General features: G+C 72.3%; 102 protein-coding genes and 1 pseudogene (2 of these 103 running past the window's edge). 49 read left to right on the forward strand and 54 right to left on the reverse strand.

The annotated features are described in order from the left end of the window. On the forward strand, window positions 1–35 hold the end of the coding sequence (locus ACQPYE_RS36525; protein WP_498717674.1) for a ricin-type beta-trefoil lectin domain protein. 445 nt of this gene lie to the left of the window's left edge; 35 of the gene's 480 nt are visible here — the last part of the coding sequence; its start codon lies off the left edge, out of view; its stop codon occupies window positions 33–35. Window positions 36–149: 114 nt separating this feature from the next. Here ACQPYE_RS36525 and ACQPYE_RS36530 read toward each other — a convergent pair whose 3' ends face one another. Next, window positions 150–881 (reverse strand): GGDEF domain-containing protein, encoded by a 732-nt coding sequence (locus ACQPYE_RS36530; RefSeq protein ID WP_498717675.1) that lies wholly within the window; start codon window positions 879–881, stop codon window positions 150–152. 229 nt (window positions 882–1,110) lie between these two features. Between ACQPYE_RS36530 and ACQPYE_RS36535 the strand changes: the two genes are divergently transcribed. From ACQPYE_RS36535 to ACQPYE_RS36545, 3 genes are read left to right on the forward strand one after another with little or no spacing between them, the layout of a single operon-like run. Beyond that, entirely contained in the window at window positions 1,111–3,387 is a 2,277-nt protein-coding gene (locus ACQPYE_RS36535; RefSeq protein ID WP_498717677.1) for a sigma-70 family RNA polymerase sigma factor, read from the forward strand. A 36-nt stretch (window positions 3,388–3,423) separates the two neighbouring features. After that, window positions 3,424–3,939, forward strand: a complete 516-nt coding sequence (locus tag ACQPYE_RS36540) for a GtrA family protein (protein ID WP_498723059.1) — start codon at window positions 3,424–3,426, stop codon at window positions 3,937–3,939. Window positions 3,940–3,975: 36 nt separating this feature from the next. Then, complete coding sequence (locus ACQPYE_RS36545) at window positions 3,976–4,530, forward strand: GtrA family protein (protein ID WP_498717678.1); 555 nt, start codon at window positions 3,976–3,978, stop codon at window positions 4,528–4,530. Window positions 4,531–4,537: 7 nt separating this feature from the next. Here ACQPYE_RS36545 and hisN read toward each other — a convergent pair whose 3' ends face one another. Beyond that, a complete protein-coding gene (gene hisN, locus ACQPYE_RS36550) occupies window positions 4,538–5,323 on the reverse strand; it encodes a histidinol-phosphatase (RefSeq protein WP_498717679.1) in 786 nt (261 codons plus the stop codon). A 39-nt stretch (window positions 5,324–5,362) separates the two neighbouring features. Here hisN and ACQPYE_RS36555 point away from each other — a divergent pair, with 39 nt between their 5' ends. Continuing rightward, window positions 5,363–6,028, forward strand: a complete 666-nt coding sequence (locus ACQPYE_RS36555) for a response regulator transcription factor (protein ID WP_498723060.1) — start codon at window positions 5,363–5,365, stop codon at window positions 6,026–6,028. Further along, window positions 6,028–7,302, forward strand: coding sequence for an ATP-binding protein (locus ACQPYE_RS36560; RefSeq protein WP_498717680.1), 1,275 nt, complete (start codon window positions 6,028–6,030; stop codon window positions 7,300–7,302). The genes ACQPYE_RS36555 and ACQPYE_RS36560 overlap by 1 nt, the downstream gene beginning before the upstream one ends. On the opposite strand, the gene ACQPYE_RS36565 is transcribed toward ACQPYE_RS36560, so the two are convergent. From ACQPYE_RS36565 to ACQPYE_RS36595, 7 genes are all read right to left on the reverse strand, one after another. Beyond that, window positions 7,289–7,600 carry a hypothetical protein gene (locus ACQPYE_RS36565; RefSeq protein ID WP_498717681.1) on the reverse strand — a complete coding sequence of 104 codons (312 nt, stop codon included), beginning with the start codon at window positions 7,598–7,600 and terminating at the stop codon, window positions 7,289–7,291. The two genes, ACQPYE_RS36560 and ACQPYE_RS36565, sit on opposite strands and share 14 nt — an antisense overlap. After that, window positions 7,597–10,293: a TNT domain-containing protein gene (locus ACQPYE_RS36570; RefSeq protein WP_498717682.1), complete on the reverse strand. Its 2,697-nt coding sequence runs from the start codon at window positions 10,291–10,293 to the stop codon at window positions 7,597–7,599. The genes ACQPYE_RS36565 and ACQPYE_RS36570 overlap by 4 nt, the downstream gene beginning before the upstream one ends. Before the next feature lie 14 nt (window positions 10,294–10,307). After that, window positions 10,308–10,616, reverse strand: coding sequence for a WXG100 family type VII secretion target (locus ACQPYE_RS36575; RefSeq protein ID WP_498717683.1), 309 nt, complete (start codon window positions 10,614–10,616; stop codon window positions 10,308–10,310). After that, a complete protein-coding gene (locus ACQPYE_RS36580) occupies window positions 10,613–11,092 on the reverse strand; it encodes a YbaB/EbfC family nucleoid-associated protein (protein WP_498717684.1) in 480 nt (159 codons plus the stop codon). Before ACQPYE_RS36580 ends, ACQPYE_RS36575 begins: the two co-directional genes overlap by 4 nt. Before the next feature lie 223 nt (window positions 11,093–11,315). Continuing rightward, entirely contained in the window at window positions 11,316–12,245 is a 930-nt protein-coding gene (locus ACQPYE_RS36585) for a hydroxymethylglutaryl-CoA lyase (RefSeq protein ID WP_498717685.1), read from the reverse strand. Continuing rightward, on the reverse strand, window positions 12,232–12,777 hold the full coding sequence (locus tag ACQPYE_RS36590) for a PH domain-containing protein (protein WP_498717686.1): 546 nt from the start codon (window positions 12,775–12,777) through the stop codon (window positions 12,232–12,234). Before ACQPYE_RS36590 ends, ACQPYE_RS36585 begins: the two co-directional genes overlap by 14 nt. Before the next feature lie 44 nt (window positions 12,778–12,821). Then, a complete protein-coding gene (locus ACQPYE_RS36595) occupies window positions 12,822–13,610 on the reverse strand; it encodes a biotin--[acetyl-CoA-carboxylase] ligase (RefSeq protein WP_498717687.1) in 789 nt (262 codons plus the stop codon). A 213-nt stretch (window positions 13,611–13,823) separates the two neighbouring features. On the opposite strand from ACQPYE_RS36595, the gene ACQPYE_RS36600 reads away from it, so the two are divergent. Both ACQPYE_RS36600 and ACQPYE_RS36605 read left to right on the forward strand, forming a co-directional pair. Then, window positions 13,824–15,455 (forward strand): acyl-CoA carboxylase subunit beta, encoded by a 1,632-nt coding sequence (locus ACQPYE_RS36600; RefSeq protein ID WP_498717688.1) that lies wholly within the window; start codon window positions 13,824–13,826, stop codon window positions 15,453–15,455. Further along, on the forward strand, window positions 15,452–15,664 hold the full coding sequence (locus ACQPYE_RS36605; RefSeq protein WP_498717689.1) for an acyl-CoA carboxylase subunit epsilon: 213 nt from the start codon (window positions 15,452–15,454) through the stop codon (window positions 15,662–15,664). Before ACQPYE_RS36600 ends, ACQPYE_RS36605 begins: the two co-directional genes overlap by 4 nt. A 41-nt stretch (window positions 15,665–15,705) precedes the next feature. Here the strand turns inward: ACQPYE_RS36605 and ACQPYE_RS36610 are convergent, their stop codons facing one another. Then, window positions 15,706–16,110, reverse strand: a complete 405-nt coding sequence (locus tag ACQPYE_RS36610) for a hypothetical protein (protein ID WP_498717690.1) — start codon at window positions 16,108–16,110, stop codon at window positions 15,706–15,708. Window positions 16,111–16,294: 184 nt separating this feature from the next. Between ACQPYE_RS36610 and ACQPYE_RS36615 the strand changes: the two genes are divergently transcribed. Together ACQPYE_RS36615 and ACQPYE_RS36620 are read left to right on the forward strand one after the other, a co-directional pair. Beyond that, window positions 16,295–16,903, forward strand: coding sequence for a Maf family protein (locus ACQPYE_RS36615; RefSeq protein ID WP_498717691.1), 609 nt, complete (start codon window positions 16,295–16,297; stop codon window positions 16,901–16,903). A 178-nt stretch (window positions 16,904–17,081) separates the two neighbouring features. Further along, complete coding sequence (locus tag ACQPYE_RS36620) at window positions 17,082–18,404, forward strand: dicarboxylate/amino acid:cation symporter (protein ID WP_498717692.1); 1,323 nt, start codon at window positions 17,082–17,084, stop codon at window positions 18,402–18,404. Window positions 18,405–18,527: 123 nt separating this feature from the next. Here the strand turns inward: ACQPYE_RS36620 and ACQPYE_RS36625 are convergent, their stop codons facing one another. Further along, window positions 18,528–19,004 (reverse strand): hypothetical protein, encoded by a 477-nt coding sequence (locus ACQPYE_RS36625; protein WP_498717693.1) that lies wholly within the window; start codon window positions 19,002–19,004, stop codon window positions 18,528–18,530. A 312-nt stretch (window positions 19,005–19,316) separates the two neighbouring features. Here ACQPYE_RS36625 and ACQPYE_RS36630 point away from each other — a divergent pair, with 312 nt between their 5' ends. The 9 genes from ACQPYE_RS36630 to ACQPYE_RS36670 all read left to right on the forward strand — a co-directional run bounded on the left by ACQPYE_RS36630 (window position 19,317) and on the right by ACQPYE_RS36670 (window position 27,093). Further along, a complete protein-coding gene (locus ACQPYE_RS36630) occupies window positions 19,317–21,092 on the forward strand; it encodes an acetyl/propionyl/methylcrotonyl-CoA carboxylase subunit alpha (RefSeq protein WP_498717694.1) in 1,776 nt (591 codons plus the stop codon). A 10-nt stretch (window positions 21,093–21,102) separates the two neighbouring features. Further along, a complete protein-coding gene (locus ACQPYE_RS36635; protein ID WP_498717695.1) occupies window positions 21,103–21,492 on the forward strand; it encodes a DUF1707 SHOCT-like domain-containing protein in 390 nt (129 codons plus the stop codon). Further along, window positions 21,489–22,361, forward strand: a complete 873-nt coding sequence (locus ACQPYE_RS36640; protein WP_498717696.1) for an HAD family hydrolase — start codon at window positions 21,489–21,491, stop codon at window positions 22,359–22,361. Before ACQPYE_RS36635 ends, ACQPYE_RS36640 begins: the two co-directional genes overlap by 4 nt. Window positions 22,362–22,392: 31 nt before the next feature. Next, window positions 22,393–22,833 (forward strand): GNAT family N-acetyltransferase, encoded by a 441-nt coding sequence (locus ACQPYE_RS36645; protein ID WP_498717697.1) that lies wholly within the window; start codon window positions 22,393–22,395, stop codon window positions 22,831–22,833. A gap of 6 nt (window positions 22,834–22,839) precedes the next feature. Beyond that, entirely contained in the window at window positions 22,840–23,427 is a 588-nt protein-coding gene (locus tag ACQPYE_RS36650) for a DUF3558 domain-containing protein (RefSeq protein ID WP_498717698.1), read from the forward strand. A 56-nt stretch (window positions 23,428–23,483) separates the two neighbouring features. After that, on the forward strand, window positions 23,484–23,918 hold the full coding sequence (locus tag ACQPYE_RS36655) for a transcriptional regulator (protein ID WP_498717699.1): 435 nt from the start codon (window positions 23,484–23,486) through the stop codon (window positions 23,916–23,918). Window positions 23,919–23,946: 28 nt separating this feature from the next. Beyond that, window positions 23,947–25,251, forward strand: a complete 1,305-nt coding sequence (locus ACQPYE_RS36660) for a PPE domain-containing protein (protein WP_498717700.1) — start codon at window positions 23,947–23,949, stop codon at window positions 25,249–25,251. Then, entirely contained in the window at window positions 25,251–26,045 is a 795-nt protein-coding gene (locus ACQPYE_RS36665) for an ESX secretion-associated protein EspG (RefSeq protein ID WP_498717701.1), read from the forward strand. Before ACQPYE_RS36660 ends, ACQPYE_RS36665 begins: the two co-directional genes overlap by 1 nt. Before the next feature lie 130 nt (window positions 26,046–26,175). Then, window positions 26,176–27,093, forward strand: coding sequence for a DUF559 domain-containing protein (locus ACQPYE_RS36670; protein ID WP_498717702.1), 918 nt, complete (start codon window positions 26,176–26,178; stop codon window positions 27,091–27,093). Between the two features lie 34 nt (window positions 27,094–27,127). Here ACQPYE_RS36670 and ACQPYE_RS36675 read toward each other — a convergent pair whose 3' ends face one another. Next, a complete protein-coding gene (locus ACQPYE_RS36675; protein ID WP_344035920.1) occupies window positions 27,128–27,577 on the reverse strand; it encodes a gamma-glutamylcyclotransferase family protein in 450 nt (149 codons plus the stop codon). A gap of 168 nt (window positions 27,578–27,745) precedes the next feature. Between ACQPYE_RS36675 and ACQPYE_RS36680 the strand changes: the two genes are divergently transcribed. Beyond that, a complete protein-coding gene (locus ACQPYE_RS36680) occupies window positions 27,746–29,149 on the forward strand; it encodes an NAD(P)H-quinone dehydrogenase (RefSeq protein WP_498717703.1) in 1,404 nt (467 codons plus the stop codon). 57 nt (window positions 29,150–29,206) lie between these two features. On the opposite strand, the gene glpK is transcribed toward ACQPYE_RS36680, so the two are convergent. Beyond that, entirely contained in the window at window positions 29,207–30,712 is a 1,506-nt protein-coding gene (gene glpK / locus ACQPYE_RS36685; protein WP_498717704.1) for a glycerol kinase GlpK, read from the reverse strand. Between the two features lie 14 nt (window positions 30,713–30,726). After that, complete coding sequence (locus tag ACQPYE_RS36690) at window positions 30,727–31,467, reverse strand: MIP/aquaporin family protein (RefSeq protein WP_498717705.1); 741 nt, start codon at window positions 31,465–31,467, stop codon at window positions 30,727–30,729. Between the two features lie 154 nt (window positions 31,468–31,621). Between ACQPYE_RS36690 and ACQPYE_RS36695 the strand changes: the two genes are divergently transcribed. Next, window positions 31,622–33,379: a glycerol-3-phosphate dehydrogenase/oxidase gene (locus ACQPYE_RS36695; protein WP_498723061.1), complete on the forward strand. Its 1,758-nt coding sequence runs from the start codon at window positions 31,622–31,624 to the stop codon at window positions 33,377–33,379. 40 nt (window positions 33,380–33,419) lie between these two features. On the opposite strand, the gene ACQPYE_RS36700 is transcribed toward ACQPYE_RS36695, so the two are convergent. The 6 genes from ACQPYE_RS36700 to ACQPYE_RS36725 all read right to left on the reverse strand — a co-directional run bounded on the left by ACQPYE_RS36700 (window position 33,420) and on the right by ACQPYE_RS36725 (window position 41,451). Next, the gene (locus tag ACQPYE_RS36700) at window positions 33,420–34,682 is read right to left on the reverse strand and encodes a M20 family metallopeptidase (RefSeq protein ID WP_498717706.1); all 1,263 of its coding nucleotides are present in this window, start codon (window positions 34,680–34,682) and stop codon (window positions 33,420–33,422) included. Beyond that, complete coding sequence (locus ACQPYE_RS36705; RefSeq protein ID WP_498717707.1) at window positions 34,679–35,845, reverse strand: M20 family metallopeptidase; 1,167 nt, start codon at window positions 35,843–35,845, stop codon at window positions 34,679–34,681. The genes ACQPYE_RS36700 and ACQPYE_RS36705 overlap by 4 nt, the downstream gene beginning before the upstream one ends. Window positions 35,846–36,039: 194 nt before the next feature. Continuing rightward, window positions 36,040–36,363, reverse strand: coding sequence for a hypothetical protein (locus ACQPYE_RS36710; RefSeq protein WP_498717708.1), 324 nt, complete (start codon window positions 36,361–36,363; stop codon window positions 36,040–36,042). Between the two features lie 126 nt (window positions 36,364–36,489). Next, window positions 36,490–37,479: a methylmalonyl Co-A mutase-associated GTPase MeaB gene (gene meaB, locus ACQPYE_RS36715; RefSeq protein ID WP_498717709.1), complete on the reverse strand. Its 990-nt coding sequence runs from the start codon at window positions 37,477–37,479 to the stop codon at window positions 36,490–36,492. Next, entirely contained in the window at window positions 37,472–39,679 is a 2,208-nt protein-coding gene (gene scpA, locus ACQPYE_RS36720; protein ID WP_498717710.1) for a methylmalonyl-CoA mutase, read from the reverse strand. Before scpA ends, meaB begins: the two co-directional genes overlap by 8 nt. Continuing rightward, entirely contained in the window at window positions 39,676–41,451 is a 1,776-nt protein-coding gene (locus tag ACQPYE_RS36725; RefSeq protein WP_498717711.1) for a methylmalonyl-CoA mutase family protein, read from the reverse strand. Before ACQPYE_RS36725 ends, scpA begins: the two co-directional genes overlap by 4 nt. Before the next feature lie 99 nt (window positions 41,452–41,550). On the opposite strand from ACQPYE_RS36725, the gene ACQPYE_RS36730 reads away from it, so the two are divergent. From ACQPYE_RS36730 to ACQPYE_RS36740, 3 genes are all read left to right on the forward strand, one after another. After that, window positions 41,551–43,221, forward strand: coding sequence for a protein kinase domain-containing protein (locus tag ACQPYE_RS36730; protein ID WP_498717712.1), 1,671 nt, complete (start codon window positions 41,551–41,553; stop codon window positions 43,219–43,221). Between the two features lie 115 nt (window positions 43,222–43,336). Continuing rightward, window positions 43,337–44,149, forward strand: a complete 813-nt coding sequence (locus ACQPYE_RS36735) for a purine-nucleoside phosphorylase (protein ID WP_498717713.1) — start codon at window positions 43,337–43,339, stop codon at window positions 44,147–44,149. Beyond that, window positions 44,146–45,762, forward strand: coding sequence for a phospho-sugar mutase (locus ACQPYE_RS36740; protein WP_498717714.1), 1,617 nt, complete (start codon window positions 44,146–44,148; stop codon window positions 45,760–45,762). The genes ACQPYE_RS36735 and ACQPYE_RS36740 overlap by 4 nt, the downstream gene beginning before the upstream one ends. Before the next feature lie 4 nt (window positions 45,763–45,766). Here ACQPYE_RS36740 and ACQPYE_RS36745 read toward each other — a convergent pair whose 3' ends face one another. Continuing rightward, a complete protein-coding gene (locus ACQPYE_RS36745; protein WP_498717715.1) occupies window positions 45,767–46,099 on the reverse strand; it encodes a hypothetical protein in 333 nt (110 codons plus the stop codon). 206 nt (window positions 46,100–46,305) lie between these two features. On the opposite strand from ACQPYE_RS36745, the gene ACQPYE_RS36750 reads away from it, so the two are divergent. Both ACQPYE_RS36750 and ACQPYE_RS36755 read left to right on the forward strand, forming a co-directional pair. After that, window positions 46,306–46,755: a flavodoxin family protein gene (locus ACQPYE_RS36750; RefSeq protein WP_498717716.1), complete on the forward strand. Its 450-nt coding sequence runs from the start codon at window positions 46,306–46,308 to the stop codon at window positions 46,753–46,755. A gap of 95 nt (window positions 46,756–46,850) precedes the next feature. Next, window positions 46,851–47,291, forward strand: coding sequence for a TM2 domain-containing protein (locus ACQPYE_RS36755; RefSeq protein ID WP_498717717.1), 441 nt, complete (start codon window positions 46,851–46,853; stop codon window positions 47,289–47,291). Between the two features lie 88 nt (window positions 47,292–47,379). On the opposite strand, the gene ACQPYE_RS36760 is transcribed toward ACQPYE_RS36755, so the two are convergent. The 4 genes from ACQPYE_RS36760 to ACQPYE_RS36775 all read right to left on the reverse strand — a co-directional run bounded on the left by ACQPYE_RS36760 (window position 47,380) and on the right by ACQPYE_RS36775 (window position 49,782). After that, complete coding sequence (locus tag ACQPYE_RS36760; RefSeq protein WP_498717719.1) at window positions 47,380–48,336, reverse strand: aldo/keto reductase; 957 nt, start codon at window positions 48,334–48,336, stop codon at window positions 47,380–47,382. Continuing rightward, window positions 48,333–48,716: a MerR family transcriptional regulator gene (locus ACQPYE_RS36765; protein ID WP_498717720.1), complete on the reverse strand. Its 384-nt coding sequence runs from the start codon at window positions 48,714–48,716 to the stop codon at window positions 48,333–48,335. The genes ACQPYE_RS36760 and ACQPYE_RS36765 overlap by 4 nt, the downstream gene beginning before the upstream one ends. Before the next feature lie 78 nt (window positions 48,717–48,794). Continuing rightward, window positions 48,795–49,178 carry a type II toxin-antitoxin system death-on-curing family toxin gene (locus ACQPYE_RS36770; RefSeq protein WP_123745441.1) on the reverse strand — a complete coding sequence of 128 codons (384 nt, stop codon included), beginning with the start codon at window positions 49,176–49,178 and terminating at the stop codon, window positions 48,795–48,797. 397 nt (window positions 49,179–49,575) lie between these two features. Continuing rightward, window positions 49,576–49,782, reverse strand: coding sequence for a type II toxin-antitoxin system VapB family antitoxin (locus ACQPYE_RS36775; protein WP_015105038.1), 207 nt, complete (start codon window positions 49,780–49,782; stop codon window positions 49,576–49,578). 75 nt (window positions 49,783–49,857) lie between these two features. On the opposite strand from ACQPYE_RS36775, the gene ACQPYE_RS36780 reads away from it, so the two are divergent. Further along, on the forward strand, window positions 49,858–50,451 hold the full coding sequence (locus ACQPYE_RS36780) for a TetR/AcrR family transcriptional regulator (protein ID WP_498717721.1): 594 nt from the start codon (window positions 49,858–49,860) through the stop codon (window positions 50,449–50,451). Window positions 50,452–50,610: 159 nt separating this feature from the next. Here ACQPYE_RS36780 and ACQPYE_RS36785 read toward each other — a convergent pair whose 3' ends face one another. Further along, the gene (locus ACQPYE_RS36785) at window positions 50,611–51,921 is read right to left on the reverse strand and encodes a glycoside hydrolase family 18 protein (RefSeq protein ID WP_498717722.1); all 1,311 of its coding nucleotides are present in this window, start codon (window positions 51,919–51,921) and stop codon (window positions 50,611–50,613) included. 197 nt (window positions 51,922–52,118) lie between these two features. Here ACQPYE_RS36785 and ACQPYE_RS36790 point away from each other — a divergent pair, with 197 nt between their 5' ends. Next, window positions 52,119–52,970, forward strand: a complete 852-nt coding sequence (locus ACQPYE_RS36790; protein WP_498717724.1) for an SDR family oxidoreductase — start codon at window positions 52,119–52,121, stop codon at window positions 52,968–52,970. A gap of 190 nt (window positions 52,971–53,160) precedes the next feature. Here ACQPYE_RS36790 and upp read toward each other — a convergent pair whose 3' ends face one another. After that, on the reverse strand, window positions 53,161–53,787 hold the full coding sequence (gene upp / locus ACQPYE_RS36795; protein ID WP_498717726.1) for a uracil phosphoribosyltransferase: 627 nt from the start codon (window positions 53,785–53,787) through the stop codon (window positions 53,161–53,163). Between the two features lie 185 nt (window positions 53,788–53,972). Between upp and ACQPYE_RS36800 the strand changes: the two genes are divergently transcribed. The 6 genes from ACQPYE_RS36800 to ACQPYE_RS36825 all read left to right on the forward strand — a co-directional run bounded on the left by ACQPYE_RS36800 (window position 53,973) and on the right by ACQPYE_RS36825 (window position 59,887). Further along, entirely contained in the window at window positions 53,973–54,956 is a 984-nt protein-coding gene (locus ACQPYE_RS36800) for a Gfo/Idh/MocA family protein (protein WP_498717728.1), read from the forward strand. Window positions 54,957–55,043: 87 nt separating this feature from the next. Then, a complete protein-coding gene (locus tag ACQPYE_RS36805; protein WP_498717729.1) occupies window positions 55,044–55,526 on the forward strand; it encodes a hypothetical protein in 483 nt (160 codons plus the stop codon). Window positions 55,527–55,560: 34 nt separating this feature from the next. Then, entirely contained in the window at window positions 55,561–56,208 is a 648-nt protein-coding gene (locus tag ACQPYE_RS36810; RefSeq protein ID WP_498717730.1) for a DUF1707 SHOCT-like domain-containing protein, read from the forward strand. 425 nt (window positions 56,209–56,633) lie between these two features. Further along, a complete protein-coding gene (deoC, locus tag ACQPYE_RS36815) occupies window positions 56,634–57,599 on the forward strand; it encodes a deoxyribose-phosphate aldolase (RefSeq protein ID WP_498717731.1) in 966 nt (321 codons plus the stop codon). A 1-nt stretch (window position 57,600) separates the two neighbouring features. Then, window positions 57,601–59,028: an aldehyde dehydrogenase family protein gene (locus ACQPYE_RS36820; RefSeq protein ID WP_498717732.1), complete on the forward strand. Its 1,428-nt coding sequence runs from the start codon at window positions 57,601–57,603 to the stop codon at window positions 59,026–59,028. After that, entirely contained in the window at window positions 59,021–59,887 is an 867-nt protein-coding gene (locus tag ACQPYE_RS36825) for an aldehyde dehydrogenase family protein (protein ID WP_498717733.1), read from the forward strand. The genes ACQPYE_RS36820 and ACQPYE_RS36825 overlap by 8 nt, the downstream gene beginning before the upstream one ends. Here the strand turns inward: ACQPYE_RS36825 and ACQPYE_RS36830 are convergent. The 10 genes from ACQPYE_RS36830 to ACQPYE_RS36875 all read right to left on the reverse strand — a co-directional run bounded on the left by ACQPYE_RS36830 (window position 59,884) and on the right by ACQPYE_RS36875 (window position 67,607). Further along, a complete protein-coding gene (locus tag ACQPYE_RS36830) occupies window positions 59,884–60,453 on the reverse strand; it encodes a hypothetical protein (protein WP_498717734.1) in 570 nt (189 codons plus the stop codon). The two genes, ACQPYE_RS36825 and ACQPYE_RS36830, sit on opposite strands and share 4 nt — an antisense overlap. Next, window positions 60,450–61,793, reverse strand: a complete 1,344-nt coding sequence (locus ACQPYE_RS36835) for a hypothetical protein (RefSeq protein WP_498717735.1) — start codon at window positions 61,791–61,793, stop codon at window positions 60,450–60,452. Before ACQPYE_RS36835 ends, ACQPYE_RS36830 begins: the two co-directional genes overlap by 4 nt. Then, a complete protein-coding gene (locus ACQPYE_RS36840) occupies window positions 61,790–62,593 on the reverse strand; it encodes an ABC transporter ATP-binding protein (protein ID WP_498717736.1) in 804 nt (267 codons plus the stop codon). The genes ACQPYE_RS36835 and ACQPYE_RS36840 overlap by 4 nt, the downstream gene beginning before the upstream one ends. Then, a complete protein-coding gene (locus ACQPYE_RS36845) occupies window positions 62,593–63,363 on the reverse strand; it encodes a zf-HC2 domain-containing protein (RefSeq protein ID WP_498717737.1) in 771 nt (256 codons plus the stop codon). The genes ACQPYE_RS36840 and ACQPYE_RS36845 overlap by 1 nt, the downstream gene beginning before the upstream one ends. Next, entirely contained in the window at window positions 63,360–63,884 is a 525-nt protein-coding gene (locus tag ACQPYE_RS36850; protein WP_498717738.1) for an RNA polymerase sigma factor, read from the reverse strand. The genes ACQPYE_RS36845 and ACQPYE_RS36850 overlap by 4 nt, the downstream gene beginning before the upstream one ends. Before the next feature lie 59 nt (window positions 63,885–63,943). Continuing rightward, window positions 63,944–64,288, reverse strand: coding sequence for an SRPBCC family protein (locus ACQPYE_RS36855; RefSeq protein WP_498717739.1), 345 nt, complete (start codon window positions 64,286–64,288; stop codon window positions 63,944–63,946). 16 nt (window positions 64,289–64,304) lie between these two features. Next, on the reverse strand, window positions 64,305–64,880 hold the full coding sequence (locus tag ACQPYE_RS36860; protein WP_498717740.1) for a Fic/DOC family protein: 576 nt from the start codon (window positions 64,878–64,880) through the stop codon (window positions 64,305–64,307). Further along, a complete protein-coding gene (locus tag ACQPYE_RS36865) occupies window positions 64,880–65,467 on the reverse strand; it encodes a type II toxin-antitoxin system antitoxin SocA domain-containing protein (RefSeq protein WP_498717741.1) in 588 nt (195 codons plus the stop codon). The genes ACQPYE_RS36860 and ACQPYE_RS36865 overlap by 1 nt, the downstream gene beginning before the upstream one ends. 39 nt (window positions 65,468–65,506) lie before the next feature. Then, a complete protein-coding gene (locus ACQPYE_RS36870; RefSeq protein WP_498717742.1) occupies window positions 65,507–66,898 on the reverse strand; it encodes a collagen-binding domain-containing protein in 1,392 nt (463 codons plus the stop codon). Between the two features lie 199 nt (window positions 66,899–67,097). Further along, the gene (locus tag ACQPYE_RS36875) at window positions 67,098–67,607 is read right to left on the reverse strand and encodes an SMI1/KNR4 family protein (RefSeq protein WP_498717743.1); all 510 of its coding nucleotides are present in this window, start codon (window positions 67,605–67,607) and stop codon (window positions 67,098–67,100) included. A 185-nt stretch (window positions 67,608–67,792) separates the two neighbouring features. On the opposite strand from ACQPYE_RS36875, the gene ACQPYE_RS36880 reads away from it, so the two are divergent. The 5 genes from ACQPYE_RS36880 (at window position 67,793) to ACQPYE_RS36900 (ending at window position 71,471) form a co-directional block, all read left to right on the forward strand. Next, window positions 67,793–68,116: a hypothetical protein gene (locus ACQPYE_RS36880; RefSeq protein WP_498717744.1), complete on the forward strand. Its 324-nt coding sequence runs from the start codon at window positions 67,793–67,795 to the stop codon at window positions 68,114–68,116. 40 nt (window positions 68,117–68,156) lie between these two features. Continuing rightward, complete coding sequence (locus ACQPYE_RS36885; protein ID WP_498717745.1) at window positions 68,157–69,293, forward strand: C40 family peptidase; 1,137 nt, start codon at window positions 68,157–68,159, stop codon at window positions 69,291–69,293. 14 nt (window positions 69,294–69,307) lie between these two features. Next, complete coding sequence (locus ACQPYE_RS36890) at window positions 69,308–69,682, forward strand: YbaB/EbfC family nucleoid-associated protein (protein WP_498717746.1); 375 nt, start codon at window positions 69,308–69,310, stop codon at window positions 69,680–69,682. Beyond that, complete coding sequence (locus tag ACQPYE_RS36895; protein ID WP_498717747.1) at window positions 69,679–70,197, forward strand: YbaB/EbfC family nucleoid-associated protein; 519 nt, start codon at window positions 69,679–69,681, stop codon at window positions 70,195–70,197. The genes ACQPYE_RS36890 and ACQPYE_RS36895 overlap by 4 nt, the downstream gene beginning before the upstream one ends. A gap of 65 nt (window positions 70,198–70,262) precedes the next feature. Continuing rightward, window positions 70,263–71,471 (forward strand): SatS C-terminal domain-containing protein, encoded by a 1,209-nt coding sequence (locus ACQPYE_RS36900; RefSeq protein ID WP_498717748.1) that lies wholly within the window; start codon window positions 70,263–70,265, stop codon window positions 71,469–71,471. 90 nt (window positions 71,472–71,561) lie between these two features. Here ACQPYE_RS36900 and ACQPYE_RS36905 read toward each other — a convergent pair whose 3' ends face one another. Continuing rightward, on the reverse strand, window positions 71,562–72,629 hold the full coding sequence (locus tag ACQPYE_RS36905; RefSeq protein WP_498717749.1) for an adenosine deaminase: 1,068 nt from the start codon (window positions 72,627–72,629) through the stop codon (window positions 71,562–71,564). A gap of 408 nt (window positions 72,630–73,037) precedes the next feature. Between ACQPYE_RS36905 and ACQPYE_RS36910 the strand changes: the two genes are divergently transcribed. Then, entirely contained in the window at window positions 73,038–74,246 is a 1,209-nt protein-coding gene (locus ACQPYE_RS36910) for a hypothetical protein (protein WP_498717750.1), read from the forward strand. A gap of 78 nt (window positions 74,247–74,324) precedes the next feature. On the opposite strand, the gene ACQPYE_RS36915 is transcribed toward ACQPYE_RS36910, so the two are convergent. The 6 genes from ACQPYE_RS36915 to ACQPYE_RS36940 all read right to left on the reverse strand — a co-directional run bounded on the left by ACQPYE_RS36915 (window position 74,325) and on the right by ACQPYE_RS36940 (window position 81,094). Beyond that, entirely contained in the window at window positions 74,325–75,599 is a 1,275-nt protein-coding gene (locus ACQPYE_RS36915) for a thymidine phosphorylase (protein ID WP_498717751.1), read from the reverse strand. Continuing rightward, entirely contained in the window at window positions 75,596–75,985 is a 390-nt protein-coding gene (locus tag ACQPYE_RS36920) for a cytidine deaminase (RefSeq protein ID WP_498717752.1), read from the reverse strand. The genes ACQPYE_RS36915 and ACQPYE_RS36920 overlap by 4 nt, the downstream gene beginning before the upstream one ends. Then, window positions 75,978–77,243 carry an ABC transporter permease gene (locus ACQPYE_RS36925; protein WP_498717753.1) on the reverse strand — a complete coding sequence of 422 codons (1,266 nt, stop codon included), beginning with the start codon at window positions 77,241–77,243 and terminating at the stop codon, window positions 75,978–75,980. The genes ACQPYE_RS36920 and ACQPYE_RS36925 overlap by 8 nt, the downstream gene beginning before the upstream one ends. Then, the gene (locus ACQPYE_RS36930; protein WP_498717754.1) at window positions 77,240–78,310 is read right to left on the reverse strand and encodes an ABC transporter permease; all 1,071 of its coding nucleotides are present in this window, start codon (window positions 78,308–78,310) and stop codon (window positions 77,240–77,242) included. Before ACQPYE_RS36930 ends, ACQPYE_RS36925 begins: the two co-directional genes overlap by 4 nt. After that, window positions 78,310–79,866, reverse strand: coding sequence for an ABC transporter ATP-binding protein (locus ACQPYE_RS36935; protein ID WP_498717755.1), 1,557 nt, complete (start codon window positions 79,864–79,866; stop codon window positions 78,310–78,312). Before ACQPYE_RS36935 ends, ACQPYE_RS36930 begins: the two co-directional genes overlap by 1 nt. Before the next feature lie 97 nt (window positions 79,867–79,963). Further along, on the reverse strand, window positions 79,964–81,094 hold the full coding sequence (locus ACQPYE_RS36940; RefSeq protein WP_498723062.1) for a BMP family lipoprotein: 1,131 nt from the start codon (window positions 81,092–81,094) through the stop codon (window positions 79,964–79,966). Between the two features lie 372 nt (window positions 81,095–81,466). Between ACQPYE_RS36940 and ACQPYE_RS36945 the strand changes: the two genes are divergently transcribed. Both ACQPYE_RS36945 and ACQPYE_RS36950 read left to right on the forward strand, forming a co-directional pair. Beyond that, window positions 81,467–81,991, forward strand: coding sequence for a YbaB/EbfC family nucleoid-associated protein (locus ACQPYE_RS36945; RefSeq protein WP_498717756.1), 525 nt, complete (start codon window positions 81,467–81,469; stop codon window positions 81,989–81,991). Window positions 81,992–82,008: 17 nt separating this feature from the next. Next, window positions 82,009–83,667, forward strand: a complete 1,659-nt coding sequence (locus ACQPYE_RS36950; protein WP_498717757.1) for a hypothetical protein — start codon at window positions 82,009–82,011, stop codon at window positions 83,665–83,667. On the opposite strand, the gene ACQPYE_RS36955 is transcribed toward ACQPYE_RS36950, so the two are convergent. Further along, a complete protein-coding gene (locus ACQPYE_RS36955) occupies window positions 83,664–86,270 on the reverse strand; it encodes a hypothetical protein (RefSeq protein ID WP_498717759.1) in 2,607 nt (868 codons plus the stop codon). The genes ACQPYE_RS36950 and ACQPYE_RS36955 overlap by 4 nt on opposite strands. 274 nt (window positions 86,271–86,544) lie before the next feature. Here ACQPYE_RS36955 and ACQPYE_RS36960 point away from each other — a divergent pair, with 274 nt between their 5' ends. The 5 genes from ACQPYE_RS36960 to ACQPYE_RS36980 all read left to right on the forward strand — a co-directional run bounded on the left by ACQPYE_RS36960 (window position 86,545) and on the right by ACQPYE_RS36980 (window position 105,576). After that, a complete protein-coding gene (locus ACQPYE_RS36960; RefSeq protein ID WP_498717760.1) occupies window positions 86,545–101,937 on the forward strand; it encodes a scabin-related ADP-ribosyltransferase in 15,393 nt (5,130 codons plus the stop codon). Window positions 101,938–102,175: 238 nt separating this feature from the next. Then, the gene (gene sdhC, locus ACQPYE_RS36965) at window positions 102,176–102,601 is read left to right on the forward strand and encodes a succinate dehydrogenase, cytochrome b556 subunit (protein ID WP_230570370.1); all 426 of its coding nucleotides are present in this window, start codon (window positions 102,176–102,178) and stop codon (window positions 102,599–102,601) included. A gap of 2 nt (window positions 102,602–102,603) precedes the next feature. Beyond that, window positions 102,604–103,014, forward strand: coding sequence for a succinate dehydrogenase hydrophobic membrane anchor subunit (locus tag ACQPYE_RS36970; protein WP_123745404.1), 411 nt, complete (start codon window positions 102,604–102,606; stop codon window positions 103,012–103,014). Between the two features lie 25 nt (window positions 103,015–103,039). Further along, window positions 103,040–104,794 (forward strand): succinate dehydrogenase flavoprotein subunit, encoded by a 1,755-nt coding sequence (gene sdhA / locus ACQPYE_RS36975; RefSeq protein ID WP_498717761.1) that lies wholly within the window; start codon window positions 103,040–103,042, stop codon window positions 104,792–104,794. Then, entirely contained in the window at window positions 104,794–105,576 is a 783-nt protein-coding gene (locus tag ACQPYE_RS36980) for a succinate dehydrogenase iron-sulfur subunit (RefSeq protein WP_498717762.1), read from the forward strand. Before sdhA ends, ACQPYE_RS36980 begins: the two co-directional genes overlap by 1 nt. Before the next feature lie 151 nt (window positions 105,577–105,727). Here ACQPYE_RS36980 and ACQPYE_RS36985 read toward each other — a convergent pair whose 3' ends face one another. Then, window positions 105,728–107,005 (reverse strand): D-alanyl-D-alanine carboxypeptidase family protein, encoded by a 1,278-nt coding sequence (locus ACQPYE_RS36985; protein ID WP_498717763.1) that lies wholly within the window; start codon window positions 107,003–107,005, stop codon window positions 105,728–105,730. Between the two features lie 60 nt (window positions 107,006–107,065). Between ACQPYE_RS36985 and ACQPYE_RS36990 the strand changes: the two genes are divergently transcribed. Together ACQPYE_RS36990 and ACQPYE_RS36995 are read left to right on the forward strand one after the other, a co-directional pair. Next, window positions 107,066–107,302, forward strand: a complete 237-nt coding sequence (locus ACQPYE_RS36990) for an SCO4848 family membrane protein (protein ID WP_498717764.1) — start codon at window positions 107,066–107,068, stop codon at window positions 107,300–107,302. Window positions 107,303–107,326: 24 nt separating this feature from the next. After that, window positions 107,327–107,671 carry a hypothetical protein gene (locus tag ACQPYE_RS36995; RefSeq protein WP_498717765.1) on the forward strand — a complete coding sequence of 115 codons (345 nt, stop codon included), beginning with the start codon at window positions 107,327–107,329 and terminating at the stop codon, window positions 107,669–107,671. 28 nt (window positions 107,672–107,699) lie between these two features. Here ACQPYE_RS36995 and ACQPYE_RS37000 read toward each other — a convergent pair whose 3' ends face one another. The 8 genes and pseudogenes from ACQPYE_RS37000 to ACQPYE_RS37035 form a co-directional block, all read right to left on the reverse strand. Beyond that, window positions 107,700–108,713: a YhjD/YihY/BrkB family envelope integrity protein gene (locus tag ACQPYE_RS37000; RefSeq protein WP_498717766.1), complete on the reverse strand. Its 1,014-nt coding sequence runs from the start codon at window positions 108,711–108,713 to the stop codon at window positions 107,700–107,702. 25 nt (window positions 108,714–108,738) lie between these two features. Beyond that, complete coding sequence (trpS, locus tag ACQPYE_RS37005; protein ID WP_498723063.1) at window positions 108,739–109,767, reverse strand: tryptophan--tRNA ligase; 1,029 nt, start codon at window positions 109,765–109,767, stop codon at window positions 108,739–108,741. A gap of 69 nt (window positions 109,768–109,836) precedes the next feature. Next, on the reverse strand, window positions 109,837–110,124 hold the full coding sequence (locus ACQPYE_RS37010) for a hypothetical protein (RefSeq protein ID WP_498717767.1): 288 nt from the start codon (window positions 110,122–110,124) through the stop codon (window positions 109,837–109,839). A gap of 161 nt (window positions 110,125–110,285) precedes the next feature. Beyond that, complete coding sequence (locus tag ACQPYE_RS37015; RefSeq protein ID WP_498717768.1) at window positions 110,286–112,805, reverse strand: bifunctional FO biosynthesis protein CofGH; 2,520 nt, start codon at window positions 112,803–112,805, stop codon at window positions 110,286–110,288. Between the two features lie 90 nt (window positions 112,806–112,895). Then, window positions 112,896–114,581: a TIGR03767 family metallophosphoesterase gene (locus ACQPYE_RS37020; protein ID WP_498717769.1), complete on the reverse strand. Its 1,686-nt coding sequence runs from the start codon at window positions 114,579–114,581 to the stop codon at window positions 112,896–112,898. A 161-nt stretch (window positions 114,582–114,742) separates the two neighbouring features. Continuing rightward, a pseudogene (locus tag ACQPYE_RS37025) lies at window positions 114,743–114,868 on the reverse strand (exodeoxyribonuclease III); the annotation flags it as partial. A 26-nt stretch (window positions 114,869–114,894) separates the two neighbouring features. Then, window positions 114,895–115,242 carry a HepT-like ribonuclease domain-containing protein gene (locus ACQPYE_RS37030; protein WP_498717770.1) on the reverse strand — a complete coding sequence of 116 codons (348 nt, stop codon included), beginning with the start codon at window positions 115,240–115,242 and terminating at the stop codon, window positions 114,895–114,897. Then, a protein-coding gene (locus ACQPYE_RS37035; RefSeq protein ID WP_498717771.1) for a nucleotidyltransferase family protein crosses the window boundary here: on the reverse strand, window positions 115,232–115,343 show its 3' portion. The gene runs 197 nt beyond the window's last position; 112 of the gene's 309 nt are visible here — the last part of the coding sequence; the start codon falls outside the window, past its right edge; the stop codon is at window positions 115,232–115,234. Before ACQPYE_RS37035 ends, ACQPYE_RS37030 begins: the two co-directional genes overlap by 11 nt.

Below are 115,343 nucleotides of genomic sequence, written 5' to 3' on the forward strand. Positions count from 1 at the left end.
AGCGGTCCGACCAGCGGTGGGAAATCCACAAGTAACCCCCGGCAGGTGAGGAGCCCGGCGCACCGGGGAGGCACGCGCCGGGCTCCTCCGGAGGAGGGGGAGTCTTCGGTCGTCGGACGCCGGACAGGGGGGTTCGGCGCCCGGGGCTCTCAGCGGCCGAGCCCGGCGATCAGCGCCAGGGCGCCCTCGCGGTCCGGGGGCAGTTCCTCCAGCCAGACCTCGACCGGACCGGTCGGCGCGACGTGCGGGTCGACGGCCAGCCGGTCCGCGGCGAGCACGCGCAGGTTGCCCACGGCCCGCGCCAGGCGCCGGTCACGGCGGAGCAGCACGCACGCCACCGAGGACCCGATCGAGGCCACCGTCTCGCCGCCGTCGAACACCTCCTTCAGCGCGTCGGCCAGCAAGGTCATCGCCACCACGCGGGACCACCCGGACGTGCGGGTCAGGTCGAGCCCCACGAACACCAGCACGTGCTCCTGGCGACCGGTGGCCCGCGCCTCTCCGTAGACCTCGCGCAGCCTCGTGCGCAGGTACGCGGACGTGGCCAGGCCGGTCAGCGGGTCGTCCGCGTCGCAGGTCGCCGCGCGTGCGCTCATCACGTCGCCCCACCCCAGCGCGGTGGACCGCAGCATCGGCGACGGGATCGCGTCCGCGTCCGGCGACACGATCCCCGTCGACCCCGGGGGCTCCGCCAGCACCGCGTGCAGCGCCGCCAGGTCGAGCAGCGTCTCCGCCAGCCCGGCGCCCGCCTCGGCACGGGCGGCGCCGAGGCGGTACAGCGCCTCGCCCGCCTCGTCCTCGTCCGCCGCCAGCACCGCCCGGCAGACGTCGTCGACCTCCGCCAACGGCCAGTCCGCCGGGAACGCCCAGCCGGCGGCCATCGTGGCGGTCCGCCACCTCGACCGCAGTGCCCGCGACCCTTCAGCGCCGGAACGCCGTGTGACCGCTTCCCGAACACCCACCCGGATGCCTCCTCGACGTCGATTCCGCCTACGAGACGTCGCCGCGCTTCAGCCATGACGGCATTAACTCCACCCAGTCGGGGGGTTCCGGGTGACGGTGCGCGACTCGGTACGTCACACTGACGCCGCGCGAGGGAGGGAACAACACGTGGCGACCGTTCCTGCCGAAGTCCAGGGGCCTGGCGACGCGGAGCTGATCGACTCCGTTCGCGCGGGGGACGTCGAGGCCTACGGGCAGCTCTACGAACGCCACGTGTCCGCCGCGTACAACCTGGCCCGCCAGCTCGCGAGGTCCTCCGCCGAGGCCGACGACCTGGTCTCCGACGCGTTCGCGAAGGTTCTCGACACGCTGCGGGCGGGCCGCGGGCCCGACTCGGCGTTCCGCGCCTACCTGCTCACCGCGCTGCGCCACACCGCCTACGACAAGACGCGCCGGGACCGCAAGCTCGAACTGGCCGACGACGTGGCCGAAGTCGCGCCCGAAGCGACCAGCGTGCCGTTCAAGGACACCGCCGTGGCCGGGTTGGAGCGGTCGATGGCGGCGCGGGCGTTCGCCCGGCTGCCCGAGCGCTGGCAGACCGTGCTGTGGCACACCGAGATCGAGGGCCAGTCGCCCGCCGAGGTCGCGCCGCTGCTCGGCCTGACCGCCAACGGCGTGTCCGCCCTGGCCTACCGCGCCCGCGAGGGCCTCAAGCAGGCGTACTTGCAGGTGCACCTGGCCGAGACGCGGACCGAGCGCTGCCGGGCCACCGTGGAGCGGCTCGGCGCGTGGACGCGCGGCGGGCTGTCCAAGCGGGAGACCACGCAGGTCGAGGCCCACCTGGACGAGTGCACCGGTTCCTGCCGGGCGCTGGCCGCCGAGCTGGCCGACGTCAACGGCGCGCTGCGCGGGATCATCGCCCCGCTGGTGCTCGGCATCGGCGCGTCCGGCTACCTCGCCGCGGCCGGCGCGGGCACCGCCAAGGCCGTCACGGTCGCCGCCGCCGCGGGCACGGGTGGCGCGGCCGGAGCCGCCGCGTCCGTGCCGCGCCAGTTCCTCGTGGCCGCCGCCTCGGCCGCCGCCCTGGTGATCGCGGTGGCGATCGGCCTGGCGTCCGCCGGCGAGCAGCAGGTGCCCGCCGCGCAGACCACGCCTTCGACCACCACGCAACCCGTGCGGCCCGGCCAACCGACGCAGCCCACCCAACCGACCCGGTCGCCGGCGGTCGACCCGCCGCCCGCCACCGTGCCGCCGGCGGAACCCACGACCACCGAGCCCGCGGCCGCCCCGACCGCGGAACCCACGACCACACCGCGGGTCGAGCCAGAGCCGGTGCCCGCGCCTGAACCGGAGCCGGAACCCGAGCCGGAACCGGAACCGACGCCGCCGAACTTCGTCCCGGTGGTGCCGAGCGGGTTCGTGCTGACGCCCGGCGAGGAGCCGGTCGACCTGCCGATCACCGTGCGCAACTCCGGCGGGTCGGTCTCGGAGCCGGCCAGCGCCGTGCTGGTCCTGCCGCCCGGCGTCCGGTCCGTCGGCCCCGCCGCGTCCTTCGCGGGTGGGCGGCTCGCCCGCCTCGACGGCGCGGCCGACCAGACCGTGGCCTGCCCGGCGGGCACGGGCGTGGTGACGTGCGCCACCGCGCAGGGCGTCGCGCCCGGCGGCACGGCGACCTTCGTGTTCCGGGTGCGGGCCGACCCCGAGGCGGCGACCGGCCTCATCACCGGCACGGTCAGCGCGGGCGTGTCGCTGAGCGTGGCCATCGCGGTCGACGTCGAGGTGCGCCCGGCCCGGGACGACCTGGAACTGCTGGTCCACAAGTGGCAGCACGGCTTCTGGGACCCGCGGCTCGACATCCAGGTCACCAACACCGGCGGGCGGGCCGGCGACCTGCGCCTGGTCGTGGAGTCCGACGAGCACGTCGCGCTGGTGACGCTGTGGCCCGGCTGCGAGCGCTCGTGGAACCGGGTGGTGTGCGAGGTGCCGCTGGCGCGCGGCGCGTCGTTCCGGCTGGCCGTCTGGGCGATCGGGTCACCGCACCGCGGCGGTGCGGTGCGGGTCTCGGCGACCCTCGGCACCGCGTCCGAGCAGGTCGAGGTGCCGATCTCCACGCGCCCCGGCGAACCGCACGAGCCGGAGCCGCCGGCCGGCACGCCGACGTCGACCACCACGCCGACCACCACCCGCGCGACGCCGCCGACGACCACCGGGTCGACCGCGCCGACGACCACCGCACCGCCGGCGACCACGACTCCGACCGTCCCGCCGACCACGCCCACCGAGCCGTCCGCGCCGACCACGACCACGCGGAGCACCGAACCCACGACCCCGCCGACCACGACCACGCCACCACCCGCCCGCGACGAACCGTGCCGGCCGCTGCTGCCCTGGTTGCCGCCGCTGCTGGACGACCTGCTGCCCGGTCACTGCCGCACCCCTTCGTGACCGTCCGATCACGCGGGTCGGTAGCCTGCCCCGGTGCTGCCACTCGTGCGCAGGGTCTTGGGGCTCCTGCCGGAACCGATCCGCTTCCTGATCAACAAGCACCGTGAGCTGATCCGGTTCGCCGTGGTCGGCGGCACGACGTTCCTGATCGACAACGGCGTCTGGTACGCGTTGAAGTTGACCGTGCTGGCGGACAAGGTCGTCACCGCCAAGGCCATCGCGGTGCTGGTCGCGGTCATCTCGTCCTACGTGCTCAGCCGCGAGTGGTCCTTCCACACCCGCGGCGGACGTGAGCGGCACCACGAGGCCGCGCTGTTCTTCGTGGTCAGCGGTATCGGCATCGGGGTCAACCTGCTGCCGCTGTACGTCTCGCGGCACGTGTTCGACCTGCACTCGGAGGTTGCCGACTTCGCCGCCGGCTCGGTGATCGGCATGCTCCTGGCCACGGGTTTCAAGTACTGGGCGATGCGGAAGTTCGTGTTCCCCCAGGCCGACGCGCGGCCGTCGGTCCAGCCGCTGCACCCCGTGGCCGAGTCCCGCGAAGTCGCCTGAACAGGCCTTTCACCCGGCTTTCCGTAGACTGCTCGGGTGTCCGCAGTCGAGAACGTCGTCCTCCACCTGCCCGAACCGCTGCGCTCCCTGGCCCTCAAGCACCGGGAGCTGCTGAAGTTCGCCGTGGTCGGCGGCACCTGCTTCGTGATCGACACGGTGCTCTTCTTCGGCCTCAAGACGCTCGTGCTGAGCGAGAACCCGGTCACCGCGAAGATCGTGGCGACGCTGGTGGCCACGATCGTGTCGTACGTGCTCAACCGCGAGTGGTCGTTCAAGACCAGGGGCGGGCGGGAGCGGCACCACGAGGCCGCGCTGTTCTTCCTCGTCAACGGCATCGGCATCGCGCTCAACTCGGTGCCGCTGTGGGTGTCGCGGTACCTGCTGCACTTCCAGGAGCCGCACGTGACGAGGATCGGCGAGGAGGTCGCCGACTTCGTCAGCGCGCAGGTCGTCGGCACCCTGATCGCCATGGTGTTCCGCTGGTGGGGCTACAAGAAGTGGGTCTTCCCCGAGGCGGACTTCCGGCCGCGTCGCGTGACGCGGGCCTACGACCGGCCGAAGGACGACGAGCAGCCGCCCGGCCGCCCCTGACCGGCGGTCAGCGACCTCCGGCCAGCACCGCCAGCGCCGCGTCGTGCAGGTGCCCGTTGCTGGTCAGCACCGTGCCGCCGGTGAAGCTCGGCACGCCGCCCAGGTCGGTGAACCGGCCGCCCGCCTCGGTGACCAGCACCTGGAACGGCGCCACGTCCCACGGGTTCACGATCGGCTCCGCGGCCACGTCGATCGCGCCCTCCGCGACCAGGCAGTGCTGCCAGAAGTCGCCGAACGCCCGGTTCTCCCAGCACGCGTCGACCAGCGCCAGGTACGCCTCGCGCGAGTGGTGCTCGACCCACGTGCCCAGGTGCGTGGTGGACAGGTAGGCGTCGGACAGGTCGCGCACCGCCGACACCGAGATCTCCCGCACGCCCGACGCGTCGGACGTGTGCGCGCCGCCGCCCGTCGCGGCCCACCAACGACGGCCCAGCGCGGGCGCGCTCACCACGCCGACCACCGGCACGCCGTCCACGGCCAGCGCGATCAGGGTCGCCCACACGGGCACGCCGCGCAGGAAGTTCTTGGTGCCGTCGATCGGGTCGACCACCCAGGCCCGGCCGTCGCCCGCCGTGCCGCCGCGCTCCTCGCCGGCGACCTGGTCGGCCGGCGCCTCGACCGCGAGCACCGCGCGGATCGCGTCCTCGACCGCCACGTCGGCGTCCGTCACCGGCGTGCGGTCGGGTTTGCGCTCCACCACGAGGTCGCGGGCGCGGAACCGGGCGGTGGTGATCTTGTCCGCCTCGTCCGCCAGTCGGAGGGCCAGGGACAGATCTGCGCGAAGGTCGGGCACGCACGGGATCGTGCCACGCCTACGCTGGGTGGTGTGAGCGTGGTCTTGTTGGCCGAGGACGACCCGGCGATCGCCGAACCGCTGTCCCGCGCGTTGCAGCGGGAGGGCTACCAGGTGCAGGTCGTCACCGACGGTCCGAGCGCGTTGACCGCCGCCACGCACAGCGGCATCGACCTGCTGGTGCTCGACCTCGGCCTGCCGGGGATGGACGGGCTGGAGGTGTGCCGCCGGTTGCGGGCGGGCGGTCGCGGCCTGCCCGTGCTGATGCTCACCGCGCGTTCCGACGAGGTCGACTTCGTCGTGGGCCTGGACGCGGGCGCGGACGACTACGTGGCCAAGCCGTTCCGGCTGGCCGAGCTGATGGCCCGCATCCGCGCCCTGCTCCGACGCCGCGCGCCCGGCACGCTGGAGGTCAACGGCGTGCGCATGGACCTCGCCGCCCGACGCGTCACCGTGGACGGCCAGGAGGTGCAGCTGGCGAACAAGGAGTTCGAGCTGCTGCGCGTGCTGATCCAACGCGCGGGCCAGGTGGTGCACCGCGACGAGATCCTGTCCGAGGTCTGGAACGACCCGGAGCTCAAGAGCAGCAAGACCCTCGACATGCACATGTCGTGGCTGCGCCGCAAGCTCGGCGACGTGCGCTCGGTGGAGCGCCGCATCGCCACCGTCCGCGGTGTCGGCTTCCGCTTCAACACCGCGGACTGATGCGCAGCCGGATCCTGCGGGCCATCCTGCTCGCCGTCGCGGTCACCGGGTTCGTCCTCGGCCTCCCGCTCGGCTACACGGCGCTGCGGCTGGTGGAGGACGGCGCCCGCACCGACCTGGCGGCACGGGCGCAGCGGATAGCGGCGTCCATCGACGACCAGATCGCCGGCGGCCGGGAGATCGACCTGAAGCCGGTGGAGGTCGGCGTGCCGGAGGGCGGCCACCTCGTGGTGCGGTCGGCCGGCGCGGTGCTCGAGTTCGGCCGCCAACCCGGCCTGGACCCGTTGTCGGTGGAGGTGCCGATCGCGCAGCGGGGCACGGTGCGGCTGGAGGTGTCGTCCGCGCCGATGCACACGGCGCAGTACCAGGTGGCGGCGCTGGTGGTGCTGCTGGTCGTGCTGTCGGTGAGCACCGGCACGGTGGTGGCCACGGTGACCGCCCGCAAGCTCGCCATGCCGTTGCGGCACGTGGCATCGCGGGCGGCCCGGTTGGGCGCGGGCGACTTCCGGCGCGACGACCGGCGGCACGGCGTGCCGGAGCTGGACCTGGTGGCCGAGGCGCTCGACCGGTCGGCGGGCGCGCTGGCGCAGCTCGTGCAGCGGGAGCGGGAGCTGGTCGGCGACGTCTCGCACCAGCTGCGCAGCAGGCTGACCGCGTTGCAGCTGCGGCTGGAGACGTTGTCGCTGCACCCGGAGCCGGACACGGCGGCCGAGGCGCGGGCCGCGCTGGAGCAGGCCGAGCGCCTGGCCGAGGTGCTCAACGAGATGCTGGCCGCGGCACGGGCCGCCCGCGCGGTCGGCGCGGAGCCGCTCGACCTCCGCACGGAGTTGACGGCCATCGCCGAGGAGTGGCGCGAGCCGCTGCGGCGGGCCGGGCGCGCGCTGCGGGTGCGCGTGCCCGAGGGCATGCTGGCGCGCGCCACACCCGCACGGCTGCGTGAGGCGATCGGCGTGCTGCTGGACAACGCGCTGCGGCACGGTGAAGGTCCGGTCGTCGTCTCCGCGCGCAGTGACGACGGCACGGTGGTCGTGGAGGTGGCCGACGGCGGCGCGGGCGTGCCGGACGAGTTGGCGCACCACATCTTCGAACGCGGTGTGTCCGGCGGCGGGTCCACCGGTGTGGGGCTGGCGTTGGCGCGTGCCCTGGTGGACGCCGACGGCGGGCGGCTGGAGCTGTCGACCGCCCGGCCGGCGACGTTCGCGCTGTTCCTGCCCGTGCCGAAGGCCGAGGACGTGGTCGGCGTGACCTGGCGGACCGACCTCACACCTCGCTAGGCGCGACCGCCGGCTCCCCCGTCCCGGCTTCCCGGGGCAGCGCCTCCTGGGGCAGCACGCCGACCGCGCCGCGCACGACCTGCGCCCACACCAGGCGGCCGAACAGGTAGTGGCAGGCGACGTCCTCGCTGGTGAACGCGGCCCAGTCGTACCGGTTGCCCTGCTCGCGCCAGAAGACCTCGACACCCTCCTCGGTCGGCAGCAGGCACCACGTGTTGTCGGCCTCCGCGCCGATCGACACGACCTCGGCGGGCACGCCGACCGCCAGCAGCCAGCCCTGGACCGACTCCGCGTTCATGCCATCTCCTCCAGGTAGCCCAGCGCGATCAGGTCGGCGACCGGGTAGGTGGCGCGGAAGCGGGCGCCGCCGCCGGGCTGGCCGAACCACTCGGCGGACAGGGTGAACCACACCGGCAGCACCTGGACCACCCGGTAGCGGTGGTAGCCCGCGGTCACCAGCGCGGGCGGCAGCGAGCGCTCGGCGTAGGCGGTGCCGAGCTGGGACAGCACCCGGCCCTCCGGCCCGCCGAACCGGTCCAGCTCGACGCCGACCGCGAGCACGCCGGGCTGGCCCGCCTCGTAGCCGCCCTCGGGGAACAGCTCGCCGGGCGGCCAGGCGTACTCGGGCGGGTCGGCGCGGACCAGGAACCGGCGGTCCCAGTCGCGCTCGTGCGTGCCCGCCAGCGGGTCGTAGCCCTCCAGCAGCACGGGATCGGGCGCGACACCGGGCGTGAGGACCAGGCGGGGCCGGTTGCCCGCGGGCACCGGGTCGGTCGACACCGGACCGGTCGGCTCCACGCCGGAGAGCCGCGACCGCAGCGCGTCCTGGCTCACCGCGCGCAGGTCGAGGCCGAACCGGGCGGAGGCGTCGACCAGGTGGCCGTCGGGGTGACCCTGGGGCTCGAAGCGCAGACCCGCCGCGAACGTCTCGTCCTCCGACGGCGGCGGCAGCTGGCGCGCGGGGGCCGTGCTCGGTGGCGGGAGCGTGCCGCCGGGGAACATGTGCAGCAGGAACAACGCCGCCGCTTCGGTGGTCGGCTGCGCGGTCCGCGCGGCCTGCACCCGGGGCGCGGGCGGGGTGTCGTCCGGTTCGGTCGGCAGGAGGGCCGACGTGGTCCCGGTCGGGAGCGGCGGCGCGGTGGTGTCGCGACCGCCGAGCGGGACGGGGACGATCGCGAACGCGAGGTCGCCGTCCCTCACCTGCTCGCCGACCGCGGCCAGGGCGTCCTTGAGGTCCTTCTGGACGTCCTTGAGCTCGGGCTTGGCCGAGCTGTCGACCTTGGCCTGGCCCTCGCTCTTCGGCTGGGCCTCGGCCTTGGCCTGGCCCTCGGCCTTCGCGGCGGCTTCGCCCTTGGCCGGAGCGCCCTGGTTCTGGTTCTGGCCCGCTTGACCCTGACCGGAGCCGGACTGGCCCTGCCCCTGTCCCGCCGGGGTCTGGCCGGGCTGCGGCTGACCCGACTGGGGTTGGCCGGACTGGGGTTGGCCGGGCTGGGCCGGAACGGCTTGGGCGGCACGCGCCTCGGCCTTCGCCGCCGGCGAGCCCGCCTGCTGCCCGGGCTGCTGGCCCGGGGCCTGGGTGTTGGCGGCCGGGCTCTGCGCCACGGCTGCCGCTGCCGCCGCCGGAGCGGCCGAGGGCGCGCCACCGACGGACGGACCGCTGAACGACGGTCCCTGCGGCCCGGCCTGGTTCGCGGCCGGGGTCGCGGGCTGGGCCGCCGCGTGGGGTGCTTCGGCGTGCGGGAGCAGCGGACGGTCCAGGACCGCCGCCGACGACTGGTTGACGGTGCCCTCGGTGCGGGTCACGGCGTCCACGACCGGCGCCGTGGCGCCGAGGACGGGGTTCACCACGCTGCCGACCAGGTTGCCGACCGCGTTGCCCTGACCGGGCGCGTTGCCGGGTCCGCTGCCCTGACCCGGCCCGTTGCCGTGGCCGGGTCCGTTGTCCTGACCGGGCCGGTCGCCGTGGCCGGGCCCGTCGCCGGACCGGCCGGGCGCGTTGTCCTGGCCCGGGACCACGGCGTCGACCAGGCCCTGGGCCTTGTCCGCCGCGCCCTGGACGGTGCGGTCGACCGTGTCGCCCACCACGCCGCCGGCGTCCCGGACGACCTCGCCCGCCTTGTCCAGCGCCGGTTCCACCACGGCGGCGAGCGGCGGCGCGACGGTCTCCACGATGCCGACGACCGGCTCGGTCACCACGTTCACCGTGTCGGTCACCACGCCGAGGAGGCCACCGATCGGACCGGGCGCCTGGCCGTTGCCCGGAGCCGCGCCGGGGCCGACGACCGGCTGGGCGCCCGGAGCGCCACCGCCACCGGACCCGTTGGCCGGGCCCTCGGACCCACCCGGCAGCACACCGTCGAGCAGGCCACCCGGACCGCCAGGCAGCAGACCGCCCCGGGGTTGACCGGGACCAGGTCCCTGACCCGGCCCCGCGTCGGGCGCGTGCACGCCGGGGTTGGCGGCGACCGGTGGCTGGTGGCCGCCGATCTGCACGCCGCTGTCCAACCGCACCGCGCCGGCCAGCGCGTCGGTCAGGTGAGCGACGTTCGCCGCCGCGCCGCGCACCGCCGCGTCCAGCCCCAGCAACGCCGTCGGGTGCCCGGCGTTCGCGGCCTGCTGCGCGGCGTCGCTGTTCTTCGCCAGGTTCACCAGCTCGCGCACCAGCTCGACCTTGGCCGCGCCGACCTGCTCGGCCGCGTGGTCCAACCGGTCGGCGGCGGCGTGGCAGCCGCGCAGCACGGAGTTCAGCGTGCCGTCCGGCGCGGTGAACTTGTCCCAGTGGCCGCGTGCCGCGTCACCGGTCGACCCGGTCATGCCGGTCAACGCCTTGCCCGCCGAACCGTCGGACTCCCCCGCCAGGGTGGACAGCTTCGCGCCCGCCTCACGCCACGCGGTGGCGGACGCGCGCAGCTTGTCCTCGTCGGCCTGGGGCCACGACACCCCGGCTTTCGCGGCGACCTCGGCCAACTCGGCCGGCAGCTCGATCCCCATCACGGCCCCCTGAGTCAGATCGCGCCGAGCGCGTTGCGGTTGCCCTCTTCGACTTCGCGGTACGTGCGGGCCGTCTCGGCGAAGCGCTCCCCGACACCGCCGAACCCGGCGCTCAGCCCGGTCAACCCGTCCAGCACCTCGCCGGACGGCCGGACGTGGCTCGCCGCGAAGCTCTGCCCGATCGCGTCGCCGCCCCAGCAGTCGCCGATCGAGCCGAGCACGCCGCCCAGCTCACCGGCGATCTTCCCGGCCCGCTCGGCGAACGCGGCGAAGTCGTCGGCGCCCTCGGCGAGGCGGGCGAGGTCGGTCTGGAAGCCGGTCATCTCGTTCTCCTCGGAACCCTGGTGTCGACGTCGGTCATCCACTCGCGCTGGTCGAGGTCCTCGTCGTCGGCGACGGGACGCCGTCGGGTCGGCTGCGGCGGCTGGGGCTCGTCCACACCGATCTCCTCCGGCCGCAGGTCGGCCGTGCCGCGCAACAACGCCTCGGGATCCGTGCCGGCCGGCAGCACCGGGCTCAACGTCCGGTAGGCGCCCTCGGCGGCCTTGGCCGCGGCTTCCCGCGCGGTGCTCACGATCAGCCGGGCGAGCTGCGCCGGCCGCAACCGGTACGCGTCGTCGCGCAGCTCCAGGTCGGTGAGCGCGCCCTTGGCGTCGACCACGGCGGTCACCGAGCCGTCGGGGCTGGTGGCCGACCCGGAGATCCGGGCGAGGTCGCGCTGCACGGACGCCAGCTGGTCGCGGCTGCGCCGGTAGTCGGCGAGCAACTCGTCCACCTGGGCGCGGTGATCGGTCGTCACGGCCACCTCCGGTCTTCAACCGTCGCCGGGCATGGTCGTCGGTCGCGCGTTGGACGTTGCGACCCCGACCCCGGTTCCCCACCGTTGCGACGAAATCCCGGTGCGCACGGCGCGGTGCGCCGTTCGGGCCAACGCCGGAACACCGGACCGGACGCGGGGCGCGGCGGGTCCTCGCCACCCTCCGGCGACGGCCGGGTCTCCGGTGTCGGCTCGACCGCCCGCACTACCCCCGCAACGCCCGGACCACCCGCGACGGGCTCGGCCGGCCGAGCCGTTCGGCCATCCACGCGCTGGTGTCGGCGAGCTTGTCCAGGTCGACGCCGTGCTCGACGCCCAGCCCGTCCAGCATCCACACCAGGTCCTCGGTGGCCAGGTTGCCGGTCGCGGACTCCGCGTACGGGCAGCCGCCGAGCCCGCCCGCCGACGAGTCGATCGTGCGCACGCCCGACCGCATCGCGGCCAGCGTGTTCGCCAACGCCTGCCCGTACGTGTCGTGGAAGTGCACCGCGAGCCGGTCGACGTCGTCGAACCCGGCCAGCAGCGCGGTCACCTGGCCCGGCGTGGCCACGCCGATCGTGTCGCCGAGCGAGAGCTGGTCGCAGCCCATGTCGAGCAGCCGCTTGCCGACGCCGACGACCTGGTCGCGCGGCACGGCGCCCTCCCACGGGTCGCCGAAGCACATCGACACGTACCCGCGCACCCGGAGGCCCTCGGCCTTGGCCCGGGTCACCACCGGGTCGAACATGGCGAACTGCTCGTCCAACGACCGGTTGAGGTTGCGCCGGGCGAACGTCCCGGTGGCGCTGGCGAAGATCGCGACGTGGTCGACGCCCGCCCGCAACGCCCGCTCCAGCCCGCGCTCGTTGGGCACCAGCACCGGGTAGCTCACACCGGGGCGCTTGACCAGGCCGGCCAGCAGCTCCTCGGCGTCGGCCAGCTGCGGCACCCACTCGGGGTGCACGAAGCTCGTGGCCTCCAGCACCGTCCCGCCCGCGTCGGCCAGCCGGTCCAGGAACTCCAGCTTGGTGCCGACCGGCACGACCTCGGACTCGTTCTGCAACCCGTCCCGCGGCCCGACCTCCCAGATCGTCACGCGGTCCGGCAGGCCGTCCGCGCCGACCGTGTCCGGCAGTCCGACTTCACGCGCGCCCATCAGTGACCCTGTCCTCCGTCCGGTGGTCGTCGATCGTGCTGTCATCGGCGGAGTTGTCGTTGATTTCCCGGTACAGCAGCGAGTGCGCCTTCTCCACCGCCGGGATGTCGTCGAACTCCAACGGCTCGTCCGAGGCCGACTCGATGATCAGCGTGCCGCAGCCGAGCAGCCGGTCCACCAGGGTGTGCTCGAAGCGGACGCTGTTGACGCGGCTCAGCGGGATGTCCAGGCCGGTGCGCTTGACCACGCCGATCCGGTACATCACGCGCTCGCTGGTGATGATGAAGTGCGTGGTGCGCCAGCGGACGACCGGCGCCACCGTCAGCCAGGCGACCAGCACCGCGACGATCACCGCGAGCGCGGTCCACGCGGCCGAGGCCCAGCCGAAGTCGGACACCCAGACCGCGAGGTAGGCGCCCACACCGACCGAGACGAGGAGCACGAGCACGGGGACGACCAGCGTCTTCCAGTGCGGGTGCCGGTGGATCACGACGTGCTCGCCGGTGGTGAGCAGGTCGTCCGGGTAGGCCACGACGGTCCCCTTCGGTGGCTCGGCTCGCCTCGGTGCGGCTCGCCTCACCGTACCCGGAGGTGCACCACGTCCCCGGCGGAAACGGAGTGGTCCTCGCCCGCGTCGTCGCGCACCACCAGCGTGCCGTCGGTCTCCAGGTACCGGGCCGTGCCGAGCAGCGACTCGCCCCGGGCCAGCTCCACCCTCACCTGGCTGCCGAGCGTGACGCAGTGCCGGCGGTACTCCTCCCGCAACGACGGCTCGTCGCCGTCCGCCCGGCGCCACCGCTCCTCCAGCGCGGCCAGCTCGCGGAGCAGCGTGATCGCCACCTCGGTGCGGTCCAGCGGTCCGGCGTGGTCCTCCAGGCTGGTCGGCAGCAGACCGCCCGCGCCGGGCTCGACGTCGTCGGGCAGCCCCGCCACGTTGAGCCCGATGCCGACGATCACCGCCTGCGCCACGCCCGCGGTGGTCTCGGCCAGCACGCCCGCCGCCTTGGCATCGCCGATGAGCAGGTCGTTCGGCCACTTCAGGGACGCCTCGACGCCGACGCCGCGCGCCGTGCGGACCAGCGCCACGCCCGCGAGCAGCGTCACCCACGGCAACCGGGTCGGCGGCACGTTGGTCGGGCGGAACAGCACGCTCAGGTAGAGGCCGCCGGTGGGCGAGGTCCAGCCGCGGCCCCGTCGCCCCTGGCCGGCGGTCTGCCGTTCGGCGATGAGGACGGTGCGGTCGTGCGCGCCCCGGCTCGCCGCACCACGCAGGTCGTTGTTCGTGGAACCGGTCTCGGCGACGACGTCGACCGTCGCGTAGGGGCCGACGAGTGCGGAGCGGAGGGCGGTGGCATCCAAGGTCACGGCTCGCACCTTAGGAGCGACGACGCCGGGGCGCATGATCCACGCCGGGAGTCGCGGCCCGCCCCACGCGCTTGTCGGAGCGGTGTGGATCGCGGGGCGGGCCGCGCGGTCAAGCCTGCAACCTCCACCGCGCTGGAGGTCAACCCACCCATCCAGTGACCTGGGCTACTACCGCCCCGCAGGGTCGTTACCGGCTGGTTAAGCTGCCGCGCTATGAGCAGTGCGACCGCCCCCAATGGCGAGGAGCCGGACGTCCGCACCACGGCCGGGAAGCTGGCCGACCTGCACCGGCGCAACGAGGAGGCCGTGCACGCCGGTTCAGCGCGCATGGTGGAGAAGCAGCACGCCAAGGGCAAGAGGACCGCCCGCGAGCGCATCGGACTGCTGCTGGACCCCGGCTCGTTCGTCGAGCTGGACGCGCTGGCGCGGCACCGCTCGACGAACTTCGGGCAGGAGCGCAACCGGCCCTACGGCGACGGCGTGGTGACCGGCTACGGCACCGTCGACGGCCGCCCGGTGTGCGTGTTCAGCCAGGACGTCACGGTCTTCGGCGGCTCGCTCGGCGAGGTGTACGGCGAGAAGATCGTCAAGGTCATGGACCTGGCGATCAAGACCGGCCGGCCGATCGTCGGCATCAACGAGGGCGGCGGCGCGCGCATCCAGGAGGGCGTCGTCTCGCTCGGCCTCTACGGCGAGATCTTCCGCCGCAACGTGGCCGCGTCCGGCGTCGTGCCGCAGATCTCGCTGATCATGGGCGCGAACGCGGGCGGCCACGTCTACTCGCCGGCGCTGACCGACTTCGTGGTCATGGTCGACCAGACCTCGCACATGTTCATCACCGGCCCGGACGTGATCAAGACCGTCACCGGCGAGGACGTCGGCTTCGAGGAGCTCGGCGGCGGGCGCACGCACAACACCAAGTCCGGCAACGCGCACTACCTCGGCGACGACGAGGAGGACGCCGTCTCCTACGTCAAGGAGCTGCTGTCCTACCTGCCCGCCAACAACATGTCCGAGCCGCCGGTCTTCGACGCGCCGGACGACCTGGTGCACGGCTCGGTCGAGGACTCGGTCACCGACGCCGACCGCGAGCTCGACACGCTGATCCCGGACTCGGCGAACCAGCCCTACGACATGCACGAGGTCATCACCCGCGTGCTGGACGAGGGCGAGTTCCTGGAGGTCCAGCCGCTGTTCGCGCCGAACATCCTGGTCGGCTTCGGCCGGGTGGACGGCCACTCCGTCGGCGTGGTGGCCAACCAGCCGACCCAGTTCGCGGGCTGCCTGGACATCGACGCCTCGGAGAAGGCCGCGCGGTTCGTGCGCACCTGCGACGCGTTCAACATCCCGGTGCTGACGTTCGTGGACGTGCCCGGCTTCCTGCCCGGCACCGACCAGGAGTGGAACGGCATCATCCGGCGCGGCGCGAAGCTGATCTACGCCTACGCCGAGGCGACCGTGCCGCTGGTCACCGTGATCACCCGGAAGGCCTACGGCGGCGCTTACGACGTGATGGGTTCCAAGCACCTGGGCGCGGACGTCAACCTGGCGTGGCCGACGGCGCAGATCGCGGTGATGGGCGCGCAGGGCGCGGCCAACATCGTGCACCGCAAGGCGTTGGCCGCCGCGGCGGCGGAGGGCGAGGACGTGGACGCGCTCCGCGCCCGTTTGCAGCAAGAATACGAAGACACCCTCTGCAACCCTTACGTGGCGGCCGAACGCGGCTATGTTGACAGTGTGATCCCTCCCTCTTTCACGCGTTCCCACGTCGCCAGGGCGCTGGCGATGCTGCGCGACAAGCGCGAGGTGCTGCCGCCCAAGAAGCACGGGAACATCCCGCTGTGAGCGCGGCGCCGCACTTCCGGGTGGTGCGAGGCAACCCGGACGACGTCGAGTTGGCCGCCGTGACGGCGGTCGTGGTCGGCCTGGCATCGGCCGGCGGTCCCGTCGAGGACCGGCCACGCCGCTCGGCGTGGTCGGACAGGTCCCGGCAGGTGCGGCGCCCGTTGCCGCACGGCCCGGGCGCGTGGCGGGCCTCCACCCTGCCGGGCTGAACCGCCGCTGCCCGGCGAAGTCGTCCGCGACGGCGGCGCGATCAGGCGCACTCCACCCGACGTGAGTGGACCTGCACGCCGTCACCCAGCACGGAGACCTCGCGGCAGCGCGTCCCGTCCGGCACGTGCACGCGCACCCGCATCCACACGGCGCCGGCGCCTACCCGCGCGTCCAGCACCTCGACGCCCTGGGCGGCCACCGCCGAGGGCACTTCGTCGACCCGCCGCAAGGCCCGCGCGATGGACGTCACCTGGTCCATCACCCGGTGCTCGACGCGGTCGCTGCCGTTCGCGAACGGCCAGAACGGCACGCCGTAGCCGACCGGGTCCGTCGACACGACCCGGCCCGTCAGGGCGAGGACCAGGACGGCCGGCGCCGCCAAGAGCCACCGGTACCGACCTCGACCCCGGTCGGGCCGGCGCACCACCAGAGCCAAACGCTGCACACCGCGAGCGTGCCGAACGCCGTCACAGGGCGCATCGGTAGTTCTACGCACCGCCCGCGCGGCGGGGTCCCGAAGTCGTGTGAGCTGCGGTTTCCGCTTCGGGTTCACGTACGGGCGCCGGGTCGACGCCCACCCGGCCGCCGTCCGTTCGGGCGTCCACCGGCCACGCCCTAGGCTGCACGGCGTGCGCTTCGTCCTGGCCTCCCAGTCCCCCGCCCGCCTGGCCGTGCTGCGTGCCGCCGGTGTCGAGCCCGTCGTCCGCGTGTCCGGCGTCGACGAGGACGCGCTGGCCGCCTCCCTCGCCGACCCGACACCGGAAGAGCTGGTCACGGCCCTGGCGACGGCGAAGGCCGAGGCGATCGCCCGGGACGAGGACGACGACGCGGTGATCGTCGGCTGCGACTCGATGCTGCGCACCGCCGACGGCGAGGTGCACGGCAAGCCCGGCACGGTCGAGGTCGCGCGCGAGCGGTGGCAGAGGATGGCCGGCACGACCGGCGCCCTGCTGACCGGGCACGCCGTGCTGCGGGTGCGCGGCGGGCGGGTGGTGGCCCGTGCCACCGGGCACGAGACCACGCTGGTCCGGTTCGGCCGACCCACCGCGGACGAGCTGGAGGCGTACCTCGCCACCGGCGAGCCGTTGCAGGTCGCGGGCGCGTTCACGCTCGACGGCAGGGGCGGCTGGTTCGTGGACGGCATCGACGGCGACCCGTCCAGCGTCATCGGCATCAGCCTGCCGCTCACGCGCGGGCTGCTGCGTCAAGTGGACGTCGCGGTGTCCGACATCTGGTAGCCATTGTCACATTTCCGCTGATCCGGGAAGCTCTACGAAGAGCTTTCGGGTTAGGGGAGCTGTGGGTGAACTGCTGACGCGTCGCCGTCACATCGACTTCGGGCGCAGGACGAGCGCGGGCTGTCGCGGCTGACGCCGCCCCCGTCGCCCACCCCTGCGCAGCCAATCCGGAGCAGTCGTGTCGTTCGTCCGCAGTTATGCGAAGCCGAAGGTGTTCGGCTTCACCGTCCTCGCCGCCCTCGTCCTCGGCGCGCTGGCGGGGTACGTCGCCAAGAGCACCGACCAGGAGTGGCTCACCACCACCCTCGGTTCCATCGGCGACGTCTTCACCAGCCTCTTGCAGTTCACCGTCATCCCCCTGGTGTTCACCGCCATCGTGGTGGGCATCACGAGCCTGCGCCGCCTCGGCAGCTCGCGCGCCGCGCGGCTGGGCGGGAAGACGCTGCTGTGGTTCGCCATCACGTCCCTGATCGCCGTGCTGGTCGGCCTGGCCATCGCGCTGGTCTTCAAGCCGGGCGCGGGCGTGCAGGTCCAGCCGTCGCAGGCGGCGGTGGAGAAGCTCGCGGCGCGTGACCAGGGCTCCTGGGGCACGCTGCTGGAGACCCTGGTCCCGTCCAACCTGTTCAGCGCCTTCACCGAGGGTGAAGTGCTCCAGGTCGTGTTCATCTCGGTGCTGGTCGGCTTCGCCGCGTACGCGCTCGGCGAGAAGGCCACGCCGTTCGTCACGCTGACCCGGTCGGCGTTCGACCTGATCCAGAAGATCGTCGGCTGGATCGTGCTGCTCGCCCCGATCGGCGTGTTCGGCCTGATCGGCACCGCGTTCGCGACGTACGGCAACTCGTTCGTCCGGCCGCTGTTCTCGCTGATCGCGGCGGTGTACGGCGGGTCGCTGCTGGTGCTGTTCGTGGTGTACCCGCTGCTGCTGCGGTTCGTCGGCCGGGTGTCGCCGGTCACCTTCTTCGCCAAGGCGTGGACCGCGATCCAGTTCGCCTTCGTGTCCCGCTCGTCGGGCGCGACGCTGCCGCTGAGCAGGCAGACCGCCGCCAACCTCGGCGTGGACGACGACTACGCGTCGTTCGCCGTGCCGCTGGGCACGACCACGAAGATGGACGGTTGCGCCGCCGTGTACCCGGCCATCGCCACGGTGTTCATCGCGAACCTGTTCGGCGTGCAACTGGGTGTGTGGCAGTACGTGGCGATCGTCGCGGTCGCCGTGTTCGGCGCGCTGGCCACCGCCGGCACCACCGGCTGGTTCACCATGCTGACGCTGACCCTGGGCGCGGTGAACATGCCGCCGGAGGTCATCGCCACCGGTGTCGCGGTCGTCTACGCGATCGACCCGATCCTGGACATGGTCCGCACGGCCACCAACGTGACCGGCCAGATCACCGTCCCCGTCCTGGTCGCCCGCTCCGAGGGCCTGCTGGACGACGAGGTCCTCAACGCGCCGAGCGAGCCCCCGCTGCTCACCACCCCGTCCCGCGAGCCCGTCCCCGCCTGAGCCCCACCCCACCCGACCTGGACGTAGGACTCTCGCGAGAGTCCTACGTCCAGGTCGCGTGAGTCCTACCTCCAGAACACCCGTGTCCTACGTCCAGGTACCCCGAGTTCAACGCTCAGGACGTCACGCGCCGCAGTGACGCAGGTCGGCCGGGTCCGGCGTGACGACCGGCCAGCCCGGCAGCGACTCCGCCTCCCGCACCACCGGCGTGCACCCCAGCTCACCGCCACCGCTCGCCGGCGAGAACACCTGCGCGAACCACCACGAGCAGTCCTCCGCCGCCTGGCACGCCCGCTGCACGGCCACCACGTCCGCGACCGCGTCCCCGTCCACGTCGTGCAGCGCGAGGTAGGCCCCGCTCGCCAGGTACGGCACCTGCGCCCGCGACCACGCGCCCGACCTGCGCACCAGCACCTCCCCGCGCACCTCGCCGCCGACCTCGCCCCGCACCAGGCACACCGCGACCTCGGCGTCCAGGCACTGCAACGACGATTCGTCGATTCGGGCGCCCGAAGACGCGATGGTCAGCTCGAAGATGTTCGGCCCCGAAGCGCCGCTGGTGCGGATCCGGCCCGCGCCCCCGCCGACGACCAATTCCACTGAATCGACCCCGACCTCCTGTTTCACCACCGAACGGCACGCGGTCGTCCCGCACCGCAATTCGTCCTGAGGTGCCGCGGCGGCGGGGTCGGTGGCCGCGGGAGGCCGCAGTGACCAGGCGGTGACCAGTCCCGCGATAGTGATGAGCACAGCTGCGCAAGCTGTCAGAAGCGCGGCGGTGGGCGGGCGTGTCACGATTTCCCATTGTTCCACTCAAGCGTGAGCTGTCTCTCGGTCTCCGAGCACGGACAGGTCACTAAACTCCCCGACCATTGCCGCTCCAGTCCCCGGGTTGCCAGGAGGTAGGACGTCGTGTCGCTGCGCAAGGTCCTCGTCGCCAACCGCGGCGAGATCGCCGTCCGGGTCATCCGCGCCTGCCGGGACGCCGGTCTGGCCAGCGTCGCCGTGTACGCCGACCCGGACCGGGACGCCCCGTTCGTCCGGCTGGCCGACGAGGCGTTCGCCCTGGGCGGCAGCACGCCCGGTGACAGCTACCTGTCCATCGACAAGCTCCTCGACGTGGCCAAGCGCGCGGGCGCGGACTCGGTGCACCCCGGCTACGGCTTCCTGTCCGAGAACGCGGACTTCGCGCAGGCCGTGCTGGACGCGGACCTGACCTGGATCGGGCCGACCCCGCAGGCCATTCGCGACCTGGGCGACAAGGTCACCGCGCGGCACATCGCGATGCGCGCGGGCGCGCCGCTGGTCCCCGGCACGAAGGACCCGGTCGACGGCCCGGACGAGGTCATCGCGTTCGCCCGGGAGCACGGCCTGCCGGTCGCCATCAAGGCGGCGTTCGGCGGCGGCGGGCGTGGCCTCAAGGTGGCCCGGACGCTGGAGGAGATCCCCGAGCTGTTCGACAGCGCGGTGCGGGAGGCCGTCACGGCGTTCGGCCGCGGCGAGTGCTTCGTCGAGCGGTACCTGGACAAGCCGCGGCACGTCGAGGCGCAGGTCCTGGCCGACCAGCACGGCAACGTGATCGTCGTCGGCACGCGCGACTGCTCGTTGCAGCGCCGCCACCAGAAGCTGGTCGAGGAGGCCCCCGCGCCGTTCCTCACCGACGAGCAGCGGGCCGAGATCCACCGGTCGGCGCGCGCCATCTGCAAGGAGGCCGGCTACCACGGAGCCGGCACGGTCGAGTACCTGGTCGCGGTGGACGGCACGATCTCGTTCCTCGAGGTCAACACCCGCCTCCAGGTCGAGCACCCGGTCAGCGAGGAGACCGCGGGCCTCGACCTGGTGCGCGAGCAGTTCCGGATCGCCGCCGGCGAGGTGCTGCGGTTCACCGAGGACCCGACCCCGCGCGGCCACTCGATCGAGTTCCGCATCAACGGCGAGGACGCGGGCCGCAACTTCCTGCCCGCACCCGGCACGGTGACCACGTTCACCTCGCCGGCCGGCCCCGGTGTCCGGGTGGACGCGGGCGTGGAGAGCGGCACGGTCATCGGCGGCCAGTTCGACTCGTTGCTGGCCAAGCTGATCGTCACCGGCGAGGACCGGACGCAGGCCCTGGAACGGGCCCGGCGCGCGCTGGACGAGATGGTGGTGGAGGGCATGGCGACCGTGCTGCCGTTCCACCGGGCGGTCGTGCGCGACCCCGCGTTCGTCGGTTCCGAGGACGGCTTCACCGTGCACACGCGGTGGATCGAGACCGAGTTCGACAACACCATCGCGCCGTTCACCGACAGCGCGGAGGCCGAGGAGGACGAGCCGCGGCAGACCCTGGTGGTCGAGGTCGGCGGACGTCGGCTGGAGGTCTCGCTGCCCGGTGACCTGGCGTTCGGCGGTGGCGGCGGTGGCGGCGCGGCCAAGGTCGGGGTGAAGGCCAAGCCGCGCAAGCGCGCCGGCGGCAAGGGCGGCGCGGCGGTCTCCGGTGACGCGGTGGCCGCGCCCATGCAGGGCACGATCGTCAAGGTCGCGGTCGAGGACGGGCAGCAGGTCGAGGCGGGCGAGCTGATCGTCGTGCTGGAGGCCATGAAGATGGAGAACCCGGTCACCGCGCACAAGTCCGGCGTCGTCACCGGGCTGGTCGCCGAGCCGGGCGCGGCGGTCACCCAGGGCACGGTCATCTGCGAGATCAAGGAATAGGCTCACCCGTGTGAGCGAGCGGGACATCCGGATCGGCGACGCGGAGCGTGAGCACGCGCTCGAACTGCTCGGCACGCACCTCGGCGAGGGGCGGTTGAGCGTGGACGAGTACGGCGACCGCTCCGCCCGCGTCGCCACCGCGAAGACCCGCGGCGAGCTGTACGCGCTGTTCGCCGACCTGCCCGCGCCACGGCCGCGGTTCACCCGGGTGGAGCCACCGGTGACGCCGCCGGCGGTGGCCGCCCGGCGCGGCTTCCCGGTCGAGTTCCGGGTCAGCACCGCGGCCGTCACGGCGGTCGCGATCATCAGCGTGGTGCTGTTCTTCCTGGCCAAGACGCCGTTGGTGTTCCTGCTGATCCCGGCCGTGATGCTGCTGATCGGTCGGATGGGCAGGCGGTGAGCGCGCCGTCGCTGCTGCTGCTCGACCTGGACGGCGTGCTGCGGCGGTCCCCGCCGGACGGGCCGGTCGAGGACGCCTTCGACCTGCCGCGCGGCACGTTGGCGCGGGTGTCGTCCTCCCTGTCCGGTCCCGCGATAGCCGGCCGTGCCACGGACGAGGAGTGGCGCGCGGCCGTGCGGGGGCAGCTGGTCGTCGAAGGTCTGCCGCCGGCACGCGCGGCCGACGCGGTGGCGGCGTGGACGCGGGTCGGCGAGGTGGTCCCGGAAGCGCTGGAGCTGGTGCGACGGGTGCGCGAGCGGTGCCGGGTGGCGTTGCTGTCCAACGCGACCGACCGGCTGCCGCGCGACCTGGCGGCGCTGGGGCTGGACCGCGAGGTGGACGCGGTCGTGACCTCCGCGCGGCTCGGGGTGGCCAAGCCGGCGCCCGAGGCGTTCCGGCGTGCGCTGCGGGTGCTCCAGCACTCGCCGTCGGGGACGTTGTTCTGCGACGACAACCCGGTGAACGCCGAGGCGGCGCGGACGATCGGCATCGACGCCGTGCACACGCCGGACTTCCCCGCGCTGCGCGAGGCGCTGTCGTCGCGGGGCTTGTTGGACGACGGCGTCGGCGCAGGTCCGGCCGGGACCACGGGTCCGTTGCTCCTGGTCCTGCACGACCGTGACGACGCGGAGGAAGCCGCGCGCGAGCTGGGGGCGGCCGGCTGGTCGCCGTGCGCGGTGCACAAGGACGTGCTGGCCGGCGAGGACGACCTGGAAGACGCCGACTGGGTGGTGGAGCTGGCCACCGGCCCCGACGACCGGCCCGCGTCCGTCCACCGCGGTCTGCTCGAAGAGCTGGCCGGGCGCTACGACGGGTTCGTCACGGACTAGTCGTCCCGCCCATGGGCTAGTCTCCCGGCGCATGGAGGCCGTCGAGATCAACGCGGGTGAGTTCTACCTGCGCCAACTCCGCGCGGACGACCGCGTCGACGACCGGCCGGCGCTGGTCGGCGGTGGCCTCCTCCCCGACTTCGACGCGGCCGGCGCGCACATCGCCGCGCGCGCGGACCAGTGGCGGGCCGAAGAAGCTTGTTCCTGGGCCGTGTGCGACCAGCTCACCGGAACGGCCGTCGGCGAGATCTCCCTGACCCGCGCCGGCGAACTGCACTGCTGGACCACGCCCGACCTGCGTGGCAGGGGCATCGCGACCCACGCGACCGGCGCCGTGCTGCGGTTCGGTTTCGGGTTCCTCGACCTACCGCTGATCACCGCCAGACCCCCGGACGACGCGGCCAGGCGGGTGGCCGCGAAGTGCGGCTTCACAGCCGAGGGTCCACTTGGCGTGTGGACCCGGCTACGGTAGGTGTCCATGAGGGGTGCTCGGGTGCTCACCGCCACGCTCTGCGCGTTGGCGATGGCCTCCTGCACGCCCGTCCCGGACAAGAAGGCCGACGGCCGGGTCGACGAACCGCTGCCGGCCACGACCACCACCGTGTCGCCGTTGCCGCCCAGGCAGCTGGAAGTGCGGTTGGACGACGTCGACCCGTGCGAGGTGCTCTCACCCGAACAGCGCATGGCGCTGAGCCTGGACAACCCGCCGAGCGCGTACGTGGAAGCGGGCTTCGGCAACGCGAAGGCGTGCACCATGCGCAGCAACATCAGCGGGAACGTCGTGCGGCTCGCGCTCGTCACAGCAGAGGGCGTCGACGTGTGGCTCAGCGAGAACGCCCAGGTCCGCGCCGAGCAGACCGCGGTGGCCGGTTTCTTCGGCCTGACCGTGCGGACGCCCGGCATGGACAATGTGTGCAACGTCGAGGTGGACGTCGCGGAGGGGCAGTTCCTCGACGTGATGTTCCGCGACGGCGGTAACGAAACAGCGGCGAAGCAGGACACCCTGTGCCGAGGGGCGCAACGGGTGGCAGAAGCGGCGGTAGCCGGTTTGCTGCAACGGCGTTGATCCACGCGGGGGATGTGCGCTCCACCCACTCCCCGCTGTCGGACCGGGTGGCTAGAGTGACCTTGCGCGAGAACGGGATGCGCGACGGGAACGAGGAAGGCGGGAGGTTGTCCATGCCGTCGGAAGACCACGGCCACGGCGCTGACACGGGCTCACCACCGCCCCTGTCGCACACGTTGAACGTCGAACCCAGCGCGATCCCCAGCCTGCGCAGCGCGTTCGCGGGGGCGTTGTCGAAGCTGGACGAGCAGATCGAGCAGGCCATCACCGAGGTCAGGGTCCGCCCGTGGGCGGGCGACCCGGTGAGCCAGGACGCCGCGGAGCGGTTCAACGAGCGGTCGCTCGAATCGGGCGACTCGGCGCTGATCGCGCTGGAGAACTACCAGCGGCAGCTCAAGTCGGCCATGGACGCGCTCAGCCTGGTCGAGCAGCAGTACCAGTCCATCGAAGAAGACAACACCGGGTTGATGGGACAGCAGGGCAGCCGCTGAGCGCCCGGCGCAGGCAAGGGGAGCGTTCATGCCCGATGGACACCGCTGGAGCGGGTACAGCCACGAAGAGCTGTACGAGCAGATCAACTCGGGGCCGGGGCCCAAGGCCTCGCACGCCTCGATGGAGCGGTGGCAGGGCGTCTCCGCCGCGTTGACCGAGATCAACGCCGACCTGCACAGCGGCGTGCTGAAGTCCGGCGCGTCCTGGGAGGGTTCGGCTGCGGACAAGGCGCGGACGGGAATCAACCCGCTCGCCGCGTGGGCCGACGACGCCCGTGCCGGCGCGGAGGTGATGCGCATCTCGGCCGAGCTCCAGGCGGACTACATCGCCAAGGCGCGCGCGGACATGCCGCCGCCGGTGAAGGTGACCGCGGAGGAGCCGAACCTGCTCGTCAGCGCGTTGACCAACCTGGTCGGCGGGCAGACGGACTACGAGCGGCAGGAGAAGGCGCAGAACGCGGCCGAGCAGCGGGCGCGCGAGGTCATGACCACCTACGCCTCCAGCACGACGTCGAACACCAGCACGTTGGGGCAGTTCCACCAGCCGCCGCAGCTGGTGATCAACGCGCCCGAGGTGGTGCGCAACGACTCGGCGGGGGTGTCCGGGCCCGGTTGGGGCTACGGCGGTCCGCGTGGTCGGCGTGACGGCGGTCGGGGTGGGTGGCGTGGCGGTCGCGGCGGTGGCCGTGGCGGTTACCCGGCTCCGCGTCCCGTGACGCAGCCCTGGTCCGGCGGCGGGTCGACGGGCACGTCCGGGGCCGGGACGTCCGGTTCCACCCGGACCTCGTCGGCCGCGTTACCGGCGTCGGCGTCGAGCCCGGGTACGGGCGCGTTCGGTCCCGGTGGCGTGATCGGTGGCGCGGGTGGTCAGCAGGACAAGGACCGGCGCAAGGCCGGCTCGTCGTCCTCCTCGGCCTCGTCCTCGGCTTCCGACACGACGAACGGGCAGCACGCCGCCGGATCGAACCAGCACCTGCTGCCCGGCGCGGGCGGGCAGTTGCCCAGCGGCACGACGTCGGTGAGCTCGGTGGAGATCGGGGCGTTCACGGCCGGCGCGCAGCACGCGGCGACGGCGGGGCCGGGCGGGGCGACGGGCGCGATGCCCGGGGCCGCCGGTCAGGCCGGTGGCGGCGACACCGTGCACAAGCGCAGCGTCGCGGTGCCGGCGCAGCCCGCGTTCGACCCGTTCGGCGGTCTGGGCGGGGCTCGTGGAGCGGAAGAGGAAGAGGACGCCACGCACGACGCCGCCGACTACCTCCGGGAGACGGACGACATCTACGGCATCGGCGGGATCATCTCGCCTCCGGTGATCGGGGAGAACACCACCCACTGATGACGACGTTCGGCTTGGACTTGGGAACCAACGACCTGCGCGAACCCGTGACGATCTCGGCGCTGGAGTTCGACGTGCTGTGGGAGCACCTGCGGCTGGAGACCATGCCGCTGGTGCTCAAGGTGCCGTCACCGGGCAAGACGCACGCCGAGCGCGCCGAGCTGGAGCAGCGGGCGTGGAGCGGGCTCGACCGGCGCGGGCTGGGTCGGCCGGTGTCGTTGGACCCGGGGCTGGAAGACCTGCTGCACCTGCTGAACCGGCCGCAGGAGGAGGTGGACGGGCGCTTGTGGCTCGGGCACAGCGTCCGCGTGCTGGCAGCCGCCAAGGGCCAGTCCGGCGTGCTCGCGGTGCTCGCCCACGACCAGCTGACCCTGCGGCCGGCGTCAGCGGAAGGTCTGCCCCGCGAAGCCCTCTCCGTGCTGCCGCCGCTCGGCGCGGGCCCCGGCCACTCCGTGACGCTGCCCAGCGCGGACCTGGACGCCGCCGCTGCGGGGGCGAACACCCCGGACGACCTGTACCGGGGCCTGCTGGCGCGTGGCATCCGCCAGGAGGACGCCCGCACGTTGGCCGACATGTTCCGCGACGCGGGCAACCGGGGCCAGTTCGGCGTCGCGAGCCGTGACAAGTGGGGCAAGCGCGTCCGCCAGGACCACGTCGTGTCGTTCTTCGACAACCCCCACGGCCGCTACGTCCAACTCCGCCGCGCCACCGCGGGCCAACAACCGTGGAGCACCGTCTCCCCCGTCGACACCCGCCGCCTGACCCACCACCTAGAAACCCTCACCACCCCCTAACCCGCGTGTCCTACGTTCCGAACGCGCGTGTCCTACGTTCAGAACACCCGAGTTGAACGCTCAGAACCGTCCCGTACACACGAACAGGTGAACCGTGTACGGAATCTGGGGTTCCGCCACTCGGTTATGCATGATCGAACTGCCTTTCGGCCTCCACGGTGCCTACCCGCGAACCCAGCTGCAGGACCACATGGGGCTGCAAGCCCTTCGCCGGGCCATCAAGGACGGCTACCTGGTCAGCTACTGCCGCACGGTCTTCATCCAGCGGGAACGGATGACGAACCTGCACACCCGGGCCGCCGCCGCGCTGCTCATGGCCGGCCCTGACGCCGTGCTGACGAGCCACACCGCGATCTGGTTGCACGGCTGCACAGCAGCCGAAACCAATCGGGTCCACATCCTCCTCGGGCACGACCGCAGGCTTCGGCCGCGACCGGACGTCGCCGTGCACTACAACCAGTACGACCCTGCGGACGTAGTCGAGGTCGACGGTCTACGCAGCATGGCGCTCGACTACGCCATCGCCGACCTGCTCTGCCGAGGCCGCTATCGCTCCACGGCGCTGGCCTGCGCGGATCAAGCGCTCGGCGCCCTTCCGCCACAGCAGCGGGCCGAGTTCAAAGCCGACCTCACAGTGCGCATCGCAACCCGCCGTGACTACCGCGGCAAGCGTCAAGGGGTGTTCCTCCTCGACCTCGCCACGGGCCTGCCCGAGTCACCGGCGGAGAGCACGCTCCTGCTGGTGATCGCCGAAGCGGGCTTCCCACTCCCCGAGCCCCAGTACTCGATTCTCGACCTGGACGGTCACGAGGTCTGGCGCCTCGACTTCGCGTGGCCGAACGCACGCGTAGCACTCGAGTACGACGGCTACGCGGCGCACGTCGGCAAAGCCGACGCCGACCAGGCCCGTGACGAGGACCTGCGTCGGCGCGGCTGGAAGGTGGTCCGAGCGGATGTCTCGGACCTGCGGAACCCGACCCGGCTGTTCAGGCACCTAAGCGTTCAACTCGGCAATCCGGAACGTAGGACACGCGCGTTCCGAATGTAGGACACGCGTGTTCTGAAGGTAGGACTCGCGGGGGTCAGGGGCCGATGCCTTGGCAGGGGCGGGTGCGGAGGTCGGCGACGTAGTCGTCCGGGGCGCCAGCGGCTTCGGCGGCGTCGGCGACGACGCCGATGTAGCGGGCGGAGGGCAGACCCCCCTCGTAGGCGTCCAGGACGTAGAGCCAGGCGGTCACCGAACCTTCCAGGGTCTGGACGCGCAGGCGGATCTTCTTGTAGAGACCGAGGGCGCCTTCCCAGCGGTCGAGGCGGGACTCGTCGCGCGGGCTCACGTCGTAGAGCACGCAGAACACCTGCGAGTCCGGGTCCTCGACGATGGTGGCGAGCGCGCCCTCCCAGCCCAGGTCCTCGCCACCGAACGTCAGACGCCATCCGGCGAGCCACCCGGTCCCCGCGATCGGGGAGTAGGGGGCTCGCTCCATCATCTGGTTCGGGTCCATGTTGGACCCGTACGCGGCATAGAGCGGCACGACGACAGCCTAGCGACCTCTCGATCACCGCGAGGTACCAGAAGACCGGACGACACACCCCGACACCCGACCGCGTACGGTTACCAACGCCCCCAGCGGCGCAAACAGCGCGAAAAGACGCGAGAAGAGCGGTGCGAAAGAGCGCCGAGACCACGAGGAGGACGTGTCGTGACCCGCATCGTCATCATGGGCGGTGGCCCAGCAGGTTACGAGGCGGCACTGGTCGCGGCCCAGCACGGGGCCGACGTGACCATCGTGGAACGCGAGGGCCTGGGCGGCGCCTGCGTGCTCTACGACTGCGTGCCGTCGAAGACGTTCATCGCCTCCGCGGGCGGCCGAAGCGCCTTCCGCAACGCCGGTGAGCTGGGCATTCGCACGAACAACGCGGAAGCGGCGGTCGAACTGCCGGTCGTCCACGGACGGGTGAAGGGCCTGGCGCTCGCCCAGTCCGCCGACGTCCGGGCCCGCCTCCAGCGCGAGGGCGTGCGGATCCTCAACGGCACCGGCAAGTTCTGCGACAACGCCAAGGGCCTCGCCCAGCACGAGGTCGTGGCCATCGCCGAGGACGGCACGAAGGAGGTCCTCCCGGCCGACGTGGTGCTGATCGCCACGGGTGCGACCCCGCGCGTGCTGCCCGGCGCCGAGCCCGACGGCAAGCGGATCCTGACCTGGCGGCAGATCTACGACCTCCCGGAGTTGCCGGAACACCTGGCCGTCATCGGATCGGGTGTCACCGGTGTGGAGTTCGCCTCCGCGTACACGGAACTCGGCGTGAAGGTGACCATGGTCTCCAGCCGCGACCGGGTGCTCCCGCACGAGGACGCCGACGCGGCCGTGGTGCTGGAGGACGTCTTCGCCGAACGCGGCACGGCGGTGGTCAAGCACGCCCGCGCGGACCGGGTCGAGAACGTCGGCGACGGCGTCCTGATTCACCTGGAGGACGGTCGCACGATCGAGGCGAGTCACGCCCTGATGACGGTCGGCTCCGTCCCGAACACCGCCGACCTCGGCCTGGACAAGATCGGCATCGAGCTCGGCCGGGGCGGGTACATCCCGGTCGACCGGGTCTCGCGGACGAACATCGCCGGCGTCTACGCGGCCGGCGACTGCACGGGCCTGCTGCTGCTCGCGTCCGTCGCCGCCATGCAGGGCCGCATCGCCATGTGGCACGCGCTGGGCCAGGGCGTGAGCCCGATCAGGCTCAAGACCGTCGCGGCGAACGTGTTCACCAACCCCGAGATCGCGTCCGTCGGCATCAGCCAGCAGGCGATCGACTCCGGCGAGGTGCCCGCGCGCACGATCATGCTGCCGCTGGCCACCAACCCCCGGGCCAAGATGGAAGGCCTGCGGCGCGGTTTCGTGAAGCTCTTCTGCCGCCCGGCCACCGGGGTGGTGATCGGCGGGGTCGTGGTCGCGCCGAACGCCAGCGAGCTGATCCTGTCGATCACGCTGGCCGTGCAGAACCAGCTCACGGTGGACGACCTCGCCACCACGTTCTCGGTCTACCCGTCGCTCACCGGCTCGATCACCGAGGCCGGTCGCCAGCTCATGCGCCACGACGACCTGGACTGAGGCGGAGGAGCACGGGCCCGGAGGGGCGCCGCCCAGGAGCGGACGGCGCCCCGAGGATCACTCGACCCAGTCGAAGGTCCTGGTCACGGCCTTCTTCCACTGCGCGTAGGTGGCCGCGCGGGTGTCGTCGTCCATGGCCGGGTCCCACTGCTTGTCCTGCGCCCAGTTCTGCCGGATGTCGTCCTCCGACGCCCAGAACCCGACCGCCAGGCCCGCCGCGTAGGCCGCGCCCAAGGCGGTCGTCTCGTTGACCACCGGCCGGATCACCGGCACACCCAGGACGTCGGCCTGGAACTGCATCAGCAGCTCGTTCACGACCATGCCGCCGTCGACCTTCAACGACTTCAGCGGCACGCCCGAGTCGGCGTTCATCGCGTCGATCACCTCACGGGTCTGGAACGCCGTCGCCTCCAGCACCGCGCGGGCCAGGTGTCCCTTGTTCACGAACCGGGTCAGGCCGACGATCGCGCCGCGCGCGTCCGAACGCCAGTACGGCGCGAACAGGCCGGAGAACGCGGGCACGAAGTACGCGCCGCCGTTGTCCTGCACGGTCCGGGCGTGCGTCTCGATCTCGGCGGCCGTCGAGATCATCCCGAGGTTGTCCCGCAGCCACTGCACCAGCGAGCCGGTCACCGCGATCGAGCCTTCGAGCGCGTACACCGGCGCCTGCGAGCCGATCTTGTAGCAGACGGTGGTGAGCAGGCCGTTCTCGCTCATCACCTTGTCCGTGCCGGTGTTGAGCAGCACGAAGTTGCCGGTGCCGTAGGTGTTCTTGGCCTCGCCCGGCGACAGGCACGCCTGCCCGAACGTCGCCGCCTGCTGGTCGCCGAGGATGCCCGCGATCGGCACGCCGGCCAGCGCGCCGCGGGCCCGGACCCTGCCGTACTCCTCGGACGACGACCGGATCTCCGGCAGCATCGACAGCGGCACGCCAAGGTCGGCCGCGATGCCCTCGTCCCAGCTCAGCGTGTCGAGGTCCATCAGCAGCGTGCGGGACGCGTTGGTGGGGTCGGTGACGTGCACGCCGCCGTCCACCCCGCCGGTCATGTTCCACAGCACCCAGGTGTCCATGTTGCCGAACAGCAGGTCGCCGGCCTCGGCCTTCTCGCGCGCGCCCTCGACGTTGTCGAGGATCCAGCGGATCTTCGGGCCGGAGAAGTACGTCGCCAGCGGCAGGCCGGTCTTGTCCCGGTACCGCTCCTGGCCACCGCCCAGGGCGCCGAGGTCCTGGCAGATCTTGTCGGTGCGGGTGTCCTGCCACACGATGGCGTTGTAGACGGGCTGCCCGGTGGTCTTGTCCCAGACGAGCGCGGTCTCGCGCTGGTTGGTGATGCCCACCGCGGCGATGTCGGAGGTGGTCAGGTCGGCCTTGGCCAACGCGCCGGCGGCCACCTGCCTGGTGTTGGTCCAAATCTCGTTCGCGTCGTGCTCGACCCACCCGGCCTTGGGGAAGATCTGCTCGTGCTCCTTCTGGTCGGCGGAGACCACCCGGCCCGAGTGGTCGAAGATCATGCACCGGGTGGACGTCGTGCCCTGGTCGATCGCGGCCACGTACTTCGTCATGCGCTGGAGTCCTTTCAGACCGGGAGAACCAGGTACAGGAGACCGGCGAGCAGGCCGCCGACCAGCGGGCCGACCACCGGCACCCAGGCGTAGCCCCACTCGGCGCTGCCCTTGTCGCGGATGGGCAGGATCGCGTAGGCGATGCGCGGCCCGAGGTCGCGGGCGGGGTTGATGGCGTAGCCCGTCGGCCCGCCGAGCGAGGCGCCGATGCCGATGACGACGAACGCGACACCGGCGTAGCCGAGGGCGGAGTTGCCCAGCTGCGGCACGCCGTCCGCCGCCTCCTTCGCGGCGGGGCTCAGCAGGACCCAGGCGACCAGCGCGAACGTGCCGATGACCTCGGTGACGACGTTCCAGCCGGCCTTGGGGATGGTCGGGCCGGTGCAGAAGATGCCGCGCGTGCCCGCCGGGTCGTCGTGCGCGTCGAACTGCGCCTTGTAGGCGAGCCACGCGAGCACGGCGCCGATGAACGCGCCGACCAGCTGACCGGCGAAGTAGATCGGCACCTGGTCCCACTCGGTCTTGTCCGCGACGGCCAGGCCCAGGGTCACCGCGGGGTTGAGGTGCGCGCCGCTCGGCGCGGCGATGCTGGCGCCCGCGAAGACCGCGAAACCCCAGCCGATGTTGATCAGGAGCCATCCGCCGGTGTTGCCCAGCGTGTCCTTGAGGACCACGTTGGCGACGACACCCGCACCCAACAGGATCAGGATCGCGGTGCCCAGCATCTCCCACACGAAGATCGAGCTATTGCCCACTCGCCGACCTCCTCGCCTTGGCAGGAGGCAGCACGGTCCGGGTTTGGCGGCGCTGCCCACCCACAACGGGACTTGACGCTAGTTCCGACCTGATCAGTTGTCCACGGGTGGCGTACCGGCGGGTAACGTGGTCGAGTCAGTCCTGGTCCGCCCGATCGGTTCGAGCATCAGGGAGGCGTCAGTGGTCACGCGCGAGCAGTACCCCGCCACCGCGGGCCGGCTGGGACCGCTCGACCGCGCGAGGTCCTGGGACCGGCTCGGCTCGGAGACGTTCGACCTGGTGATCATCGGTGGTGGCGTGGTCGGCGTCGGCGCCGCGCTGGACGCCGCGACGCGTGGTCTGCGGGTGGCGCTGGTCGAGGCGCGGGACCTGGCTTCGGGCACGTCGAGCCGCTCGTCGAAGCTGTTCCACGGCGGGCTGAGGTACCTGGAGCAGCTGGAGTTCGGGCTCGTGCGCGAGGCGCTGCGGGAACGCGAACTCATGCTCACCCGGCTGGCGCCGCACCTGGTCAAGCCGGTGCCGTTCCTGTACCCGCTGACGCACCGCGGGTGGGAGCGGCCGTACACCGCGGCCGGGCTGCTCATGTACGACACGATGGGCGGCGCGCGGTCCGTGCCCGGGCAGAAGCACCTGACCAGGGCCGGCGCGCTGCGGCTGGTGCCCGCGTTGAAGCCGTCGGCGCTGGTCGGCGGCATCCGCTACTACGACGCGCAGGCCGACGACGCGCGGCACACCATGATGGTCGGCCGCACGGCGGCGCACTACGGGGCGGTCGTGCGGACGTCCACGCAGGTCGTGGGCTTCCTGCGGGAGGCGGACCGGGTGTCCGGCGTGCGGGTGCGCGACGTGGAGGACGGGCGGGAGACGTCTGTGCGGGCGCACGCGGTGATCAACGCGACCGGCGTGTGGACCGACGAGTTGCAGCGGCTGTCCGGCAGCCGCGGCCGGTTCCGGGTGCGCGCGTCGAAGGGCGTGCACATCGTCGTGCCGCGGGATCGGATCGTGTCCGAGTCGGGGCTGATCCTGCGCACGGAGAAGTCGGTGCTGTTCGTGATCCCGTGGCGGAATCACTGGATCGTGGGAACGACCGACACCGATTGGAACCTGGACCTGGCGCACCCGGCGGCGACCCGCAAGGACATCGACTACATCCTCGAACACGTGAACGCGGTGCTGGCGACGCCGTTGACGCACGACGACATCGAGGGCGTGTACGCCGGGCTGCGGCCGTTGCTGGCCGGTGAGAGCGAGTCGACGTCGAAGCTGTCGCGCGAGCACGCGGTGGCCCGGGTGGCGCCCGGGTTGGTCGCGATCGCCGGCGGGAAGTACACGACGTACCGGGTGATGGGCGCCGACGCGGTGGACGCGGCCTCGGTCGACCTGCCGGGGCGGATCCAGCCGTCGATCACGGACAAGGTGCCGCTGATCGGGGCGGACGGCTACCACGCGCTGGTGAACCAGGCGGACCAGCTGGCCACGCGGTACGGCCTGCACCCCTACCGGGTGCGGCACCTGCTGGACCGCTACGGGTCCCTGGTGCACGAGGTGCTGGGGTCGGCGGACGCGGAACTGCTCAAGCCCGTGCCCGGCGCGCCGGACTACCTCCAGGTGGAGGTGGTGTACGCGGCGTCGCACGAGGGCGCGTTGCACCTGGAGGACGTGCTGACCCGGCGGACCAGGATCTCGATCGAGTACCCGCACCGGGGCGTGGAGTGCGCCCTGCCGGTGGCCCGCCTGATCGCCGGCGTGCACGGCTGGGACGACGCCACGGTGGCGCACGAGGTCTCGGTCTACACCGCCCGCGTCGACGCCGAGCGGGCGTCGCAGGCGGAGCCGGACGACCAGGCCGCCGACGCCGTCCGCTCGTCCGCGCCCGAGGCCCGGCCGGAGATCGTGGAGCCGGTGAGCTGACCGCGGTGGCGCCCGGGTGAGGCCGGGCGCCACCGGGTGGTCAGGCCAGTGCCGCCAGGGCCGCGTGCACCATCACGCGCACGCCGACCAGCAGGGCGCGTTCGTCCAGGTCGAAGCCCGGCTGGTGGAGGTCCTTCTGCTTGCCGACGCCGTCCCAGACGCCCAGGCGCGCGAACGAGCCCGGCACGTGCTCCAGGTACCAGCCGAAGTCCTCGCCGCCGGACGACTGCTCCGTGCCGGCCAGCGCGTCCTCGCCCAGCGCCGCCTCGACGCCCGCGCGCAGCAGCACCGTGCTCTCGCGGTCGTTCACGACGGGCGGGACGCCGCGCCGGTGGTGCAGGTCGAAGCCGACGCCGGTCGGGGCCAGCAGCGCGCTGACCAACTCCTTGATCAACGGCTCCAGCTCGGCCCAGATGTCGCGGTCGCCGGTGCGCAGCGTGCCGCGCAGCACGCCGTCCTGCGGCACGGCGTTCGGGGCCTCCCCCGCGTGCACCGCGCCCCACACGAGAACCGTGCCCGAACGGGGGTCGACGCGCCGTGACAGCAGGCCCGGCAGACCCGTGATCACGGTGCCGAGCGCGTGCACGAGGTCCGCCGTCAGGTGCGGCCGGGACGTGTGGCCGCCGGGTGAGGTCAGGCGCAGTTCCAGCATGTCGCTGGCCGACGTGATCGCGCCGATCCGGGTGCCGATCCGGCCGACCTCCAGCCGCGGGTCGCAGTGCAGGCCGAAGATGCGCTCCACGCCGTCGAGGCCGCCCGCCGCCAGCACGTCCAGCGCACCGCCCGGCATGACCTCCTCGGCGGGCTGGAACACCAGGCGGACCCGTCCGGGCAGCTCGGTGGCCGAGGCCAGGGCCAGCGCCGCGCCCAGCAGCACGGTGGTGTGCGCGTCGTGCCCGCAGGCGTGCGCCACGCCGTCCACTGTGGACGAGTACGGGGCGCCGGTGTTCTCCGGCAGCGGCAGCGCGTCGATGTCCGCGCGCAGCGCCACGCAGCGCGGCCCGGAGCCGACGTCGCAGACCAGGCCGGTGCCGCCCGGCAGGACGCGCGGCTTGAGGCCGGCCGAGCGCAGCACGTCGGCGATCAGCTCGGTGGTGGCGTACTCGTGCCGGGAGAGCTCCGGGTGCGCGTGGATGTGCCGGCGCCAGGCGACGACCTCGGAGGCGTTCGCCGCCAGCCAGTCGTCCAGCCACGAGGGTCCGCGACCCTCACCGGGATCATCCACAGGGGCAATGCTGACCCCACGATCGGTCAACAGCACCTCGGCACCCTCCTCCGGTAGACGCGAGTCCAGGACCGTCATGCCACACCCGCCAGCAGTCGAGAGCGCTGCGCACCGTCGGTGGCAGCGGAAATAGAGGTCCAGGCGAGTGCGAGCGCCCCGTCGAGCACAGCTCGGTCGGCCGAGGCCGAGGCACAGGCGGTCGCGAACTCGATTTGGTGGTTCACCGCGTCTCCGCAGTCGATGGCGATGGTCGGGTGGATGGCCGGCAGCGCACGGGTGATGTTGCCCATGTCGGTGCTGCCGATCTTCTCCTTGAGCTCCTCCTCGGGGCTCAACGGATGCCTGCCCAGCTCGATCGCGGCACGCCGGTAGGCGTCCGCGAGCCAGGGGTCTGGGGTCAGCTCGGCGTACACCGGCGAGACCTTCACGACCTCGTGGGTGCAGCCGGTGGCGATGGCGCCCGCCTCGAAGCAGCGGTTCATCCGCTCCTCCAGCAGGCGCAGCGACTCGAGGTCGTCGGCCCGCAGGTCGAACATCGCCGACGTGCGCGCGGGCACGATGTTGGGCACGGTGCCGCCGCGGGTGACGATGCCGCTGACCATCTGACCCGGCTCCAGGTGCTGGCGGGCGAGCCCGATGGCGACCTGGGCGACCGTGATCGCGTCGGCGGCGTTCACACCCAGGTGCGGCGCGGCGGCGGCGTGCGACGGCTTGCCGGTGTAGTGGACCTCGACGTCGGTGATGGCGAGCGATCGCGCGGCCACGGCCTCGTAGGGGGCCGGGTGCACCATCATCGAGAACGCCACGTCGTCGAATACCCCGCGTTCGAGCATCAGCACCTTGCCGCCGCCGACCTCCTCGGCCGGGGTGCCGATCACCCGGACGGTGAGGCCCAGCTCGTCGGCCAGGTCGCGCAGCGCGAGGGCCGCCCCGGTCGACGCGGCGGCGATGACGTTGTGCCCGCACGCGTGGCCGATCTCGGGCAGCGCGTCGTACTCCGCGCACAGCCCCAGCACCAGCTCACCGGAGCCGAACGAGGCGGTGAACGCCGTCTCGAGGTCCGCGACGCCGCGCTCGACCTCGAAGCCCTCGGCGGCCAGCAGGTCGGCGACCTTGGCCGCGCTGCGGTGCTCGGCGAACGCCCGCTCCGGCTCCGCGTGGATGCTGCGGGAGAGGTCGACCAGCGCAGTGGAGTACCGCTCGACGGCCGAGCGCGTGCTCATCTTGAAGTCGGTACCCATTGCACCCATCCTGCATCACGGTCCGGCGGGCACGTCGCACCCCTGGTTGATCAACCGGCAACCGGTCGCGGCGATGCGCCGAGCGGTGCGCGATTTTCGGTCAGACCGATCACGTCCGCGCGGCCGTGCGCGTTCGCGCTGGCCATGCTAAGAGGCGACCACATGTCGCCCCGAAATTCCCAAGGACTGGGAAATCAGCCGGACTTGCGGCCGGCCTTCCACTTCGACCACCGCTTCTTGTTCCGCCAGTACACGAGGGCGAACAGCAACACCGCGATACCGCCGATCCACAGCTTCCGGCGGGTCTCGGCGCCCGAGGAGGGCTGCTCCTCCTGAGGTGCGTCGAGGTCCGGACCGGGCGGCACGGTGCCCTCCGGCTGGATCGTGCCGCCGGGCGCCAGGGTCTCCGTCGGCTGGGCCGCGAGGTGCGGCGCCGAGGTCACGGCGACGCCTGTGCCCGACACGGTGAGGACACCGGTCAGCACGAACAGGCACACCGCGAGCACAGATCGCCACATGGACGCCAAGCCTAGCCACCGCCTTTCGTGGTTACCACTGTCGGTGGTCATCCAAACCGGGGTTCGTTCACGTGCTGTGAGCGAACGAGACCCTTCCGTCCCTGCTACGAGCCCTCTGGCGGGCCTTCACGCCTGCGCGCGGAACGCGGCCAGGATACGTTCGGCGGCCAGCGTGGCGGTCAGCTCGCCGGCGCGCACCTGCCGCTCCACCTCGGGCACGACCGAGCGCACCCCCGGCGCCGCCCGCAGGCTCGTGAGCAGCTGGTCGTGCACCATGGCCCAGGTCCAGTCGACCTGCTGGCGACGTCGCCGCTCGGCCAGCCCGCCGGCCGCCTCCAGCGTGTCCCGGTGCTTGGTGACCTGGTCCCACACGGTGTCGAGCCCGGAGCCGTCCAGCCCGCTGCACGTCAGCACGGGCGGGTGCCACGGGGCGTCCGGCGGGCGCAGCAGCCGCAGCGCGCCGGCCAGCTCGCGGGCGGCCTTGCGGGCGTCCGGCTCGTGCGGGCCGTCCGCCTTGTTGACCGCGATCACGTCGGCCAGCTCCAGCACGCCCTTCTTGATGCCCTGGAGCTGGTCGCCGGTGCGGGCGAGGGTGAGGAACAGCGAGCAGTCGGTCATGTTGGCCACCGCGACCTCGGACTGGCCGACGCCGACCGTCTCGACCAGCACCACGTCGTAGCCCGCGGCCTCGACCAGCACGATCGACTCGCGGGTCGCCTTGGCCACGCCGCCGAGCGTGCCGGAGGTCGGCGACGGCCGGATGAACGCGGCCTCGTCGACCGCGAGCCGGGCCATCCGGGTCTTGTCGCCCAGGATCGAGCCGCCGGTGCGGGTGGACGACGGGTCGACCGCCAGCACCGCCACCCGGTGGCCCCGGGCGGTCAGCATCGAGCCGAACGCGTCGATGAACGTCGACTTGCCCACGCCGGGCACGCCGGTGACGCCGACGCGGTGCGCCCGGCCCGAGTGCGGCAGCAGCTCGACCAGCAGCTCCTGCGCCGACGCGCGGTGGTCCGGGCGGGTCGACTCGACCAGCGTGATGGCCCGCGCCAGCGTGCCCCGGTCGCCGGCGAGCACGCCCTCGGCGTACGCGCCGACGTCGACCTGCCTAGCCATCTCGTCCCGGCAGGTCGCCGTGGCCCAGCTGCTCGGCGAGCCTGCGCAGCAGGTCGCCCGCCGCGTCGGCGATGACCGTGCCGGGCGGGAAGATCGCCGCCGCGCCCGCCTCGCGCAGCGCGTCGAAGTCCTGGGGCGGGATCACGCCGCCGACCACGATCATGATGTCCTCGCGGCCCATCCCCGCCAGCGCCGAGCGCAGCGCGGGCACCAGCGTGAGGTGCCCGGCGGCCAGCGACGACACCCCGACGATGTGCACGTCGGCCTCGACGGCCTGGCGCGCGACCTCCTCCGGGGTCTGGAACAGCGGGCCGACGTCCACGTCGAAGCCGAGGTCGGCGAACGCGGTCGCGATCACCTTCTGGCCGCGGTCGTGCCCGTCCTGGCCCATCTTGGCGACCAGGATGCGGGGGCGACGCCCCTCGGCCTCGGCGAACGCCGCGACGTCCTCCAGCGTCACCTCCACTGGCGTCCCTCCTCCGGCGGACACGGACCCGGCCTCCCTCCGGTACACCCCGCTGATGGTGCGGATCTGCGCGGAGTGCCTGCCCCACACCTCGCCCAGCGCCTCGGAGATCTCGCCGACGGTGGCCTTGGCGCGGGCCGCGGCGATGGCCAGCTCCAGCAGGTTGCCGTCCGAGCCCGCCGCCCGCGTCAGCGCGGCCAGCGCGGAGTCCACCGCGGACTGGTCGCGCTCTTCGCGCAACCGGGCCAGCTTCGCCAGCTGCCGCGCGCGCACCCCGGCGTTGTCGACCTTCAGCACGTCGATCTTCTCGTCGAACTCGACCTGGTACTTGTTCACGCCGATCACCGGCTGCCGGCCGGAGTCGATGCGCGCCTGGGTGCGCGCGGCGGCCTCCTCGATGCGCAGCTTCGGGATGCCCTCGTCGATGGCCTGCGCCATCCCGCCCGCGGCCTCGACCTCGGTGATGTGCGACCACGCGCGGCTCGCCAGGTCGTGCGTGAGGCGTTCCACGAACGCGCTGCCGCCCCACGGGTCGATCACCCGCGTGGTGCCGGACTCCTGCTGGAGCAGCAGCTGGGTGTTGCGGGCGATGCGCGCGGAGAAGTCCGTGGGCAGGGCCAGCGCCTCGTCCAGCGCGTTGGTGTGCAACGACTGCGTGTGCCCCTGCGTGGCGGCCATCGCCTCGACGCACGTGCGGGCGACGTTGTTGAACACGTCCTGCGCGGTGAGCGACCAGCCGGACGTCTGGCAGTGCGTGCGCAGGGACAGCGACTTCGGCGACCGGGGGTCGAAGCCCTTGACCAGCTTCGCCCACAGCAGCCGGGCGGCGCGCATCTTGGCGACTTCCATGAAGAAGTTCATGCCGGTCGCCCAGAAGAACGACAGCCGGGGCGCGAACGCGTCGATGTCCAGTCCCGCGTCGCGGCCCGCCCGCAGGTACTCCACGCCGTCCGCGAGCGTGTAGGCCAGCTCCAGGTCGGCCGTCGCGCCGGCTTCCTGCATGTGGTAGCCGGAGATGGAGATGGAGTTGAACTTCGGCATCCGCCGCGAGGTGAACGCGAAGATGTCCGAGATGATCCGCATGGACGGCTTCGGCGGGTAGATGTAGGTGTTGCGGACCATGAACTCCTTGAGGATGTCGTTCTGGATGGTCCCGGCGAGCTGCTCGGGCGCCACCCCCTGCTCCTCGGCCGCGACGACGTAGAGCGCCAGGATCGGCAGCACCGCGCCGTTCATGGTCATCGACACGCTCATCCGGTCCAGCGGGATGCCGTCGAACAGCTGCCGCATGTCGTAGATCGAGTCGATGGCCACGCCCGCCATGCCGACGTCGCCGGCCACGCGGGGGTGGTCGGAGTCGTAGCCGCGGTGGGTGGCCAGGTCGAACGCGACGGAGAGCCCCTTCTGGCCGGCCGCGAGGTTGCGGCGGTAGAAGGCGTTGGACTCCTCGGCGGTGGAGAACCCGGCGTACTGCCGGATGGTCCACGGCTGGTTGACGTACATCGTCGGGTAGGGGCCGCGCAGGAACGGCGCGATGCCCGGGTAGGTCGCGAGGAAGTCGAGGCCCTCGGTGTCGGCGGCCGTGTAGACGGGTTTGACGCCGATGCCCTCGGGCGTCTCCCACGTCAACGCGTCCGCGCCCTTGCCGGTCGCCTCCTGGAGCGCGGCGTGCCACCGCGCGGCGTCGGCGGTGGCGGGCTCGCCGAGCTCGACGTCGGCGAAGTTCGGGATCATCGCGGGACTCCAAGGGATTCGAACGTGCGCTCCAGCACGTCCAGCGCCGGGCAGCCGGTGAAGACGTGCTCGTCGACCTCGGCGTCGGCGTGCTTCCCGGCCAGCAGGATCCGCTCCGCGCCCGCTTCGCGCAGCGCGCGCGCCACCGGGGCGGCCAGTTCGGCGTAACCGGCGTCGCTGCCGCACAGGCACGCGATCCGGGCGCCGCTCTCGCGGAACTTGACGACCACGTCCTCCACCGCCTTGGTAGGGCCGGCGTTCGGCGTCTCGATGCCGCCCGCCTGGAACAGGTTCGCCGCGAACGTGGCCCGCGCGGTGTGCGCGGCGACCGGGCCGAGGGTGGCGAGGAAGACCTTCGGGCGCTCGGGGCTCGCGTCGGCCGCGTCGCGCAGCGCCTCGAAGTCCTGGGCGTAGCGGACGCGCGGCAGCCCGCCGCCCGGCTCCTCGGGCGCGGGCTCGCGGACCACCGGCTGCTCGGCGAGGTTCGGGAACTCGCTCACCCCGGTCAGCGCGTCGGTCCGGTCGGCCAGGTTCGCCCGGCGGCGCTCCCAGGTCGCCGCGATCCGGTCGCCGACCAGGTCGAACGCCTTCGGCAGCCCGCCGGCGGCCTCGATCTCGCGGAACCACGCCCACGCGGCGTGCGCGAGGTCGTCGGTGAGCCGTTCCACGTACCAGGAGCCGCCCGCCGGGTCGATCACGCCGGCCAGCCTCGACTCCTCCAGCAGCAGCGACTGCGTGTTGCGGGCGACGCGCCGGGCGAAGTCGTCGGACAGGCCGATCGCGTGGTCGAACGGCAGCACGGTCACCGCGTCCGCGCCGCCGAGGCCCGCGCCGAAGCAGGCCACGGTGGTGCGCAGCATGTTCACCCACGGGTCGCGGCGGGTCATCATCGCGGGCGAGGTGACGGCGTGCTGGAGCTGCGGGCTCGGCGCGCCGGCGACCTCGGTGACCCGGGCCCAGAGCCGCCTGGCGGCCCGGAACTTGGCGATGGTGAGGAACTGGTCGGCGGTCGCCGCGTACCGGAACTCCAGCAGCCGCGCGGCGTCCGCGACGTCCAGCCCGGCCCCGGTCAGGTGCCGCAGGTACGCCACCCCGACCGCGAGGGACGCGCCCAGCTCCTGCGCGTCCGAGCCGCCCGCCTCGTGGAACGGCAGGCCGTCCACGACGAGCAGGCGCAGTTCGGGGAACTCGCGGGTCTTGCCGAGCAGGTCGGTCACGGCGGCGAGGTCGGCGGGCTGCCCGGTGCGCGCCTGGACCCCCAGCGGGTCCGCGCCGACGTTGCCCCGCACCTCGCCGGCCGGCGCCGGTCGCCCGGCCCAGACCCGCAGCATGGCGCGGCCGGCTTCGAGGAAGTCCGCGCCCGCGTCCACGACCACCGGCGCGAGGTCCAGGTAGACGTCCGCCAGCACGTCGTCGTAGGTGGCCGGGTCGAGCCCCTTGAGCCACAGCGACGTGACGCCGTTGCCCAGGTCGGCCGCCACCGCCTCGCGGTCGGCTGCCCGGTGCTGCTGGCGGACGTCCCAGCCCTCGACCGAGCCCTGCGGCCGACCGCCCCGGGTGAACGGGGCCAGGCCGGGGAAACCGGCGTCCGGCGCCCGGTCGGCGGCGGTGTAGAGCGGCTGCACGGCGATGCCGTCGTAGGTGGTGGTGACCAACGACCCGAAGTCCGCGCCCGACTTGCGCAGCACCCCTTGGACCAGGTCGAGCCACTGCTCGCGGTCAGGGCTGGTGAATTCGGCGGCCAACGCCAAGTCGCCTGACGGCTCCATCATGCTCCGCAGTGTTACTCACCAGTAGGACGGCGGCTATGTGAGGTTCACCGCCGTGAACGATGCAGAGGCGAGTCTTCCACGCTGGTGAATGATGGCCCAGTGGAATCCGAGCGACTGATCGCCGGCCGCTACCGCCTGCGGCACGTCCTGGGGCGTGGCTCGATGGGCACCGTCTGGGCCGCGCACGACGAGGTGCTGCGGCGGGACGTCGCGGTGAAGGAGATCCTGCGCCCGGCGGGCGGGCCGGACGACGAGGACGAGGTGCTTCGGGAACGCACGCTGCGCGAAGCCCGGTCCGCGGCGGCGCTCGCCCACCCGAACCTGGTGACGTTGTACGACGTGGTGCAGGTCGACGGCGACCCGTACGTGGTGATGGAGCTGGTGCCGTCGTCGTCGTTGGCGGAGGTCGTGCGGCAGCGCGGTCCGCTGACCGACGTGCAGGGCGCGGTGGTGGTGGACGCGGTGGCCGCCGCGCTGGAGGCCGCGCACCGGGCCGGGATCACGCACCGGGACGTGAAGCCGGGCAACGTGCTGGTGGCCGACGACGGCCGGGTGAAGCTGACCGACTTCGGCATCGCCCGCAACGTCGCCGAGGCCACCCTGACCAGCCGCGGGATCACGCTGGGGACGCCCGCGTTCATCGCGCCGGAGGTGGCGGCGGGCGGGGCGGTGTCGTTCGCGGCGGACCAGTGGTCGTTGGGCGCGACGCTGTTCGCGGCGATGACCGGGCAGCAGCCGTACGAGGGCGCGAACGTGCTCCAGACGATCAACGAGGTGGTGCACGGCGACGTGCCGTCGGCGGCGGCCTGCGGCGCGTTGGAGCCGGTGGTCGCGGGGCTGATGGTGAAGGCGCCGCAGGAGCGGATGACGTTGGCGCAGGCGCGGCGGCTGGTCCGGCCGCTGCTGCCCGAGCCGGGCACGGACGTGTTCCCGGCGTCGTCGGTCACCCGCCCGGTGGTGGAGGTCGTGCGGCCGACCCCGGTCAAGCCGCCGATCCCGCCGGAGACGCCGCTGGCCGCCGATCCCGGGCCGCTGCCGTTCGCGGTGGCGGACGCGCCGACGCGCGAGCCGGCCCGCCGGCCGGGGTTGGCGGTGCTGGTGGCGTTGTCGGCGGCGGTGCTGTTCACGATCGGCAGCGCGTCGGGCTTCGCCCTGACCAGGACGGTCGCCGGCGCGCCCCTCCTGCCGCCGCCGACCGGGGAGACTACGTCGCCGCCCGCGATCACCGAGACGCCGTCGTTGCTGCCGACCACGGCGGCGGCGGCGACGGCGAAGGGCGAGCAGGGCGCGGAGTTCACCATCGAGGTGGGGCCGGACTGGACCAGCTTCCTGGAGCAGCGGACGAACAACGGGCTCGGCCCGAGCACGGTGGTGCACCTGGTCTCGCCGAACGGGTGGTACGAGGTGGCGGTGCAGCGGTTCCCGGACTACTACGAGCGCAACACGATCGAGGACTACCTCGAACTGGTGCGCTCGCGGTGGGCCGAGGACCAGTACTTCGGCGAGGCGAGGGAAGCGACCGACGCCCTGCCACCGGGCGGGAAGGAGCAGGGCGTCCAGTACAGCTACCGGACCGTGGAACGGGCCACCCCGCTGGCCCGCGGCACCACCTCCCCCGGACCCGACCTGCGCCGCAGCCGCTACTCCCGCGTGCTGCCGCGCGGCAACGACCTGTGGGTGGTAGAGGTCGTCGTGCCGACCGAGCAGGAGGAGACGGGGCGGAGCCGGCTGTTCGACACCATCGCGCCCACGTTCAGGGTGGACGACTAGCCCTCGGCGGCTGGACGCGGTGATCGAAGAGCCCGACGGAGCCCGCCGGCGCGGTGCGGCCACCGGGTGTCGCGGCACTGCGGCAACGGGGACAGGCGGCGATTAGGCTCGCGGCGTGACCGGTATCAGTGAGAACACCACCCCCGAGGCCCTGGCCACCGACGCGGCCAAGGCGTTGGCCGAGCGGACCGGGGTGGGCAGGCACGACATCGCCGTCGTCCTCGGGTCGGGGTGGCGCCCCGCCGCCGACCTCATCGGCGAGCCGACCGCCGAGGTGCCCATGGGCGAGCTGCCCGGGTTCGAGGCGCCGACCGCCGTGGGCCACGGCGGCACCGTGCGGTCGGTGCGCGTCGACGACAAGAACGTGCTGGTCATGCTCGGTCGGACGCACGGGTACGAGGGCAAGGGCGTGGCCAAGGTCGTGCACGGCGTGCGCACGGCCGCCGCGGCGGGCGTGCGCACGGTCGTGCTGACCAACGCGGCGGGCGGGCTGCGGCAGGGCATGACGGTCGGCCAGCCGGTGCTGATCAGCGACCACCTGAACCTGACCGCGTCGTCACCGCTGGTCGGCGCGCGGTTCGTGGACCTCACCGACCTCTACTCGCCGCGCCTGCGCGACCTCGCCCGGGAGATCGACGCCTCGCTGGAGGACGGCGTCTACGCGGGCCTGCCGGGACCGCACTTCGAGACGCCCGCGGAGATCCGGATGCTGCGCACGATGGGCGCGGACCTGGTCGGCATGTCCACCGTGCTGGAGGCCATCGCGGCCCGCGCGGAGGGCGTGGAGGTGTTCGGCCTGTCGCTGGTGACGAACCTGGCCGCGGGCATCACCGGTGAGCCGCTCAACCACGAAGAGGTGCTGGAGGCGGGCCAGGCGGCGGCGAGCCGGATGGGCGCGCTGCTGCGGGAGCTGGTGACGCGGGCATGACCCTCGCCCCGGCACTGCGCGACGCCGCGTTCCGCTGGATCGCCGACGACCCCGACCCGCGGACCCGCCTGGAGCTCCAGACCGTCGTGGCGCGGGCGATGGGCGGTGACGCCGCCGCGGCCGACGAGGTCGCCGACCGGATGGCGGGCCCGCTGACGTTCGGCACGGCGGGGCTGCGCGGTCCCGTGCGGGCCGGGCCGAACGGGATGAACCGGGCCGTCGTCATCCGCACCACCGCCGGCCTCGCCGCGTGGCTCCGGGCGCACGGGCACGTCGGCACGGTGTTCGTCGGCCGGGACGCGCGGCACGGGTCGGAGGACTTCGCGGCGGCGGCGGCCGGCGTGCTGGCGGGCGCCGGGTTCACCGTGCGGGTGCTGCCGGGACCGTTGCCGACGCCGGTGCTGGCGTTCCTGGTCAAGCGGCACGGCGCGGTGGCGGGCGTGCAGATCACCGCGTCGCACAACCCGCCCGCGGACAACGGCTACAAGCTGTACCTGGCGGGCGGCGGGCAGATCGTGCCGCCGGAGGACCGCGAGATCGAGGCGGCGATCCGGGGCGTGCCCGCGGCCGTGTCGGTGCCGCTGTCGGACGACCACCTGCCGGTGTCGGACGCCGAGGTGGACGAGTACCTGGAACGGGTCGCGTCGCTGCCGCGCGGCGTCCACCGCGACCTGCGCGTGGCGTTGACGCCGATGCACGGCGTCGGCGGCGCGACGGCGGTGGAGGCGTTGCGGCGGGCCGGGTTCACCGACGTGCGCGTGGTGCGCGAGCAGGCCGTGCCCGACCCGGAGTTCCCGACCGTGGCGTTCCCGAACCCGGAGGAGCCGGGCGCGGCGGACCGGTTGCTCGCGCTGGCGGCGGCGGAGGGAGCCGACCTGGCCATCGCCCTCGACCCCGACGCCGACCGGTGCGCGCTGGGCGTTCGCGAGCGGGACGGGTCGTGGCGGATGTTGCGCGGCGACGAGACCGGCGTGCTCCTCGGCTCCTTGGTGCTGTCCACTGTGGAGACCCCGGACCCGTTGGTGGCCACCACGATCGTGTCGTCCTCGTTGCTGAAGTCGATCGCGGCGGCGCACGGGGCGCGTTACGCGGAGACGTTGACCGGGTTCAAGTGGCTGGTGCGCGCGGGCGACGGCCTGGTGTTCGCCTACGAGGAGGCGCTGGGCAACTGCGTCGACCCCGCGCACGTCAACGACAAGGACGGCATCTCGGCGGCCGTGGTGGCGTGCGACCTGGCGGCCGGGTTGAAGGCGTCCGGCCGCACCCTGCTGGACGCGCTGGACCAGCTCGCCGTCGACCACGGCCTGCACCTGACCGACCAGGTGTCGCTGCGGTTCACCGACCTGGGCCGGATCGGCGCGCTGATGGCCCGGTTGCGCGCCGACCCGCCGGCGGGTTTCGCGTTCGAGGACCTGCTGCCCGAGGCCGACGTGGTCAGGCTGACCGCCGACGGCGTGCGGGTGGTCGTGCGGCCGTCCGGCACCGAGCCGAAGCTCAAGGCGTACCTGGAGGTCGTGGAACCGGTGTCCGACGACCTGCCGGCCGCCCGCGCGCGGGCCCGGGACCGGTTGGCCGGGCTGCGGGCTCAGGTGTCCGCGCTGCTCGCGGACTGAGCGGTCACGACGCCAGCGCGATCAGCAGGCACAGCACGGCGACGACGAGCGCACCGCCCGCCACCAGGTAAGGACGCCTGGTCGGCGGGCTCACCGGGCGCGACCTGTGCTGCGTGACGGCGGCCACCGAGATGCGGCCGGAGATGTAGCTGGCGGTGCAGAGCGCGACGCCGGTCGCGAGGATCATCGTGTTGACGTCCCACGGGCTGTGGTCGACCCCCGGCCACAGGGCGATGAAGACCAGCGGCAGGCCGATCAGCCCCACCCCGACCGCGACCCCCGCGCCCCAGGTGATCTGCCGGTTCCGCTTCATCGTGGCGATGCTGCGAGTTTCCATGACTCCCTCCCGGTCACTACCCACTGTAAGACGTGCGACGGCCCCGCCGGTTCCCGCGCGCCGCTCGTCGATCTTGCTACGCCGCCCGCCGGTCCGGTGATTCGGCCACCCGACCGAGCCGATGACCAGCGCCGACGGCCTGCCGGACGTGCCCCGCGCCCGCCGGGCGGTTGCCGCGCCGCGCGGATCGCGGCAACCTGGGCCGCGTGCCCCGCCTGCTGATCGTGCACCACACCCCGTCGCCCGCCATGCAGGAGCTGTTCGAGGCCGTGCTGGAGGGTGCGACCGACCCGGAGATCGAGGACGTCGAGGTGGTCCGGCGACCGGCGCTCTCCGCGACCGCGTCCGACGTGCTGGGAGCCGACGGGTTCATCCTGGGCACGCCCGCCAACATCGGCTACATCAGCGGCGCGTTGAAGCACTTCTTCGACACGATCTACTACCCCTGCCTGGACGCCACGCGCGGTCGGCCGTTCGGGGCCTACGTGCACGGCAACCTGGGCGTGGAGGGCGCGGTGAAGGCGGTGAGGGACATCACGACCGGGCTGGGGTGGCGGCCGGTGGCGGAGACGGTGAGCCTCGCCGGCGCACCGGACGGCGCCGCGCGGGAGCGGTGCCGGGAGTTGGGGGCCGCGGTCGCCGCGACGGTGACGTGAGCGCCGCCGAACGGTCCATCAGGCCTTGATGCGATCGGTAACGCCCGCCCTCCCCCGTCCGACAAGATGCCGCGACGAGATGTGGAGGCAGTCCGATGACCCAGCCAGTCGGTCCACCGCCGATGTGCGGTTCCTGCGGCGCGTACTTGCAGCCGCCGAGCGTCAACTGCGCCGTCTGCGGTGCGACGCAGTGGCCCGTGACGCAGGCCCCTCCGCCGGTGTACCCCCCGGTGTACGCACCCGTGCACCCCGTCCCGCACGGGATGCAGATGGGTGGTGTGGTCACCGCCAAGAACCCCGGCATCGCGGTGCTGCTGTCGTTGCTGTGGCTGGGCGCGGGCAACCTCTACGCGGGCCAGACGGCGCTCGGCGTGATCCTGCTGCTGGTGAACTTCCCGTTGATCCTGCTGGCCATGACGGTGCTCGGGCTGATCGTCGCGTTCCCCGTGTGGCTCGTGCTGGTGGTCGTGTCGATCGTGCTGGCCATGCAGGGCGCGAAGGACTTCAACCGGCGCAACGGCATCCTCGTGCGGTAGCACCGCCCGCCGCGCGGAACGCCGCTCGGGTGCGCGGCGGGCACGCGCCGGACCGTGCCCGCGCCCGCCCGACCGCGTCCTCCCGCACTCACCCGTTCGACAGCGCCAGGAACTCCGGCGGGTACCGGTCGCCCGCGACGGCGGGCGCGGCGGCCTCGATCGCGCGGAGCTCGTCCGCGCTCAGCTCCAGGTCGGCGGCGGCGACGTTCTCCTCCAGGTACCTCACCCGCTTGGTGCCCGGGATCGGGACGACGTGCTCGCCCTGGTGGTGCACCCAGGCCAGCGCCAGCTGACCGGCCGTGACGCCGCGCTCGGCCGCCAGCGCGCGCAGGGCGTCCACGATGGCCGTGTTGCGGGCGAAGTTCTCCTCGGCGAACCGGGGCAGGCCGCGCCGCATGTCGTCCTCGGCCAGGTCGGCGACGGACGTGACGCGGCCGGTGAGGAAGCCGCGGCCGAGCGGCGAGAACGGCACGATGCCGATGCCCAGCTCGCGGCACGTCGGCGCGACCTCGGCCTCGATGTCGCGCGTCCACAGCGACCACTCGCTCTGCAGGGCGCTGATCGGGTGCACGGCGTGCGCGCGGCGGATCGTCGCCGCACCCGCCTCGGACAGGCCCAGGTGGCGGACCTTGCCCTCGGCGACCAGCTCGGCCATCGCGCCGACGGTCTCCTCGATCGGCACCTCGGGGTCGACCCGGTGCTGGTAGCACAGGTCGACGTGGTCCGTGCCCAAGCGGCGCAACGACGCCTCGACGGCCCGCTTGACGTAGCCGGCGTCCCCGCGCGGCCTGCGGTCCGGGTCGCCGAGGCCGAACTTGGTCGCGAGCACGACCTCGTCCCGGCGGCCCTTGACCGCCCGCCCCACCAGCTCCTCGTTCGCGCCCGCGCCGTAGACGTCCGCGGTGTCGAGGAGCGTGACGCCGAGGTCGAGCGCGCGGTGGACGGTGGCGACGGACTCGGCCTCGTCGCCGACGCCGTAGGACTGGCTCATGCCCATGCAGCCCAGGCCCTGGTCGCCCACCCGGAGTTCGCCCAACGACCTCATGCGGTGATCCCCTCGATGAACGTGTGCTCGATCTGCTCGTAGTGCGTGATCTTGTGCTCCAGCACTTCCAGGCACGACCGCAACTCGGCGACGCGCTCGCGGACCGAGGCCCGGTGCTCGAACAGCATCTGCTTGCGCCGGCCGGCGGTGGCCGCGCCGCGGTGCCTGAGCTGCGCGTACTCGCGCATCATCCGAATGGGCATGCCGGTGGTGCGCAGGCGGGTCAGGAAGACCAGCCAGCTGAGGTCGTCGTCGCTGTAGCTGCGCCGCCCGCCGGAGTCCCTGGCGGGCGGGTCGACCAGGCCGATCCGTTCGTAGTAGCGCAGGGTGTCGATCGACAACCCACTGCGCTCGGCCGCTTGAGCGATCGAGTAAGTCACGGTGTCGACCGTAGGAGCTGGAGTGCACTCCAGGTCAACCCGGTTCGCGGTGTCCGGCGAGGTCGTGCGGCCGGTCGGTCACTCGTCCTTGGGCGTTCCCCATGCTTCCAGGTGGGCGGCCATGCCGCCGACGTCGATCTGCTCCCGACCCAGCGCGCGCACCAGGTCGAGCGCTTCGTCCTCCTCCGCGTCGACCCACCAGCCGTTGATGTCGCACAACGTCACGGCGGCGACCCAGCCCAGTCGCCAGTTGCCCTCGGCCAACGGGCGCGTGCGGACGATGGAGTCGAGCAACGCGGAAGCTTTGAGCCAGAGCGTGTCGTACGCCTCGACCCCCAGCACTGTGGCCCGGGGGCGGTGGGCTGCGGAGTCGAGGAGACCTAAGTCGCGCACGACCAGATCCCCGCCGGTGACGGCAGTCGCCAGCACGAGCAAGTCGCCGGCGTCGAGGTAGTTGACCACTGCTTGACGCGCTCCCTGTCCTGAGCAGTGGCGACTCCGGCACGACCACGCCGCGCCCCGGGCGTGTTTCGTCCCATCACCCACCCCCTCAGGTCCGTTTCGCCTCTCCGCCCCGCGGGCGGTGAGGATGCTGTCGGCCGCGTTGTGCGCCGAAGCGCTACCCGAACGCGGCCCGATCTTCAACGGCGCACCATACCGGTGTGCTCCGGACCACCGTGGACGTTCACAGAGGTAGAGGGGTGAACGACCTATGCCGCGCCGGTTGAGCTGCATAGATCAATCGTATCGAACATATGTTCGAACGGCGAGGACGTGAAGGGTCGTCACCCGAAGGTGTAGCAGTCGGTGATCGGTCGGGCGCCCTCGGTACGGGATCCCGCAATCAGGACGGGCCGGATCAGGCGGAGCCGAGGCGGTCGAGGAGCCCCCGGTACTTGGGGAGGACGCGTCCGAGGACCTCGGAGAGTTGCTCTTCCTTCTGCAACCTGGCCCACCGCTCGGCCAACGCCAAGCGCACGACCTCCTGCTTCGAACGGCCCTCCGCTGCGGCGAGTTCGTCGAGCCGCCGGTTCTCCTCGTCGCTCAGACGCAGAGTCATCGCCATGGAAAATGACGGTACCAACTTGATACCACTATGACCAGGCCGCGAATTATAACAGTGTTGCGATACGATGCCCCGGTGCCACGACCGAAGACACACGACGATGCGCTCCGCGCCCGGCTGCTCGAACGGGCGGGCGAACTGCTGTCCACCGAAGGTCCGGGCGCTTTGAGCTTGCGCAGGCTCGCGGCGGATGTCAACACCTCGACCACGGCCGTGTACTCGCTGTTCGGGGGCAAGCCGGCGCTGCTGAACGCCGTGTACGAGGAGGCGTTCCGCCGATTCGGTGAACGCATCGCGACCGTGCCGCAGACCGCCGACCCGGTGGAGGACCTGATCCAGATCGGCTTGGCGTACCGGGACAGCGCGCTGGCCGACCCGCAGTTCTACCTGGTGATGTTCAGCAAGGTCGTGCCGAACTTCGAGCCGTCCGACGAGACGAAGGAGGCGGCCGTGCAGACGTTCCTGCCGGTGGTGCGGGACGTCGGCCGCGCGGTGGAGGCGGGGGTGTTCACGCGGGAGCCGCCGGAGCGGATCGCGCTGGCGATGTGGGGCGTGGTGCACGGCCTGGTGAGCCTGGAGCTCAACGGCAACCTGCCGCCGGGGGTCGAGATCGCCCCGGTCTACGAGCGCGCCCTGCGTGCGCAGGCGGACGGTTGGCGCGTGCCGTGAGACGACGCGCGCGCCACCTGATCGCGCACGTCGTGTGATCAGAACGCGTCGTGCGATCAGAGCGCGCGTCGTGCGGTCAGGTGGCGCGTCCCGTGCGATAGGTGGGGCCCGGGGAGGTGGCCGCCGCGAAACCTCCCCGGGCCCCGTGGACCGTCCTTGTCAGGACAGTCCGCTGGTGAGCGCCTTGATCAGCTCGCCGTCGGCGGTATCACCGTCGAGCGACCAGATCATCGCGCCGCCAAGGCGCCGTTCGGCCACGTAGCGACCCTTGCGCTTCATCTCGACCGGGTCGTCCCAGGTCCAGAACGTGGTGCCGTCGAACAACCACGCGTGCCCGGCCTTGGCATCCCGGTGCACGGTGAACTTCCCCAGCTGCGCCTTGAGGATCCGGTAGTCCTCGTACCCGGCCTCGTAGGTCGCGGGCGCGGGGCCGGTGGCGGGCTGGAACAGGCCGTTGCCCTCGTCGCGCACGCCGGTCCAGCCCCGGCTGTAGAACGGCACGCCCATCACGACCTTGCTCTTCGGCGCGCCGTTGCGCAGGTAGTGGTCGATCGCGACCTGCGAGCTGAACGGCGGCGCGGTCGGGTCGGCCGCGGGCGTGCGGAGCGAGGACTGCTGGTTGGTCAGCGGCTCCCAGGCACCGTGGTAGTCGTAGCCCTGGATCGTGCCGAACGTCAGCAGCTCGAAGACCTTCTCGACCTCGAAGCCCCGGTCGACCTGGGCGGGGTTGGCGGGCAGGAACGCGGTGAGGTCGTAGCGCTTGCCGGTGCGCCAGGTGAGCTTGCCCAGCTGCTTGCGGTACTCCACCAGCAGCGCGGTGAAGTTCCGCTGGTCCTCGGGCCGCACGACGTTGCCGGGCGCGGCCTCGGACGACGGCCACTCCCAGTCGAGGTCGACGCCGTCGAACACGCCGGCCGCCGCACCGGGCGCGGCGTCGGGCAGGTTGCCCTTGAGCCACAGGTCGAGGCACGAGGCGACGTGCGCGGCGCGTGACTCGGGGGTGAGGGCGGCGTTGGAGAAGTACTTGGAGCCGGTCCAGCCGCCGAGCGAGATGTTGATCCGCAGCTTCGGGTACTCGGCCTTGAGCTGCTTGAGCTGGTTGAGGTTGCCCGACAGCGGCTGGCCCGCCACGTCCGCCGTGCCGTCGACGCTCTGCTCGGCGCCGAAGGGGCGCTGGTAGTCCGCCCAGGGGTCGGCGCTGACGCACTTGCCTGCCTCGTCGAGGAAGCCGAAGGCGTAGTTGAGGTGGGTGAGCCGCGGCGCGGTGCCGTTGGCCACGAGGTCGCGCACCAGGAAGTTGCGGTCGTAGCCGCTCCACTGGGTGTAGTACCCGACGACGCGCTCGGTCTTCCCGTGACCGCCGTGACCTCCGTGGTTCCCGTGGTCCCCGTTGGCGACGGCTTGCGGCGCCAGGGACACGGTCATCGCGGCGGCCAGGAAGGCGGGGAGCACCCATCTCCTGCTCGACATGCTTCTCCTCGCGGTGCTCCGGCTGTGGTCCAGACCACGGTAGTGATGAGGTCTAGACCACCTCTACGGCCGTTCGGCCGAATCCGGTAATGCGAATTGTTCTCACGTGCGTTGCAAACTTTTGCATGTGCGAGGTGGGTGGTGACCGCGCTAGCTTCAGCGCTGTTCAAGTTTGAGTAACTGTCTGGGGAGGGCTTGTGACGATCCTGGTCACCGGGGCGACCGGAACCACCGGCGGTGCGGTCGTTCGGCAGTTGGCGGCGGCAGGGGTGCCGGTGCGGGCGTTGACGCGGAACCCGGCGCGGGCCCGGGGTGTGCTGCCCGCCGGCGTGGAGGTGGTGGGAGGTGATCTGACGCGGCCGGGCGAGCTGCCGCTGGCGGGGGTGACGGCGGCGTTCCTGCTGGCGGCGATCGAGTCGGACGACGCGGTGGCGCACGCTCGGGAGTTCCTGGCGAGTGCGCCCGACCTGCGGCGGGTGGTGTTCCTGTCGAGCAGCGCGGTGACCGTTCGGCGGCCGGGGAGCTACGAGCTGCACCACGACGTGGAACGGGTGGTCGAGGCGTCCGGGGTGGCGTGGACGCACGTGCGGCCGGGGGAGTTCATGGCGAACAAGATGGTCTGGGCGCGGACGATCAGGGAGGAGGACGTGGTGCGGGCGCCGTTCCCGGAGTCGGTCGGGGCGCCGGTGCACGAGGACGACGTGGCCGAGGTGGCGGTGCACGCGTTGCTGCGTGACGGGCACGCGGGCAAGGCGTACACGTTGAGCGGCCCGGAGGCCCTGACGCACGTCGAGCAAGCCGCGGCGATCGGCCGGGGCCTGGGCCGCCCGATCCGCTTCGAACGCCTGACCTACGGCCAGGCCCGCGCCACCCTGATCCGCGACGAGGGCCTGCCCTACGACGTCGCCGAGTACCTGCTCGGCTACATGGCCCAGCACAACGAGGAACCGGCCTCCGTGACCCCCGACTACACCACCGTCACCGGCAATCCCGGCCGCACCCTCACCACCTGGGCCGCCGACCACTCCCCCACCCTCACCCGCCCCTAACCGCGAGTCGAACCCTCAAGTCCCGCGTGTCCTACGTTCCCGTCACGCGTGTCCTACGTTCAGAACACCCGAGTTGAACGCTCAGAACAGTCGATCTTGTTCTGAGCGTTCAACTCGGGGTACCGGAACGTAGGACACGCGCGTTCTGAACGTAGGACACGCGGGACCTGAAGGTTCGACACGCGAGGGGTCAGTGCACGGCGCCGTATTGGCGGTCGCCGGCGTCGCCCAGGCCGGGGACGATGAAGCCCGAGTCGTTCAGGCGTTCGTCGATGCTGGCGGTGACCAGGCGGATCGGGTGGGCCGACTCCTCCAGGTGCTTGATGCCCTCGGGGGCGGCCAGGGCGCAGATCGCCGTCACGTCGGTCGCGCCGCGGTCGGTCAGCAGGCGGATCGTGTAGGCCATGGAGCCGCCGGTGGCGAGCATCGGGTCCAGCACGAAGACGGGACGGCCGGCCAACGAGTCGGGCAGCGACTCCATGTACGGCGTCGGCTGGAGGGTCTCCTCGTCGCGCGCCAGGCCGACGAAACCCATCTGCGCGTCCGGGATCAGCTTGTGCGCCTGGTCCGCCATGCCGAGGCCGGCGCGGAGCACGGGCACCAGCAGCGGCGGGTCGGCCAGTCGGTAGCCGGTGGTCCGGGCGACGGGCGTGTGCACCCGCTCCTCGGCCACGGGCAGGTCGCGCGTGGCCTCGTACACGAGCATCACGGTCAACTCGTGCAGCGCGGCGCGGAACGCCGCGTTGTCCGTGCGGGCGTCGCGCATGGTGGTCAGCCGCGCCCTGGCAAGTGGGTGATCGACAACGAGGACGTCCATGGTCGAACAGTATGTGGTACCCCTGACCGATGCCCGACGGCTCGTCATCCCGCCCGGTCGTCCGCTCCACCGACGCGGCGGGCCGCACCGCCGGGGCCGGATCACCACGGCGCCCGCGGGTGGAACGGCCCGGAGATCAGGCGGCTCGGGGTTGACGAGGTGCTGCCGGGGGTAACGTCCTGAGCATGGCCGACCACGTGCGGATCGGGGTTCTTGGGGCGGCGCGGATCGTGCCGGCGGCGTTGGTCCGGCCGGGGCGGTCGGTGGCGGCGATCGAGGTGGCGGCGGTGGCGGCCCGGGAGGTCGGGCGGGCGCAGGAGTTCGCCGACCGGTTCGGGATCCCCCAGGTCCACGGGAGCTACCAGGAGTTGTTGGACGACCCGAACGTGGACGCGGTCTACGTGCCGCTGCCCAACGGGTTGCACGGCAAGTGGACGTTGGCGGCGTTGGCGGCCGGGAAGCACGTGCTGTGCGAGAAGCCGTTCGCGGCCAACGCGGACGAGGCGGCGGAGGTCGCGGCGGCGGCGAAGAGCAGCGGGCTCGTGGTGATGGAGGCGTTCCACTACCGGTACCACCCGTTGGCGTTGCGGTTGGCGGAAGTGGTGGCGGAGCTGGGCGAGCTGCGGCACGTGGAGGCGCGTCTGGCGTTCCCGCTGCCGAAGTTCTCCGACATCCGGTACTCGCTGGACTTGGCCGGCGGGGCGTTGATGGACGCCGGGTGCTACGCGGTGAACGTGGTGCGGTACCTCGGTGGTGACGAGCCGGAGGTGAAGTCGGCGCGGGCGCTGCTGAAGGGTGACGGAGTCGACCGGGCGATGCGGGCGGAGCTGAAGTTCCCCGCCGGGCACACCGGGACCGTGGTGGCGTCGATGTGGTCGCGGTCGTTGCTGAGACTCTCGGCGAAGGTGTTGGGCGCCAACGGTGAGCTGCGCGTGTTCAACCCCTTCGCCCCGCAGCACGGACACCGGCTCACGGTGAAGCTGGACGGCCACCGCCGGGTCGAGCGCTTCGACCGGCGGCCGTCGTACGCGTACCAGTTGGAGGCGTTCGCCGACGCCGTGCTGCACGGCAAGCCGTTCCCCACGACGGCCGACGACGCGGTGGCCACGATGCGGGTCGTGGACGACATCTACCGGGCCGCCGGCCTGCCGGTCCGTCAGCCGAGCTGATCAGGTCTCCGGCCTGACGGGAACCGCGGTGGCCGCGCGTTCCTCCAAGGGGAGTACCGCGAAGGCCATTCCCCCGAGGAGCACCGGATGGACGTCACGCGAGCAAGCAGCCGTCCTCGTCCGGCGCGGTGGCTCGTCTTTCTCGTCGCGGCCCTGGCGTTGGTCGGGTGCCAGGGCCCGGCCGAGCCGGCGGCGAAGTCCGGGACCGGGGAGCTGCGGACCGACCCGGAACCGCTCGTCAAGCGCTTCCCCGTGCTCACGGCGCCGGAACGCGCGCGGTGGATGTCCGGGACGTTCGGGCGCGCCGACGTGCCCGGACCGTCGACGTACTGGATCGACGCGGTCGTCACCCTGCCGGCTGCGGACGTCGAGCGGCTGGTGTCCGCCTACGCCCCGAAGGCCGAGGGCAAGTCGCCCGACGTGGTGGACGGCATGCGCGGGCGGTTGCCGGGCGGGCCGTTCCTGACCGGGGACGCGCTGGACGCCGCGTTCGGCCACGAGCACTGGTACGCGTCGGCCTACCTCGACCTCGGATCCGGCGAACTCGTCCTCGTCGCGACCGGAACCTGACCACCGGCGGGCCCGCCCTCCTAGACTCACCCGTGTGAGCGACGAGCTGGTGCCGGACCCCCGTCAGATGCGCGCTTCGGACGCCGACCGCGAGAAGGTCGCCCAGGTGCTCCAACAGGCCCACGGCGAGGGTCGGCTCGACCTGCACGAGCTGGATGAACGCCTGGCGGCGGTGTACTCGGCCAAGACCTACGGCGAGTTGGTGCCGCTGACCGCCGACCTCGGCGTGCCCGCGCCGTCCGTGATGCCCGTGCCGATGCGGCAGAACGTCCCGGCCAACCGCATCGGCGGCACGCCCGGCTCCACGGTCTCGTTCGCGTTCTGGTCGGGCGTGGAACGGCGCGGCGAGTGGGTCGTGCCGCCGACGCACACGGCGGTGGCGGTCATGGGCGGTGTCGAGCTGGACCTGTCCCGGGCCCGCTTCTCCCAGGGCGAGACGACGATCAACGCCTACGCGCTCATGGGCGCGGTGGAGATCATCGTGCCGGAGGACGTCACCGTCCGGGTGTCCGGCATCGGCTTCATGGGCGCGTTCGAGGACGCCACGCACAAGGGCGCGCCGACGATCCCGGGCGGCCCGATCGTGAACATCACCGGTTTCGCCATGATGGGCGCGGTCGAGGTGAAGCGCCCGAAAAAGAAGAAGCTCAAGGGACGCGCCCACGATGAACTGGAGGGCTAGTCACGGGCACCGAGGGGGCCTTCGACCCTCCGGCGTCGCAGGATCGCGTGATCGAGTTCGCGCCGGTCCACTGGCAGCCCTTCCTCACAAAGGAGGGGTTCGTGTCATCCCGCCGACCCGGCAACGCCCTACCCGCGCGTGTCAAGGGGGCACCTCCCACCCCAACAGGGACCTTTCCGCCGGAACCGCCCCCTTGACACGTGTGGTAGCCCGTAGGGAGGTCGGTGGGGTGACACGCACCCCGGACCACGACGGACCCGCAGCAGAACCACCCGACCAGGGGTCATCCTGCTGATCTGCCCGTCCGGCGAGGACTCTTCCGATCTTTCGATCCCGCAGCTTCCACAACACTCCGCGCAACCGGCCTGACCTGCCCGAAGTCGCTCACTTAGGACGGCCGTCCCAATCCGCCTAGACTCGGCGCCATGGCTGCTCCATCGACAACGCCGTCGCTGCCCCCGGCGCTCGCGGACGCCGTCCGTGACGACGCGTCGCTGCGCCGGTTCCTGCACGGACTGCCCGGTGTGGACCAGGTCGGCGTCGAACAGCGCGCGGCCGGTCTGGGCACCCGCAGCATCAAGAAGGCCGCCAAGATGTGGGCCATCGACACCGCGATCAGCATGGTCGACCTGACCACGTTGGAAGGCGCGGACACCCCCGGCAAGGTGCGGTCGCTCGCGGCGAAGGCGCGGCGGCCCGACCCGGACAACCCGGACGTGCCGAAGGTCGCCGCCGTCTGCGTGTACCCGGACATGGTGGAGACGGCCGTCGGGGAGCTGGGGGGCACGGGGATCGACATCGCCAGCGTCGCGACCGCGTTCCCGTCCGGCCGGTCGAGCCTGAAGGTGAAGCTGGAGGACACCGCCTACGCCGTCGACGCGGGCGCGACCGAGATCGACATGGTGATCGACCGGGGCGCGTTCCTGTCCGGCCGCTACGGGCAGGTGTTCGACGAGATCGTGCAGGTCAAGCACGCCTGCGGGGACGCGCACCTCAAGGTGATCCTGGAGACCGGCGAGCTGGCGACCTACGACAACGTGCGCCGCGCGTCCTGGCTCGGCCTGCTCGCGGGCGGCGACTTCATCAAGACGTCCACCGGCAAGGTCTCCCCCGCCGCGACGCTGCCGGTCACGCACGTGATGCTGCAGGCCGTCCGCGACTGGCACGCCCAGACGGGCGAGCTCAGGGGCGTGAAGCCCGCCGGCGGCATCCGCACGACCAAGGACGCGATCAAGTACCTGGTCGCGGTGCACGAGGTCGCGGGACCGGAGTGGCTGACCCCGACCCTGTTCCGCTTCGGTGCCTCCACGCTGCTCAACGACCTGCTGATGCAGCGGCGCACCCAGTTGGCCGGCCACTACAGCGGCCCCGATTACGTGACGGTGGACTGACATGTGGGAATACGCGCCCGCGCCCGAATCGCGGGACATCGCGAACCTCAAGCCGAACTACCGGATGTTCATCGACGGCCAGTTCGTCGAGGGCGCCGGTGAGCCGCTGAAGACCGTCAACCCCGGCACGGAGGAGGTGCTGGCCGAGGTCTCCACGGCCGCGCCGGCGGACGTCGACAAGGCCGTGAAGGCCGCGCGCCGCGCCTACGACCGGGTCTGGGGCAGGATGCCCGGCGCCGAGCGCGCCAAGTACATCTTCCGCATCGCCCGCCTGATCCAGGAGCGGTCGCGGGAGCTGGCGGTGCTGGAGTCGTTGGACAACGGCAAGCCCATCAAGGAATCCCGTGACGTGGACGTGCCGACGGCCGCCGCGCACTTCTTCTACCACGCGGGCTGGGCGGACAAGCTCGGCTACGCGGGCCTCGGCCCCGACCCGCGCCCGCTCGGCGTGGCCGGCCAGGTCATCCCGTGGAACTTCCCGCTGATGATGGCGGCGTGGAAGATCGCGCCCGCCCTGGCGACCGGCAACACGGTGGTGATCAAGCCCGCCGAGACGACGCCGCTGAGCGCGCTGGTGCTCGCGGAGATCATCCAGCAGGCCGACCTGCCACCGGGTGTGGTGAACATCCTCGCCGGAGCGGGTGACGTCGGCGCGGCCGTCGTGTCGCACCCGGACGTGGACAAGGTCGCGTTCACCGGGTCGACCGAGGTCGGCAAGCTCATCCAGCGGCAGCTGGCGGGCACCGGCCGCAAGCTCACCCTGGAGCTGGGCGGCAAGGCGGCGAACATCGTGTTCGACGACGCCCCGCTGGACCAGGCGGTCGAGGGCATCGTCAACGGCATCTTCTTCAACCAGGGCCACGTGTGCTGCGCGGGTTCGCGGCTGCTGGTGCAGGAGTCGGTGGCCGACGAGCTGCTGGAGAAGCTGCACGCCCGCGTGTCCACGCTGCGCGTCGGCGACCCGCTGGACAAGAACACCGACGTCGGCGCGATCAACTCGCGCGAGCAGCTGACGAAGATCCAGGAGCTGGTCGAGACGGGCGACGCCGAGGGCGCGCAGCGGTGGACGTCCGCGTGCCCGTTGCCGGACAAGGGTTTCTACTTCGCGCCGACGGTGTTCTCGAACGTGTCGCAGGCGATGCGGATCGCGCGCGAGGAGATCTTCGGCCCGGTGCTGTCGGTGCTCACGTTCCGCACCCCGGACGAGGCCGTGGCCAAGGCGAACAACACGCCGTACGGGCTGTCGGCCGGCATCTGGACCGAGAAGGGGTCGCGCATCCTGTGGGCGGCGCAGAAGATGCGCGCCGGCGTGGTGTGGGCCAACACGTTCAACCGCTTCGACCCGACCGCCCCGTTCGGCGGCTACCAGGAGTCGGGCTTCGGCCGCGAGGGCGGTCGCACCGGGCTGGAGGCGTACCTCGATGTCTGAGAACCGGATCGCCGTCACGAAGACGTACAAGCTCTACATCGGCGGCGCGTTCCCCCGGTCGGAGTCCGGCCGGTCCTACCCGGTGGTGGACGCGAAGGGCGCGTTCCTGGCCAACGCGGCGCAGGGTTCGCGCAAGGACGCCCGGGACGCGGTCGCGGCGGCGCGCAAGGCGTTCCCCGGCTGGTCGGGCGCGACGGCGTACAACCGCGGGCAGGTGCTGTTCCGGGTGGCCGAGGTGCTGGAGGGCAGGCGGGAGCAGTTCACCGCCGAGGTCGCCGCGTGCGAGGGCGTCGCGGTGAAGAAGGCGCAGTCGCTGGTGGACGCGGCCATCGACCGGTGGGTCTGGTACGCGGGGTGGACCGACAAGGTCGCCACGGTGCTCGGCGCGTCGAACCCGGTGGCCGGGCCGTACTTCTCGTTCTCCGTGCCGGAGCCGACGGGCGTGGTCGCGGTGCTCGCGCCGCAGCAGTCGTCGCTGCTGGGGTTGATCAGCGCGGTGGCGCCGGTGATCGCGACCGGCAACGCGGCGGTGGTCGTGACGTCGCAGGACCGGCCGTTGCCCGCGGTGACGTTGTCGGAGGTGCTGGCGACGTCCGACCTCCCCGGGGGTGTGGTGAACGTGCTGACCGGGCGCACGGCGGAGATCGCGCCCTGGCTGGCGTCGCACGCGGACGTGAACGCGCTGGACCTGACCGGTGCGCCGGAGTCGACGCGGGCGGACCTGGAGCGCGCGGCGGCGGGGACGGTGAAGCGCGTGCTGCGCGCGCGTCCGTCGGAGGACTTCACCCGCGAGCCGGACCTGGCCCGGCTGCGGGCGTTCCTGGAGATGAAGACGGTCTGGCACCCGATCGGCGTTTAGCGGCGGGAGCCGAACCAGCTGTGAGCGAGCAGGCCGGCGCAGCCGAGCACGACTGCGGTGGTGGTCGCCGAGGTGGTGCCGGCCGGTTGCACCGGCCACGTCAGCAGGCGGCTGAGCCAGTGGTCGTCGACGGGCGGGACGACGAGCGTGACGCCGGTCCAGCCGACCGGCAACGCCCAGGCGGCGCGGGGGCCGAAGAGCAGCGCGCCCAACGCCGCCAGGCCGCCCAGCCCGATCACGTCGCGCAGCAGGAACGCGTCGGTGGCGATCGGGTCGGCGACGCGGCCGACGGCGAGGAGCAGCGCCGCGACGAACGCGCCGCCGAGCAGCAGGTGCGCGGCCCGGCGGGGCGGCCAGCCGAACGCGGCCGTGCGGTCGAGCGCCGGGTCGTGCCCGCCGAGACCGGTCGCGACGGCGGCCACCCCGACCGCCGCCCCGAACGCCGCGAGCCGCGGCCCACCGTCCGCTTGGGCGAGGGCGGCGACCGCTCCGACCGCGGCCACGACCGCCGCCGCCGTGAGGGGGACCTGCCGGGCTCGGGCGTGGAGCAGCAACCACCTCGTCACGTCGTGCCGCCCGTGAGGGTGGTCAGGGCGTCGCCCGAGCAGGCGGCCTGCACCTCGCGCGCCGCCTGCGCCCGCGCCGCCTGGTCGGCGTCGGGCAGCGCGCGCAGGTGGTCCCAAGCCTCGGCGGCCAGCGCGTCGGTCTCCTCGCCCAGCCAGGTCCGGTACACGGGCAGCGGTTCCAGGCGGCCCGTCAGCCACGCCGTCAGCACGGTCCGGGCCGCCACCTCGCGCGTCAGCGTCCTCGGGACGTGGTCGCCGTAGCAGGTCCGCGTCCCGGCGCCGGCCAGCCAGTGCGCCGTCACCTGCTCCGACGTGAGCGGCCTGCGGCGGAAGTACGTGAACTCGTCCAGGTCCACCCACACCGCCTCGGTCGGCTCCGGGCGGCGCAGGTCCTGCTCGCCCCGCTCCTCCAGCGCGACCTCCCGCACCGACGTGGGCGGCGACGGCAGCTTCGCCAGCACCCGCAGCACCTCCCGCGCGGGCCCGGTCAACGCGGCACGCTCGTGCTCGTGCGCCCGGGTCAGGCACAGCCCCTCCGCGCACACCAGCTCCGCGGCCACCGGATCGACCGTCAGCGCCTCCTGCGCCGTGGCGGGCAGCAACGGCACCGCGACGACGGCCGCGACCAGCACCGGCAGCACGCCCAACCAGCGCCGCCGCAGCGCCACCAGCAGGAACCCGGACAGCGCCACCCCCGCGAACCACACCGCCTGCACCAGGCTCACCGAACCGCCGACGGCCGTGAACACCGACTCCGGCGACGGCAGCGACGGCAGCAACGCGGTCCACGGCAACCCGTCCCCCGGCTCGCCGAACCCCACCGACGTCACCGCGAACGCGGCGACCGCCAGCACGGGCGGTGTCAACGGCGACGGCACGAGCCGGCCGAGGCCCACGCCCAGCCACGCCACGCCGACCAGCGCCAGCGCGCCGACCAGGGCGGCCGGCAGCCAGCCCCAGTGGAAGTAGTCCGTCGCCGACGCCACCTGCACCGCCCCGACCGCGAACACCGCCGCGTACGCCGTGACGAGCCCGACCGCCAACGCGCCGAGCGTCCACCCGACCCGCTGGGCACGGGGTCGCGGCGTGGAGCCGAACAGCTCCGCCACCCCCGACCGCCGGTCCCGCAAGCCCTGCAACGCGCCCGCGCCGAGCGTCAACGGCCAGGACATCGCCAGCATGAACCGGACCCACTCGGTCAACGCCGTCCACTGCCGGCTCCACGCCGTGCTGTCCTTGGTCGACGGCCCCCAGGACAGCAGGCCGACCATGACCACCGCGACCAGCGCGCCGAGCACCAGCGCCGTGGTGCGCTTCAGCTCGATCCCGAGGATCCTCACCACGCACCGCCCAGCAGCGCCGAGTAGCCGCGCTCGATCGGGCTGTCGCCGACGTCGTCCGGTCCGCCCGCCGCCGCCAGCTCGGCGGGCGTGCCCTGGAAGACCAGCTTGCCCGCGGCGACCAGCACCACGTCCGTGCAGGCCGCCGCGACGTCCTCGACCAGGTGCGTCGACACGACCACGCACGAGTCGGCTCCCAGCTCCTGCACCAACTCCCGGAACCGGACCCGCTGACCGGGGTCCAGCCCGGCGGTCGGCTCGTCGAGCAGCAGCACCTCGGGGTCGTTCACGATCGCCTGCGCGATGCCCGCCCGCCGCACCATGCCGCCGGACAGCGCCTTCAGCCGGTCGTCCGCGCGGTCGGCCAGCCCGACCCGTTCGACGGCCCGCTGCACCGCGCCGGGGACGTCCCGCTTCGGCATCTCCTTCAGCCAGGCCATGTACTCGACGAACTCGCGCACCGTGAACCGCTTGTAGTAGCCGAAGTCCTGCGGCAGGTAGCCGAGCGCGCGGCGCACCCGCCGCAGGTCCAGTCGCCCGGACACCGGCGTGCCCAGCACCTCCAACGTCCCCGACGCGGGCCGCAGCACGGTCGCCAGCGACCGGATCAGCGTGGTCTTGCCCGCGCCGTTCGGCCCGAGCAGCCCGTGCACGCCCCGGCCGAGCCGCAGGTCCAGCCCGTCCACGGCCATCGTCCGGCCCGCGCGCACGCGCAGCCCCCTCGCCTCGACCTGCCAGGCGTACCCCGTCGGCGCGACTTCCGCCGCGCTCACCGCACGTGCCACGAGCCCTCCTCCCATCACAGCCGCGCGTAGGCCGCGGACCTGAAGAACACGGCGGCGGCGCCCCCGACGAGCACCGCCGCCCACACCGGCGCCGCGCCCGGCACGAGCACACCGGGCACACCGCCGTCGACCACCGCCGGACCGACCACCAGCACCGCCCACGCGGACGCGGCGACGACGGTGGCCCGGCGCACCCCGATCACGCCGCCGAGCGCGAGCGTCACCGCGGTGACGGCGAGGCACGGCAGCAGCCAGTGCGCCGGTGACGCCCCGGACAGCCAGCCGCCGACCAGCAGCACCGGCAGCACGGCCACGAGCACCGCGAACGTGCGGCGCAGCACCAGTTGCAGCCCGGCCCGGGGTGTGGACACGACCAGTTCGTGGGCCGGGTCCATCCCCCGCGACCACGCCGCCGCCACGCCGAGCACGGGCACGATCGGCGCGAGCAGCAGCACCCCGAACGACGCCGAGCCCCCGGGCAGCAGCCCGTCCAGCGACAGCGCCGCCAGCACCACGAACGCCGTCATGGCCAGCCACGGCGGCAACGACGGCGTGGCCCACCGCGCGAGCCGGTGCCGTCGGCGGGTGGGCGTCCCGGTGGTCTCCAAACCGGCCCACACGGCCGTGGTCAACGCCGTGACCTGCGGCGGCGCCGCGTCGGCCAGGCGCAGCCGGCACGTCTGGCAGGTCTCCAGGTGCGCCTCGACCGCCCACAGCAGGTCGGCGGGCAGGTCGTCGCCGGCCGCGTACCGGGCGATCGAGTCGGCGCTCGGGTGCTCGCTCATGACAGTGCCTCCCGCATCGCGATCCGGGCCCGGCGGGCGCGGGTCTTCACGGTGCCCTCGGGCACCCCGAGCAGCACGGCGGTCTCGCGCACGGTCAGCCCGTCCAGCACCATCGCCTGCAACACCTGCCGCAGCTCCGGGGCCAGGTCGCGCAACGCGCCGCCGACGTCGTCACCCAGCGCGCCCGCCAGCACCTCGTCCTCGGCGGCGGGCGCGGTGCCGGCCACCGGCAGCGGCCGGGCCTGGTGGTGCGCACGCCGGCGGAACGCGTCGACCAGCCGCCGCGCCGCGATCGTCCACAGCCAGCCGACCGCCGTGCCGTCGACCGCCGCGCCCGCGAACGACCCCGCCGCCCGCCACACCGCCAGGTACGTCTCCTGCATGACCTCGGCCACGACCTGCTCGTCGGCGCACCGGCGGCGCAGTCGCACGGCCAGCCACGGCGACGTGCGGCGGTAGAGCTCCTCGAAGGCGGCGCGGTCGCCACGGGCCACCGCGCGCACCAACTGCTCCTCGTTCACACCCGGCAAGACGCCCCGGTCGCGGGAAGGGTTCTCACCAAGAAGTGACTTGGGTCACATCAGTACCAGGTGTCGTCGTTCGTGGCGGCGTCCACGTCGGCTTCGGAGGTGGCGCGGTGGACCAGTGCCGCGACCGCTTCCTCCAGCTCGCGCCGCACGTCGCCGGGCGCGTCCGTCTCCACGGCGAGCACGACCTCGCTGAGGCCCGCGTCGTCGTCGCGCACGGTCAGCTCGCCGCGGTAGCCGTTCTCCTCCCAGGACACGCGCCGGGTGTCCTGGTCGAGCCGCGGGGTCGAGCCGGACAGGCCGGGCAGGTGCTGGGGCAGGCTCCCGGGCTTCGCCAGGAACTCGAACAGCTCCCGCGCGGACATCTCGACGGGCGCCCGGTACTCGTAGCTGGTCATGACCTCGGGTACCCGGTCAGGCGGTGCTCAAGACGGTGTCGAACAGGTCGCGCAACGAGTCGTTCGAGCTGGTCAGGCTCTGCTCGCACGCGTCGATGAACGCGACCCGGTCCAGCGTGTGCACGGCGACCCGCCAGCCCGCCTCCCGCGCCAGCTGGCGGAAGAACGCCCGTTGCGCGCGCCCGTTGCCCTCGCGGAACGGGTGCACGGCGTTGACCTCGGCGAAGTAGTGCGTGAACCGGTCGATGAACGCCTCACGCGGCAGACCGCGCAGGTAGCGCTCCTTCTTCAGGTCGTCGAACACGCCGGTCGCGTACGGCTCGACCTGCCGCCACGCGGCGAACAGCGCGGACTTGGCGATGTTGACCCGCCGGACCTCACCGGCCCACGGGTAGAAGTCGCCGAAGATGCGGCGGTGGAAGGCGCGCAGGTGGGCGAGGTCGTACAGGCCGGGCAGGGGTGACAGCGCGAGCTGCTCGACGCGCATCGTGCTCAGCCGCGTCTCGGCGAAGTCGCACTCCAGCGGGTCCGTCAGGCCCAGGTTGTTGCGCAGCACCCCGGACGCGGGGTCCAGGTAGGGGTCTTCGTCCACTACCGGCGCAGCGCCTCGATCTCCCTGGCGATCGCCTCGTCCGCGGTCAGCTCGCCGGCCGCGACGGCGCGCATCGTGGCCACCACGTCGTCCGGGACGGCCAGGCCCTCCAGCCGGGCGCTGCCGACGGCCTCCGCGATCGCCTCCTCCGCCCCGCTGGTCAACCGGCGGAAGTAGTGGGCCATCACCTCGTGCGAGAGCGGCGCGCTGCTCGGCTCGGACTCGGCCAGCTCGCCGCGGGCGGCGCGCCAGGGCTCCTCGTCGTGCGCCATGTCGCTCAGCTCGTGCCTGCTGAAGTGCGCGTACCGCTCGACCACCGAACCGACGACCGCGCGTTCCCGGCCGGTGAGCCGGTGCGGGTCGCCCTCTTCCCACGAGCAGACCTCGGACTGGCCCTCGTGGCGGACGTAGACCTCTGGCACCACGGGACCTCGCCGCCACGCCTCGATCCGGGCGTCGAACAGGGGCTCGCCGTGCTCGGCCAGGTACCACGCCTGGGCGTAGTAGAGGAGCTTCTGCAACTTCATCGGCGACTCGGGCCCGGTGGCGTCGAGAACGGCCGCGGCCACGTCGTGGACGTCCGCCATGCCACCTCCAGCGAGTGCTCTGAGCTGCGACTACCCAGTCTACCGGAGATCGCGGCGGTCGCGGAGCCCGATCAGGGCCAGCGCGGTCGCGCCGCAGAGGAGGAGCAGGCCGCCGAGCACCAGCAGGCCGCGGACGGGGGTGCCGGTGGCCGCCAGGTCGTCGTCCGGGCGGACGGCCGCCGGGTGGCTCGTGGTCCCGGCGGTGGAGCTCGCGGTCGTGGTCGAGGGTGCGGTCGAGGTGGGAGTCGGTTCGGCGGTGGTCGTGGTGGTTGTGGACTCGGTGGTGGTCGTGGAGGCGGTCGTGGTCGGCTCAGCGGTGGTCGTGGTCGTGGGGGCGGTGGTGGTCGTCGGGGTGGTCGCGCAGTCGGCGAGGGTGTCGGCGAAGGGCGCGCTGTGGATCTCGCCGCCGCTGCCGCTCGTCGCGCCGCCGTGCACGAGGGACTTCACGACCACCGCGCCCTCGATGTTGGACGAGCTGTCGTCGACCAGGGTGGCGTTGGGCGCGTAGAGGGTGCCCCACACGGTGCCCGAGCCCGGCGGCAGCGTGATGGTGCCCGAGGTGGTGAAGTTCCACAGCACGTGCCGCGACGGGCCGTTGCCCTGCCAGCTCACGTTCGGCACCGGCCAGGTGTAGTCGCCGGTCACGTCGACGTTGACGACCAGCCACGCCTGGTCGCCGGGTTGCGGCGCGCCGTCGAGCGGGTTGATGTTGTCCAGCGCGGCCATCCGCGCGGCGTCGAGGGTGAGCACGTTCTGGCCCGGCTGGAGGCCGATCGTGGCGTTGGGGTCCGTACCGTTCCACGGGCCCTGGCCGTTCTGGTCCCGCAGGGTCACGGTCGACGCGCACTCGGACACGTCCGCGTTGATCTGCCGGTAGAGCGCGAACAGCGACGCGAAGTCGAAGCCGCTCGGCCCGCCGACCGACGCGGCCGGCTGCGAGGTCTGGACCGCCAGGGCGGGTCGGGTGTTCGCGTTCCCGCCGGCGGGCACGACGAACGTCACCCCGCCCGACGGCAGCACGGTCGCGTCGCCCAGGTCGGCGACCTTGGCGTAGGACTGGTTCAGGACGCTGAGCGTGCCCGTGCCGCTCCGGCCGAAGTCGAGGCCGCCGCCGACGACCAGGCTGGTCGGCCGGGTGTCACCGGGCAGGGTGTACGTGCCGGGGTTGTTGGGGCCCGCGTTGTACTGCCGGAACCGGACGTCGCCGCCTACCGCCACCGGCCCCTCGGTCTCGTTCTCGTACAGCGCCGCGTCGCCTTCGACCAGCACGAGGAAACCGTGGCTGGGGTCGGCGTGGACGTCGTCCGGCGCGACCGGCCGCACCGGGTTCACCGCCGCCGCGAACCTCGGCTGGGCACTCGGCGCCCACCCGGTCGCGAGGACGGCGACGGCGACCGCCAGACCGACGGCTCCGCTGCGGCTGATCTGCATGTCCGGCTCCCGTGGAGGTCGACGCCCTCCCCGCAGCCAACGACACCGCACCGACTTCAGCGCGCCGACGAGCCAAGGTTTCACCCACCAGTGTGATCACCGCGCGAGTCCTACGTTCAGCACGCGAGAGTCCTACGTTCAGAACGACCGTGTCCTACGTTCAGGACCCCCGAGTTGAACGCTCACGACGAACGGTTCACTAGTTCGTGAACCAGCCCAACCGGCCGTCCGTCGTCACCAACGGCTCGCAGTGGCCGAGCCGGCCCCGGTGCTCCAGGGCGGTGGCGACCTGGTCCAGCATCTCGTCCAGGCCCGTCCACTCCGGTTTGAGCATCTCGCCCGCCTCGCGGTCCCACTCGACCACGCACCCCGACAGCACGCCCGGCCGCAGGTCGAGCGCCAACGCGTCACCGCACCCGTCGAACGCGATCGGCAGCCACATCGGGTGGAACCCGGTCGTCGGCGTGCCCGCCTCGGTGTCCAGGTCCGCGGGCCAGAACCGCTCCTTCAACCGCCACGAGCGCAGCGCGTTGGACGGACCCAGTGGCGTGTAGAACGGCGGCAGCACCTCGGCGAACGCCAGATCGGCGGTGCCGCCGCACACCGCCCACCACGCGCGCAGGTCGGCGGGCGGCTCGAGGCCGCTCGCGACCGCCAACGCCTCGACCGCGGCGCCGTCCTCGGGGGGCACGAACGCCGAACCGGTCAAGGGGGCGTGGTGGTCAAGCCACGCCACAATCCGTTCCCAATGGCGCAAAACACCCACCTACACATGATCAGGTGACGACATCGCCCGTGGTACCGCTCATCGGGGCAGGATCTCGCCGAACGCCGCACAACCCGCCGGTGGATGGGGCAGGATCGCGGTCGCACGGCACCAAAAGGGGGACGAAGGTGGAACGGGGTTTCGGCGTCGACACCGCGGCGCTGTCGGCGTACGGCAGCACGGCGGCCGGTCTGGCGAGCGAGGTCGGCGAGGTGGGCACGTCCACGTTGGCGGGCACGACCGCGTTGGCCGCGGGCAGCTTCGGCGCGATCGGCGACGAGGTCGGCCTCGGCGCGGCCTTCCGGCAGGCGGCACAGGCCCAAGTGGACGGTGTGGCCGCCGCGTCGGCGGGGTTGTCGGCGTTCGCCGCGGAGGTCGCGAAGACCGGCCGGGCGTACACCGAGCAGGAGGCGCGCACCAGCGCCGACCTCGACCGGGCCGCGCAGGTCTGACGTGGACGTCGGCGGCTTCCTGGCGGCTCTGGTCCAGCCGATGAAGGACCACTTGGCCAAGCTGGAGGGCGACACCGGCGGCGCGACGGGCGCGGCCGAGTCGTTCGGCCGGGCGTCCTCGGCGCTGACCGAGCTCGACGGCAGGCACACGGGCGCGGCGAACGCCGCGATGAGCCAGTGGTACGGCGAGAAGGCGAACGCGTTCCAGACCCGCGTCGCCGCGTTCTCCGGTGGCGTCGGCGCGTTGGCGCGCAACGCGACGACCACCCAGCAGGCCGCCACCGCGGCGGTGGACGCGGTGACCGCCGGCAAGACCGCGATCCAGGGCCTGATCGACGAGTTCACCGGCTGGGCGTGGCCCCGGCTGGCGGCGGCGGTCGCGGCGGGCGCGTTCGGCGGGATCGGCGCGGTGCTCGCGGTGGCTGCCGACGTGACCGCGAAGGCCCGCGAGTACGAGGGCAGGACCGGTCGGGAACTGGCCGAGGTCCGCACCCGGCTGACCGAGGTCGTCACGCGGTTGCAGGGCCTGGAGCGCCCGGACTTCGCCGGGATCGGCGACCCGTTGGGCGTGGAGGGCGGCGGCACGACGTCGACGTCGTCCGCGGGCGACAGCGGCGGGTCGTCCTCTTCGTCGAACGGCGGGTCCAACGGCGGGTCGGGCAGCGGGTCCGGTAGCGGGTCGGGCGGTGGATCAGGTGGCGGTGGCGGCGGTGGGTCCGGTGGCGGTGGCGGCGGTCCCACCGGACCACGTCTGCCGGTGGCCATCCCGCCGCAGCCCGGCACCGGCGTCGGCGTGAACCTGCCCGACGGCAGCTCCGCCGAAGCACCCAACGAGACCGCCGCGCGGGCCGTGCGCAACGCGTTGTCGGCGCTGGGAACTCCCTACGTGTGGGGTGGCGCGAACCCGCCCCAGGGCACGGACTGCAGCGGCCTGACCCAGTGGGCCTACGGCGGCGCCGGGTTCGACATCCCGCGTCCCGCGTCGTCGCAGGCGATGGGCGCGTCCGTGCCGGCCGACCAGCTGCTGCCCGGCGACCTGGTGGTGTGGGACGGGCACGTGGCCATGGTCATCGGCAACGGGCAGATGGTGGAGGCGGGCGACCCGGTGCAGGTCGGCGCGATCCGCACGAGCAACAGCGGCATGGGCTTCATGGGCTTCTACCGACCGACCGGCTGAGACGGGCTGAGGACGTGGACGAGACGCAGCGGGCGGCCCGGCGGGTCGCCGACACCGAGCGGCAGGTCGCCGAGCACGTGGCGCGCACGGGTCCGGTGCTCGGCCGGGCGTCGTCACCCGACGGCGCGGTCACGGTCGTCGCCGCGCCCGGCGGGCCGCCGCGGGAGGTGCGGGTCTCGCCGGCGGCGTTGACCATGGGACCGCGGGCGTTGGCGGACGAGATCCTGCGCGTGTCGGCGCGGGCGTCGCGTGACGCGGCGTCGCGCGTGCACCGGGCGTTGGAGCGCGTGGTCGACCCGGCGGCGGTGCGGGCGTTGACCGAGATCGGCTTCGAACGCGGCCCGGACGACGACGGGTTCGACGGCACGTACCCGAGGGAGTCCCGGTGACGCAGGAACAACGGCTCGCGGCGGCCGAAGGCCTGACCGAAGTGCTGGCCCGCACCACCGGCAGCGCCGAGCACCCCACCCGGCTGGCCCGCGCCACGGCGACCGCGTCGGGTGAGCTCAAGGCGCTCGACCTGCACCCGAACGCGTTGGCGCAGGGACCGGAGGCGGTCGGCAGGCTGGTGGTGGAGACGGCGCGGCTGGCGACGGACGCGGCGGTGCAGAAGAGCTACAACGAGCTGGCCAAGTCGTTGGGCGACGGCCTGGCGATGGCGGTCGAGGCGTTCGCCGGCCCGCCGCCGCTGAGGACGTTGTCGGCGCAGGCAGTGCCCGCCACCCCGCCAGTGCCCGCCAAACCGCAGGTCACGCCGCCGGCGGCACCCCGGCCGAGGACGACGGGGCCCGCCGCGCCGCCGTGGGCCGGCCAGGTGAAGAGCCGCCCCGCGACCCGCCCACAACCGGAGGAAGCGGACGACGACGACTACTTCGCGGACCCTTTCCGTGGTCAACGGCAGTAGCGCGTGATCGACCCCGTACTCTTGCCCCCGCATCGCAAAGGGGCATGGCGTGACCGGGAGGTCGGATGGCACAGGACATCGTCCCGATCGAGCTGGGGCTCACCCAGGGTGATGTCGTCACCCTGTGGGCCCCGCGCTGGCGGGAAGAGGGCGAGGAGTGGGAAGCCTTCCTCGGCCACGAGGAGGACCTGTACGCGTTCCCCGATGCCGCGCACTTGGCGGCGTTCGTGCGCAAGGCCGAAGAGCACGACCTGACCGACCACCCGGCGTGGCACGTGGTGCCCGCGCTGTCGGTCGGTGAGCTGTCGCCGGACGACAACCACCAGTTCGACCTGGTCGGCGTGCCCGAGCTGGTCTCCGAGGAGCCCGACACCTGGGTCATCGGCGAGCTCGCGGACGTGATCTCGATCGTGCGGTCGCTGGCGGACGTCTGCGAGCTGGAGAAGGTGCACGAGATCCTCGACTCGGCGGAGGGCTTCGCGCTGCTCCCGCAGGGCACGCTGCCGTTCACCGGCCGCGAGGGTCAGGCGTTGTGGACCGAGATCTCCGAGGTCGTCGCGGAGAAGTGGGACGAGGTGCTGGACGCGATCGACGAGGTCGTGACCACGCCGGAGGTCGACGAGCCCACGCTCAAGGCCGCGCAGGACGAACTGGCCGAGTTCGAGGAGGCCAACGCCGCCGCTGCGGCGGCGGCCGACGTGGACGAAGAGGACGGCGACGAGCCGGTCGGCTTCTGGGGCGAGGTCGGCATCGACCCGATCAAGATCATCAGTGGCGCGGGCGAGTACTACACGCTGCGCTGCTACCTGGACGACCACCCGGTCTTCCTCGGCCGCAAGGGCCGGATCGACGTGTTCGGCTCGCCGCGCGCGTTGGCCCGGTTCATCGTCGAGGCCGACGACAACGACCTGGCCGAGGTGTCGACCTGGGGCGAGCTGGTCACCAAGGCCACCGGCGGCGACCTGGACGTCGAGGTCGACCCGGACAACGTCTACGTGCTCACCGGCCTGGACGAGGACATCGCCGACGGCCCGGACGCGATCGACCCCACGCAGCTCGACCTCGTGGTCGAACTGCTGGAGGACGCGGGCGAGTGGGCCAACGACGACACCGTGAAGGTGGCGCTGAACCAGTCCGAGCGGCTGGGGTGGCTGGTGTCGTACGTGCTCAAGCCGGACCCCACGCGGCTCGCGCCCAGCTCGCCGTTCGACGACGAGCAGGTGGCGTGGCGGAAGCTCGTGGCGGCGTTCGAGGACCGGCTGAAGGTGCACTAGGAAGTGCGCTAGAGCGTCGGGTCGCGCAAGAGCAGAGGTCGCGGGCAGCCATCGGAGCCCGCGACCTCTGCTCTTGTCCCGTTCGCGCGGCTACTGCCGCTCGAAGGCGGCGTACGCCGGCTCGATGACGTCCTGGATCAGCGCGCGGCGCTCGTCGTGCGAGATGAACGCGGCCTTGGCGGCGTTGACGGTGAACTTGCGCAGGTCCTCCCAGCCGAAGCCGAACTGCTCGACCACGGTGGCGAACTCGCCGGTCATCGACACGTCGCTCATCAGTCGGTTGTCGGTGTTCACGGTGACCCGGAAGCCCAGCTCGGCCATCCGCTTGATCGGGTGCTCGGCCAGCGACGCCACCGCGCCGGTGTGCACGTTCGACGTCGGGCACATCTCCAGCGCGATGCGCCGGTCGCGCACGTAGGCGGCCAGCGGGCCGACCTCGTCGCCCTTGATGTCCTCGGCCAGCCGCACGCCGTGGCCCAGCCGCTCCGCGCCCGCGAGCTGCACGGCCTCCCACGCCGACTCCGCGCCGGACGCCTCGGCGGCGTGGATGGTGAAGTGCGCGTTCTGCTGCCGCAGGTACTCGAACGCGGACAGCTCCTTGCTGGGCGGGAACCCGGCCTCGGGGCCCGCGATGTCGAAGCCGACCACGCCCGCGTCCCGGTAGCGGACCACCAGGTCGGCGATGCGCTGCCAGCCGTCGTTCTGGCGCATCGCGCACAGCAGCGTGCCGACCCTGATGCGGCCGCCGGACGCGGCCTCGCCCTGGCGGAAGCCCTCCTGCACCGCTTCGACGGCCTGCTCCAGGCTCAGGCCCCGGTCGGTGAACAGCTCGGGCGCGTAGCGGATCTCGGCGTACACGACGCCGTCGGCGGCGAGGTCCTGCACGGCCTCGGAGGCGACGCGCACCAGCGCGGACTCGTCCTGCATGACGCCGCACGTGTGCGCGAAGCCCTCCAGGTAGCGGACCAGCGAGCCGGAGTTCGCGTTGTCGCGGAACCACGCGCCCAGCGCGGCCGGGTCCGTGGTGGGCAAGCCCTGGTGGCCGCAGGCCTCGGCGAGTTCGATCACCGTCTGCGGGCGGAGGCCACCGTCGAGGTGGTCGTGCAGGAGCACCTTCGGCGCGCGGCGAAGGTCTTCCTGGGTCAGCGGGGTCGGCATGGGCGCCACCGTATACCGGTGACACGCCGTGTCGTTCCGGCTCGCGATGATCATCAACCGGTATGATCACCCCCACGTCACCGGGTGTGGTCAGAACCACTCGATCAGGTGCCGCTTTCGCTGTAGTGACCCCGTTGTGCACTCGTGATGCAGAACTTTCCGCTACTGGTAAGCGGGCTTTAGTCACTCACACGGCGGATGCTTACCGGCAGCAGTCACAAGCACGCTGCGGGTTACCTTGGGGTAAGGTCGGCGACTGTCACTCCAACGGAGTACACGCAACGTCGATCCAGGCGATCCCGGTCGGGGGGCGCTACTGCCCGCCGCCCCAACCTGGTTAGGCTCCCGGAGGTCTCCCCTCCCCTGGACGAAGGCACCCGAGCCGTGAACGAGAACAACAACTCCACGATGTCCTTCGATCGGATGCGCAACATGCTCACGCGCGCCGCGGAGATCCGTGAGAGCGAACAGCAGCAGATCTTCGACGCGCTGGACGAGATCCACGCGCGGATGTCCCCGCTCGAGTCGCTGGGTTCCGTTCGCAAGCGCCTGTCCGAACTGCCCGACCGGACCGAGGTCAGCGTGCTGGCCGAGCGGCTGGACGAGGCGCTGTCCAAGCTGGAGGCGCAGGACAACGCGGTGCAGGGCATCGGTCGGGCCGTCGAGGGCCTGGTCGACAAGCTCGCCAAGCCGTTCGCGCAGCTCGACGGTCGGCTCGACGGGGTGACGGGCCGGTTCGAGGGTGTCGCCGGGCGGATGGACGGCCTGGAGGACAAGCTCTCCCACATCCACAAGCGCCTCGACGACCTCGACGGCCACCTGGACAAGCAGGACAACAAGGTCGAGCAGGTGCCGGGCGCGGTGACCGGGCCGCTGCGGGAGCGCATCGAGGCGTTGGAGGCCGCGCTGCGCGGTCGCCTGGACGAGGTCGACGAGGGTGTGCACGAGCACCTCGACGGCACGCGCGAGGCGTTGCAGCGGTCCGTCACGGAGTCCGCGAACGGCCTGCACGGCAAGCTGGACGAGGCGCGGGACAACCTCAACAGCACGCGGGACGGGCTGCACGCGTCGTTGACCGAGACGCGCGAGTCGCTCGGCGCGTCGTTGGCCGACACGCGCAGCACGATGACGGGCAAGCTGGACGAAGCCCGCGAGGCGCTGCACGCGGCGCTGGACGAGACGCGCGACCAGGTCGACGCGACGGACCGGCTGGAGGCGCTGGCGCAGCGCCTGGAGCAGGTGACGTCCCGGCTCGACACCATGGCGACCCGGCTCGACTCGGTGGAGGACGACTTCGCGTCGCGGCTCGGTGAGCTGTCCGGCGTGGTGGAGCAGGGCATCGCCAAGGTCGAGGGCACGCTGTCGACCCGGCCGGACGCCGACTCGCTGGCCGGCCTGGTGCGCAAGAGCAACCAGGAGTCGGAGCTGCGCATCGGCGGTCAGCTGGACGAGGCGATGGCGACGTTCGCCGAGCTGATCCTGGGCGGCGGCTCGCCGACCCCGCCCCCGCCGCCCACCGCCCTGCCGCGGCCCCAGCGGCGGACCCGGAAGAACGGGTCCAAGCCCGGCGAGAACCGGAACCTGGACGACGACGACCTGGCCGCCGAGGGCGCCTGATCGTCACTGCCGAAAAGGCCCGGTCCGCTTCGCGCGGGCCGGGCCTTTCGTCGTGGTGAGCGGAGATCAACGGCGTGGTCAGCCCCGGATCGTGTCGATGACCAGGGGTGTCGTGGCCGGCGGGGTGGGGCCGATCTCGTAGCCGCCGGAGAGGGCTTCCAGGGCGGCGGGGATGGCGTCCGGGGTGTCGGTGCGCAGTTCCAGGAGCGGTTGGCCCCCGGTCACCCGGTCACCCGGTTTGGCCAGGCACAGGATGCCGGCGCCCGGTTGGACCGGGTCTTCCTTGCGGGCGCGCCCGGCGCCGAGGCGCCAGGCGGCGACGCCCACGGCGTAGGCGTCCAGCTTGGTCAGGTAGCCGTCCGAAGACGCGGTGACGACGTGCTCGTGGCGGCCGACCGGGAGCGGGGCGTCCGGGTCACCGCCTTGGGCCCGGATCATCCTGGCCCACGTCTCGTAGGCCTCGCCGGAGGCCAGGACCTCGCGCGGTGACGCCGAGACGCCCGCGCGCGACAGCATCTCCTCGGCCAGGGCGACGGTCAGCTCCACGACGTCCGACGGGCCGCCGCCGCGCAGGACCTCGACCGACTCGGCGACCTCGACCGCGTTGCCGACGGCACGGCCCAGTGGCACGGACATGTCGGTCAGCAGGGCCGACACGCGCAGTCCGTGGTCGACGCCGATCGACACCAGGGCCGAGGCCAGCGCGCGGGCCTGGTCGAGGGACTTCATGAACGCGCCGGAACCGACCTTGACGTCCAGGACCAGCGCCTCGGCGCCCTCGGCGATCTTCTTCGACATGATGGACGAGGCGATCAGCGGGATCGCCTCCACGGTCCCGGTCACGTCCCGCAGCGCGTAGAGCTTCTTGTCGGCCGGGGCGAGGCCCGAGGTGGTGGCGCAGATGACGGCCCCCACGGACCGCAGTTGTGAGACGACCTCGTCCACGGAGAGCTGCGCGCGCCAACCGGGGATGGATTCGAGCTTGTCCAGGGTGCCGCCGGTGTGGCCGAGGCCGCGGCCGGAGAGCTGGGGCACGGCCGCGCCGCAGGCCGCGACGAGGGGCGCCAGGGGGAGGGTGATCTTGTCGCCGACGCCGCCCGTGGAGTGCTTGTCGACGGTGGGGCGGCCGACGTCGAGGGTCAGCCGGTCGCCGGAGTCGATCATGGCGTGGGTCCAGCGGGCGGTTTCGGCCGGGTCCATGCCGTTCAGGAAGATCGCCATGGCCAGGGCCGACATCTGCTCGTCGGCCACCTGGCCGCGGGTGTAGGCGTCCACGACCCAGTCGATCTGGGCGTCGGTCAGGCGGGCGCCGTCGCGCTTGGCCCGGATCACGTCGACGGCGGTGTGGGTCACGGCAGGTCCTCCGGGCCGAACGCGTCGGGCAGGACATCGCTCATCGGCAGGATGCCGGACGGGGTGTCGACCAGGCACGGCGCGCCGCCCAGCTCGTAGATCACCTGACGGCACCGGCCGCACGGCATCAGCAGGTCGCCGGCGCCGCTGCGGCAGGCGAGGGCGACCAGCCTGCCGCCGCCGGTGAGCGCGAACTGGCCCGCGAGGGCGCACTCGGCGCAGAGGCCGACGCCGTAGGCGGCGTTCTCCACGTTGCAGCCGACGACGATCCGGCCGTCGTCGCACAGGGCCGCCGCGCCCACCCGCAGCCCGGAGTACGGGCAGTAGGCGGACTGCGCGGCCTCGACGGCGCGGGTCCGCAGGACGTCCCAGTCGATGTCAACCACGGCGGTACACCACCCCGTCCGCCGCGGGCATCCGCAATCGCTGGGAGGCGACCGCGAGGACGACCAGGGTGACCAGGTGCGGCGCGTAGGTGGTCAGCTCGCTCGGCACCTCGTCCACCGAGTAGTACACGGCGTAGAGCAGGCCGGCGGCCAGGATGCCGAACGCGGCGGCGAACCAGCGGCGGCGGACCAGCTGCCAGATGACGATCACGACGAGCAGGAGCACCGCGCCGTAGATCAGCGCGAGGAACGTCTTGCCGCCCGACCGCAGCTGCAACCCGTCGGCGTAGCCGAACAGGGCCGCGCCGCCGAGCAGGCCGCCGGGCCGCCAGTTGCCGAAGATCATCGCGGCGAGGCCGATGAACCCGCGGCCGTTGGTCTGGCCCTCGAGGTAGCCGGGTTGGCCCGGGTTGAGCACGAGGGCCGCGCCGCCGATGCCGGCGAGCGCCCCCGAGGAGATCACCGCGACGTACTTGTAGAGGTAGACGTTGACGCCGAGGGACTCCGCGGCCACCGGGTTCTCGCCGCACGACCGCAGCCGCAGGCCGAACCGGGTGCGCCACAGCACCAGGTAGCTGCCGATCACCAGGAGGATCGCCAGCATGGTCAACGGGGACACGCCGGTGACGAGGCCGCGCAGGATGCCGGCGACGTCGGACAGGCCCACCCGTTGCTGCGCTTCGAGCTCGCCGAGCCAGTCCGAGAGGCCGGAGGCGGAGTAGGTGTCGAACTTCGGCACGGCGGGCGACTCGCGCGGGTTGTTCGACAGCGGGAAGAAGATCAGCGTGGAGAGGTACTTGGTCAGGCCGGCGCCGAGCAGGTTGATCGCCACACCGGACACGATGTGGTTCACGCCGAACGTCACGGTGGCGATGGCGTGCAGGAGACCGCCCAGCGCGCCGAACACGGCCGCCGACACGAGCGCCGCCCACGGGCCCCACTGGTAGCCGGCCCACGCCGCGCCCCACGTGCCCATGATCATCATGCCTTCGAGGCCGATGTTCACCACGCCCGCGCGTTCCGCCCACAGGCCGCCGAGGGCCGCCAGGAGGATCGGCAACGCCAACCGCACCGCGGTCTGGATGGTGCCGGTGGACGTCAGCTGCGGCACACCCGTCAGGTACGACGTGGTGGACAGCAGCACGACCGCGCCCGCCACGCCCAGCGCGCCGACGGCCCAACCGGGGATCCGCCGCGACTTGCGCGGCGGCGGAACGGTGCTCGGGGCCTCGGAGGGGTTCATCAGGGAAGTACTCATGCGGCATCCACCGTTCCGAGCTGCCGGCCGACCTGCCGCTGCTGCGCGGCCAGTTCGAACCGGCGGACCACCTCGTACGCGACGACGACCGACAGCACGATCGCCCCCTGCATGATCGTCACGATCTCGCGGGGCACGCCCACGTTGTCCAGCGCCAGGCCCGACTTGTCCAGGAACGCCCACAGCAGCGCGCCGAACGCGATGCCACCGGGGTGGTTGCGCCCGAGCAGCGCGATCGCGATGCCGGAGAAGCCGATGCCGGCCGGGAAGTTCAGGTTGTACGTGTGGTCGCGGCCCAGGATCTCCGGCATGGAGACCAGGCCCGCGATGCCGCCCGAGAGCAGCATGGCGATCAGCACCATCTTCTTGGCGTTCACGCCACCCGCGGCGGCGGCCGTGGACGACTCGCCGGAGGCCCGCAGCTCGAAGCCGAACCGGGTGCGGTTCATCATCACCCAGTAGCCGATGCCCAGCAGCGCGGCCAGGAACACCAGGCCGAACACCGTGCCGGACGAGCCGAGCGGGATGCCGGGCACCCAGCCGCTCTCCGGGATCTCCGGCGTGCGGATGTTGTTGCCGCGCAGCTCGCCGAACACGTCCGCGCCGATCAGGTACGCGGCCAGGCCGAGCGCCAGGCCGTTCATCATGATCGTGGAGATGACCTCGTTGACGCCGCGCGTCACCTTGAGGACCGCCGGGATCGCGGCCCACAGCGCGCCCGCGACGGCGGCGGTCAGGATGATCACCAGGGCGTGCAGGCCGGGCGGCAGGGCGATCGAGCCGCCGACCACGGCCGCGACGACCGCCGCGACCCGGTACTGGCCCTCGACGCCGATGTTGAACAGGTTCATCTGGAACCCGATCGCCACCGCCAGCGCCGCGATGTAGTAGGTGCCGGTGCTGTTGACGATGTCGACGGCGGTGGTGCCCTCGCCGACCTGCGCGAACATCGCCCCGAACGCCCGCAGCGGGTTCGCGCCGGACACCACCAGCGCGATACCGCACAGCAGGGCGGAGAACAGGATCGCCAGCACGGGCGGCAGCAGTTTGCCGCGCAAGATTCCCATTACTCGCCTTCCGATTCCGACGCCTGGTCGACGACGGCGGCGCTCGTGGCGCCGGCGCCGGTCATGGCGCTGCCGAGGTCTTCCGGGGTGACCGTGGCCGGGTCGGCGTCCGCGACCAGCCGACCGCGCAGCATCACCCGGATGGTGTCGGACAGGCCGATCAGCTCGTCCAGGTCCGCCGAGATCAGCAGCACCGCGAGGCCGCGGGCGCGGGCGGCGCGGATCTCGTCCCAGATCAGCGCCTGCGCGCCGACGTCGACGCCGCGCGTCGGGTGCGACGCGATGAGCAGCACGGGGTCGCCGGACAGCTCACGGCCGACCACGAGCTTCTGCTGGTTGCCGCCGGACAGCGCGACGGCGGCCACGTCGATGCCCGGCGTGCGCACGTCGAAGTCCTCGACGATGCGCTCGGTGTCCTTCTTCGCGCCCGCGAGGTCGAGCCACTGGCCCTTCGACACGGGGCGGCGGGTCTGGTGGCCGAGGATGCGGTTGGCCCACAGCGGCTGGGTGAGCAGCAGCCCCTGGCGGTGCCGGTCCTCGGGGATGTAGCCGATGCCCGCTTCGCGGCGGGCGAGCGTGCCGAGCCTGGTGACGTCGCGGTCGCCGAGCAGCACGCGGCCGTGGTGCGCCTTGCGCATGCCCATGATCGTCTCGACCAGCTCGGTCTGCCCGTTGCCCTCGACGCCCGCGATGCCGACGATCTCGCCCGCGCGCACGACCAGGTCGATGTCGTCGAGCACGGGCCGGGTGCCCTCGGCCGCGACCAGGCCCAGGTTCTCCACCTGGAGCACGACGCGGTCGGTGACGGTGGACTCGCGCGTCTCCGGGCTGGGCAGCTCGCTGCCGACCATCATCTCGGCCAGCTGGCGCGAGCTGACGGCCTTCGGGTCGGCGGTGCCGACGGTGGTGCCGCGGCGGATGATCGTGACGGAGTCGGCGATCGAGCGGACCTCGTCCAGCTTGTGCGAGATGAACAGGAACGTGAAGCCCTGCCGCTGCATGCCGCGCAGGGTGGCGAACAGCTCGTCCACCTCCTGCGGCACGAGCACCGCGGTCGGCTCGTCCAGGATGATCACCTTGGCGCCCCGGTAGAGCACCTTGAGGATCTCGACCCGCTGCCGGTCGGCCACGCCGAGCCGTTCGACGAGCACGCCGGGGTCGACGGTCAGGCCGGTGGCGTCGGCCAGCTCCAGGATGCGCTTGCGCGCCTTGCCGCCGATGCCGTGCAGGGACTCCGCGCCGAGGACGACGTTCTCCTGCACGGTCAGGTTGTCGGCGAGCATGAAGTGCTGGTGCACCATGCCGATGCCGGCCTTGATGGCGTCGGCCGGCGTGCGGAACCGGACCTGCTCGCCCGCCACCTCGATGGTGCCCTCGTCGGGCTGCTGCATCCCGTACAGGATCTTCATCAGGGTGGACTTGCCGGCGCCGTTCTCACCGCACAGCGCGTGCACCTCGCCGACCTGCACGCTGAGGTGGACGTCGCTGTTGGCGACGACACCCGGGAAGCGCTTGGTGATGCCCGACAGGACGACGGCAGGGGTCGTGGTACTCATGGATGCTCCGTGTGATCTCCGGCTGCGCCGGGGCTAACCACGCACTGGGCCCCGCGAGGGTGCTCGCAGGGCCCAGTGCGCCGGAGGCCGGATGGGGTTACGGCGCGGACTCGACCTTGATCTTGCCCTCGATGATCTGGGCCTTGTAGCCCTCGAGGACCGCCTTCAGGTTGTCGTCGATCTTGCCGCCGGAGGTGGAGTAGCCGACGCCGTCCACGGACAGGTCGAACACCTTCGGCAGGCTCGCCAGGTCGTTCTGGGCGACCGCCTTGACGAAGTCGTACACCGCGACGTCGACCCGCTTGAGCATGGACGACACGATGACGTCCTTGGACTCCTCGACCGTCTTCTGGTTGTACTGGTCGGAGTCGACGCCGATGGCGAGCGCGTTGCCCGTCTTCGCGGCGGAGAAGACGCCCTTGCCGGAGGCGCCGGCGGCGTGGTAGAGCACGTCCGCGCCGGCCTCGACCTGGCCGGTCGCGGCCTCCTGGCCCTTGGCCGGGTCCTGGAAGCCGGTGAAGTCGCCCGCCGGGGTCAGGTACTTCTTCTCGATCTTGATGTCGGGCGCGGCGGTCTTGGCGCCCTGGGCGAAGCCCGCGTCGAACTTCTGGATCAGCGGGATCTCCACACCGCCGACGAAGCCGACGTGGCAGGCCTTCGACTTGTAGGCGGCGATGACGCCGGCCAGGAAGGAACCCTGCTCCTCGGCGAACAGCAGCGGCGTGACGTTCGCCGCGCCCTCGACCGCGCCGTCGACGATCGCGAACTTGACGGCCGGGAACTCCGGCGCGACGACCTTCAGCGACTCGGCGTAGGCGAAGCCGACACCGATGATCGGGTTGAAGCCCTCGCTCGCGAGCTGGCGCAGCCGGGTCTGCTTGGCGTCCTCCGGCTCGTTCGGCGCGGCGGTCAGCTCCTTGACCTCGGCGATGCCGAAGTCGGCCTTGGCCTTGTCCAGGCCCGCCGCCGCGGAGTCGTTGAACGACGCGTCGCCCCGACCGCCGATGTCGTAGGCCAGACCCACCTTCAGCGCGCTGCCGTCGACCTTCTCGCTCGACGCGGCGCTGCTGGAGGTCGCGGTGGCGGCCGGCGGCTTGTCAGCCAGCTTGCAGCCCTCGGCGGTGTTGGTCGACCCGGTCCCGGTGTTGTTCCCACCGGTGTCCTTGGCGCAGGCGGCCATCGTGAGAACGCTGGTCAGCGCGATCGCGGCCACCGCGAGGCCACGCATTCGACGACGCACGGCTCGTCTCCCTCCCTGCTCGGCTAGGAGCAGACAAATCCCGACGGCGGGGCCGTCGGGTCTTCCGAGTGGCGAACCGTACCCCGTAGTAATGACACCCGCGCACGCACCGGTCCGCACGTGACCTAATCGTTGGTGCCATCAGGCGACTCCGCCACTCGTAGTGATAGCGCGACTTCCCCGCGTCGTAGCCGATTACTCAGCGTCAATACGCGGACCGGGTGAAGTGGCCGTCCGGTGACCGCCGGCCAATCAGGGTTCGGAGGCCCGCAGGGTTAACCCGTTGGTGAGGCGTTGGAGCGGCGTTGGCGGGGTCCGGTGCACTCCACCCTGCACCGATATCCCCCACAGGAGGTTGACTTGGACCCCCAGCAGTGGCTCGACAACTTCGAGGCAAAGCTGGCCGATCTCCAGCGGAAGTCGGCCGACCTCCAGGAGAACTTCGAGAACTCGCAGGCCACGGCGTCGAGCCCGGACGGCGCGGTGACCATCACCGTCGGCCCGAACGGCGGCCTGCTGAACATCCAGCTCGGCCACCGGGCGACCGAGCTCGGCTCCGCCCGCCTCACCGCCCTGATCATGCAGACGGCCAAGGTCGCGCAGAAGCAGGCCGCGCAGCAGGTGATGGCGGCGTTCGAGCCGCTCGGCGAGGGCACCGAGGCCATGCGGATGATCAGCGACACCATCCCGGACGACGAGGTCGACGACGACGAGCGCGACGACTACGCCGCTCCCGAGGCCGAGCCCGCCCCGCCGGCCCCGGTCGCGACCCACGCCCCTGCCCCCGCCCCGTCCCCGTACAGCGGTCAGCCGCAGACGCCGTCGCGACCGGCGCGCCCCTCGCGCCCCGGTGACGACGAGGACGACGACAACCAGCCCTGGTGACGAGGAGACCCTGAGCGATGACCGCCCCCGACACCCCGATCGCCTCGCCACCGGGCATGGAGATCACCGAGCAGAACAAGTTCAAGGGCTCGCTGTTCATCTCGGCCTGGGACGAGATGATCACCACCATCGGCAAGGACGCGGAGACCGAGACCGAGAAGGCGCTGGACATCACCTTCGCCGCGATCGGCACGGCGTCGTCCATGGCTATGCTGGCGGTCGACCCGTTCGGCACGATCCTGGGCGCGGGCATCGGCTGGCTGATCGAGCACGTGACGTTCCTGAAGGAACCGCTCGACCAGCTCATGGGCGACCCGGACGAGATCAACGCCAACGTCGAGGCGACCAAGAAGCAGGCCGCCGAGCTGCGCGTGCTGGCCGAGGACCACCGGCGCGAGCTGGCCACCTTCGACGGGTGGACCGGCGCGTCGTCCGAGGCGTTCCAGAAGAACATGGAGTCGATGGGCCAGGAGCTGGACGCGCTGGCCAACGCCGTCGAGCAGAAGGCCAAGATCGTCGCCATCTGCGGCGTGCTGGTGTCCGTGCTGCGCGACATCGTGCGCGACCTGATCGCCCAGCTGCTCGGCTCGCTGCTGGCGGGCGCGCTGATCGCCGCCGCCGCCGCGTTCTTCACGTTCGGCGCGTCCATCGCCGCCTACATCGGCTTCGCGGTCGGCAAGGCCGTGGCGCTGGGCGTGAACATCGCGTCCCGGATCGCCCGGCTCACCGCGGCGCTCGCCAGGCAGATGGGCCGGATCAAGAACCTCGACGAGATCACCGAGAACGTCGGCAAGGGCTGGAACCGGTTCGAGAACATCGCCGACGTCGCCGAGGTCGGTTACGAGTCGTGGAAGGCGCAGAAGGGCGTCGACCGCGAGATCGACAAGGCGTTGGCCAAGGACGTGCAGGACGACAAGGTCACCGACGCCAACAAGAAGGCCGAGGAGGCCAACGAGCGCTACAGCAAGGCCAAGGAGGAAGAGGCCGCGGCCGCCGCGGAGGCCAAGAAGGCCAACGAGGACGTGAACGCGGCGGCCACGAAGGCGAGCGAGGCCAACGCCAAGGCCAACGGGTTCGTCGAAGAGGCCAACGCCGCCGCCGCGCGCGGCGACCAGGCCGGCCGGGACGCGGCGATGGCCAAGTACGAGGCTGCCAAGGTCGAGGCGGACGCGGCGCGCGGCGAGGCGGCCCAGGCGGCGGAGAAGGCGGCGAAGGAAGCCCGCGACGTCGCCGACGCGGCCAAGGCGAGCAACCAGGCGCTGGCCGACGCGAAGCCCTCCGACGAGGCCGCGAAGGCCGCGTACGAGGAGTACAAGCGCAACAACCCGGGCCAGGACGACCCGGCGCGCACGTCCGCCGAGAACGACATGTCGGCCAAGAACGACGCGGCGAAGACGGCGAACGCCACCTACGAGCAGGCGAACGTGGACTTCGCGGCGGCCAACGCGGCGGCGGCCGAGGCCAACGCCAAGGCGTTCGCGTCCGGCAGCGACGCCGACATCAAGGCCGCCGAGGAGGCGTCGCGCAGGGCCGAGCAGGCCGGCACGAGCGTCGAGCGGGCGGCGGACGACGCGAAGTCGGCGGGCGAGGCGGCGAAGTCGAGCTACGACTCGTTCCAGTCGCAGTTCTCGCAGCCCGCGTCGAGCGGGACGTCCACGAGTTCCGTCCAGGTCTAGAAGAACCACGGAGAACCAGTCATGGCACGCGGTGGCGGCGGCGTCGACACGAACACCCCGGGTTCATCGGGCAACCCGTCGTCACCGCCACCACCCGCGCCACCGCCGTCCGCGGGCGGGCCGACCGGCAATTCCGGCTTCGGCATGAGCGAATCGACCATGTCGGACCTGGACAAGCGGGCCGGCAGCCTGCGGGACCGGCTGGCGGCGATCTCCGGCGGGTTGCAGGGGCTCAAGCTCGCGCCCAACGCGCTCGGCCCGATCGGCATCGTCGCCGTGCCCGCGTTGAACAGCTCGAACGACGCCTCGGTGCAGCAGGCGAACAACGCGTCGTCCGCGATGGGCAACGTCCAGTCCGGGTTGAAGGCCACCGCCCAGACGCACGTGCAGAACGACCAGTTCGCCCGCGACCAGTTCACCAAGATCGACCCGAACTCGAACGCCCAGCGGCCACCCGGCTCACCCGGCAACGGGCCGCTCGGGGTGAAGGGTCCGGGCGGGCCTTCCGTCACTCCGGTGACCAACGTGCCGGGCGCGTCGGGGCCGAACGGGACCGGCGGGCCCAAGGGTGCGGGCGGGCCTTCCGTCACGCCGGTGACCAACGTGCCCGGTGCGACCGGGCCGAACGGGACCGGCGGACCGAAGGGCACGGGCGGGCCCGCGGTCGGGCCGGTGAAGAACCTGCCCGGAGGCACACCCGGCGTGACCCCGCCCGGCGGGCCGCGCGGCACCGGCGGACCGGCGGTCGGACCGGTGAAGAACCTGCCCGGCGCTCCGGGTGTGACCCCGTCCGGCGGGCCGCGAGGTACCGGCGGACCGGCGGTGGGACCGATCAACAACCTGCCCGGCACGCCAGGGGCGACGCCTCCCGGTGGTCCGCGTGGGACCGGCGGGCCGGCGGTCGGACCGGTCAAGAACCTGCCCGGCGGCACACCCGGCGTGATCCCGTCCGGCGGGCCGCGCGGCACCGGCGGACCGGCGGTCGGACCGATCACCGGCGTTCCCGGCGCGTCCGGGTCGAACCCCGGTGGATCGCCCAGGTCGCCCGGTGGTCCTTCGGTGGGGCCGATCTCCGGCGTTCCGGGTTCGCCGGGTTCGCCGGGCGGCCCGCGCGGCGGCGGGGTGCCCGGTGGCGGTGTGCCCGGTGGCGGTGTGCCCGGCGTGACGCCGCCCGGTTCGACGCCGTCCGGTGGACCGGCGGTCAAGGGCGGTCCGACGCCGGGCGCCGGCCCGGTGACCGGCGCCACCACGCCGGGCGCGAGCACGGCGGCCCGCAGCATCGGCGGCGCGCTGTCCGGCGCACCCGGCGTGACACCTCCTCCGGTGGGCGGTGCCCCGATGGCTCCCGGCGCAGCCCCCGGCACCGCGGGCGGGTCCGACCGATCGAGCAAGTTCACCGGCGGACCGGGCAAGGGCGTCTTCGACGCACCCAAACCCCCGACCGGCGACGGCACCATCAACAAAGCCCCGACCAGCTCACCCTCCGCACCACCACCCGCGCCCAAGCCCACCATCAGCGCACCCGGCGGCATCCCGGCCACTCCCACCGCCGGCGCACCGACCACCACCGCACCCGGCAGCGGCGCGCCGAGCACCGCGACGGCTCCACCCACGACCGGTCCGAAGCCGACCCCGGGTGCCGCGTCCTCGGTGAACGCTCCGACCGTGCCCCCGGTGGGCGGTGCCCCGATGGCTCCCGGCGCAGCCCCCGGCACCGCGGGCGGGTCCGACCGATCGAGCAAGTTCACCGGCGGACCGGGCAAGGGCGTCTTCGACGCACCCAAACCCCCGACCGGCGACGGCACCATCAACAAGGCCCCGGCGACTTCTCCCTCGACGCCGCCACCCGCGCCCAAGCCGACCGTCAACGCGCCTTCGGCCGGCACGGCCGGCGTCCCGACCGTCAACACCCCTGCTCCCAGCGCGCCGCCGGTCAACACACCGCCCGCGGGCGCCCCGAACGCCACCACGGCTCCGCCCTCGACCGGCCCGAAGCCGTCCCCCGTCGTCGCGCCTCCGGTGAGCGCACCGGTAGCGCCGCCGGTCGCCGCGCCACCGGCCGCGGGTGCTCCGGGCGCGAGCCCGTCGACGGACCGTTCGAGCAAGTTCACCGGCGGACCGGAGAAGGGCGTGTTCGACGCGCCCAAGCCCCCGACCGGCGACGGCACCATCAACAAGGCCCCGGCGACTTCTCCCTCGACGCCGCCACCCGCGCCCAAGCCGACGATCAGCGCCCCGCCGTCGCCAAGCCAGATCAGCACGCCTCCCCCCGACACGAACGCCCCGAAGTCCGTCACCCCACCGGCACCTCCCGCAGCAACGCCACCGGCCGGCACCACCCCTTCCGCACCTCCGGCACCCCAGACGAGCAAGCCACCAACCCCGTCGGTCAGCGCCCCACCGGTCAGCGCCCCACCGGCGTCGGTCACCCCACCCCCGGCACCGGCCCCTCCCGCCACACCTCGCCCGGCGAACATCACCCCGCCGATCACCACGCCGCCGGTCGTGACACCTCCGGTCAGCGCCCCTCCGGTCAGCGCCCCTCCGGTCAGCGCCCCTCCGGTCAGCGCTCCTCCGGTCAGCGCCCCTCCGGTGTCGGCCACTCCACCCCCTGCGCCGGTCTCCCCACCAGCACCGCCCCCTGCCGGCGCCACCCCACCGATCAGCACCGCCACGCCGACCCCAGCGACACCCACACCGACGCGCCCGGCACCCCCCTCACCGGACAACGCAGCCACCCCACCGCCAGCACCCACACCCACGCGCCCGGCATCCTCGCCGACCACCGGCGCGAACATCCCCGCGCCACCACCGCCGCCTGGCGCGAACGTCCCCCCTCCCGGCAACGCGGTCACCCCGCCCCCACCTCCACCGCCCATGCCGGGCACCACCACGCCCGCACCCGGCTTGGACAACACCAACGCCCCACCGCCGCCACCGCCACCCCCGCTTCCCGGCGGACCGGTCCCTCCGCCGCCGCCACCCGTGGGCGGTGTCCTGCTGACCGGCGTGCCGTCAACGTCGGCCAACCCGCCCGGCGCGCCGGCGAAGCGGTGGAAGATCACCGAACCGCCGCCGCCACCGGCGACCGACCACCCCAACGTCAAGCCCTACGCCGCCGACCCGCACGTCACCCCGGAGACGATCAGGCCGGCGCCTGTCTGGAACACCAGCCCCGACCCGCTCTACCGGTTCGACACCCGCCCGCCGGTCACGGAGGACGGCAGCATCGACCCGAACGGCCCGTTCGCCGTGGGCATGAAGCCCCGCACCGGCGGACGGACCGACGGCGACCTGTCCACCTACCAGTCCGCCAACAAAGAGACGATGTTCGTCGGCAGCACGAAGAACGTCTGGATCAGCGGCAAGTGGGGCCGTCCGGGCATGTGGCGCTACGAGATCGCCACTCCGCCCGGCGCGGGTGTCGACGTGAACGCCACGCTCGGTGACAAGACCGCCAAGCCCGGCGAGAACGAGATCGTCTTCCCCGGCGGCCTCAAGCCCGAGTTCATCGTGTCCGCCGAGCCGATCCTGCAGCCGCACCTGTCGTTGGAACCGCCGCCGCCGTCCACGTTCGGCCCGAAGATCCTCAACCCGAACTACGACCCCACCAGCCGCAGCGCGCCCCCGGACGCCTCCGCACCACCGGCACCCGCAGACACCCGGACCTCGTCCGACACCAACGCACCCACGACCCGGCCCGCACCCGACCCGAACGCGCCGCCACCGCCCCCGCCGGGATTCGGTGCCCCGCCGCCCCCGCCGCCGGTGTTCGGGACCCAGCCACCGCCTCCACCGGGAACCAGGGCTCCGGCACCTCCACCGCCCGGCGCGCCCCCCGCGCAGGCGAACGCGCCCGCAACCCCGGCGGGTCCGTTCTCGACCCAGCGCGACGACGCCCTGAAGAACGGCATCCTCGACCGCCTACCGGCCGACATCCCCCCGGCGCCGCTGGACGTCGCGGGTGTGCAGGTCGACATCGGCCAGGTCCAGGCCGGGTTCGACGCGCTGTTCGGCACCCTGAACGACATCCACGGCGTCACCACCACGCCCTCCGTGAACCCCGACCTGGTGGTGCAGCTCGACCAGCAGACGTTCGCCAAGCACTTCGCCATCCAGCAGGAACTGGACTCGGCGCTGAACACGAACGACCGGGGCGAGTCGGACATCACGGTCGACCAGCTCAACGGCCAGGGCATCGACCCTCAGCAGGTCCGTGACGAGATCCTGTCCAACGACTTCCTGCGCCGGCTCAACGACGGCAACCCCGACGCCGCCGCACGCCTCGACACCCTGCTCGACCAGGTCGTCCAAGCCAAGGTCGGCCCCAACGGCGACGTCGACACCCAGCGGCACGACCTGATCCAGAGCACCCTCACCAACCCGGCGCGGGCCATCAACGGGCAGGTCCTGCTCAACACCGACCACCTCGACGGTCTGAGCACCGATCCCGCCCGCAAGGCCGACGCCATCCAGCACCTGCTCACCCACGAGTTCATGCACGTGCACTCGGTCGGCAGCGACGTCACCTTCGCCCACCGCAACGGGCAGGGCGGCGTCTTCAGCACGAACGTCAACCCCGACGAGGCCACCACCGAACTCCTGGCCCGTCAGATCACCGACGCCCTCGCCCAGCGCAACAACCAGACTCCCCAGTACAACGAATTCCCCGACGGCACCAAGCGCTACCAGGACAACATCGACTCCCTGAACAAGGAGTTCGACAAGAAGCGCGGCAAGTGGGACGCGTTCAACTCCGCGGACACGTTCCAAACCATGCTCGACGACTACTTCGGGGGCACCGAGCCGGCCGGTCCGCCCGGGACGCGCCAAGCCCCCTCCGACTCCGCCTCCCCGGGCACCTCCACCGACGTCGAACCCGCGCCGGGCAAGGGCAAGGACGTCATCGCCGACGAGTCCTGGCGGCACAGCAAGGCGAGCACCGCGGACTGGTTCGACCCGAAGAGCCCGCAGCCCTCGGCATCGTGGGACTCGGTGCGGGACAAGGCGGCCGTGCGCACGGTGGACACCGAGGTCGCGGACGTGCAGCGGTCGAGCACCCCGAACAACGTCGACTCCCTGACCGGCATCATCCGGCACGACGTGCGCCGGATGGAGGTGACACCGGGCAACTGGGTCAAGGAGTACACGCTCAAGGTCCACCTCAACCCCGGCGCCGACGTCACTCAGTCCGACGTGGACACGGCGCGGCAGAAGGCAGCCGAAGGCGTCGACCGGCTGCTCAACCAGGGCTACCGACTGCCCTCCGGGGACCAGTTCCACGCCAGGGTGGAGTTCGTCACCGATCCCGCCCAGGCGCACACCACGGTCGACCTGAAGACCGACACCGCGGCCGACCAGCTCAACTGGGGCACGAACACCTCGTCCAACGTGCTGGCCCACGAGGTCGCGCACTACTTCGGCCTGCCCGACGAGTACAAGGACGCGGCCGGCCCGGACGCCCGCATCTTCAACAGCGACGGCAAACCCCTACCGGCCGGGCACACCCAGTCCAACCTGGTGGTCGACGACAACGGGCTGATGGGTGTCGGGGTGCACGGCGACCCGTCGATCAAGCCGAGGCACCTGTGGCAGATCGAGCGCACCACCGACAGCCAGGTGATGGTCCCCGACACCACCAACGCCACGCTGAACGACCCGGACGCGCCGACTCGGACCCCACCGCCCAGGCCGCCCGACCACGGCGCCCGCCCCGAGACCAGGCCCTCCGAGAACCAGCCCTCGTCGCCCCCGCCCCCGCCGCCCGCACCGGCGTTCGGCACCCCAGCACCGCCACCGCCGGCGGTCACCTCCGCGCAGCAGGCTGCCGTCCCGCCGCCACCGGCGTTCGGAACCCCGCCGCCCCCGCCGCCGGCGTTCGGGACCCAGCCACCGCCACCCCCACCGGTGTTCGGGACCCAGCCACCTCCGCCGCCCGGTGCACCGCCCGCACCCCCGGCGCAGGCGAACGCGCCCGCAGCCCCGGCGGCCCCGTTCTCGACCCGGCGCGACGACGCCCTGAAGAACGGCATCCTCAACCAGCTACCGGCCCAGATCACCCCGGTGCCGATCACCATCGCGGGCGTCCAAGTCGACATCGGCCAGGTCCAAGCCGGGTTCGACGCGCTGTTCACCACGCTCAACGCGAACCACGGCATCACCACGGCCCCCAACGTGAACCCCGACCTGGTCGTGCAGCTCGACCAGCAAACGTTTGCCAAGCACTTCGCCATCCAGCAGGAACTGGACTCGGCGCTGAACACGAACGACCGGGGCGAGTCGGACATCACGGTCGACCAGCTCAACGGCCAGGGCATCGACCCGAAGGCCGTCCGCGACGAGATCCTGTCCCCGGACTTCCTGAGCCGGCTCAACAACGGTGACGCCGACGCCACCGCGCGCCTCGACACCCTGCTGAACCAGGTCGTCCAGGCCAAGGTCGGCCCGAACGGCGACGTCGACGCGCAACGCGACAACCTCGTCCAGAACACCTTGACCAATCCCGCGCGGGCCATCAACGGGCACGTCCTGCTCAACACCGACCACCTCGACGGCCTCACCACCGACCCGTCACGCAAGGCCGACGCCATCCGGCACCTGCTCACCCACGAGTTCATGCACGTCCACTCGGTCGGCAGCGACGTCACCTTCGCCCACCAGGTGGGCAAGGGCGGCGTCTACAACACCAACATCAACCCCGACGAGGCCACCACCGAACTCCTGGCCCGTCAGATCACCGACGCCCTCGCCGAACGCCAAGGCCAGACGCCGCAGTACAACCAATTCCCCGACGGCACCGCCCGCTACCAGACCAACATCGACGCACTGAACAAAGAATTCGACAAGACCCGCGGCAAGTGGGACAAGTTCGACGGCCCGAAGACGTTCCAGACCATGCTGGACGACTACTTCGGCAACGTCACCGAGCCCTCCGGCACGCCCAGGACGCGTTCGGCCCCGGCAGACCCGACCTCCGTGCCACCGACCGCCGCCCCACCCGCGAGCACCCCCGTGGTCGTGGCCGCGGCGGACCCCGCGGCGCGCTCGTTCCAGTTCGACACCCGTCCCCCGAGGACGCGTCCGGCGCCGTTCCGCGGCCCGCGGTGGCTCGGCTCGATCCCCGGCATCGGCAAGCTCGTCCAGACCACCCCGCCGGCCACCGCGAACCCGACCGCACCGCCGATGCCGACGGTCACCACCCCGAGCCCGATGGCGCCGGTGCTGCGTCCCAGCGCCAAGCCGGCGACGATGGACGTCGACACGCTCAAGGGCCACATCACCCAGGCCGTCGTGGACGGGAGGCCGTACCAGGCGCGCATCCTGCTCAACCGGCTCGACGGCGATCCCAAGCACGCCGAGCTGGTCGCCCACTTCGCCCAGGAGATGACCGCCCACCCCGGCCCGCCGCCGGTGGACGTGCCCAAGCAGGTCAACTTCGTCTGGTTCGGCGCGACGCCGAAGGACGGCGCGGTCCAGAACATGATCGAGTGGGCCGGCAAGGCCCAGGAGACCAACGGTGACTGGAAGGTCACCCTGTGGACCGACAAGGGCGCCGCGAAGTGGCACCCCGCGGTGGTCCAGCAGCTCCAGGACGCCGGCATCCAGATCAACACCGACACCAAGGCGGTGGTGAAGCAGCTCTCCCGGGACGTCGAGAGCCGCGCCCCCATCGGCACCCCGACCCTCGCCGACATCTACAAGAAGGCGCAGTCGGACAAGGTCGGCGCGTACAACCTGGCGTCCGACATCGCCCGCTACGCGGTCCTCGTGCAGCAGGGCGGCGTGTACGCGGACGTCGACATCCGACCCGGCACGGTCTCCCTGACCGACGTGGGCGACATGCGGATGCAGCAGGGCGACGTCCCCCTGTTCGCGCCGCGCCTGCGTGACGAGCGCAGCGTCCGCCAGGAGCTGGAACTCGACGCCGACGCGCAGATCACCCCGCAGCACGTCGCCGACGCGGCCAACTCCCGCTACGAGAAGGGCTCGCTCAACAACAACTTCCTGGTCGCGCCGCCGAACTCGGACTTCCTGCGGGCGTTCGCCGACACCATCCCGCAGAAGTACACGTCGCTGAAGGGCCAGGTGCCGCCGCGCGACTTCAACGGCGAGCTGAAGAACCTGGCGTCGGACATCTCCGGCCCGACCGTGCTGAACGACTCGCCGGTGAAGTTCATGGCACCGGTCGAGGGCCTCGTCGGCCGGTACACGATGCACGCGTTCGACCTCGGCTACCACCCCGAGGGCTCGACCCAGCTCCGGCCGCTCGTGCAGCCGACCGACTACGCCGCCGTGTTCGACCCCGAGGTCAAGGACAAGTGGACCGGCCTGGAGTGGGTCACCGAGCTGAGCAGCGACCAGCTCGACACCCCGAACGCGCCGTCCACGTCCGCGCGTCCCGGGAACGGCGGCCCGTCCCGCGGCGCGCCCGACACCCCGAGCCCCGACAGCCCGAGCCCCGATTCACCGAGCCCTGACTCACCGAGTTCCGACGCCCCGCCCGCGCAGTCCCCGGACACCCCGCCGGGCAAGGGCAAGGACGTGCGCTCCGACGAGTCCTGGCGGCACAGCACGGCGAGCACGGCGGACTGGTTCGCGCCGAAGGACCCGCAGCCCTCGACCAAGTGGGACTCGTTGCGGGACAAGGCGGTCGTGCGGACCGTCGACACCGAGGTCGCCGACGTGCAGCGGTCGAGCACGCCTGGTCGGGTCGACTCCGTGACCGGTCTCATCAAGCACGACGTGCGCCGGATGGAGGTCGCGCCCGGCACCTGGGTCAAGGAGTACACGCTCAACGTCCACCTGAGGCCCGGCGACGGCATCACCCAGTCCGATGTGGACACCGCGCGGAAGAAGGCCGTCGAGGGCGTCGACCGGTTGCTGAACCAGGGCTACCGGCTGCCCTCCGGCGACCAGTTCCACGCCAGGGTCAACTTCGTCACCGACCCGGCGCAGGCGCACACCACCGTCGACCTGAGCAGCACCACCGACGCCGACCAGCTCAACTGGGGCACGCAGACCTCACCCAACGTCCTCGCCCACGAGGTCGCGCACTACTTCGGCCTGCCCGACGAGTACGCGGACGCACCCGGCCCCAACGCCCGCATCTTCAACAGCGACGGCACACCGCTACCGCCCGGGCACACCCGGTCCAACCTCGTCGTGAACGACGACGGCCTGATGGGCACCGGCGTGCACGCCGACCCGTCCATCAAGCCGCGGCACCTGTGGACGATCGAGCGCACCACCGACAGCCAGGTGATGGTCCCCGACACGAACCTGGCGACGCTGACCGACCCGAACTCGCCGACCCAGACCCCGCCGCCCCGTCCGCCCGACTTCGGCACCCGGCCGGTGACCAGGCACCTCGGCCCGCCTTCTCCCCCACCGCCGCCGCCCGCGGTGAACCCGGTCCCACCGGCCGCCGTGCCGCCACCACCGCCCCCCGCACCGAGCTTCGGCACGCAGGCCCCGCCGCCCGCACCGGCTTTCGGCACCCCGCCACCGCCTCCTCCCGGCGTGCCCACCGCGCAACCGACCGCGCCCGCCACGCCGGCCGCGCCGTTCTCGACCCGACGTGACGACGCCATCAAGAACGGCATCCTGGACCGCCTGCCGGCGCGGATCCCCCCGGCACCCCTGCGGATCGCGGACGTCGACGTCGACATCGCCCAGATCCAGGCCGGCATCGACGCGCTGCTCGGCACCCTGAACGACACCCACGGCGTCACCACCACGCCCAACGTCGACCCCGACCTGATCGTGCAGCTCGACCAGCAGACCTTCGCCAAGCACTTCGCCGTCCAGCAAGAGCTGGACACCGCCCTCAACACCCACGACCGCGGCGAGTCCGACGTCACCGTCGACCAACTCACCGACCAGGGCATCGACCCGAACGCGGTCCGCGACGAGATCCTCGCCCCCGACTTCCTGCGCCGGCTCAACGACGGCAACCCGGACGCCACCGCCCGCCTCGACGCACTGCTGGACAGCGTCGTCCGCGCCAAGGTCGGCCCCAACGGCGACGTCGACGCGCAGCGGAACAGCCTCGTCCAGAGCACGCTGACGAACCCGGCCCGTGCGATCAACGGGCAGATCCTGCTCAACACCGACCACCTCGACGGCCTCACCACCGACCCCGCCCGCAAGGCCGACGCCATCCGACACCTGCTCACCCACGAGTACATGCACATGCACTCCGTGGGCAGCGACCGGACGTTCGCGCACCGGACCACCGAGGGCGGCGTCTTCAGCCAGAACGTCAACCCCGACGAGGCCACCACCGAGCTCCTGGCCCGCCGGGTCACCGACGCCCTGTCCGAACGCCTCGGCCAGAGGCCGCAGTACAACCAGTTCCCGGATGGCTCCGGCCGCTACCAGGCCAACGTCGACGCGCTGAACAACGAGTTCGACAAGTCCCGCGGCAAGTGGGCCAGGTTCGACGCCGACGCCACGTTCCAGACCATGCTGGACGACTACTTCGGGACCGACCGGCCCACCGGTCCGACCGGCACGCGCGGCGCTCCGCTCACCGACTCCGCCGCGCCGCCGCCACCGCCGCCCGGCGGCCCCACCGTGCAGCCGACCGCGCCCGCCGCGCCGTTCTCGACCAGGCGCGACGACGCCATCAAGAACGGCATCCTGGACCGCCTGCCCGCCGACATCCCGCCCGCACCGGTGACCATCTCCGGCGTCCAGGTCGACATCGGCCAGGTCCGAGCGGGCATCGACGCGCTGTTCGGCACCCTGAACGACCTCCACGGCGTCACCACCACGCCCAACGTGAACCCCGACCTGGTCGTCCAGCTCGACCAGCGGACCTTCGCCAAGCACTTCGCCGTCCAACAAGAACTCGACACCGCCCTCAACACCCACGACCGCGGCGAGTCCGACGTCACCGTCCAAGACCTCAACGCTCAGGGCATCGACCCCAACGCGGTCCGCGCCCAGATCCTGTCCCCCGACTTCCTGCGCCGGCTCAACGACGGCAACCCGGACGCCACCGCCCGCCTCGACGCACTGCTCGACCAGGTCGTCCGCGCCAAGGTCGGCCCCAACGGCGACGTCAACGCCCAACGGGACAGCCTCGTCGAAAGCACCCTGACCAACCCGGCACGGGCGATCAACGGGCACGTGCTGCTCAACACCGACCACCTCGACGGCCTCACCACCGACCCGTCACGCAAGGCCGACGCCATCCGGCACCTGCTCACCCACGAGTTCATGCACGTCCACTCGGTGGGCAGCGACCAGACCTTCACCCACCGCGCAGGCCAAGGCGGCGTCTTCAGCCAGAACGTCAACCCCGACGAAGCCACCACCGAACTCCTCGCGCGCCAGGTCACCAACGCCCTCGCCGAACGCCAAGGCCAGACGCCGCAGTACAACCAATTCCCCGACGGCACCGCCCGCTACCAGACCAACATCGACGCACTGAACAAAGAATTCGACAAGACCCGCGGCAAGTGGGACAAGTTCGACGGCCCGAAGACGTTCCAGACCATGCTGGACGACTACTTCGCCGGTCCCACCCGGTCCACCGGCGCGACCACCGGACCGTCCACGCGCCCCGCGCCGCCGAACTCGCCGTGGCGCAACCCGTTCCGCTCCACCCCGGCCCCGACGCCGCCGTCGATCTCCGCGCCGATCCCGATGGTCACCCTGACCGCCCCGGCGGCCACCACCGCCAACCCGGCGCCCGCCCCGGCGCCCGCCCCGGCGCCCGCCCCGGCCCCGGCCCCGGCGCCCAACCCCGCTCCGCGACCAGTGCTGGCGTCCCGGAACCTGCCGGACTTCTTCCAGCAGGGCAAGGCGCTGGGCACGGTCGCGCCCACCGACGTGCGGGGCGCGCAGCACGTCACCGGCACCATGACCGGCATCACGCCGGCCGACGCCGCCGTCGTCGAGAGCGCGCTGGAGAACAACTTCGAGTCGTTCCTCGGCCAGGGCCGCGACTTCCAGGTCAAGATCGACGGCACCTGGTACGAGGCCAACGTGCGGGCCACGATGCTCCCGCCGGCCGACGTCGCCGCGGCCACCAGCACGCCGTCCACCACCACCAAGGTGGACATGGCCGCGCAGTCCGCCGCCAACACGGGCACCGCCACGAACCTCACCACCGCCAACGACGTCGGCCTCGCCGCGGCGGCGAGCGCGGGCGTCGGCCCGTACGGCTCGCTGGCCGGCAAGGCGCAGCTCGCCACCCCCGCCAGCACGCTGAACACGTCGTCCGGAACGGTGGACCAGCGGTTCATCCGGGGCGGCGAGAGCTCGACGAACGTCGACGTCCCGGTCGCCTTCCAGGTCACGCTGACCGCCGCGAACGGCGCCGTGCGCCCGACCCAGGTGGTCAACGGCGGCGTCACCCTCGCCGTGCCGAACGACCTGGAGACGATCGCGAACTCCGGCAACGCCCAACCGGCCGCGGCCCTGCCGCCGGGCTGGGGCGCCAAGCTGGAGCACCCGACGCCCGAAGCGGTCACGGACTTCGACGTGGAGCAGGCGTTCACGGACGTCGCCGCGAAGATCCACCCGTCGATCACCGCGATCGGCGCACCCGGCCGCACCGCGTTGCGGGACTTCCTCAACCCCACCACCGTCCGGGACAACCTCGGCGCGATGCTGGGCGGCTGGGTCACCTCGCCCGACCTGGTCAGCCCGCACGGCAGCAAGGCCAACGCCGTGCAGATGAAGGCCACCCTGCTGAGCGCCGAGCTGGTCGGCACGACCGACGCCGCCCAGCTCCGGCTGCACGAGTCCCAGGCCACCGGCAGCTCCGTGGCCGCCACCACCAAGACCGGTTTCGACGTCGCGGCCGGCGTCGGCGGCGGGGTGGGCGTGCCCGGCGTGATCGGCGGCGCGGCCGGCGTCACCGGCGGGTACTCGGCCCGGACCTCGGAGTCCTCGAACGCGGGCACGACCAGCAGCACCCGCACCGGCATCCAGCTCAAGAGCGGCACCGGCCTCTACAAGGTGACCGCGAACGTCCACATCCGCACGCCCAACGGCGCGGACGTGGTCACGCCGGTCACCACCTACCTGCGGGTCGGCCTGCCGGAGGCCGCCTCGCTGACCCTGCCGGTGCCGCCGGGCACCGCCGCCGGGCTGACCAAGCCGGGCACGGCGGGCACCAAGCACCTCCCGCCCTACCTGGCCGCGGACCTGGCGGCGGGCAACGTCAAGGTCGGCGAGTTCGCCCCGGGCGCGCAGGTCCAGGCGCAGGTCCAGACCACGTTGCGCGACCTGCCCGGCTTCGACGGGTTCCTGCCGGGCTGGAACGACCCGGCCACCGGCAACCGGCGGGGCCAGGGCCTGGCCGACGTCGCGGAGGCCATGGCCAACCAGCGCAAGCTCGACGCGGAGCTGTCGCCGACCGCGCTGAAGACCAAGATGGACAGCCTGCTCGGCCCCGGTGTGCAGGTGCAGCTCAAGAAGCGCGGCCTGGCCACCAACGAGTACGTCAACATCACCGTCCGCGCGCGTCCGACGGGCAGCCGGCACCTCGGCCAGGTCGACGCGCGCAACGTGCGCGGCTCGGCGAACACCGCCCCGAAGCTCGACAGCACCACCGCGACGCAGAAGTCGGTCAGCATCGGCGTCGAGGGCAAGGCGGTGTTCCCGGTCAAGACCGGCGCCGCGTCGCTCACCCCGACGCCGCAGGTCGGCGCGAAGTACACCTACGCGTGGGGCAGCAAGAACACCGGCGGACCGACGGTCACCAGCACCGGCCTCAACGTCGGCAGCGCGGACGCCCAGGTGTTCTCGCAGGACCTGGAGTTCATCGTCGAGATCACCACGTTCAGCCGCAACCGGGCGTGGGTCAAGCGGGTCACGCCCGGCTCGCCGATCCGCCAGGTGCCCGACCCCAGGCCGGTCGCCAGGACCGGCGGCCCCAACGCGCCCGGCGTGGTGAGCCTGCCGCGGATCTCCGGCCCGGTGCACCTGTGGGTGTCGGACAGCTCGGCGATGGACCACGACCCGACCGGCTTCGCGCCCGGCAAGCCGGTGTCCACCAGGCTGGACCAGCCGCCGTCGATCAAGGAGCTGCTCAACCCGCCGGCGCCTCGGCCCGCCGCGCCGGACTTCCTGCACGTCGAGGCCGTCGTCAACACCGAGGTGGTGCGCGACCAGGCCATCGAGGCGCTCAACCTGGCCGCGAAGGGCGACTCGTCGCTGACCGTGCCGGGCACGGAGGCCCGCAACCAGATCGACAAGCTGTTCAGCCCGGAGAGCATCAAGGCCAACCTGCGCAAGCTGACCGAGACCGGCATGCAGGAAGGCGGCCTGAAGTACGGCCGCCGGGTCACCGACCGCACCGGCGCCATCGGCATGGCGATCGAGCTGGGCAACCCGAAGCTGGTGTCGATCTCCGACAACACCGGCACGGAGAACGCGACGACCGGCGGCTACAAGGCCGGTGACGCGAAGACCAGCAGCCACACCGTCGACCTCACCGCCGGGGTCAACCTGCCGGTGAAGCCGAACGCGGCGCCGACGCCGGCGGGCGAGCCGAAGCCCGCGTCCGGCTCGGGCGGTGTGGCCGTGGCGGGCAAGATCACGCCGTACTCGTCGTCCAAGACGAGCGCGACCGAGGTCAGCGGCAGCGTCGACCGCAACTTCGTCACCCCGCCCAGCGCGCGGACCGTGCTGATCCAGCTCGACGCGGACGTCACCGTGGTCGGCGAGAGCCGGTCGGGCAACGTCGTCTACGGCGGCACGCCGCGCGTCGAAGGCGCCAAGGTCACCCTGCCCGGCGGCGTGTTCGTGCGGGTCAGCGAGGACGTGGCGCGCGAGTTGGGCGTGCTGCCGAAGGTGCAGCCGAAGACGCCACCGCCGTCGTTCGGCACGATGGCGCCGCCGGCCACGCTGGCGCCGGACCAGCCCAGCTCGCTCGGCCTGAGCACGCTGGACACGGCGCCGAACCTGTCGGGCTTGGTCTCCGGGCTGATCACGGACCTCAACGAGCAGACCGGCGGTCGGTTCAAGAGCGACCTGGTGCCGGACTCGGTCCTCAAGGACTCGATGAACAACTTCCAGCGGCTGGTCGACTTCACCTCGCCGACGAGCGTCAAGGCGATGATCGACAGCGCGCTCGACGGCGGCGTGCCGCTGCTGCTGCACCAGCCGGGGACCTTCGGCAAGGACACCTACCAGGTCACGCTCAAGGCGCGGATCACGGACCCGCCGAGCTTCACCGGCGTCGTCAACGACGGCGTCGACATGGAGCACACCATCGCGGGCGCCCGGAAGGTGACCGACGGCCTCGGCCGGTCGACCGGCTGGGGCGTCGGCCTCAAGTCGCCCGGCCTCGCCCAGCCCGGCAGCGCGAACCCGAACGTGTCCGGCGGCGTCGGCGTGATCGCCGCCGCGAACGTCGGCCAGCAGCACAGCAGCAGCCTCACCAAGGCCACCACCGAGCAGTTCGGCCACCTCCGCGCCAGCGGCGGACCGGCCGCCAAGTACACCGTGCCCATCGAGTTCGAGCTGGTGGTGGAGAAGGGCGACCAGGTCGTCACCAGCGCCACCGCCCCGCCGCAGGACGTCGTGGTGCGGCTGCACGCGGACAACCAGAAGGTGTTCACCCCCGCCGCCACGCCACCGGCCGGCTACTCGTCGACCACGACCGCGCAGCCGGCCGCGCAGGGCACGCCGCAGGCCGCGACCGCCTGGCAGCAGGCCGGCGCACCGGCCACGTTGCCGGCCAAGGCGTCGGTGGAGAACCTGCGCGGCGCCCGGGACCTGCGTGCCGCGGCGCTCCAGGCGCTGACCGCGGCGGGCGCGAACCAGGGCATCACCGGCAAGGGCACCGGACCGCTGAACACCCTGCTGTCGACGCTCGGCTCGGAGAACCTCCAGCCGAGCCTGCCCGGGATGCTCGACGGCCCCCTGGACGTCCCGGGGCTGCACGAGGCCGCGTTGGCGTTCGGCCAGCACGCCGACGTGAAGGTCTACGCCAAGCTGGTCAACCCGCGGCTGGGCGGCCTGAGCGACGGCGTGAACCTGGAGAACCCGAAGACCTCGGTCACCACGACGTCCGGCGAGGCCAAGCACAGCGAGACCGGCGACGCGTCGGTGGGCTGGGCGACCGGCAGCGCGTCGGTCGCGCAGGGCCAGGACCCGAAGGACACCGCGAACTTCGCCACCGGCGGCGTCGAGACCAGGCACGCCGCCGACGACGCCGAGGCGTTGTCCGGCGGCGCCGCGACCAACAAGGCCAACAACCTCAAGCCGCAGGGACGCACGGGTCTGGTCGACTTCGACGTGGAGTACCGGGTGGTCGCCACGGTCGGCGGCCGGACCAGCGTGGTGGACCTGAGCGTGCCGGGCTCGGCCTCGGTGCGGATGCCGTCGCCGGAAGCCGAGGCGGTGCTCGGGCGGGACTTCGGCGCCGGGTTGAGCGACGCGCAGACCGCGGTCAAGGACACCGCCAAGGCGTGGCGCGACGCGGAGCTGGAGGTGGACAAGGCGCGGCACGACGCGCAGGCCGTGATCAACCGGGTGGCCGCCGACGTCGCCCGGCTCCAGAGCGACCTGACGACCTCGCAGGTCGACCACAACACCGCCATCGGCAACCAGCTCGTGGACACCGGCCGCGTGCCCACCCTGGAGCAGGCCGTCCAGGACGCGCAGACCCGGCGCGACGCGGCGAACGACCTGGTCACGGACCTGCGTGACCGGATCCCGGGCCTCGACTCGACCCACCGGGACGCGCAGGGCGCGCTGGACACCGCCGACGCCGACGTGCGCTCCACCGGGCTTGCCCTGGCGGACGCGAACACGCGGCTGGACGGGGCGCGGAGCAGGCTGGACGATGCGCAGGCGGCGCTGGACGACGCCCAGGACGACCTCGACGCGCACCTGGAGAACCGTCCCGAGGACGCGCCGCCGATCGCCGAGGACAAGGCCGTCAAGGACCTGGTCGGCAAGGTGGACGAGGCCCGCGCCGCGCGCGACACCCGTGAGGCGGAGGTCGACACGGCGGTCGAGGTCGCCGACGCGGCGCAGGTCGCGAACGCGAAGGCCATCGAGGCGCAGGCCACCGCGCAGGTCGAGGTCGACCGGGCCCGGGCCGCCGCCGAGCAGGCGCGCACCGAACTCGGACAGGCCGACGGCGACCTGGGCACCGCGCAGGGCGCGCTGGAGACCGCCGAGACCGACCTGGGCAACGGCCGTGACGCGGCCCGGCGCGCGGAGGACGCCCGGCAGCACGCGTTGACCGCGCAGCAGCAGGTCGAGCGCACCATCGCGGACCTGGAAGCGGAGATCACCGCGGCCGAGGTGGCGCTGGACCGCCGCCGCGCCGAGGCCGACCTGCGCCAACGCGACTGGTGGAACGCCCGCATCGACGTGGACCAGCGGATCGCCGACTTCAACCGCCCGACACCCCCTCCCCCACCACCCGGCACCACCACACCCAGCGGCACCGCACCTGGCACCACCACACCCAGCGGCACCGCACCTGGCACCACCACGCCCAGCGGCACGGCACCCGTCGACACCACGCCCAGCGGCACCCCGCCTGTCAGCCCCCTACCCGTCGGCACCCCGCCCCTCGGCACCCCGCCCCTCGGCGCAGCCCCGGCCAACCTCGGGCCCGCCACCAACGGCACCCGGCCGGCGCCCACCCCACAACCCATCCCCCAACCCAACGCGCCGCACATCGCACCGCCGACCACACCCCCGGCCACACCCCCGGCCACACCCCCGGCCACACCGCCGATCCCCCCGTTCACGACCGGCGGTGGACCGTCCACTTCACACACCCGGGCCGTGCCGCCGCCCCAGGCGCCGAACGGCCCGGTGCCCCCCGAGCTCGTCGACGAGGCCCTGAAGCAGCTCCGCTTCACCGCGAACGACCTGCTGCCCTCCGCGCCCCCACCGGCGCCGGGCGGGCTGTACGCGGCCGTCGCCCAGGTCGCCAACATCCCCCCGGCGAGCCTCCGGCACGACGTGGTGACCTCCGCCACGACCATCCCCCACCAGGTGGCGGGCTTCACCGCCGCCCGCCCGATGCGCAAGGGCCACCTGCACGGGGCGCTGGTGGAGAACCTGAACTGGTCGCTCAAGGACCCGGCCGAGAACGCCCGCGCGGGCAACGCCCGTGACCTCGCCGGACGGCTCATCGCGACCCGCCTCGGGGCGAACCTGGTCATCCACCTGCCCGGCGTGCCCCAGCCGGTGCGGCTGCCGCCGTTCACCGGTCCGGTGCAGCCGGAGATCCACGTCGACCTGCTCGTGGTGAACGGCGTGGCCACCTACCGGCCCCGCTGACCGGTGGCGACGTCCGCAGTGGACGGTGTCGGTCACTCTTCAGGGTGACCGGCACCGCACATCCGGGCATCCCGCACGGTGAGGCGAATCGATCCAGTGACCACCTGGTGTCTCGTCGCTCACAGACGGGTCAGGCTGTTGGGTCGGCCGGCTCAAGCGGGTCTAGCATCCGAGGGTCAAGGTCCGAGTACGCACGTACCGGAGACCAGTCCACCACTGACGCTGGAGGCCGTTGCGCATGGCCGGCACCACCGCACCCGAGCGGGCGGGAACCTCTAAAGGGGGCGGAACGCTCTACCGCGGCGACCTGGGGATGTGGTCCTGGGTAGCCCACCGCATCACCGGTGTGCTGACGTTCTTCTTCCTCTTCGCGCACGTCCTGGACACCGCGCTGGTGCGGGTGTCCCCGGACGCGTACGACAAGGTCATCGAGACCTACAAGAACCCGATCGTCAACCTGTTCGAGGTCGGCCTCGTCGGCGCGGTCCTCTACCACGCGCTCAACGGCATCCGCGTGATGCTCGTCGACTTCTGGGAGAAGGGCGCTCGCTACCAGAAGCAGATGCTGTGGGTGGTGCTCGGCATCTGGGTGCTGGTGATGATCCCCGGCACCTACTACATGATGGTCCGCACGGTTACCGACCTGCTGGGTGGGGGTCACTGATCATGAGCGAACTGACCCTGGCCAAGCCGCGCGCACCGCGCCGCCCCGCCGCCCGCCGCAGCAACTTCGAGCTGTACAGCTGGCTGTTCATGCGCATCTCGGGTGTCGCGCTGGTGGTGCTGGTGCTCGGGCACCTGTTCATCATGAACATCCTCGACGGCGGCGTGCACCGCATCAACTTCGGCTTCGTCGCGGGCCGGTGGGCCTCGCCGTTCTGGCAGATGTGGGACCTGGCCATGCTGTGGCTGGCCCAGATCCACGGCGGCAACGGCCTGCGCACCGTCATCAACGACTACGCCCGCAAGGACGCGACCCGGTTCTGGCTCAAGGTGCTGCTCTACGTCTCGATGGTGCTGATCATCGCCCTCGGCACGTACGTGATCTTCACCTTCGACCCGAACATCACCGACTGACCCGCTGCGGGGAGTGCTCACAGCCATGCAGTTCCACAAGTACGACGTCGTCATCATCGGCGCGGGTGGCGCCGGGATGCGCGCGGCGATCGAGTCCGGCCAGCGCGCCCGCACGGCCGTGCTCACCAAGCTCTACCCCACGCGATCCCACACGGGCGCCGCGCAGGGCGGCATGTGCGCCGCGCTGGCGAACGTGGAGGAGGACAACTGGGAGTGGCACACCTTCGACACGATCAAGGGCGGTGACTACCTGGTCGACCAGGACGCCGCCGAGATCATGGCGAAGGAGGCCATCGACGCGGTCCTCGACCTGGAGAAGATGGGCCTGCCGTTCAACCGCACGCCCGAGGGCAAGATCGACCAGCGGCGGTTCGGCGGCCACACCCGCAACCACGGCGAGGCGGCCGTGCGCCGGGCGTGCTACGCGGCCGACCGCACCGGCCACATGATCCTCCAGACGCTGTACCAGAACTGCGTCAAGCACGGCATCGAGTTCTTCAACGAGTTCTACGTGCTCGACCTCTGCATGACCGAGACCGCCGACGGCCCGGTGTGCACCGGCGCGGTGGCCTACGAGCTGGCGACCGGCGAGATCCACGTGTTCCAGGCCAAGTCCGTGGTGTTCGCCACCGGCGGCTTCGGCAAGGTCTTCAAGACCACGTCCAACGCGCACACGCTGACCGGCGACGGCATGGGCATCGTGTTCCGCAAGGGCCTGCCGCTGGAGGACATGGAGTTCTACCAGTTCCACCCGACCGGTCTGGCCGGCCTGGGCATCCTGCTGACCGAGGGCGCGCGCGGCGAGGGCGCGATCCTCCGCAACGGCTCCGGCGAGCGGTTCATGGAGCGCTACGCACCGACCATCAAGGACCTCGCGCCGCGCGACATCGTGGCCAGGTCCATGGCGCTGGAGGTGCTGGAAGGCCGCGGCGCGGGTCCGAACAAGGACTACGTGCTGCTGGACTGCACGCACCTGGGCGCCGAGGTGCTGGAGACCAAGCTGCCCGACATCACCGAGTTCGCCCGCACCTACCTCGCGGTCGACCCGGTGACCGAGCCGGTGCCGGTCTACCCGACCGCGCACTACGCGATGGGTGGCATCCCGACCAACGTGCACGGCGAGGTGCTGCGGGACAACGACAACATCGTGCCCGGCCTCTACGCCGCCGGTGAGTGCGCGTGCGTGTCCGTCCACGGCGCGAACCGGCTCGGCACGAACTCGTTGCTGGACATCAACGTGTTCGGCCGCCGCGCGGGCATCGCCGCCGCCGAGTACGCGTTGAGCCGCGACGAGCACGTCGAGCTGCCCGAGAACCCCGCGGCCCAGGTCGAGGCGCAGGTGGCGCTGGTGCTGTCCGAGCACGGCCAGGAGCGCGTGGCGGACATCCGCACCGAGCTCCAGGCCACCATGGACGCCAACGCGTCGGTGTACCGCACCGAGGACACGCTCAAGACGGCGCTGCACGACGTGCAGGCGTTGAAGGAGCGCTACCAGCGGATCACCGTGCAGGACAAGGGGAAGCGGTTCAACACCGACCTCCTGGAAGCCGTCGAGCTGGGCTTCCTCCTGGAGCTGGCCGAGGTTCTCGTCGTGGGCGCGCTGGCGCGCAAGGAGTCCCGCGGCGGTCACGCGCGCGAGGACTACCCGAACCGCGACGACACGAACTTCATGCGCCACAGCATGTACTACAAGCAGGGCGACGGCCTGGCGGCCGACATCCGGCTCGACTACAAGCCCGTGACGTTCACCCGGTACCAGCCGATGGAGCGCAAGTACTGATGACCGCTACCGCTGAAGTGTCCACCGGCTCGCGCGGGAACCAGCCCCCCGTGCCGGACGGCGCGATCACCGTCACCCTGAAGGTGCGCCGGTTCAACCCGGAGTTCGACGACGAGCCGCGCTGGGACTCGTTCGAGATCCCGGCCCTGCCGTCGGACCGCGTGCTGAACCTGCTGCACTACGTGAAGTGGTACCTCGACGGGACGCTGACGTTCCGCCGGTCGTGCGCGCACGGCATCTGCGGCTCGGACGCGATGCGCATCAACGGCGTGAACCGGCTGGCGTGCAAGGTGCTGCTGAAGGACCTGCTGGCGTCGGGCGGCAAGCACACCACGATCACCATCGAGCCCATCAAGGGCCTGCCGGTGCACAAGGACCTGCTGGTCGACATGGAGCCGTTCTTCGAGGCGTTCAAGGCGGTCAAGCCGTACCTCATCACGTACGGCAACGAGCCGACGCGTGAGCGGGTCCAGTCCATCGCCGACCGCGAGCGGTTCGACGACACCACCAAGTGCATCCTGTGCGCGGCGTGCACCACGTCGTGCCCGGTGTACTGGACCGAGGGCTCGTACTTCGGCCCGGCGGCCATCGTCAACGCCCACCGGTTCATCTTCGACAGCCGTGACGAGGGCGCCGAAGAACGCCTGGACATCCTGAACGACATCGACGGCGTCTGGCGCTGCCGCACGACGTTCAACTGCACCGACGCCTGCCCCCGCGGCATCCAGGTCACCAAGGCCATCCAGGAAGTCAAGCGCGCCCTGCTCTTCAAGCGCACCTGACCCCGCGAGAGTCCTACCTCCAGCACGCGAGAGTCCTACGTTCAGAACACCTGAATTCAACGCTCAGACACGGCGACGTCGTCGTGAGCGTTGAATTCAGGGTGTGTGAACGTAGGACTCTCGGCGTTTGAACGTAGGACTCTCGCGGGGGTCAGGACTGTTGACGGGCGGCGCGGGCGGCGCGGGCGCGGCGGCTGCGCAGGTACATGAACAGGCCCAGGAGCAGGCCCAGGACGGCGACGGCGGTGATCGGGCCGCCGACGTTGCCGAACGCGGTCTCCATGGCGGAGGGCCGGGTGCCGCCCGGCGTGGCGCCGGCGACGTCGCCGACACCCGCGCTGGTCGGCGTCGGCCGGGGCTCGGTGGTCTTCTTCTTCGCCTGCGGCGCGCCCTCGACCAGCCTGCCGATCGGGTTGCCGGCCGCGGCCGGTTCCAGGGCGAAGCCGTAGTCGAGCAGGCGGGCGGCCTGGTCGGTCATCCGCGGCTGCTGCTGACCCCGCAGCAGCACGACGACGAGCCGCTTGCCGTTGCGCTCGGCCGCGCCCACGTAGGTGTGCTGCGCGTCGTCGGTGAAGCCGGACTTGCCGCCCAACGAGCCCGCGTACGTGGTCAGCAGCCGGTTGTCGTTGACGACCGGCACGGTCCCGCTGCCGTCGGGCGCCGGGAAGTCGATGCGCTGCGTCATCACGGCCTTGACGAAGTCCGGGTACTTCATCGCCTCGCGGTAGATCAACGCCACGTCGTAGGCCGACGTCGACGTGCCCGGCGCGTCCAGCCCGGACGGCGTCACGGCCCGCGTGTCCAGCGCACCCAGCTCGGCCGCCAGCGCGTTCATCTTCCGGATCGCCGACGGCACCCCGCCCAGCCGACGGGCCAGTGCGTGCGCCACGTCGTTGCCCGAGGCCATCACCAGCGCGTGGAGCATCTGCTCGACGGTGTACTCCGCGCCGCTGCGCAGCCCCACGCACGTGCACTCCTGCGCGAGGTCCTCCGGTGTCGCCGCCACCGTGGAGTCGGGCGCGAGCTCCTTGGCCACCACCATGGCCAGCAGCACCTTGATCACCGACGCGGGCCGCTGCCGGCCGTGCGGGTCGAGGGCCGCCAGCACGGCTCCGCTGTTCATGTCGGCCAGCAGCCAGCTCTCGGCCGTGATGCCCTCCGGGGGCACGGGCGCGTTGGGTGGCAGCACGAGGCCGCACTCACCGAGGCGCTGTCCCCCGATCGGGCTCTCCGGTACCTCGATCGGTGGTGGAGGCTTCTCGCCCGGCGCCACCTGTTCGGACGTGTCCACCGGCGGGGGCGGTGACACCTTGTTCTCGCAGGCCGGCTGTGCCGTCGCGACCGGTGCGGCCACGTACGACGCGCCGGCCATCAGCGCGCAAGCAGCCAGGACCAGGGCAACGGGCCGTCGGAACGCGGAGGAACGCACCCGTCCAGGCTAACCACCCCGGATGAGTGACCTGCACCCGCCACGTCGGATACTGCTCCGGTGAAGCTCTCCCGCGGCACGTCCGTGTTCCTGCTTGCCTTCGGGGTGTGGTCCTGGGTGATCTGGCCGACCTTCCTGCGCAACATCTGGAAGGACCCCCGCTCGTGGGACGGCGGCCCGACCGCGTTCTTCACCGTCCACCTGCTGCTCGTCGTCGCGTCGCTCACCTTCGGCACGGTCATCGGCGTGTTGGGCGTGCGCGGGCTGCGTGCGGCCAGAAGCGCCGACAGCGAGTAACCCACCACACCTGGAGGCTCCGCCGTGGAGTTCGTGCGCCTACTGCTGGTGTTCCTGCACCTGCTCGGCATGGGCATGCTGATCGCGATGTTCTTCGTCCAGCGCCGAGCCGGGACCGACGCCCCGCTGAACAAGGGCTGGCTGCACGGCAGCGCGTTGCAGCTGCTCACCGGCGTGGCGCTGATGGGCCTGGCCCCGCTGACCGACCAGGACTACGACAACGTCAAGATCGGCGTGAAGCTGCTGGTCCTGGTCGTCATCGCGGCCCTGGTCGCGGTCAACCTGAAGAAGAGGCCCGCCGCCTGGCTCGCGCCCGTCCTGGCCGGCCTGGTCGTGCTGAACGTGGGCATCGCCGTCTTCTGGACCTGAGCCCGGACGCGGGCGGAGGACGTCGGCCTCAACGCCGCCGGAACAACGCGCCCAGCAGCAGCCCCGCGCCGACCAGCCCGACGGCGGCGCGGGGGCTGGGACCGGACCGCACCTGCACCACCGGCTGGATCACCGCGGGCGGCGGCGGCACGGGCGGGTCGCGCAGCAGGTTCTCCCGCGCGGTGGCCGTCCAGGCGGTGATGAACAGCAGCGACTGGGCCACCAGGTTCGCGAAGAACAGCACACCGATGATCGGGCCGAACGCCGCGCCCGCCGGTGAGGACGTGACGGTGCTCAGGTAGAGCGTCCCGCCCTGCTTGAGCACCTCGAACACGAACGCCGCCGCCGCCGCGCCCTTGGCCGCGCTGCGCAGGCTGAACGGCTTGCGCGGCAGCTTGGCCAGGACCCACAGGAACACCAGCCAGTTCGCCACCAGGCCGAGCACGATCGTGCCGATCTTCAGCAGCGCCTCGGCCCACCCCACGCCGTCCAGGCCGACCCACCGCAGCACCAGCTCCGCCAGCCCGCTGCCCGCCGCCGTCAGACCGAACGACACCACCAGCGCCGCACCCAGGCTGACCAGCGCCAACAGGTCCTTCACCAGGGTCTTGAAGAACGGCAGGTCCTCCTTGGCGTGGCCCCACTGCGCGGTCAGCGCGTCACGCAGGTTGCTCATCCACCCCAGGCCGGAGTAGGCGGCGGTGAGCAGGCCGAGGACGCCGACCGTGCCCTTGGAGTCGATGGCCTGCTGCACCACTTCGTTGATGGTGTCGCCGAGCGCGCCCGGCACCGCCTCGGCGATGGAGACCTTCAGCTCGTCCAGCAACCCGGGCTGCGAGGCCAGCACGAAGCCGGCGACGGCGAACCCGATCATCAGCATGGGCACGAGCGACAGCACGCTGAAGTACGTCACCGCCGCCGCGTAGTGCGCCCCGTAGCTCTCGCTGTACCGGTCGGCGGCGCGGAACAGGTGGTCCAGCCACGGCTTCCGCCGGCGCAGCCGGTCGAGCTTCGACTCGTCGGTCCCACCCTTTTCCGCCACACGGAAAAGTTAGTGCGTCAGGTGATCACACGCCACTCGACAGGAACCCGATCCGGTCGTAGGCCCGCGCCAGCGTCTTCGCGGCCACCGCACGCGCCCGTTCCGCGCCGCGCGCCAGCACCTTGTCCAGCTCGGCGGTGTCGTCCAGGTACTCGGCCACCCGCGCCCTGACCGGCGTGACGAAGTCGGTGAACACCTCGCCGAGGTCCTTCTTCAGGTCCCCGTAGCCCTTGCCCTCGTAGTCGGCGACCAGCGACTCGACCGAGCGCCCGGTCAACGCGGAGTAGATCACCAGCAGGTTGCTCACGCCGGGCTTGTGCTCCGGGTCGTGCACGATCTCGCGGCCGGTGTCCGTGACCGCCGACCGGATCTTCTTGGCCGACCGCTTCGGGTCCTCCAGCAGCTCCACCACGCCCGCCGGCACGGACTTCGACATCTTCGACGTCGGGTCCTGGAGGTCGTAGATCTTGGCGGTGTCCTTGACGATGTAGGGCTCGGGCAGCCGGAACGTCTTGCCGTACCGGGTGTTGAACCGCTGCGCCAGGTCGCGGGTCAGCTCCAGGTGCTGCCGCTGGTCCTCGCCAACCGGCACGTGGTGCGCCTGGTAGAGCAGGATGTCCGCGGCCTGGAGGATCGGGTACGTGAACAGGCCGACGCCGATCGCCGCCTCCTGCCGCGCGGACTTGTCCTTGAACTGGGTCATCCGGCTGGCCTCGCCGAAGCCGGTCAGGCACTGCATCACCCAGGCCAGCTGCGCGTGCTCCGGGACGTGCGACTGCACGAACAGCGCCGAGCGGTCCGGGTCGATGCCGAGCGCGAGCAGCTGCGCGGCCGACACGCGGGTGTTCTGGCGCAGCACCTTGGGGTCCTGCTCGACGGTGATCGCGTGCAGGTCGACGACGCAGTAGAACGCGTCGTGCGTCTCCTGCAGCGCCACCCACTGGCGGAGCGCGCCGAGGTAGTTGCCGAGGTGGAACGAGCCCGCGGTCGGCTGGATGCCGGACAGCACGCGGGGGCGGCCCACCGGGGTCGGAGCCGGGTTCTCGGCAGGCAGGCCGGCGGCCCCGCCCGCGGCGTTCTCCACAGAGTTTTCGACAGCCACGGGAGGATTCTCCCAGGCCGATCAGACCCCGGTGGTGGCGGGCCGCACCTCGGTCACGTCGCCGCCGTCGACCACCGGGGTGATGACCACGGGCTGGTTCGCCGCCGTGCGCACCACGACCGTCCGGCGACGCCGGACCAGACCGGCCACCAGGCCGATCACGCCGAACGCCACCGCGGCGATGCCGACCGGCGCCTCGATGGAGACCGGAGCCGCCACCGCGCCGTCGGCCGCCGCCGCGACACCGCCGACGACCAGGGAAGACGCCGCGCCCAGGACCAGACCCAGGACCACACCGCGACCGCGCACCGCCCAGCCTCCTCACCAACACCGTGCCACTCCACCGAGGAGTGAACCTTGTTGACGGACGGCCGCGAACCTACCGAAGCTGAGGGACTGCCCTGTCCGGCTCAGGTAAACGCGACCGGCGGCAGACTAACCACAACCGCTCCCACCCGTCCCCGCAGGGGTTACCCCACGACGTCGACTCGGCCATATGTCGTAGTGCGCTGCCGGGCCGGGCGACCGGCCAGCGCCGCGGTCGCGTGCAGCTCGACGGCCGTGCGGGCGGAGCCGTGCTCGGAGCCCGCCATGCGGCTGATGGTCTCCTCCATGAGCGTGCCGCCCAGGTCGTTGGCGCCGCCCCGGAGCACCTCGGCAGTGCCCTCGTCGCCCAGCTTGACCCACGAGCACTGGACGTTGTCCACGCGGCCGTGCAGGGCGAGCCGGGCGAACGCGTGCACGGCCCGGTTGTCGCGCCGCGTGGGGCCGGGACGGGCGACGCCCGCCAGGTAGATCGGCGCGTTGCGGTGCACGAAGGGCAGGCCCACGAACTCGGTCAGGCCGCCCGTGCGGTCCTGCAGCGCCGCCAGCGCCCGGAAGTGCCCGAGCCAGTGGCCGGGGTGGTCGACGTGGCCGTACATCATCGTGGACGACGAGCGGATGCCCACCTCGTGCGCGGTGGCGACCACGTCCAGCCAGGTCGCGGCGGGCAGCTTGCCCTTGGTCAGCACCCAGCGCACGTCGTCGTCGAGGATCTCGGCGGCCGTGCCGGGGATGGTGTCCAGGCCCGCGTCGCGCAGCTCGGTCAGCCACTCGCGCACGCTCACGCCCGCCTTGGCCGCCGCGCTGACGATCTCCATCGGGCTGAACGCGTGCACGTGCATGCCCGGCACCCTGGTCTTGATCGCGCGCACGACGTCGGCGTAGTACGTGACCGGCAGCTTCGGGTCGATGCCGCCCTGCATGCAGACCTCGGTCGCGCCCGCGTCCCACGCCTCCTGCGCGCGGTCGGCGACCTCGGCCACGGACAGCCGGAACGCGTCGGCGTCGCGCTCGCGCTGGGCGAACGCGCAGAACCGGCAGCCGACGTAGCAGACGTTGGAGAAGTTGATGTTCCGGTTGACCACGTAGGTGACGTCGTCGCCGACCACCTCGGCGCGCAGCTCGTCGGCGAGCCTGGTCATGGTCTCCAGCGCCGCGCCGTCCGCGGTGAGCAGCGCCATGGCGGCGTCGGTGTCGTCCAGCAGCTTCCCGGGGCTGTCCGCGGCCAGCCCGAGGGCGCGGGCGGCGTCCTCGGGCAGCCGTTCGACCGCCTTGGGGACGGTCAACGACGCCCAGTCGCCGTAGACGCTGTCGAAGTCGCCGCGCCGGTCCTCGGTGCGGCCCTCGGTGTCGATGGCGGTGTTCAGGTCGGCCCGGCCGTAGGTGTCCAGGCCGCCGTCGGGCTCCTGCCACTCGCGGCCGACGACCGGCGCGTCCGGCTCGGCCAGGCCGTCCTCCCGCGCCAGCGCGGACACGTGCGCGGTGAGGCGGGTGTCGATCCACTGCCCGGCGGTCGCGGTCACGTAGCGCGGGTAGACGGCGAGGCGCTCGCGCAGCTCGAACCCGGCCGCGCGGGTGTGCTCGGCCAGCACGTCGACCTGCGGCCACGGCCGCTCGGGGTTGACGTGGTCCGGCGTCACGGGCGAGACGCCGCCCCAGTCGTCGACACCGGCCCTGAGCATCAGCCCGAACTCGCCGCCGACCAGGTTCGGCGGCGCCTGCACGCTCGTGGACGACGGCATGACCAGCCGCGCCACCGCGATCGTGGCGGCCAGCTCGCGCAGATCGGCGTCGGGCATGCCGCGCATCGCGGTGTCCGGCTTGGCCCGGAAGTTCTGGATGATCACTTCCTGGACGTGCCCGTACTGGCGCGCGACGCCGCGCATGGCCAGCAGGGACTCGGCGCGCTCGGTGACCGTCTCGCCGATGCCGATCAGGATCCCGGTGGTGAACGGCACGTTCACCCGACCCGCGTCGGTGAGCACCCGCAGCCGGACCGCGGGCTCCTTGTCGGGGCTGCCGTGGTGCGGGCCGCCCTTCTCGCTCCACAGCCGCTCGGCCGTGGTCTCCAGCATCATCCCCATGCTGGCCGCGACCGGGCGCAGCCGCTGCAACTCCTCCCAGCTCAGCACGCCGGGGTTGAGGTGCGGCAGCAGGCCGGTCTCCTCCAGCACCGCGATGGCGCTGGCCCGCACGTAGTCGAGCGTCGAGGAGTACCCGCGCGCCTCCAGCCACTCCTTCGCCTGCGGCCACCGCTCCTCGGGCCGGTCGCCCAGCGTGAAGAGGGCTTCCTTGCAGCCCTGGGCGGCGGCCCGGCGGGCGATCTCCAGCACCTCGTCGCGCTCCAGGAACGCGGCGGGCAGCTTGTGCGGGACCGTGGCGAACGTGCAGTAGTGGCAGCGGTCCCGGCACAGGCGGGTCAGCGGGATGAACGCGTTGCGGCTGTAGGTGACGACACCCGGCCGCCCCTCCGCCAGCAGGTGCGCGTCACGCACCCGGCCGGCGGCGGCCAGCAACGACTCCAGGTCGTCACCGCGGGCGTGCAGCAGCACGGCGGCCTCGGTGACGTCGAGCACCGCGCCGTCCGCGGCACGGCGCAAGGCGCGTCGCATCGACGACTCGCTGGGCGTCGGTTCCGGCGGGGTGATCGAGATGTCCACGGCCACGACAACGACACTAGGTGCGGAAAATTCCTGATCACGCCCAGTGTGACGTCCGACACCAGGCGCGGTCGGGTGCTGTCGGGTGCTGTCGCGCTAGCGGACCGGCGACCTCCCGGCCACCAGGAGCTCGGTGTTGCGGTCGGTCGCCGCGCCGACGGCGTTCGCGTTGGCGTGCGGGTCGTTGAACGCGAACTCGCGGGCCAGCGACGCGAGGCCGCGCGGCGAGGGGTCGTCGTAGTCCGCCTGGTACGGCGCGTCACCCTCCACCAGGGTGGTGAACAGGGACAACGTGCCGTCGCCGTTGTCGGCGAGCTCGATGATCCGGGCGTGCTGCGGGTGGTCGACGTGAGCGGCGGTGTTGATCTCCCAGAACGCGCGCTCGCCGGTGCCGTGCGGGACGATCCGGTTCTCGTGGGTGTGGCCGTTGACCCAGGCGACGACGTTCGGGAACCGGCCGAGGAGGTCGACGAGCGCCTTGCCGTCCAGTCGCGGGTCGAGCGGGCGGCGGCGGTCGGGCAGGACGTTGCCCATGGTCCAGCTGGTGTGGTGGCTGAACAGGACGAACAGCTCGTCGGTGACGTCCTGGCGGTGGGGGAAGCCGAGCACGTCGTAGTAGCGGGAGCTGCCGCGCTTGAGGGTCCGTTCCAGCCAGAGGTACTGGTGCAGGCCGATCGAGCCGTCGGCGAAGCCACCGGTGGTCGTGGTGTCGAGGCTGACGCCGGTGACGCCGGGCGCGATCGGGAACGCGTAGAAGACGTCCACGCCGTCGGCGTTGTCGTCGGTGAAGCCGTGGCCGTGCGGCCCGGGGCCGGTGTGGCGCGGGTCGAGGTGCGCCCGGACGAACTCGGCGGTGGTGAACGGGCGGCGGCGGGCGTCCGGCGTGACCGTGCGGACCAGGCCGCCCTCGGCGACGACGGCCGCCGCGTCCAGCACGTGCGCGGGGTCGGTCATGGCCCTGGCGAGCCGCTGGGTCTGGCCGGCCGAGAAGCCCATGATCTTGCGGTTCGAGGTGTAGAGGCCGTCGAGCAGCGGGATGCCGTCGGGCAGCGTGCCGACCACGCTGTCGTCGTGGTTGCCGAACGTGCAGTACCAGGGGATGCGCAGGCCGGGGCTGTCGAACGGGCGGATGGCGGCGTCGAGCAGGCCGGGCAGGTGCGGGAAGCCCTTGGCCCGGTAGTCGTCGAGGAGGGTGGAGCCCGGGTTCCAGTAGGCCGTGACGCCGGAGTCCTGCACGCCTTCGTAGCGGGCGGGGTCGCCGGTGTTCGCGGTGATCCGGCCGCCGTTGAGGACGGTGAAGAACCAGTCGAGCTCGATCAGCTCGTGGTTGTCGGTGTTGTCGCCGGTGGTCATCATGAAGTCGATCGGGCGGTCGGTGAACGGCCCGGTGCGGATGGCGTTGATCCGCTGGACCAGTGCCGTCGACGTGTGCTGGGCGAGCGTCTCGTGCGCGCGGAAGGCCCCGGCGCCCAGCAGCGGGTGGGTGTACTCGAAGCGGGCCGGGCTCTGCGCGTCGACCATGTGCATGTCGGTGAACTGGACGAAGCAGGCCAGCGACGTGCGTCGATCCGCCCGTCCCGCACCGGGCGCCGCCAGGTCCGACCGCACCACCGACGGCCACCCCGGGCCGGCCCGCAACCTGCGGTAGCCCGTGCCGCCGACCGCCGTGGCCGTCGCGTCCAACGTCGTGCCGGTGGTGGCCGCCCACGCGGGCCCGCCCCACAGCAGCCCGGCGCCCGCCGCGCCCGTCGCCTGGAAGAAACGCCGCCGGCTGATCCCCATCGAACGCTCCCGGTGTCTCGGTTAAGTGAAAAGTTCTCACGAACCAGGGAGCGCGTCACGAACTCGGGGTGAAGTGCGGCCGAACGAGCGAAGTCGATCGTCGGGTGGATCGGTTCCGCCTGCGCGCAACGGATCGACCCGAGCCGCCCAGGACTCGCGACTCAGCCGTAGACGACCGTCACGGGCGCGTGGTCGGACCAGCGCTCGGCGTACGTGGCCGCCCGCTCGACCACGGCGGTGCGGGCGGTGGCGGCCAGGGGTTCGGTGGCGGCGTGCAGGTCGATCCGCCGGCGGATGCGCGTTGTGGAACCCATCAGTCATCCGCGCGATCGAGCAGTCGGCGAAGCACCTGCTCCAACGCGGGCACCTTGTCGATGAGCGTCTGCCAGACCAAAGCATCGTCAACCGAGGCGTACCCGTGGATCAGGATGTTGCGGAAAGCGACGATCCGGTTGACGTCCGGGATGGCCGACGCGAGTTCGGCATCTACCTTGCGGAGCTGGTTCAAAGCTTCGCCGATGATCTCGAACTGCCGCTCGACCGCCGACCTCAGCATGGCGTCCGCCTCGTAGTCGACGAACGACTTGCCGGCGCTGAACTGACTCAGCAGGTCAACGGCTTGCGACGCGTCCCAGAGGTAGGCGCGGGGATCAGGCCGCATACAGCTGTTCCCGGGTTTCCATCACGCGCTGACGGAAGTACGGGTTGCGGATGCTGGAACCGCTCACGAGGTCGACCGGTCGGCCGAAGATCCGCTCCAGC

Source organism: Actinosynnema sp. CA-299493 (assembly GCF_050946825.1).
GTDB lineage: Bacteria > Actinomycetota > Actinomycetes > Mycobacteriales > Pseudonocardiaceae > Actinosynnema.

What these genes read in the sequence shown, in the direction of transcription:
- ACQPYE_RS36530 (WP_498717675.1), bottom strand. Translation starts at nt 881, where the DNA reads ATGGCCGCCGGCTGGGCGTTCCCGGCGGACTGGCCGTTGGCGGAGGTC.
- ACQPYE_RS36560 (WP_498717680.1), top strand. Translation starts at nt 6,028, where the DNA reads ATGCGCAGCCGGATCCTGCGGGCCATCCTGCTCGCCGTCGCGGTCACC.
- ACQPYE_RS36565 (WP_498717681.1), bottom strand. Translation starts at nt 7,600, where the DNA reads ATGAACGCGGAGTCGGTCCAGGGCTGGCTGCTGGCGGTCGGCGTGCCC.
- ACQPYE_RS36570 (WP_498717682.1), bottom strand. Translation starts at nt 10,293, where the DNA reads ATGGGGATCGAGCTGCCGGCCGAGTTGGCCGAGGTCGCCGCGAAAGCC.
- ACQPYE_RS36575 (WP_498717683.1), bottom strand. Translation starts at nt 10,616, where the DNA reads ATGACCGGCTTCCAGACCGACCTCGCCCGCCTCGCCGAGGGCGCCGAC.
- ACQPYE_RS36585 (WP_498717685.1), bottom strand. Translation starts at nt 12,245, where the DNA reads ATGGGCGCGCGTGAAGTCGGACTGCCGGACACGGTCGGCGCGGACGGC.
- ACQPYE_RS36600 (WP_498717688.1), top strand. Translation starts at nt 13,824, where the DNA reads ATGAGCAGTGCGACCGCCCCCAATGGCGAGGAGCCGGACGTCCGCACC.
- ACQPYE_RS36645 (WP_498717697.1), top strand. Translation starts at nt 22,393, where the DNA reads ATGGAGGCCGTCGAGATCAACGCGGGTGAGTTCTACCTGCGCCAACTC.
- ACQPYE_RS36650 (WP_498717698.1), top strand. Translation starts at nt 22,840, where the DNA reads ATGAGGGGTGCTCGGGTGCTCACCGCCACGCTCTGCGCGTTGGCGATG.
- ACQPYE_RS36660 (WP_498717700.1), top strand. Translation starts at nt 23,947, where the DNA reads ATGCCCGATGGACACCGCTGGAGCGGGTACAGCCACGAAGAGCTGTAC.
- ACQPYE_RS36665 (WP_498717701.1), top strand. Translation starts at nt 25,251, where the DNA reads ATGACGACGTTCGGCTTGGACTTGGGAACCAACGACCTGCGCGAACCC.
- ACQPYE_RS36670 (WP_498717702.1), top strand. Translation starts at nt 26,176, where the DNA reads ATGATCGAACTGCCTTTCGGCCTCCACGGTGCCTACCCGCGAACCCAG.
- glpK (WP_498717704.1), bottom strand. Translation starts at nt 30,712, where the DNA reads ATGACGAAGTACGTGGCCGCGATCGACCAGGGCACGACGTCCACCCGG.
- ACQPYE_RS36700 (WP_498717706.1), bottom strand. Translation starts at nt 34,682, where the DNA reads ATGACGGTCCTGGACTCGCGTCTACCGGAGGAGGGTGCCGAGGTGCTG.
- ACQPYE_RS36705 (WP_498717707.1), bottom strand. Translation starts at nt 35,845, where the DNA reads ATGGGTACCGACTTCAAGATGAGCACGCGCTCGGCCGTCGAGCGGTAC.
- ACQPYE_RS36710 (WP_498717708.1), bottom strand. Translation starts at nt 36,363, where the DNA reads ATGTGGCGATCTGTGCTCGCGGTGTGCCTGTTCGTGCTGACCGGTGTC.
- meaB (WP_498717709.1), bottom strand. Translation starts at nt 37,479, where the DNA reads ATGGCTAGGCAGGTCGACGTCGGCGCGTACGCCGAGGGCGTGCTCGCC.
- scpA (WP_498717710.1), bottom strand. Translation starts at nt 39,679, where the DNA reads ATGATCCCGAACTTCGCCGACGTCGAGCTCGGCGAGCCCGCCACCGCC.
- ACQPYE_RS36725 (WP_498717711.1), bottom strand. Translation starts at nt 41,451, where the DNA reads ATGATGGAGCCGTCAGGCGACTTGGCGTTGGCCGCCGAATTCACCAGC.
- ACQPYE_RS36740 (WP_498717714.1), top strand. Translation starts at nt 44,146, where the DNA reads ATGACCCTCGCCCCGGCACTGCGCGACGCCGCGTTCCGCTGGATCGCC.
- ACQPYE_RS36745 (WP_498717715.1), bottom strand. Translation starts at nt 46,099, where the DNA reads ATGGAAACTCGCAGCATCGCCACGATGAAGCGGAACCGGCAGATCACC.
- ACQPYE_RS36755 (WP_498717717.1), top strand. Translation starts at nt 46,851, where the DNA reads ATGACCCAGCCAGTCGGTCCACCGCCGATGTGCGGTTCCTGCGGCGCG.
- ACQPYE_RS36760 (WP_498717719.1), bottom strand. Translation starts at nt 48,336, where the DNA reads ATGAGGTCGTTGGGCGAACTCCGGGTGGGCGACCAGGGCCTGGGCTGC.
- ACQPYE_RS36775 (WP_015105038.1), bottom strand. Translation starts at nt 49,782, where the DNA reads ATGGCGATGACTCTGCGTCTGAGCGACGAGGAGAACCGGCGGCTCGAC.
- ACQPYE_RS36785 (WP_498717722.1), bottom strand. Translation starts at nt 51,921, where the DNA reads ATGTCGAGCAGGAGATGGGTGCTCCCCGCCTTCCTGGCCGCCGCGATG.
- upp (WP_498717726.1), bottom strand. Translation starts at nt 53,787, where the DNA reads ATGGACGTCCTCGTTGTCGATCACCCACTTGCCAGGGCGCGGCTGACC.
- ACQPYE_RS36800 (WP_498717728.1), top strand. Translation starts at nt 53,973, where the DNA reads ATGGCCGACCACGTGCGGATCGGGGTTCTTGGGGCGGCGCGGATCGTG.
- ACQPYE_RS36805 (WP_498717729.1), top strand. Translation starts at nt 55,044, where the DNA reads ATGGACGTCACGCGAGCAAGCAGCCGTCCTCGTCCGGCGCGGTGGCTC.
- deoC (WP_498717731.1), top strand. Translation starts at nt 56,634, where the DNA reads ATGGCTGCTCCATCGACAACGCCGTCGCTGCCCCCGGCGCTCGCGGAC.
- ACQPYE_RS36820 (WP_498717732.1), top strand. Translation starts at nt 57,601, where the DNA reads ATGTGGGAATACGCGCCCGCGCCCGAATCGCGGGACATCGCGAACCTC.
- ACQPYE_RS36825 (WP_498717733.1), top strand. Translation starts at nt 59,021, where the DNA reads ATGTCTGAGAACCGGATCGCCGTCACGAAGACGTACAAGCTCTACATC.
- ACQPYE_RS36840 (WP_498717736.1), bottom strand. Translation starts at nt 62,593, where the DNA reads ATGGGAGGAGGGCTCGTGGCACGTGCGGTGAGCGCGGCGGAAGTCGCG.
- ACQPYE_RS36845 (WP_498717737.1), bottom strand. Translation starts at nt 63,363, where the DNA reads ATGAGCGAGCACCCGAGCGCCGACTCGATCGCCCGGTACGCGGCCGGC.
- ACQPYE_RS36855 (WP_498717739.1), bottom strand. Translation starts at nt 64,288, where the DNA reads ATGACCAGCTACGAGTACCGGGCGCCCGTCGAGATGTCCGCGCGGGAG.
- ACQPYE_RS36865 (WP_498717741.1), bottom strand. Translation starts at nt 65,467, where the DNA reads ATGGCGGACGTCCACGACGTGGCCGCGGCCGTTCTCGACGCCACCGGG.
- ACQPYE_RS36870 (WP_498717742.1), bottom strand. Translation starts at nt 66,898, where the DNA reads ATGCAGATCAGCCGCAGCGGAGCCGTCGGTCTGGCGGTCGCCGTCGCC.
- ACQPYE_RS36885 (WP_498717745.1), top strand. Translation starts at nt 68,157, where the DNA reads ATGAAGGACCACTTGGCCAAGCTGGAGGGCGACACCGGCGGCGCGACG.
- ACQPYE_RS36900 (WP_498717748.1), top strand. Translation starts at nt 70,263, where the DNA reads ATGGCACAGGACATCGTCCCGATCGAGCTGGGGCTCACCCAGGGTGAT.
- ACQPYE_RS36905 (WP_498717749.1), bottom strand. Translation starts at nt 72,629, where the DNA reads ATGCCGACCCCGCTGACCCAGGAAGACCTTCGCCGCGCGCCGAAGGTG.
- ACQPYE_RS36910 (WP_498717750.1), top strand. Translation starts at nt 73,038, where the DNA reads ATGTCCTTCGATCGGATGCGCAACATGCTCACGCGCGCCGCGGAGATC.
- ACQPYE_RS36925 (WP_498717753.1), bottom strand. Translation starts at nt 77,243, where the DNA reads ATGAGTACTTCCCTGATGAACCCCTCCGAGGCCCCGAGCACCGTTCCG.
- ACQPYE_RS36930 (WP_498717754.1), bottom strand. Translation starts at nt 78,310, where the DNA reads ATGGGAATCTTGCGCGGCAAACTGCTGCCGCCCGTGCTGGCGATCCTG.
- ACQPYE_RS36935 (WP_498717755.1), bottom strand. Translation starts at nt 79,866, where the DNA reads ATGAGTACCACGACCCCTGCCGTCGTCCTGTCGGGCATCACCAAGCGC.
- ACQPYE_RS36940 (WP_498723062.1), bottom strand. Translation starts at nt 81,094, where the DNA reads ATGCGTGGCCTCGCGGTGGCCGCGATCGCGCTGACCAGCGTTCTCACG.
- ACQPYE_RS36950 (WP_498717757.1), top strand. Translation starts at nt 82,009, where the DNA reads ATGACCGCCCCCGACACCCCGATCGCCTCGCCACCGGGCATGGAGATC.
- ACQPYE_RS36960 (WP_498717760.1), top strand. Translation starts at nt 86,545, where the DNA reads ATGCCGGGCACCACCACGCCCGCACCCGGCTTGGACAACACCAACGCC.
- sdhC (WP_230570370.1), top strand. Translation starts at nt 102,176, where the DNA reads ATGGCCGGCACCACCGCACCCGAGCGGGCGGGAACCTCTAAAGGGGGC.
- ACQPYE_RS36970 (WP_123745404.1), top strand. Translation starts at nt 102,604, where the DNA reads ATGAGCGAACTGACCCTGGCCAAGCCGCGCGCACCGCGCCGCCCCGCC.
- sdhA (WP_498717761.1), top strand. Translation starts at nt 103,040, where the DNA reads ATGCAGTTCCACAAGTACGACGTCGTCATCATCGGCGCGGGTGGCGCC.
- ACQPYE_RS36980 (WP_498717762.1), top strand. Translation starts at nt 104,794, where the DNA reads ATGACCGCTACCGCTGAAGTGTCCACCGGCTCGCGCGGGAACCAGCCC.
- ACQPYE_RS37020 (WP_498717769.1), bottom strand. Translation starts at nt 114,581, where the DNA reads ATGGGGATCAGCCGGCGGCGTTTCTTCCAGGCGACGGGCGCGGCGGGC.
- ACQPYE_RS37030 (WP_498717770.1), bottom strand. Translation starts at nt 115,242, where the DNA reads ATGCGGCCTGATCCCCGCGCCTACCTCTGGGACGCGTCGCAAGCCGTT.